At 69.0% G+C, this 111,924-nt stretch carries 106 protein-coding genes (2 of these 106 running past the window's edge); 42 read left to right on the top strand and 64 right to left on the bottom strand.

Annotation, left to right across the window (positions count from 1 at the left end):
- Positions 1-596, bottom strand: partial view of an ABC transporter substrate-binding protein gene (locus ACFY2X_RS03765; protein WP_389931837.1) — the 5' portion only. The gene continues 472 nt to the left of window position 1, outside the view; only the first 596 of its 1,068 coding nucleotides appear in the window; it begins with the start codon at positions 594-596; its stop codon lies beyond the left edge, outside the window.
- A 251-nt stretch (positions 597-847) separates the two neighbouring features.
- Between ACFY2X_RS03765 and ACFY2X_RS03760 the strand changes: the two genes are divergently transcribed.
- Both ACFY2X_RS03760 and ACFY2X_RS03755 read left to right on the top strand, forming a co-directional pair.
- Entirely contained in the window at positions 848-1,081 is a 234-nt protein-coding gene (locus tag ACFY2X_RS03760) for a hypothetical protein (protein ID WP_389931835.1), read from the top strand.
- 50 nt (positions 1,082-1,131) lie between these two features.
- Positions 1,132-1,479 (top strand): type II toxin-antitoxin system VapC family toxin, encoded by a 348-nt coding sequence (locus tag ACFY2X_RS03755; RefSeq protein ID WP_389931833.1) that lies wholly within the window; start codon positions 1,132-1,134, stop codon positions 1,477-1,479.
- Between the two features lie 147 nt (positions 1,480-1,626).
- On the opposite strand, the gene ACFY2X_RS03750 is transcribed toward ACFY2X_RS03755, so the two are convergent.
- A complete protein-coding gene (locus ACFY2X_RS03750) occupies positions 1,627-2,298 on the bottom strand; it encodes a response regulator (RefSeq protein WP_389931831.1) in 672 nt (223 codons plus the stop codon).
- A complete protein-coding gene (locus ACFY2X_RS03745) occupies positions 2,298-3,506 on the bottom strand; it encodes a sensor histidine kinase (protein WP_389931828.1) in 1,209 nt (402 codons plus the stop codon). The genes ACFY2X_RS03750 and ACFY2X_RS03745 overlap by 1 nt, the downstream gene beginning before the upstream one ends.
- 174 nt (positions 3,507-3,680) lie before the next feature.
- Here ACFY2X_RS03745 and ACFY2X_RS03740 point away from each other — a divergent pair, with 174 nt between their 5' ends.
- Entirely contained in the window at positions 3,681-4,970 is a 1,290-nt protein-coding gene (locus tag ACFY2X_RS03740) for an alpha/beta hydrolase family protein (RefSeq protein WP_389931825.1), read from the top strand.
- Between the two features lie 114 nt (positions 4,971-5,084).
- On the opposite strand, the gene ACFY2X_RS03735 is transcribed toward ACFY2X_RS03740, so the two are convergent.
- Positions 5,085-6,713 (bottom strand): serine hydrolase, encoded by a 1,629-nt coding sequence (locus ACFY2X_RS03735; RefSeq protein WP_389932334.1) that lies wholly within the window; start codon positions 6,711-6,713, stop codon positions 5,085-5,087.
- A 206-nt stretch (positions 6,714-6,919) separates the two neighbouring features.
- Between ACFY2X_RS03735 and ACFY2X_RS03730 the strand changes: the two genes are divergently transcribed.
- Positions 6,920-7,909: a helix-turn-helix domain-containing protein gene (locus tag ACFY2X_RS03730; protein ID WP_389931822.1), complete on the top strand. Its 990-nt coding sequence runs from the start codon at positions 6,920-6,922 to the stop codon at positions 7,907-7,909.
- 5 nt (positions 7,910-7,914) lie between these two features.
- On the opposite strand, the gene ACFY2X_RS03725 is transcribed toward ACFY2X_RS03730, so the two are convergent.
- The gene (locus ACFY2X_RS03725) at positions 7,915-8,412 is read right to left on the bottom strand and encodes a MarR family winged helix-turn-helix transcriptional regulator (protein ID WP_389931819.1); all 498 of its coding nucleotides are present in this window, start codon (positions 8,410-8,412) and stop codon (positions 7,915-7,917) included.
- A gap of 52 nt (positions 8,413-8,464) precedes the next feature.
- On the opposite strand from ACFY2X_RS03725, the gene ACFY2X_RS03720 reads away from it, so the two are divergent.
- Positions 8,465-9,193: an SDR family NAD(P)-dependent oxidoreductase gene (locus ACFY2X_RS03720; protein ID WP_389931816.1), complete on the top strand. Its 729-nt coding sequence runs from the start codon at positions 8,465-8,467 to the stop codon at positions 9,191-9,193.
- A 30-nt stretch (positions 9,194-9,223) separates the two neighbouring features.
- Here ACFY2X_RS03720 and ACFY2X_RS03715 read toward each other — a convergent pair whose 3' ends face one another.
- The gene (locus tag ACFY2X_RS03715) at positions 9,224-10,606 is read right to left on the bottom strand and encodes an LCP family protein (protein WP_389931815.1); all 1,383 of its coding nucleotides are present in this window, start codon (positions 10,604-10,606) and stop codon (positions 9,224-9,226) included.
- A gap of 230 nt (positions 10,607-10,836) precedes the next feature.
- Between ACFY2X_RS03715 and ACFY2X_RS03710 the strand changes: the two genes are divergently transcribed.
- Complete coding sequence (locus ACFY2X_RS03710) at positions 10,837-11,697, top strand: hypothetical protein (RefSeq protein WP_389931813.1); 861 nt, start codon at positions 10,837-10,839, stop codon at positions 11,695-11,697.
- 133 nt (positions 11,698-11,830) lie between these two features.
- Here ACFY2X_RS03710 and ACFY2X_RS03705 read toward each other — a convergent pair whose 3' ends face one another.
- From ACFY2X_RS03705 to ACFY2X_RS03680, 6 genes are all read right to left on the bottom strand, one after another.
- Positions 11,831-12,751, bottom strand: a complete 921-nt coding sequence (locus ACFY2X_RS03705) for an NAD-dependent epimerase/dehydratase family protein (protein WP_389931810.1) — start codon at positions 12,749-12,751, stop codon at positions 11,831-11,833.
- A 126-nt stretch (positions 12,752-12,877) separates the two neighbouring features.
- Positions 12,878-14,617 carry a class I adenylate-forming enzyme family protein gene (locus ACFY2X_RS03700; protein ID WP_389931807.1) on the bottom strand — a complete coding sequence of 580 codons (1,740 nt, stop codon included), beginning with the start codon at positions 14,615-14,617 and terminating at the stop codon, positions 12,878-12,880.
- On the bottom strand, positions 14,614-15,735 hold the full coding sequence (locus ACFY2X_RS03695; RefSeq protein WP_389931805.1) for a cytochrome P450: 1,122 nt from the start codon (positions 15,733-15,735) through the stop codon (positions 14,614-14,616). The genes ACFY2X_RS03700 and ACFY2X_RS03695 overlap by 4 nt, the downstream gene beginning before the upstream one ends.
- The gene (locus ACFY2X_RS03690) at positions 15,732-16,463 is read right to left on the bottom strand and encodes a glycosyltransferase (protein WP_389931802.1); all 732 of its coding nucleotides are present in this window, start codon (positions 16,461-16,463) and stop codon (positions 15,732-15,734) included. The genes ACFY2X_RS03695 and ACFY2X_RS03690 overlap by 4 nt, the downstream gene beginning before the upstream one ends.
- Positions 16,463-17,422 carry a 3-oxoacyl-ACP synthase III family protein gene (locus ACFY2X_RS03685; protein ID WP_389931799.1) on the bottom strand — a complete coding sequence of 320 codons (960 nt, stop codon included), beginning with the start codon at positions 17,420-17,422 and terminating at the stop codon, positions 16,463-16,465. Before ACFY2X_RS03685 ends, ACFY2X_RS03690 begins: the two co-directional genes overlap by 1 nt.
- A 71-nt stretch (positions 17,423-17,493) precedes the next feature.
- Positions 17,494-18,075, bottom strand: coding sequence for a TetR/AcrR family transcriptional regulator (locus tag ACFY2X_RS03680; protein WP_389931796.1), 582 nt, complete (start codon positions 18,073-18,075; stop codon positions 17,494-17,496).
- Positions 18,076-18,245: 170 nt separating this feature from the next.
- Between ACFY2X_RS03680 and ACFY2X_RS03675 the strand changes: the two genes are divergently transcribed.
- Both ACFY2X_RS03675 and ACFY2X_RS03670 read left to right on the top strand, forming a co-directional pair.
- A complete protein-coding gene (locus ACFY2X_RS03675) occupies positions 18,246-19,145 on the top strand; it encodes a diiron oxygenase (protein WP_389931793.1) in 900 nt (299 codons plus the stop codon).
- A gap of 134 nt (positions 19,146-19,279) precedes the next feature.
- Positions 19,280-19,648, top strand: coding sequence for an ArsR/SmtB family transcription factor (locus tag ACFY2X_RS03670; protein ID WP_389931789.1), 369 nt, complete (start codon positions 19,280-19,282; stop codon positions 19,646-19,648).
- Positions 19,649-19,673: 25 nt separating this feature from the next.
- Here ACFY2X_RS03670 and ACFY2X_RS03665 read toward each other — a convergent pair whose 3' ends face one another.
- Complete coding sequence (locus tag ACFY2X_RS03665) at positions 19,674-20,702, bottom strand: GlxA family transcriptional regulator (protein ID WP_389931786.1); 1,029 nt, start codon at positions 20,700-20,702, stop codon at positions 19,674-19,676.
- A 103-nt stretch (positions 20,703-20,805) separates the two neighbouring features.
- Here ACFY2X_RS03665 and ACFY2X_RS03660 point away from each other — a divergent pair, with 103 nt between their 5' ends.
- Positions 20,806-21,843, top strand: coding sequence for a peptidoglycan-binding protein (locus ACFY2X_RS03660; protein ID WP_389931782.1), 1,038 nt, complete (start codon positions 20,806-20,808; stop codon positions 21,841-21,843).
- Positions 21,844-21,945: 102 nt separating this feature from the next.
- On the opposite strand, the gene ACFY2X_RS03655 is transcribed toward ACFY2X_RS03660, so the two are convergent.
- From ACFY2X_RS03655 to ACFY2X_RS03645, 3 genes are all read right to left on the bottom strand, one after another.
- Positions 21,946-23,262 carry a sensor histidine kinase gene (locus ACFY2X_RS03655; RefSeq protein ID WP_389931779.1) on the bottom strand — a complete coding sequence of 439 codons (1,317 nt, stop codon included), beginning with the start codon at positions 23,260-23,262 and terminating at the stop codon, positions 21,946-21,948.
- A 157-nt stretch (positions 23,263-23,419) separates the two neighbouring features.
- On the bottom strand, positions 23,420-26,074 hold the full coding sequence (locus tag ACFY2X_RS03650) for a helix-turn-helix transcriptional regulator (RefSeq protein ID WP_389931776.1): 2,655 nt from the start codon (positions 26,072-26,074) through the stop codon (positions 23,420-23,422).
- Between the two features lie 27 nt (positions 26,075-26,101).
- Positions 26,102-27,514 (bottom strand): LCP family protein, encoded by a 1,413-nt coding sequence (locus tag ACFY2X_RS03645; protein ID WP_389931773.1) that lies wholly within the window; start codon positions 27,512-27,514, stop codon positions 26,102-26,104.
- A gap of 201 nt (positions 27,515-27,715) precedes the next feature.
- Here ACFY2X_RS03645 and ACFY2X_RS03640 point away from each other — a divergent pair, with 201 nt between their 5' ends.
- The gene (locus ACFY2X_RS03640; protein ID WP_389931770.1) at positions 27,716-28,228 is read left to right on the top strand and encodes a GNAT family N-acetyltransferase; all 513 of its coding nucleotides are present in this window, start codon (positions 27,716-27,718) and stop codon (positions 28,226-28,228) included.
- 61 nt (positions 28,229-28,289) lie between these two features.
- Positions 28,290-28,859 (top strand): NADPH-dependent FMN reductase, encoded by a 570-nt coding sequence (locus ACFY2X_RS03635; RefSeq protein ID WP_389931768.1) that lies wholly within the window; start codon positions 28,290-28,292, stop codon positions 28,857-28,859.
- Positions 28,860-28,909: 50 nt separating this feature from the next.
- On the opposite strand, the gene ACFY2X_RS03630 is transcribed toward ACFY2X_RS03635, so the two are convergent.
- From ACFY2X_RS03630 to ACFY2X_RS03600, 7 genes are read right to left on the bottom strand one after another with little or no spacing between them, the layout of a single operon-like run.
- Positions 28,910-29,701 (bottom strand): glycoside hydrolase family 16 protein, encoded by a 792-nt coding sequence (locus ACFY2X_RS03630; RefSeq protein ID WP_389931765.1) that lies wholly within the window; start codon positions 29,699-29,701, stop codon positions 28,910-28,912.
- The gene (locus tag ACFY2X_RS03625; RefSeq protein WP_389931762.1) at positions 29,698-31,188 is read right to left on the bottom strand and encodes a hypothetical protein; all 1,491 of its coding nucleotides are present in this window, start codon (positions 31,186-31,188) and stop codon (positions 29,698-29,700) included. Before ACFY2X_RS03625 ends, ACFY2X_RS03630 begins: the two co-directional genes overlap by 4 nt.
- Before the next feature lie 16 nt (positions 31,189-31,204).
- Entirely contained in the window at positions 31,205-31,960 is a 756-nt protein-coding gene (locus ACFY2X_RS03620) for a hypothetical protein (RefSeq protein WP_389931760.1), read from the bottom strand.
- The gene (locus tag ACFY2X_RS03615; protein ID WP_389931757.1) at positions 31,960-32,952 is read right to left on the bottom strand and encodes a MinD/ParA family protein; all 993 of its coding nucleotides are present in this window, start codon (positions 32,950-32,952) and stop codon (positions 31,960-31,962) included. The genes ACFY2X_RS03620 and ACFY2X_RS03615 overlap by 1 nt, the downstream gene beginning before the upstream one ends.
- A gap of 49 nt (positions 32,953-33,001) precedes the next feature.
- Positions 33,002-34,909, bottom strand: a complete 1,908-nt coding sequence (locus ACFY2X_RS03610) for a hypothetical protein (RefSeq protein WP_389931754.1) — start codon at positions 34,907-34,909, stop codon at positions 33,002-33,004.
- Positions 34,906-36,699, bottom strand: coding sequence for a hypothetical protein (locus ACFY2X_RS03605; protein ID WP_389931751.1), 1,794 nt, complete (start codon positions 36,697-36,699; stop codon positions 34,906-34,908). Before ACFY2X_RS03605 ends, ACFY2X_RS03610 begins: the two co-directional genes overlap by 4 nt.
- Positions 36,700-36,727: 28 nt before the next feature.
- Positions 36,728-37,765, bottom strand: a complete 1,038-nt coding sequence (locus ACFY2X_RS03600) for a hypothetical protein (protein WP_389931749.1) — start codon at positions 37,763-37,765, stop codon at positions 36,728-36,730.
- A 1,207-nt stretch (positions 37,766-38,972) separates the two neighbouring features.
- Between ACFY2X_RS03600 and ACFY2X_RS03595 the strand changes: the two genes are divergently transcribed.
- Positions 38,973-39,377, top strand: coding sequence for a hypothetical protein (locus tag ACFY2X_RS03595; protein WP_389931747.1), 405 nt, complete (start codon positions 38,973-38,975; stop codon positions 39,375-39,377).
- Between the two features lie 39 nt (positions 39,378-39,416).
- Positions 39,417-39,830, top strand: coding sequence for an NAD(P)-binding domain-containing protein (locus ACFY2X_RS03590; protein WP_389932331.1), 414 nt, complete (start codon positions 39,417-39,419; stop codon positions 39,828-39,830).
- Here ACFY2X_RS03590 and ACFY2X_RS03585 read toward each other — a convergent pair.
- Entirely contained in the window at positions 39,814-40,731 is a 918-nt protein-coding gene (locus ACFY2X_RS03585) for a zinc ribbon domain-containing protein (RefSeq protein WP_389931744.1), read from the bottom strand. The two genes, ACFY2X_RS03590 and ACFY2X_RS03585, sit on opposite strands and share 17 nt — an antisense overlap.
- On the opposite strand from ACFY2X_RS03585, the gene ACFY2X_RS03580 reads away from it, so the two are divergent.
- Together ACFY2X_RS03580 and ACFY2X_RS03575 are read left to right on the top strand one after the other, a co-directional pair.
- Entirely contained in the window at positions 40,717-41,442 is a 726-nt protein-coding gene (locus ACFY2X_RS03580) for an NAD-binding protein (protein WP_389931742.1), read from the top strand. The two genes, ACFY2X_RS03585 and ACFY2X_RS03580, sit on opposite strands and share 15 nt — an antisense overlap.
- A 199-nt stretch (positions 41,443-41,641) precedes the next feature.
- Positions 41,642-42,604: a DUF5996 family protein gene (locus tag ACFY2X_RS03575; protein WP_389931739.1), complete on the top strand. Its 963-nt coding sequence runs from the start codon at positions 41,642-41,644 to the stop codon at positions 42,602-42,604.
- 86 nt (positions 42,605-42,690) lie between these two features.
- On the opposite strand, the gene ACFY2X_RS03570 is transcribed toward ACFY2X_RS03575, so the two are convergent.
- Positions 42,691-43,272 (bottom strand): TetR/AcrR family transcriptional regulator, encoded by a 582-nt coding sequence (locus tag ACFY2X_RS03570; protein WP_389931736.1) that lies wholly within the window; start codon positions 43,270-43,272, stop codon positions 42,691-42,693.
- 76 nt (positions 43,273-43,348) lie between these two features.
- On the opposite strand from ACFY2X_RS03570, the gene ACFY2X_RS03565 reads away from it, so the two are divergent.
- Positions 43,349-46,462, top strand: a complete 3,114-nt coding sequence (locus ACFY2X_RS03565) for a bifunctional cytochrome P450/NADPH--P450 reductase (protein ID WP_389931734.1) — start codon at positions 43,349-43,351, stop codon at positions 46,460-46,462.
- A 68-nt stretch (positions 46,463-46,530) separates the two neighbouring features.
- Here ACFY2X_RS03565 and ACFY2X_RS03560 read toward each other — a convergent pair whose 3' ends face one another.
- Positions 46,531-46,959, bottom strand: a complete 429-nt coding sequence (locus tag ACFY2X_RS03560; protein ID WP_389931731.1) for a nuclear transport factor 2 family protein — start codon at positions 46,957-46,959, stop codon at positions 46,531-46,533.
- Between the two features lie 79 nt (positions 46,960-47,038).
- Between ACFY2X_RS03560 and ACFY2X_RS03555 the strand changes: the two genes are divergently transcribed.
- Entirely contained in the window at positions 47,039-47,641 is a 603-nt protein-coding gene (locus ACFY2X_RS03555) for a PadR family transcriptional regulator (protein ID WP_389931730.1), read from the top strand.
- A complete protein-coding gene (locus ACFY2X_RS03550; RefSeq protein ID WP_389931728.1) occupies positions 47,638-48,420 on the top strand; it encodes an SGNH/GDSL hydrolase family protein in 783 nt (260 codons plus the stop codon). The genes ACFY2X_RS03555 and ACFY2X_RS03550 overlap by 4 nt, the downstream gene beginning before the upstream one ends.
- 92 nt (positions 48,421-48,512) lie before the next feature.
- Here ACFY2X_RS03550 and ACFY2X_RS03545 read toward each other — a convergent pair whose 3' ends face one another.
- Together ACFY2X_RS03545 and ACFY2X_RS03540 are read right to left on the bottom strand one after the other, a co-directional pair.
- A complete protein-coding gene (locus tag ACFY2X_RS03545; RefSeq protein ID WP_389931725.1) occupies positions 48,513-48,962 on the bottom strand; it encodes a hypothetical protein in 450 nt (149 codons plus the stop codon).
- A 533-nt stretch (positions 48,963-49,495) separates the two neighbouring features.
- Entirely contained in the window at positions 49,496-50,674 is a 1,179-nt protein-coding gene (locus ACFY2X_RS03540) for a tetratricopeptide repeat protein (protein ID WP_389931722.1), read from the bottom strand.
- 100 nt (positions 50,675-50,774) lie between these two features.
- Between ACFY2X_RS03540 and ACFY2X_RS03535 the strand changes: the two genes are divergently transcribed.
- The 4 genes from ACFY2X_RS03535 (at position 50,775) to ACFY2X_RS03520 (ending at position 57,455) form a co-directional block, all read left to right on the top strand.
- On the top strand, positions 50,775-52,052 hold the full coding sequence (locus ACFY2X_RS03535; protein WP_389931720.1) for an MFS transporter: 1,278 nt from the start codon (positions 50,775-50,777) through the stop codon (positions 52,050-52,052).
- Positions 52,033-53,832, top strand: a complete 1,800-nt coding sequence (locus ACFY2X_RS03530; protein ID WP_389931718.1) for a tetratricopeptide repeat protein — start codon at positions 52,033-52,035, stop codon at positions 53,830-53,832. The genes ACFY2X_RS03535 and ACFY2X_RS03530 overlap by 20 nt, the downstream gene beginning before the upstream one ends.
- Before the next feature lie 97 nt (positions 53,833-53,929).
- The gene (locus ACFY2X_RS03525; protein WP_389931715.1) at positions 53,930-55,921 is read left to right on the top strand and encodes a CehA/McbA family metallohydrolase; all 1,992 of its coding nucleotides are present in this window, start codon (positions 53,930-53,932) and stop codon (positions 55,919-55,921) included.
- A gap of 592 nt (positions 55,922-56,513) precedes the next feature.
- The gene (locus tag ACFY2X_RS03520; RefSeq protein WP_389931713.1) at positions 56,514-57,455 is read left to right on the top strand and encodes a LuxR C-terminal-related transcriptional regulator; all 942 of its coding nucleotides are present in this window, start codon (positions 56,514-56,516) and stop codon (positions 57,453-57,455) included.
- 209 nt (positions 57,456-57,664) lie between these two features.
- Here the strand turns inward: ACFY2X_RS03520 and ACFY2X_RS03515 are convergent, their stop codons facing one another.
- From ACFY2X_RS03515 to ACFY2X_RS03505, 3 genes are all read right to left on the bottom strand, one after another.
- A complete protein-coding gene (locus ACFY2X_RS03515; protein ID WP_389931711.1) occupies positions 57,665-59,986 on the bottom strand; it encodes a peroxidase family protein in 2,322 nt (773 codons plus the stop codon).
- Between the two features lie 448 nt (positions 59,987-60,434).
- Entirely contained in the window at positions 60,435-61,043 is a 609-nt protein-coding gene (locus tag ACFY2X_RS03510) for a TetR/AcrR family transcriptional regulator (protein ID WP_389931708.1), read from the bottom strand.
- A gap of 142 nt (positions 61,044-61,185) precedes the next feature.
- Positions 61,186-62,016 (bottom strand): oxidoreductase, encoded by an 831-nt coding sequence (locus ACFY2X_RS03505; protein WP_389931706.1) that lies wholly within the window; start codon positions 62,014-62,016, stop codon positions 61,186-61,188.
- Positions 62,017-62,353: 337 nt separating this feature from the next.
- Here ACFY2X_RS03505 and rph point away from each other — a divergent pair, with 337 nt between their 5' ends.
- Complete coding sequence (rph, locus tag ACFY2X_RS03500) at positions 62,354-64,999, top strand: rifamycin-inactivating phosphotransferase (RefSeq protein WP_389931705.1); 2,646 nt, start codon at positions 62,354-62,356, stop codon at positions 64,997-64,999.
- Positions 65,000-65,052: 53 nt separating this feature from the next.
- Here rph and ACFY2X_RS03495 read toward each other — a convergent pair whose 3' ends face one another.
- Positions 65,053-65,190, bottom strand: a complete 138-nt coding sequence (locus tag ACFY2X_RS03495; RefSeq protein WP_389931703.1) for a hypothetical protein — start codon at positions 65,188-65,190, stop codon at positions 65,053-65,055.
- Between the two features lie 97 nt (positions 65,191-65,287).
- On the opposite strand from ACFY2X_RS03495, the gene ACFY2X_RS03490 reads away from it, so the two are divergent.
- Positions 65,288-67,552, top strand: coding sequence for a polysaccharide lyase 8 family protein (locus ACFY2X_RS03490; protein ID WP_389931702.1), 2,265 nt, complete (start codon positions 65,288-65,290; stop codon positions 67,550-67,552).
- A gap of 65 nt (positions 67,553-67,617) precedes the next feature.
- Here the strand turns inward: ACFY2X_RS03490 and ACFY2X_RS03485 are convergent, their stop codons facing one another.
- The 4 genes from ACFY2X_RS03485 to ACFY2X_RS03470 all read right to left on the bottom strand — a co-directional run bounded on the left by ACFY2X_RS03485 (position 67,618) and on the right by ACFY2X_RS03470 (position 70,946).
- A complete protein-coding gene (locus ACFY2X_RS03485; protein WP_389931700.1) occupies positions 67,618-68,349 on the bottom strand; it encodes a hypothetical protein in 732 nt (243 codons plus the stop codon).
- A gap of 77 nt (positions 68,350-68,426) precedes the next feature.
- Positions 68,427-69,068 (bottom strand): response regulator, encoded by a 642-nt coding sequence (locus ACFY2X_RS03480; protein ID WP_389931697.1) that lies wholly within the window; start codon positions 69,066-69,068, stop codon positions 68,427-68,429.
- Positions 69,059-70,144, bottom strand: a complete 1,086-nt coding sequence (locus ACFY2X_RS03475; protein WP_389931695.1) for a histidine kinase — start codon at positions 70,142-70,144, stop codon at positions 69,059-69,061. The genes ACFY2X_RS03480 and ACFY2X_RS03475 overlap by 10 nt, the downstream gene beginning before the upstream one ends.
- Before the next feature lie 175 nt (positions 70,145-70,319).
- Positions 70,320-70,946, bottom strand: coding sequence for a TetR family transcriptional regulator (locus tag ACFY2X_RS03470; protein ID WP_389931694.1), 627 nt, complete (start codon positions 70,944-70,946; stop codon positions 70,320-70,322).
- Between the two features lie 215 nt (positions 70,947-71,161).
- On the opposite strand from ACFY2X_RS03470, the gene ACFY2X_RS03465 reads away from it, so the two are divergent.
- On the top strand, positions 71,162-72,052 hold the full coding sequence (locus ACFY2X_RS03465; RefSeq protein WP_389931691.1) for a peptidoglycan recognition family protein: 891 nt from the start codon (positions 71,162-71,164) through the stop codon (positions 72,050-72,052).
- Here the strand turns inward: ACFY2X_RS03465 and ACFY2X_RS03460 are convergent.
- Positions 71,952-72,887, bottom strand: coding sequence for a hypothetical protein (locus ACFY2X_RS03460; protein WP_389931689.1), 936 nt, complete (start codon positions 72,885-72,887; stop codon positions 71,952-71,954). The two genes, ACFY2X_RS03465 and ACFY2X_RS03460, sit on opposite strands and share 101 nt — an antisense overlap.
- Positions 72,884-73,219, bottom strand: coding sequence for a PadR family transcriptional regulator (locus ACFY2X_RS03455; protein WP_389931687.1), 336 nt, complete (start codon positions 73,217-73,219; stop codon positions 72,884-72,886). The genes ACFY2X_RS03460 and ACFY2X_RS03455 overlap by 4 nt, the downstream gene beginning before the upstream one ends.
- A gap of 188 nt (positions 73,220-73,407) precedes the next feature.
- Between ACFY2X_RS03455 and cyaB the strand changes: the two genes are divergently transcribed.
- Positions 73,408-73,953, top strand: coding sequence for a class IV adenylate cyclase (cyaB, locus tag ACFY2X_RS03450; RefSeq protein ID WP_389931685.1), 546 nt, complete (start codon positions 73,408-73,410; stop codon positions 73,951-73,953).
- Here cyaB and ACFY2X_RS03445 read toward each other — a convergent pair.
- From ACFY2X_RS03445 to ACFY2X_RS03415, 7 genes are all read right to left on the bottom strand, one after another.
- Positions 73,950-74,771 carry an endonuclease/exonuclease/phosphatase family protein gene (locus tag ACFY2X_RS03445; RefSeq protein WP_389931683.1) on the bottom strand — a complete coding sequence of 274 codons (822 nt, stop codon included), beginning with the start codon at positions 74,769-74,771 and terminating at the stop codon, positions 73,950-73,952. The genes cyaB and ACFY2X_RS03445 overlap by 4 nt on opposite strands.
- A complete protein-coding gene (gene tmk, locus ACFY2X_RS03440) occupies positions 74,768-75,370 on the bottom strand; it encodes a dTMP kinase (protein WP_389931681.1) in 603 nt (200 codons plus the stop codon). Before tmk ends, ACFY2X_RS03445 begins: the two co-directional genes overlap by 4 nt.
- On the bottom strand, positions 75,367-76,464 hold the full coding sequence (locus ACFY2X_RS03435; RefSeq protein WP_389931680.1) for a radical SAM/SPASM domain-containing protein: 1,098 nt from the start codon (positions 76,462-76,464) through the stop codon (positions 75,367-75,369). Before ACFY2X_RS03435 ends, tmk begins: the two co-directional genes overlap by 4 nt.
- A gap of 381 nt (positions 76,465-76,845) precedes the next feature.
- Complete coding sequence (locus ACFY2X_RS03430) at positions 76,846-77,103, bottom strand: hypothetical protein (protein WP_389931679.1); 258 nt, start codon at positions 77,101-77,103, stop codon at positions 76,846-76,848.
- Between the two features lie 209 nt (positions 77,104-77,312).
- A complete protein-coding gene (locus tag ACFY2X_RS03425) occupies positions 77,313-77,504 on the bottom strand; it encodes a hypothetical protein (protein ID WP_389931417.1) in 192 nt (63 codons plus the stop codon).
- Between the two features lie 704 nt (positions 77,505-78,208).
- The gene (locus tag ACFY2X_RS03420; protein WP_389931677.1) at positions 78,209-78,580 is read right to left on the bottom strand and encodes a hypothetical protein; all 372 of its coding nucleotides are present in this window, start codon (positions 78,578-78,580) and stop codon (positions 78,209-78,211) included.
- A gap of 99 nt (positions 78,581-78,679) precedes the next feature.
- The gene (locus ACFY2X_RS03415; RefSeq protein ID WP_389931675.1) at positions 78,680-79,876 is read right to left on the bottom strand and encodes a helix-turn-helix domain-containing protein; all 1,197 of its coding nucleotides are present in this window, start codon (positions 79,874-79,876) and stop codon (positions 78,680-78,682) included.
- 93 nt (positions 79,877-79,969) lie between these two features.
- Here ACFY2X_RS03415 and ACFY2X_RS03410 point away from each other — a divergent pair, with 93 nt between their 5' ends.
- Positions 79,970-80,701, top strand: coding sequence for an HAD family hydrolase (locus ACFY2X_RS03410; RefSeq protein ID WP_389931673.1), 732 nt, complete (start codon positions 79,970-79,972; stop codon positions 80,699-80,701).
- A 254-nt stretch (positions 80,702-80,955) separates the two neighbouring features.
- On the opposite strand, the gene ACFY2X_RS03405 is transcribed toward ACFY2X_RS03410, so the two are convergent.
- From ACFY2X_RS03405 to ACFY2X_RS03395, 3 genes are all read right to left on the bottom strand, one after another.
- Positions 80,956-81,087: a hypothetical protein gene (locus tag ACFY2X_RS03405; RefSeq protein WP_389931671.1), complete on the bottom strand. Its 132-nt coding sequence runs from the start codon at positions 81,085-81,087 to the stop codon at positions 80,956-80,958.
- Positions 81,088-81,294: 207 nt separating this feature from the next.
- Positions 81,295-81,861 carry a dihydrofolate reductase family protein gene (locus ACFY2X_RS03400; protein WP_389931668.1) on the bottom strand — a complete coding sequence of 189 codons (567 nt, stop codon included), beginning with the start codon at positions 81,859-81,861 and terminating at the stop codon, positions 81,295-81,297.
- A gap of 166 nt (positions 81,862-82,027) precedes the next feature.
- Positions 82,028-83,980: an endo-1,3-alpha-glucanase family glycosylhydrolase gene (locus tag ACFY2X_RS03395; RefSeq protein ID WP_389931666.1), complete on the bottom strand. Its 1,953-nt coding sequence runs from the start codon at positions 83,978-83,980 to the stop codon at positions 82,028-82,030.
- A gap of 422 nt (positions 83,981-84,402) precedes the next feature.
- Here ACFY2X_RS03395 and ACFY2X_RS03390 point away from each other — a divergent pair, with 422 nt between their 5' ends.
- Positions 84,403-84,849 carry a DUF488 family protein gene (locus ACFY2X_RS03390; protein ID WP_389931665.1) on the top strand — a complete coding sequence of 149 codons (447 nt, stop codon included), beginning with the start codon at positions 84,403-84,405 and terminating at the stop codon, positions 84,847-84,849.
- On the opposite strand, the gene ACFY2X_RS03385 is transcribed toward ACFY2X_RS03390, so the two are convergent.
- Positions 84,825-85,685: a hypothetical protein gene (locus tag ACFY2X_RS03385; protein WP_389931662.1), complete on the bottom strand. Its 861-nt coding sequence runs from the start codon at positions 85,683-85,685 to the stop codon at positions 84,825-84,827. The genes ACFY2X_RS03390 and ACFY2X_RS03385 overlap by 25 nt on opposite strands.
- A gap of 357 nt (positions 85,686-86,042) precedes the next feature.
- Here ACFY2X_RS03385 and ACFY2X_RS03380 point away from each other — a divergent pair, with 357 nt between their 5' ends.
- Positions 86,043-86,216, top strand: coding sequence for a hypothetical protein (locus ACFY2X_RS03380; protein ID WP_389931659.1), 174 nt, complete (start codon positions 86,043-86,045; stop codon positions 86,214-86,216).
- A gap of 18 nt (positions 86,217-86,234) precedes the next feature.
- On the opposite strand, the gene ACFY2X_RS03375 is transcribed toward ACFY2X_RS03380, so the two are convergent.
- The 4 genes from ACFY2X_RS03375 to ACFY2X_RS03360 form a co-directional block, all read right to left on the bottom strand.
- A complete protein-coding gene (locus tag ACFY2X_RS03375; protein WP_389931656.1) occupies positions 86,235-87,158 on the bottom strand; it encodes a hypothetical protein in 924 nt (307 codons plus the stop codon).
- Positions 87,159-87,160: 2 nt separating this feature from the next.
- The gene (locus ACFY2X_RS03370) at positions 87,161-87,604 is read right to left on the bottom strand and encodes an RNA polymerase sigma factor (protein WP_389932328.1); all 444 of its coding nucleotides are present in this window, start codon (positions 87,602-87,604) and stop codon (positions 87,161-87,163) included.
- Positions 87,605-87,886: 282 nt separating this feature from the next.
- On the bottom strand, positions 87,887-90,079 hold the full coding sequence (locus ACFY2X_RS03365) for an FtsX-like permease family protein (RefSeq protein ID WP_389932325.1): 2,193 nt from the start codon (positions 90,077-90,079) through the stop codon (positions 87,887-87,889).
- Positions 90,079-90,810, bottom strand: a complete 732-nt coding sequence (locus ACFY2X_RS03360) for an ABC transporter ATP-binding protein (protein WP_389931654.1) — start codon at positions 90,808-90,810, stop codon at positions 90,079-90,081. Before ACFY2X_RS03360 ends, ACFY2X_RS03365 begins: the two co-directional genes overlap by 1 nt.
- Before the next feature lie 97 nt (positions 90,811-90,907).
- Between ACFY2X_RS03360 and ACFY2X_RS03355 the strand changes: the two genes are divergently transcribed.
- Positions 90,908-91,516: a DNA-binding response regulator gene (locus tag ACFY2X_RS03355; protein WP_389931651.1), complete on the top strand. Its 609-nt coding sequence runs from the start codon at positions 90,908-90,910 to the stop codon at positions 91,514-91,516.
- A 14-nt stretch (positions 91,517-91,530) separates the two neighbouring features.
- Here ACFY2X_RS03355 and ACFY2X_RS03350 read toward each other — a convergent pair whose 3' ends face one another.
- Complete coding sequence (locus tag ACFY2X_RS03350) at positions 91,531-93,573, bottom strand: histidine kinase (RefSeq protein WP_389931649.1); 2,043 nt, start codon at positions 93,571-93,573, stop codon at positions 91,531-91,533.
- Between the two features lie 208 nt (positions 93,574-93,781).
- On the opposite strand from ACFY2X_RS03350, the gene ACFY2X_RS03345 reads away from it, so the two are divergent.
- Positions 93,782-94,792 carry a hypothetical protein gene (locus ACFY2X_RS03345; RefSeq protein WP_389931647.1) on the top strand — a complete coding sequence of 337 codons (1,011 nt, stop codon included), beginning with the start codon at positions 93,782-93,784 and terminating at the stop codon, positions 94,790-94,792.
- A gap of 456 nt (positions 94,793-95,248) precedes the next feature.
- Here the strand turns inward: ACFY2X_RS03345 and ACFY2X_RS03340 are convergent, their stop codons facing one another.
- Positions 95,249-96,490 (bottom strand): FAD-dependent monooxygenase, encoded by a 1,242-nt coding sequence (locus ACFY2X_RS03340; RefSeq protein ID WP_389931644.1) that lies wholly within the window; start codon positions 96,488-96,490, stop codon positions 95,249-95,251.
- Positions 96,491-96,583: 93 nt separating this feature from the next.
- Here ACFY2X_RS03340 and ACFY2X_RS03335 point away from each other — a divergent pair, with 93 nt between their 5' ends.
- Positions 96,584-97,300, top strand: a complete 717-nt coding sequence (locus tag ACFY2X_RS03335; protein WP_389931642.1) for a TetR/AcrR family transcriptional regulator — start codon at positions 96,584-96,586, stop codon at positions 97,298-97,300.
- A 121-nt stretch (positions 97,301-97,421) separates the two neighbouring features.
- Here ACFY2X_RS03335 and ACFY2X_RS03330 read toward each other — a convergent pair whose 3' ends face one another.
- Both ACFY2X_RS03330 and ACFY2X_RS03325 read right to left on the bottom strand, forming a co-directional pair.
- Positions 97,422-97,799: a YbaB/EbfC family nucleoid-associated protein gene (locus ACFY2X_RS03330; protein ID WP_389931640.1), complete on the bottom strand. Its 378-nt coding sequence runs from the start codon at positions 97,797-97,799 to the stop codon at positions 97,422-97,424.
- Between the two features lie 15 nt (positions 97,800-97,814).
- Complete coding sequence (locus ACFY2X_RS03325; RefSeq protein WP_389931639.1) at positions 97,815-98,204, bottom strand: YbaB/EbfC family nucleoid-associated protein; 390 nt, start codon at positions 98,202-98,204, stop codon at positions 97,815-97,817.
- Between the two features lie 140 nt (positions 98,205-98,344).
- Between ACFY2X_RS03325 and ACFY2X_RS03320 the strand changes: the two genes are divergently transcribed.
- The 3 genes from ACFY2X_RS03320 to ACFY2X_RS03310 are packed head-to-tail and all read left to right on the top strand — an operon-like array spanning position 98,345 to position 100,284.
- A complete protein-coding gene (locus ACFY2X_RS03320; protein WP_389931637.1) occupies positions 98,345-98,665 on the top strand; it encodes a hypothetical protein in 321 nt (106 codons plus the stop codon).
- Complete coding sequence (locus ACFY2X_RS03315; protein ID WP_389931635.1) at positions 98,656-99,603, top strand: hypothetical protein; 948 nt, start codon at positions 98,656-98,658, stop codon at positions 99,601-99,603. Before ACFY2X_RS03320 ends, ACFY2X_RS03315 begins: the two co-directional genes overlap by 10 nt.
- Before the next feature lie 9 nt (positions 99,604-99,612).
- Positions 99,613-100,284: a hypothetical protein gene (locus tag ACFY2X_RS03310; protein WP_389931634.1), complete on the top strand. Its 672-nt coding sequence runs from the start codon at positions 99,613-99,615 to the stop codon at positions 100,282-100,284.
- 58 nt (positions 100,285-100,342) lie between these two features.
- On the opposite strand, the gene ACFY2X_RS03305 is transcribed toward ACFY2X_RS03310, so the two are convergent.
- On the bottom strand, positions 100,343-101,719 hold the full coding sequence (locus tag ACFY2X_RS03305) for an MDR family MFS transporter (RefSeq protein ID WP_389931632.1): 1,377 nt from the start codon (positions 101,717-101,719) through the stop codon (positions 100,343-100,345).
- 700 nt (positions 101,720-102,419) lie between these two features.
- Positions 102,420-103,301, bottom strand: a complete 882-nt coding sequence (locus ACFY2X_RS03300; RefSeq protein WP_389931630.1) for an SDR family oxidoreductase — start codon at positions 103,299-103,301, stop codon at positions 102,420-102,422.
- Positions 103,302-103,377: 76 nt separating this feature from the next.
- Between ACFY2X_RS03300 and ACFY2X_RS03295 the strand changes: the two genes are divergently transcribed.
- Complete coding sequence (locus ACFY2X_RS03295; protein ID WP_389931628.1) at positions 103,378-103,971, top strand: TetR/AcrR family transcriptional regulator; 594 nt, start codon at positions 103,378-103,380, stop codon at positions 103,969-103,971.
- On the opposite strand, the gene ACFY2X_RS03290 is transcribed toward ACFY2X_RS03295, so the two are convergent.
- Both ACFY2X_RS03290 and ACFY2X_RS03285 read right to left on the bottom strand, forming a co-directional pair.
- Entirely contained in the window at positions 103,964-104,680 is a 717-nt protein-coding gene (locus tag ACFY2X_RS03290) for an SDR family oxidoreductase (RefSeq protein ID WP_389931626.1), read from the bottom strand. The genes ACFY2X_RS03295 and ACFY2X_RS03290 overlap by 8 nt on opposite strands.
- Positions 104,681-104,734: 54 nt before the next feature.
- Entirely contained in the window at positions 104,735-104,944 is a 210-nt protein-coding gene (locus ACFY2X_RS03285) for a 4-oxalocrotonate tautomerase family protein (protein ID WP_389931624.1), read from the bottom strand.
- A gap of 120 nt (positions 104,945-105,064) precedes the next feature.
- Between ACFY2X_RS03285 and ACFY2X_RS03280 the strand changes: the two genes are divergently transcribed.
- Entirely contained in the window at positions 105,065-106,006 is a 942-nt protein-coding gene (locus ACFY2X_RS03280) for a helix-turn-helix transcriptional regulator (protein ID WP_389931622.1), read from the top strand.
- A 67-nt stretch (positions 106,007-106,073) separates the two neighbouring features.
- Here the strand turns inward: ACFY2X_RS03280 and ACFY2X_RS03275 are convergent, their stop codons facing one another.
- On the bottom strand, positions 106,074-106,295 hold the full coding sequence (locus ACFY2X_RS03275; RefSeq protein WP_389931621.1) for a hypothetical protein: 222 nt from the start codon (positions 106,293-106,295) through the stop codon (positions 106,074-106,076).
- 280 nt (positions 106,296-106,575) lie between these two features.
- Between ACFY2X_RS03275 and ACFY2X_RS03270 the strand changes: the two genes are divergently transcribed.
- The 3 genes from ACFY2X_RS03270 to ACFY2X_RS03260 all read left to right on the top strand — a co-directional run bounded on the left by ACFY2X_RS03270 (position 106,576) and on the right by ACFY2X_RS03260 (position 108,333).
- Positions 106,576-107,466: an SDR family NAD(P)-dependent oxidoreductase gene (locus ACFY2X_RS03270; RefSeq protein ID WP_389931619.1), complete on the top strand. Its 891-nt coding sequence runs from the start codon at positions 106,576-106,578 to the stop codon at positions 107,464-107,466.
- Positions 107,467-107,531: 65 nt separating this feature from the next.
- Positions 107,532-108,122, top strand: a complete 591-nt coding sequence (locus tag ACFY2X_RS03265; protein ID WP_389931618.1) for a TetR/AcrR family transcriptional regulator — start codon at positions 107,532-107,534, stop codon at positions 108,120-108,122.
- A gap of 31 nt (positions 108,123-108,153) precedes the next feature.
- On the top strand, positions 108,154-108,333 hold the full coding sequence (locus tag ACFY2X_RS03260) for a three-helix bundle dimerization domain-containing protein (RefSeq protein WP_389932322.1): 180 nt from the start codon (positions 108,154-108,156) through the stop codon (positions 108,331-108,333).
- A gap of 58 nt (positions 108,334-108,391) precedes the next feature.
- Here the strand turns inward: ACFY2X_RS03260 and ACFY2X_RS03255 are convergent, their stop codons facing one another.
- Positions 108,392-108,832: a VOC family protein gene (locus ACFY2X_RS03255; protein WP_389931617.1), complete on the bottom strand. Its 441-nt coding sequence runs from the start codon at positions 108,830-108,832 to the stop codon at positions 108,392-108,394.
- 35 nt (positions 108,833-108,867) lie between these two features.
- The gene (locus ACFY2X_RS03250) at positions 108,868-109,692 is read right to left on the bottom strand and encodes an alpha/beta fold hydrolase (RefSeq protein WP_389931616.1); all 825 of its coding nucleotides are present in this window, start codon (positions 109,690-109,692) and stop codon (positions 108,868-108,870) included.
- A gap of 352 nt (positions 109,693-110,044) precedes the next feature.
- Between ACFY2X_RS03250 and ACFY2X_RS03245 the strand changes: the two genes are divergently transcribed.
- Positions 110,045-111,670, top strand: coding sequence for a DUF6351 family protein (locus ACFY2X_RS03245; RefSeq protein WP_389931614.1), 1,626 nt, complete (start codon positions 110,045-110,047; stop codon positions 111,668-111,670).
- Between the two features lie 33 nt (positions 111,671-111,703).
- Positions 111,704-111,924, top strand: partial view of a DUF308 domain-containing protein gene (locus ACFY2X_RS03240; RefSeq protein ID WP_389931612.1) — the start only. The gene runs 346 nt beyond the window's last position; 221 of the gene's 567 nt are visible here — the first part of the coding sequence; it begins with the start codon at positions 111,704-111,706; the stop codon falls past the right edge of the window.

Genomic DNA, 111,924 nt, shown 5'->3' with positions numbered 1-111,924 from the left:
TCGCCGGTGGCGAAGGTCTGCAGGGTCTGGGAGTTTTCCTGCGGGACGATGCTGACGTCACCGCCGCCCTTGGTGTCGGCCTTCAGGCCCTTCTCCTGCAGCCAGTAGCGCAGGGCCACGTCCTGGGTGTTGCCGAGCTGCGGTGTGGCGATCTTCTTGCCCTTGAGGTCTTCGACCCCGTTGATCTCGGGCTTGACGACCAGGAAGACGCCGCCGGAGGCCGCACCGGCGACGATCTTGATCGCCTTGCCCTTGGACTTGGACCAGGCGTTGATGGCCGGGTTGGGGCCGACGTAGGCGGCGTCGATCGCGCCCGAGAAGACCGCCTCGATCGCGGCCGGGCCCGCGTTGAAGGTGCTGGTCGTGAGCTTGGTCCCGCCGAGATGCTTGGCGTATAGACCCTTCTCCACGCCGACCAGTGCCGTGGAGTGGGTGATGTTGGGGAAGTATCCGAGCCGGACCTCCGCGAGCTTGTCCCCGCCGCCGGTGGCGCCCCCCGCCCCCGTAGTCGCCGAGCCCCCGCAGGCGGTCGCCAAGGTCGTCAGCGCCAGCGCGGCCAGTGCGGCCACCACCCCGCGGACCCTGCGAGCGTTCATGACTACTCCTAATTCCTACTAAATGGATCGGTTATATGTATAAAAGAACCGCCTATGCCTACCTGTCAAGTAGGAATCGTCGGGAACGCTTCATCGTTACCACCCCGTGTTCGCCCGTGCCGCCTCCGTCACCTCCGCGCCGCGACTCCTGTGATTCGGCCGCCGGATTGCTAAATCGATTGTTAAACTGAGGTGTGACTGCGGAAGAGAGCACGCCGGGTATAGGCGAGGGTCCCGCGAAGGTGATCAGCGTGTCCCTGCCGGAGGGCACGGTCCATGCGCTTCGCGAAATGGTGGGGAATCGAGGAGTGTCGGCCCTGGTCGCGGCGGCGGTGGAAGAACATCTGCGCAACCGCGCGACGGCCTCATATTTGGACGAGTACGAGCGGGAGCACGGGGCGTTCAGCAACAGCGAGAAGCGCACGGCCACGGACATCTGGTCGTCCGCCGAGCGGCGGGAGGCGGGATGGCGGGCCGCCGGGTAGAGAGCGGTGGGGGCACCCTTGTGCTCGACTCCCAAGGACTGTCGCTTTATATGGATCAGGATCGCGCGGTGATGAACCTGGTGCGATCAGCCCTGGATCGCGGAGCCAGCCGTGTGATCAGTGGAGCCACTTTGATCGAGGTGCAGCACGGCGGGATCAAGCGGTCGCGCCTGAACTATGTGCTGTCGCAACTCGTCATCGAGCCGCTCAGTGTCGAACGCTTCAAGGAGGCGGCTCAACTCCTGCTGGACACGGGGCTGCACGGCCACAAATACGCCATCGACGCCATGGTCGCCGTCACGGCTCGCCATCAGCCCGGCCCTGTTGTCATGCTCACCTCCGACGTCGATGACATGTCCGTCCTGTGCGGTGAACGCATAACTTTGGTGCCTGTCTGATGGCCCGCTCTAGCGGGCGCCGGCGTTCTTCGTCGTGTTCGTGATCGACGCCATGCCGACCGGCTGGTCGACCGCGTATGAGGTGCTGAAAGGTAGCTCAACGCAAGGTGCACGTAGCCTGTTATGGGCTTGGCGGAGGTCCCGGCGTCAGGCGTCGTGGAGTGTCGAGGGGCGGATGAGGCCGCTCTCGTAGGCGAAGACCACGACCTGCGCGCGGTCACGCAACCCGAGCTTCAGCAGGACGCGGCTGAGGTGCGTCTTCACGGTGGCCTCGGCCAGGTGCAGCGCCGCGGCGACCTCGGCGTTGGACAGCCCGCGCGCCACCTGAACCAGCACCTCATGCTCGCGGGAGGTCAGCTGCGCCAGCCGCTCGTCGCGCTCGGGCGCGCCGGGCGTGAGCTGGGGAGCGAACTTCTCCAGCAGACGGCGGGTGACCCGCGGGGACAGCGCGGCCTCGCCCGCCGCCACGTTACGGATCGCGCTCAGCAACTCCGCGGGCCGGGTGTTCTTCGGCAGGAAGCCCGCGGCCCCGGCCTTCAACCCGGCGAAGGCGTATTCGTCCAGGTCGAAGGTGGTCAGGATGAGCACGCGCGAGCGGGGGCAGTCCCTGACGATTCTGCGGGTGGCCTCGATCCCGTCGAGGCCGGGCATGCGCACATCCATCAGCACCACGTCGGGGCGCAACTGCCGGGCCATCCGGGCGGCCTCCTCGCCCTCGCCCGCCTCACCGGCCACCTCCATGTCCGGCTCGGCCTCGAACACCATGCGAAAGGCCAGGCGTAGCAACGACTCGTCGTCGGCGATCAGCAGCCGGATCATCACACCGCACCCTTGCTTGTCAGGTCCAGGCTGGCCGCCACCCGCCAGCCGCCGCCGCGCACCGGACCGGCGTGCAGGGTCCCGTCGTAGGCGGCGACACGCTCGCGCATCCCGGCCAGGCCCCGCCCCGGCGTCTCGTCTGCCGTCCGCCCGGGGCGGCCGTCGTCGGTGACCTTCACATCGGCGCGCCGCGGCGTCAGGTGGACGCGGACCTCGGCCGTCGCGCCTGGCGCGTGCCTGAGCGTGTTCGTCAGTGCCTCCTGGGCCAGCCGGTAGATGGTGAGCTGAGCGGCGGCGGGGACCGCCTCGGGGTCACCGGCCACCTGCAGGCGGGTCGGCAGCCCGGCCGCGCGCATCCGGTCGGCCAGGGGGCCGAGCTGGGCGATCCCGGGCGCCGGGCGGAGCAGCGCGCCCGCCTGTTCACCGAACTCGCCTGTACGGCCGGGTTCGCCTGTCCGGCGAGGTTTGCCCGCTTGGCTTTCTTCGCTCGTGCCGAGGGAACGGCGCATGTCCTCCAGTGCCTGCCGTCCGATATCGGCGACCTGCTCCATCGCGGCGGCCGACTGCTCCGGCGCGCGGTGCCGTACGTAGGCGGCGCTGTCGGCCAGGGCCACCATGACCGAGAGGTTGTGGGTGACGATGTCGTGCATGTCACGGGTCATCCGTGCGCGCTCCTCGGCGACCGCGAGCCGTGCCCGCTGCTCGCGGTCGTGTTCCAGCGAGGTGACGTACGCCCGCCGTGCCCGCGTCCACAGGCCCGTGGTGAGGGCGGCGGCGGCCATCGCGGTCAGCGCGGCCACCGTGAACGGGAACTGGCCCGGCGGCGCCCACCGCGCCGCGGCCAGCACCACCCCGGCCTCCAGTGCAAGGGCGGCCATCAGGGCCTGCCGCCACGGGCAGCGCGCAGCCACGGTGTAGAGAGCGACCAGCAGCGCGGCGTCGGCAGGAAGCTGCACGTCGGCGGCCCACTGGATCGCGGCCGCGGCGCCGATCGCGCAGAAGACCGTGAGCGGCGCGCGTCGCCGCCACACCAGGGGCACCACCAGGGCTACCTGAAGCAGCAGCGGCCCTGGCTCGCCGCGTGCCAGCACCTGGCCAGGTCCGAGCGTGGCAAGAAAGATCACGGCTGCCGTCAGCGCGTCGGTGAGTACGGGCGACCGTCCGGTCAGCGCTGCGAGACAGGCCACCGGGCGGTCGCCTCGTTTCATGCCGCTCACCCTAGTTGTCCTGCGGGTTCGCTCCCCATCCTCCTCAAGGATGAACATCCGGGCACCTCAGCCAGAAGTCGCAGGCGGGGGTCAGCCGTATGCCGCTGGCCCGGGGCCGCGCCCCGCTGCCAGCCTCGTCGGACGCAGGAATCCGCAGCTTGCAAGGAGCCTCACATGTCCTTCACCACGATCGCCGCGGCGGCCGCCGGGCTGGCGCTGGCCGCGCCCGCCGCGCCCGCCGCGCCCGCCACGGCCGCCCCCGCTGCCCTGGCCCATCACGCGCGGGCCGGGCACCGCGTCACGATGGCCCTGCCTGCGCCGACCGGGTACCGCGTCACGATGGCCCTGCCTGCGCCGACCGGGCCGTACCCCGTCGGCACCTTCGCCGTGCGCCTGGTCGACCGGTCGCGCCCCGACCCACTGGTCAGGTCGAAGCCCTACCGGGAGCTGATGGTCAGCCTGTGGTACCCGGCCAAGGACACCGGTCAGGCGCTGCCCGCCGTCCCCCACATGGCGGCCCTGGCCGCGGCCGACTGGGACCGCCACTCCGCACCGCCCATGGGCATCGCGACGGGCGCGGTGAGCTGGGCCGCCACCCCCACCCACGCCCGCCTCGGCGCGCCGGTCGACCGCCGCGCGGGCAAGCTGCCCGTCGTGCTGTTCGGCGCGGGGGACGGCGGGCCGCGCACCCTGGGCACCACCCTGGTCCAGGACCTCGCCTCCCGCGGCTACCTGGTCGTCACCGTGGACCACACCTACGAGGCCGACCAGGTGGAGTTCCCCGGCGGGCGGCTCGTGCGCGCCCTGCCTCTGCCCAAGAAGCTGACCCCGCGCGTCATCGCCAGGCTGCTCGCCCGGCATTCACAGGCGCGTCTGGCGGACATGCGGTTCGTCCTGGACCAGATCGCCGCCCTGGGACACGGCCTCGGCCTCGGCCTCGGCGAGAGGCACACACAGCTGCCCGCCGGGCTGCGCGGCGCCCCCGATCTGTCCCGGGTGGGAGCGCTCGGTCAGTCCCTCGGCGGGTCGGTGGCGGCGCAGCTCGTCCACGACGACCGACGCGTGGACGCGGGTGTCAACCTCGACGGCGGCTACGTCGGCCCGGTCGCCAACAGCGGCGTCGCCAAGCCGTTCCTGCAGTTGGCGGCCGAAGCGCACACCCGGGCGAGCGAACCGAGCTGGAAGTCCTTCTGGGACGCCTCGACCGGCTGGAAACGGGAGCTGCGTTTCAAGGGCGCGGCACACGGCTCGTTCACCGACCTGCAGGCGCTGCTGCCGCAGATCGCGGCGACGCTGCCGAAGGTGCCCGTCGCCGACTTCGTCGGCACGATCGATCCCGGCCGGTCCGTGTCGGCCCAGCGCGCCTACATCGCGGCCTTCTTCGACCTGCACCTGGGCAAGAAGCCCACCCGTCTGTTCGAGGCCCCCGACGCCCGCTTCCCCGAGGTCTCCCTCATCCCCTGACCCGCCACGACCCCGCCTGATGCTGCGTTCCTCATTGCCACCAGCGCAACGGTCGCATGGATCCGAATGATGCGCCGCCATCGCGGCTTCGGCGGACGGCAGTGCAAGGAGCGGCTATGTCGCCGGGAGGCCGACCGCGTTGGACGCGTCGGCTTCGAAGTATTCCGTCGTGGCGAACGGGCCGGCGTGATCCTCGAAGAAGCTCCTGACGCCGTCGATCGAGTCATGGACGATGACGTTCACCGCCTTGGCCCCGTCGGTGCTCGCCACCGCCAGCGTCCACTTGGCACCCTTGGGAAGCCGGCCGTACGCCTTCTTCAGGGAATCCCAGAAACCATCGTTGTCAGAAATCGTGGAAACAGCCATGACGTGCATCGTGGCACCCTCCTCATTGACTCTCGGATTTACTCGGCAATTTGTGTGAAGATACTGTGCGGCACCATTCTTGAAGTCATAGATCGCGACGGTCTGAGGGTCCTCGAGCGGACCGTCCGAAGGCATCAAGAAATGGGTCTCGCTGATCGGGAGCAGCTCGTAGTCGAGCTGTTCTGGTTTATTGAGGAATTGCGCCTCCATGGGGTTCAGGGTGAATTTGAGATGGAGCTTCCCGTGGTCGGCCGCCACTTCGTAGCGGGTGCCGGGGCGTTCGTAGGAGCCTTCGTACCTGGACAGATCGAGGGCCAGGGTCGGGTCGGGCTCCGGCAGGTCGGGGATCGTGACCGCGCCGAGGTCGGCCAGGATTTCGTTGAACACCTTCCGGTAGAAGCTGTCGCGCGGCCCGGCGTTCGCCAGCATCGAGACGGCGATGTTCGATTCCGGCAGGATCCGCAGGCGGGCGCTCTGGCTGACTGTGCTGCCGTCGTGGGCGTAGACGGTTTGGCCGTGCCAATCGCACACGATGAGGCCGAGTGCCCATTCCGGCCCGAACATGTATGGGTCAGGTACGGGGACCCGCGACTCTGTCATCTCACGGATGACGCCGGGTGAGACGATTCTGGTCCCGTTCGGCGCCTTTCCTTCGTTAAGGAAGACGTATGCCATCGTGAGCAATTCCCGGGCTGTCGTGCTGACGTTGCCTCCGGGGCCGAAGGAGCGCGGCAGGTGACCCAGCGGTGAGAGGATGGGTCCCTCTTCGAGGGATCTGATCAGGTATCCGGTCGCGGCCCGACCCTGGTCCACGTGCTCACGCCGGCTGCTCGTCGAAGTCAGTCCCAAGGGGTCGAACAGACGATCCTTCATGATGTCGTCCCACCGCTTGCCGTCGATCACCTCCATGATTCGGGCGAGGATCGCGCAGCCCAGGGCCGCGCTGTAGCCGTGAGTGTGGCCCAAGGGGTGGACCTGGCGTGCGCCGGCGATGTTCTCCACCATGCGCTCGTACACGTCGTCGTCCTCGCCCGGATCTCCGTAGTCCTCCTCGATGCCGTTGGTGTGGTCGAGGAGATGGCGAGGTGTGACCTTGGCGCTGACGCCGGGGTCGGCGACCCGGAAATCAGGGAGGTAGGTCCGCACCGGCTCGTCCAGGGCGATTTTCCCCTCGTCGACGAGCTGCATGAAGGCCAGGGCGGTCCATGTCTTGGATACGGAGCCGCACTGGTAGATGGTGTCGGTCCTCGCGGGCTCCCGCGTGGAGATGTTCTTGACGCCGACCGCGAAGTCGGTGATCTCCCCGTCGTGGAGGACGCCGATCGCGGCACTCGGAATCCGGTATTCCGCGAGCAGCTCGGAGACGCGAGCTCGCATCCGGGTCACATCCAACGCTCTTGCCATAAGGAGTTCCTTGTCTCGCCCGATCCTTTCCAAGCGAGAAAAAGCTACGTTGCATTTCAAGTCACGTCAACGACAAGTCTCAATGATTCGCTTGAAATACTGGGTTTTCACGCCAATCGTTGCAACAGCATTGTTGATAAATGCAATCCACGCCAACCAGTCGTTGCAATGTACTGTTGGTGAACGCACCCGTGGACCCGAACCGACAGGAGGGCGAGCCGATGCCCGGAAGCAGGCTGACCCACGAGGATCGCCGGCAGATCGCGATCTGGCTGGCCGAAGGGCTGGGATACGCCGAGATCGCCCGGCGGCTGGGCAGGCCCACGTCCACGATCAGCCGCGAAGTGGCACGCAACAGCGCGCCCGGCGGCTACCTGGCCGACCCCGCCCAGCAGGCCGCCGGGCGGCGCGCCCGCCGCCGCAGACCGGTTCAGGCCACGGAGCCACCGGCCGACGAGCGGCCGGCCGAGTCCGTGCGCGGTTTCGTGGAGCAGTTCGCGACGCTGCTGGTCGGGACCGGCCTTCCCCGGATGCCCGCTCGCGTGTTCGTCTGCCTGCTCACCTCCGGCTCCGGGAGCCTGACGTCCGCCGAGCTCGTACGCCGGCTGCAGGTCAGCCCGGCGTCGGTGTCCAAGGCCATCGGCTATCTCGAGGAGATCGAGCTGGTCAGGCGCACACAGGATGCCGGCCGCCGCGAGCGGTACGTCATCGACGACGACGTCTGGCTCCGGGCGTTCAAAGCCGACACCGGGGCACACGCCGAGGTCGCGGCGGCCGCGCGGCACGGGATCGAGATCTTCGGCTCCGGCACGTCCGCCGGCACCCGGCTGAGCCAGATGGCTCAGTTCTTCGCCTGGATCAGCGAGCAGATGAACGACAGCGGCCTCACCGACGCCGTCGTGCGCGACGCGCTGACGGTGCTGGCCGCGCTGGTGTACGCCGCTCGGCCACTCACCGTGGACGACCTCGCCACGGCACTGGACTGGCCCATCCAGCGGGCGGCCGGCGCCCTGGACGCGATCAGCCGTCGTCCGATCCTCTCCGACCCGCTCACCGTGGAGCAGGTCGGGCGCGGCGTGTACGCCATCGCCCCGAGGCCTGACCGCCTGAGCTCCGCGCAACGCGACGCGCTGATCGTCAGTCCGCGCTCGACCGGTGCATCGCGCTGATCCCCCTACTGCGCCGGCGCCCGTATCAGCGAGGTCGTAGCCGCTTCGCCGGTGTGCGGTGTCGAGGCCTGCTCGGTCTGCCGGCCGGTGAGAAGCGCTGCGATGCGCAGGAGCGCGTGGCGGTCTTGAGGGGACAGCCGGTCGAGCAGGTGTTCACGCACTGCTTTGGCGTGGACCGGCCGGGCTTGGTGGAGCATGGCGCGTCCATGTTCGGTGAGCTCCACGTTGGTGCCGGTCGGTCCTTTCTCTCGCTGGACCAGGCGGCGCTCGGTCATGCGGGTCAGCTGATGGGACATCGCGCCCTTGGTCAGGTGCATGGAGTCGGCCAGGGCCTGCTGGCCCATGCTCCCGCCATGGGCTTCCAGGCGGTAGATGACGCCATAGTCGGCACCGGACAGCCCGGTGCCGGCGGTGATGTCCGTGACGACGCGGCGGGTGACCACCATGCCCAGGGTTTTGCAGGCGTGCCATACCGCGAGGTCGTCGCTGCTGAGTGGGTTCATGGCACCAGCATAGGTTGTCATGGCAACCACGCCTGTGGTTCCCTTGGTTGCCATGACAACCACAGTGATTGTGGCCGGCGGTTCCTCCGGCATCGGCCGCGGTGTGTGCGAACGCCTGGGGCGTCAGGGCTGGAACGTGGCCGTCGCCTATCACCGCAGCGGCCGTCAAGCCGCGGAGATCGCCGCCGGGATACAGCAGGCCGGCGGTGCGGCGATCGCCGTCCGGGCGGACGTCACATGCCGGGCTGATGTCAGTGCCCTGTTCGACCGCGCGCAGGAGGCGTTCGGCGGCATCGACGCCCTGGTCAACTGTGCGGGCGTCAGCGCGGTCCGGTCCATCGCCGACAGCGATGACGCCCTGGTCGCCGAGCAGATCGGTGTCAACCTTCTCGGCTCGCTCTACGGCATGCAGGAGGCCGCCGGCCGCCTGCGCCCCGGCGGCAGCATCGTCAACGTCTCTTCCTCCGCCGTCACCGTCGGCATCCCGGGCTTCGGCCTGACCCTGGCGGCCAAAGCCGGTGTCGAGGCGCTGACCCGGGTTCTGGCCAAGGAACTCGGATCGCGCGGCGTCAGGGTCAACGCCGTCGCCCCGGGCCTGCTGGACACCCCGACGTTCCGTGCCGGCAAGACCGACCAGGACCTGCAGCGCTTCGCGGCCCAGGTCCCCCTGCAACGCCTCGGCGAGGTCGAGGAGGTCACCGCGGCCATCGTCTATCTGCTCAGCCCCGAGGCGTCCTGGGTCAACGCGCAGGTCCTGCGTGTCAACGGCGGCTATCTGTGAGCGTGGGACAAGGTCGTCGGCCCCGGAGTGTCAGTCGCAGGCGGAGTCGAGGTTGGTGAGGCTCGCCCGGACGCTCTTCCTGGCGCTTCTGGTGCTCCTGGCACTCTTGGCGGGGCTGGAGGAGGCGGAGGCGGTCTTCTCCAGGACGGCGGCGACCTTGCGCTTGATCAGGTCGTAGTCGGGGTCACCGGTGTTGATCAGTGGGGGAACGAACTGGTAGCTCACGATCTTCGCGTCCTTGACCTTCCCGGCCAGGTCGATCAGGTTGGGCAGCAGCGTCTGCGGGATGTCGGTGGAGACCGCGTGCATCGTGGCGTCGGCCAGTTTCTCGAAACTCCTGAGGACGGTCACCGGGTCGGCCTGTTTGGCGACGGCGTTCATCAGGCACTTCTGTCGGCCCATCCGGACGTAGTCGTCGCTGTAGGTGCGGGCCCTGCCGAACCAGAGCGCCTCCTCACCCGACAGCCTGCGGGTGCCCGCCCGGATCAGGCCCTCGTTCTGCCTGCCGTACACGATGGGATCCTTGACGGAGACCTTCACGCCGCCCATCGCGTCGATGATCTCGGCGAAGCCGAACATGTCGACCATCACGTAGTTGGTGACGTCGAGTCCGGTGATGCCGCTGATCGTTTGCTTCAGCAGCGTCGGGCCACGGTGGCCCTTGGCGATGCCCGGGACCATCTCGGGGTGGTCCTCGGCGTACTGGAAGATCTCGTTGAGCAGGCCCGGGGTGTAGGTCGACTCTCCTTCGAAGCCGTAGGGGAAGCGGTCGCGGGCCGGACCTTTCGGCAGCGGGACGTTCTCCAGGTTTCGGGGCAGGCCGAACAGCACGGTGTTGCCCGTCCCGGTGTCGATGCTCGCCACGGTCATGCTGTCGGTGCGCACGCCCACCCGGTTGGCCGCCGCGTCCGCGCCGACCAGCAGGAGGTTGACCCGGTGGCGGCCTCTCCACGTGTCCACCGGGATGGGGCTGGTCTCCGCGGCGAACACCGAGGTCACCACGTGCTGGGAGACGTAGGCCAGCCGGGCCGCGTAGGCCATCGGGACGATGACGAGCGTGCACACCATGCCCACCGCGAGGGCGGACAGGTAGCGGGCGGGTCTGGACAGTGACTCCGGCTGGACCAGCTGGTAGGAGCGGATGATCACGGCCACCGCCGCGGCGGCGAACAGTATCGCGGACAGCGCGAAGATCCACAGCCAGGCCGGTTGCACGGCCAGGGAGAGCAGGTCCGGCGTGGCGCCGAGCAGGACGGCCGCGATCGCCGCTACGAGGGTCACGTAGATCCCCATCAGGATGGCGCCCGTCACGCGGCGGCCGACCCACAGGTGAGCCAGGCCCCACAGAACGGCTGAACCCAGCGTCAGCGCCAGGCTCAATCCCGTGCTCGGACGACCCTGTTTACCTGCCATCTCTTCAACCATCCCCTGTCCCTGAGCTGCACGTGTCACAGGTTAGTAACGGTTTCCGGATGAATCCTCTATATGGCTGCGCGACGCGCGGAGAAGTCCGGTCAAAGTTCGGTGGGCGAAGACCGCCGATTCGGTGGTTGCTCTCTTCAAATCGCGGTCAAAAAGGATATATAGCGTGTTTCTGCAGGTCAGGGCAGGGGTTCCTGGGTAAGGTTGACGGGGGAGGTGCCGTGCGGAGAGTGGTCAGCTCGGTCCTGATCGTGCTTGGCTGTGTCTTCGCCCCGCTCGCCCTCGTCGGGTTCTGGGCGGCGGACGAGGTTGCCGACGCCGAGCAGTACGTCGAGAACATGGCTCCGCTGGCCAGGAATCCAGCCATTCGGGACGCCATCGCGGACCGTGTCAGCGGCGCGATCATACGGCCGATGCCGAAAAGATCGATTTCGCCCATCAACGACCTCATCCGCAAGGAAGTTGATGCGGTCGTCGACGGAAACGACTTCCCCGTCGCCTGGGCGAACGTCAACCGGAGGGCTCATCGGCAGCTCTGCGCGCTCCTGTCCTGTGCGGGCGGCCGCCGTCCCCTCGTCTGGAACAGGCCCGTCAGCTTCGACCTCACCCCGGTGTACGACCTGGTCAGGCGGGGGATGGAACCCTCGCGCCTCCCCGACCTGCACCCCACGATCGAGCTGCCCTCCTCGCAGGCCCTGGTCAAGGCGCAGACCGTGCTGTCCTGGCTGACCGCGTTGCGGTGGGTGCTGCCGGTCCTGTCCATGAGTCTGTTCGCGGCGGGGGTGTTCCTGGCGCCGGATCGGGAGATCGCGTTGATCGGCGCAGGTCTCGGCCTGGCCGCGAGCATGGTCGTGCTGGCCGTCGTCCTGGTCGTCGTCCGTATCGCCTACCTGCCCGGCCTCACGGGCGAGGGACTCTCGGCCGACGCCGCGAACGCGATGTTCGACGCGCTGTCCCGATTCCTGAAAATCGGCCTGCGCGTGCTCTTCGCCGCCGGCCTGACCCTGGCCGCAACGATCTTCATCGTCCGGCGCAGCCGAACTTCCCCCGCGCGTCTCCTCGGGACGGAAACGGCACCCTGAGCGAAGGCATGCGTGTCCGAGTCGCACTTCTCGAGCGTTCTCCGCCACAGCCCGTTCTCGATACGGCGCGGTTTCGTACGGTTGTTCCCGTACGGCCCGTCTCCTGGGCGGTCGCCGTGCCGGAGCCTCATGATCACCAGCTGGCGGCGCCCTCGAACGACGTCGCCGTCGGCCGGAACCCGAGCCGGTCGCGGGCGGCGGTGATGTCGAGGGTCCGCTCCACGGCCAGATGACCCACGGCATAGCGGGTGAGCCGGGGCGGGCGCGGGCGCCCGAGCAGCCGGAACGCGGTCTCGGCGACTACGGCGAGGGGTTCGGCCAGCTTGAGGGGCAGATAGTACGGCTCGGCGCCGATGCCGCGTTCCCCGAGGATCGCACGCAGGGCGTCGTCGAGGACGACGGGTTCGGCGTCGGTCACGTTGAAGACGCCGTGCTCGACGGGACCGGCGGCGGCGAGCAGGCAGGCCTGGACCAGGTTGTCCACCGAGGTCAGGCTGATCCGCTGCCGCCCGTCTCCCACGGCGAGGAGCCTCTTTCCCCGGACCGCACCGAGGACCCGGGGGAGCAGGGTCGTGTCTCCCCTGCCGTATATGGCGTGTGGCCGCAGGATGACCGCTCTTCCCGGGACTCTCTCGGCGACGGCCTTCGAGGCGCCGTAGGCGTTGACATACCGGTTGACCGGAGCCGTGTCCTCGGTGGCCATGACGGTCGGCCGGAAAGGGTCGTAGACGCTGGCCGTACTCACATGCACGAACCTGGCTCCGGGGAAGGCGGCCACCGCGTTGCGGGTTCCTTCCACGTTGGCCGCCCAGATCTCCTTCGGCGGCCCCCAATCCGTGACGCTCCCGGCACAGTGGATCACCACGTCCACCTCGGGCAGCTCTGGCCTGTCTGCCAGGAGATCCCAGGACGTGTACGGCGCGCCGCCCACGTGCCCGTCCTCCACTGACGGCCGTCTGCCGAAGGCGGACACCTTCCATCCCCTGTCCACGGCCGCCCGGCAGACCGCCCCGCCCACGAACCCCGAAGCCCCGGTGACTCCGACTCTCACCATGCCTCCTGTGTCTCCGGTGTCCCCGTCCTTGTGTCGTCTTCCCGGCTTCCGCCCCGGGGGCGGCCGGGCACCGTCACGTTCTCGCCCTGCGGGGCCTTCGAGGTGCCACCGCGGCGATCCCGGTTCTCAGGCACGGCGGGTGACCAGGCCGCGGAGGGCGGCGCGGTCGAGTTTGTCGGCGCGGCCGGAGCGGGGGAAGGCGTCGAGGGGCTCAATACGGTCGGGAAGAGCGGCGGCGTCCACGATCGCCGGAAGGGCCTTCCTCAGCAGGCCCTCGTCGTAGCCGTCGGCGGGAACGACGGCCAGCACGACCTCCTCGTCCCCGGTCTCGGGGTCGGCCAGCCCGACGATCGCGGCCTCGGCGACCCCGGGCAAAGCGGCGACGGCGGGTTCGTAGAGGCCGGGGTAGATGTTGACCCCGTCGCGAAGGATCATGTCCTTCTTCCGGCCGAGCAGGACCAGCCTGCCCTCTTCGAGACGGACCAGGTCTCCGGTCGCGATCTCCTCCAGCGGATCCTCCCCGAGATAGCGCTGGGCGAGGTGGGGCCCGGAGACGAACAGCTCGCCGTCGTCCGCGATCCGGACGCCGACTCCCGGAAGGGGAGCCCCGAGCAGGTCTCCGTCGGCCTGGGCCAGCTTCTCCCGCGCCGAGGCGATCGCGATCGGCAGCGCCTCGGTCATCGCGTAGACCGACAGCACCTCCGGACCGGCCTCGATCGCCCGGCGCAGTACGGCCGGGGGCGCGGGGGCCGCGCCGAGCAGCAGGTAGCGCAGCGTCCCGGGGAGTCTGGGCGTCTGGCGGAGTAGCCTGTCCAGGTGCACCGGGACGGCGAAAGTATGGGTGGCCCTCCTTTCGGCCAGCTCTTCGGCGAGGTCTCCACCCCCGGGCAGCGACCAGGTCGCCCCGGCCAGCAGTGCGGGCAACCCCAGCATCAGCTGGTCGGTGTGTACGATGTCACCGGGGCCCAGCGGGAACGCGCTCTGGAACATCGCCAGCCCCGCCGCCAGCGACCCCCGGGTGTGCACCACGCCCCGTGGACGAGCGGTGGTCCCCGAAGTGAAGATCACCGCAGCTGGCTGATCTGCTGAAATTTCGGATATGTCCGGCGCGTCAGCGCCGGACATATCCGGGCTGGCGGTCAGGTTGTCATTTGTGCTGGTGGTTGGGCTCCCGCCTGTGCTGGTGGTTGGGTTTCCGCCAAGGCCGTCGTCCGGGCTGTCCGGCGGGATGTACGGCTGGTGCACAGAGGGAGGGACCGAGCCGGGCGACCGGAGAATCCGTGACAGGCGCAGGGCCCCTCGGGGCACCCCGGGCAGCCAGGGGCCCGTGAAGAGATGGCGGACCGGCCGGCCGGGAAGGGGATCACGAAGGTTCGGCAGGAGCAGGCCGCGCCGGCGGGCCAGGCCCTTGAGCGGGCCGCTCAGGGTGTAGAGCAGAGACTCGGCGACCACCCACTTCGGCCGGGTGGCCGTCATACGGGCGGCGAGCACCTCGGGAGCCAGGCCGGGGTCGGCGAGCACGAGCGTCCCACCGGCGGCCACCGCCCCCAGCGCGAGCGCCACCGCGTCCACGCCCGGCCGTACCGCGAACAGCACTCCGTCCCCCGGCCGCAGCCCGCTTTCCATGCCGTTTCCTGACCGTGGCTGGTTTGCCGTGCCGTTCCCGGGCCGCGATCGGCTTTCCGTGCCGTTCCCCGGTAGTGGCGGGCTTTCCGTACCGGGCCCTCCGGCTATCGCGTCGCGGACCGCGCGCACCCTGCGGGCCAGTTCCCCGTATGTGATCTTCCGGCCGCGGCCGTCGATGAGGGCGGTCCGCTCGGGCTCCCGCTCGGCGGCGGTCATGATCCCGGTGATGACGTCGCTCATGCCGCGGTGATCCACAGGTGTTCGTAGGTGGGAATGAGGACTCCTCTGGCAGCGCGCCGCCGTACGACACGCACGTTGTGGGAGAGCAGGACCGAGGCCACCGCTCGGATCTCGGCCAGGGCCAGCGGGTAGCCGATGCAGAAGTGCGGACCGGCGCCGAACCAGAGCTGGCGCAGTTCGGGCGGATGCCTTCGCGAGGGGTCGAAGGGGCCGTGTGCCCGGGCGCAGTTGTGGGTCACGATCAGCACCCTGTCGCCGGGCCGTACCGTCACCCGGCCGACCCGCGCCGTGGCGCTCACCGAGCGCAGCATCACCGGTGTCGGCGTGGTGATCCGCATGGCCTCCTCGATGACCCGGTCCAGGTCGTCCACCCGCGTCCGATGGTCGTGCAGGAGGGCGATCAGCCGGGGGACGAAGGTGGCGACCGTCTCCGTGCCGGTGAGGAAGAACGCGCCGGCCGCACCTCTCGCCTCGGCCGCCGACAGCCCCTGCGCCCGCATCCGGCCCATGACCGTGGACTCGTCTTCGGCCTCGTAGGCGGCCTGCGCGATATCCCCGATCTTGTCCAGCACCCGCCGCGCGACCGCCACCTGCCGGTCCGTCAGCCGCCGGGACCGCAGCGAGACCATCGAGACGACTCGCTCCCCGTCCGCGAACAGCTCTCTGGCCCGCGCCTCGGAAACCTCACCCAGTCCGATCACGCGGCAGATCACCGCCCCGGCCATCACCCGCATGGCGTCCACCAGGTCGACCGTCTCCCCGCGCCCCAGCCGCGCCGAGAGCTCCGAAAGCGGTTCCCGCAGCACGTCGGCGACCAGCGCCGAGACGCAGGCGGGGGTGAACAGCGGCATCAGCTTCCGGCGCAGCGCGAGGTGGCCGGGCCCCTCCATGTTGAGCAGCACCGAAGGGCCGAGCACCGGTGTCCACAGGTCGCCGGGCGACCCGGGGCCGTCCTTGCGGAACCGGTCGTCCATCAGTACGGCACGCGCGGTGGCGGCGTCGTTCACCACGACCCCCAGGCCGGGGATCCTGACCACGGGGCCAAGGCGGGCCAGGAGCCGCATGAGCGGGTAGGCGAAAGGGTGCGCGGCCAGGTAGAGCCGGGCCTCGTGGTTCATCGGACGTCGATCACTTCGGGGCGGTAGTGGTGGTCGGCGTACCAGGCGAGGGTGCCCGCCAGGCCGTAGGCGCGCAGCCGCCGTACCGAACCGAAGACCACCACGTCGCGGCGGGACGCGTAGGCGGAGGTCAGCTTGCGCACCCGGTTGACCAGCGCGCGGTCCTCGTGGACCTCTTCGATCGCGGTCCTGGGGAAGCCCCCCGCCCGCTCGTAGAGGTCGGAGGTGATCGCCAGGGTCGCGCCGGGCATCATCACGTAGGGGCCCTTGTAGAGCGGATCCCGGTTGCCCGGACGGTAGCGGCCGAACGTCGCCGCCACCTCGATCACCAGCGGGATGAACCGCCGTTCCCAGAACTTGAGCCGGAACTCGTCGGTCCTGGGCCGGAGCTGGCCGCCGACCATCTCCAGGCCGTCGCCGAACGCGCGCCGGATGTTGCGCACCCAGTCGGGGCGGGGCAGGCAGTCGGCGTCGGTCCTGGCCAGGTGCGTCGCGCCGTGCGCGATGGCGTGGCGCATCCCGGTGTCGGAGGCGGCACCGGTGCCCTTCCTGGTCTCGGTGATCACCTGGACGCCGTGCCGGCGGACGATCTCGGGGGTGCCGTCGGTGCTCGCGTTGTCCACCACGACCAGCGTGAAGTCACGGTCGTCCTGTTCGGCCAGCGCCCGTAGCGTCGCCTCGATGCCCCCGGCCTCGTTGTAGGCCGGAACGATCACCCAGAGGTCCATCACATCTCCGCCAGCATCACGCCCGTGCTGATCCCGCCGCCCAGGCCGAGCAGCGCCACCCGGTCACCCGGTTGCCAGCCGCCCAGCGTGAGCTGGAGCGGCAGCGTGGTCGAGGCGCAGTTGCCGTGCTCGGGCAGGCTGATCACGAGTTTCTCCTCGGGGATGTCCAGCGCCCTGGCGAGGAAGTCCAGGTACGGCAGCGCCACCTGGTGCACGGCCACGACGGCGAAGTCGTCCCAGCTCAGGCCGGTGCGCTTGAGCGCGTTGAGGAAGATGTCCGGGCCGATCAGCTCGAAGGCCTCCTTCAGCCGCCGCCCGTCGCCCCGGAAGTAGGAGTATTCGGGGTCGCGCGGATGTGCCGAACCGCCACCCGGCAGGGTGCCGATCGCCCACGCCGTGGAGTCGGCGGAGAAGTCACGGTAGAAGATGCCCCGCTCGGCGTCCGCGGTCACCAGCACCGCGGCCCCGCTGTCCGACAGCGTGTAACCGGCGAAGGAGTCGACGAACTGCGCCCGGTCCCTCACCCGCCACCGGATCGCCCGGGACGGGACCTCGCCGGAGCAGACCAGCACCCTGCGGTGCGCTCCAGAGAGGATCAGCGCCTCGGCCACCTGAATCCCGTTGATCATGCTGTTGCAGGCGTTCTTGATGTCGAACACCGGGCACGACAGGCCGAGCTTGGCCGCCACGATGTGCGCGGTCGCGGGCTCGACCATGTCCTGGGAGGCCGAGGCGAAGATCAGCAGGTCGGCGTCGGTGTGATCGAGCTTGCGGACGGCCTCGGCCGCCAGGTCGGATGCCTGCTGGTCGTCGCGGGCGACATACCGGGACCGGATGCCCGTCAGCCGCTCGATGACGCCTCGGTAGGGGACATATCCCTCGATCTGCCGCTCCACCTCCGTGCTGGTCAACGTCCGTTCCGGCAGATACGTGGCGACGCCCGTGATCCGGGCTTTCATCGATCCCCCTAAATAAGGTCAAGTCTCCCCATGTCCGCGCAATGTATCGAAAAGGCGGGCAATTGTCCCGGTCATGCGGGCGGGATGAGACCGATGCGCAGAAGAACGTCGATGGAGCGGCGCAGTTCGACGGGGTCGTCGAGGTCGGTCGTCAGGCTGGGCGTGGTGATGAGGGAGAGGATGAGCCGTACACCCCACTCGATCACCAGGTCGACGCTGAGGTCGGCGACACCCGCCTGGGCGAAGGCCCGTCGCAGCGAGGGGGCCGTCGCGTCGACGGCCAGGCGTATCAACGGCTCGGCGTTGATCGTGAACCGGGGGAGCACCACCTGCGGCTCCTCCAGGAGCATCTTGCGCAGCAGGGCGTGGCGCCGGGCGTAGGTGACGCTGAAGGCCACCAGGTCGGCCAGCTGCTCCCTGACCGGGCCGGGCCGTTCGAGCAGGGGGCGCGCGATGTTCAGGAATCGGCCGACCTCCCGGTGCAGGAGCGCGTCCAGGATCGCCTGCTGGTCCCCGACGTGCTTGTAGACCGTGGGCCGGGAGACCGCCGCCCGCTCGGCGATGAGGCGGTGGATCCGGGTGCTCAGCCCGATCTCAAGGAAGCACTTCTCGGCGGCGTCGAGGATCCGTTCCCGGATGTCCTCTTCGCTCATCGAGTTCCGCTCCTGTCACGGCCGTGGGGTTGGAGCGATCGTACCCGCGGGCGGAGATCGGGCGCTTCGCTTACGAACGGCCGTGAAATGTAAACGAAAGGTGTTGACCGGCACCCTCTGGCGATTTACGTTTCAGGCGAAAACGTAAATCTCCGGTTGGGAGACTCCCCGTGACGATCGCGCCCCCGGACCGAGAGCAGACCGCCGAGCGACTCCTGCGCACCTCGGCGAAGCACACCCACGACCCGCTGACCGAGATCGACTGGGACGCCCCGCTCGCCGAGAACCGCTACTTCTCCCCGCCGCACCGTTCCTCCCTGTACGGCACGGCGCTGTGGGAAGGGCTCGACGAGGAGCGGCGGATCGAGCTGACCAGGCACGAGACGGCGAGCATCGCGAGCGTCGGCATCTGGTTCGAGTGCCTGCTCATCCCCATGCTCATGAAGCACATCTACGACCAGGACCCCACGACCAAGCACGTCCAGTACGCGCTGACCGAAATCGGCGACGAGACCCGCCACTCGGTGATGTTCGCCCGGATGATCGAGAAGTTCGGATGCCCGGCCTACGGCCCCGATCGGATCGCCCGGGTCCTGGGCCGGGGGTCGGTTCTGACGCTCCGGCAGATCTCCGGATTCGCGGGGGCGCTCTTCGTGGAGGAGGTCCTCGACGCCCTGCAACGCGAGGCCATGGCGGACGACTCGCTGCAACCGCTGGCCCGGGAGGTCTCCCGGATCCACGTGATCGAGGAGGCCCGGCACATCCGCTACGCCAAGCAGGAACTGGCCCGCCAGTGGACGGCGGCCGGGCCGCTCGCCCGCGCCTACCACCGGCTGATCCTCGGCGGCGCCGTCTATCTCGCGACGACCCGCCTGATCCACCCCGGCGTCTACGCCGCCGTCGGGCTCGATCCGAGGCGGGCGCGCAAGGTCGCCGCCGGCAACCCGCACTACCGCAGGACCCTCGCGTGGGCGGCGGGCAAGGTCGTGGCCGAGATGGGCGGGCTGGGGCTCATCAAGGGACCCGGCAGACTGCTGTGGCGCAGGGCCGGGCTGCTCGGCGGGAGGTGAACGCCGCACCGACGACGATCTTGAAGATCGGTTGAGAGCCACGGCGGTTCTCGGCCCTTCTTGGACCCGCGGCCATGGCGAAGTGCTTGATACGATACTCATTATCATTTGAGCACTTGTTCAGGAGTTTCCCCATGGACGTCGTTGCCGGTCTTGACGCCTGCACCACCATGGAGCCGGACGAGGCCAAGGTGGCGGCGACACGAGACCGGCTTGTCACCGCGGAGGAGGCCGTCCAACTCGCCGAGCTGTTCCGGCTGCTGGGCGATCCGACCCGGGCCCAGCTCCTGTACGCGTTGCTCGAAGCCGGGGAACTCTGCGTCTGCGACCTCACCGAGACGGTGGAGGTCAGCGACACCGCCGTTTCGCACGCGCTCAGGCTGCTGCGGACGGCGGGCATCGTGGCCAGCCGCCGGGCCGGGCGGATGATCTACTACCGCCTCGCCGACGGCCACGTCAGGATGCTCCTCGACCTCAGTCGCGAGCACCTGCGCCACGGCTGATCCGTGCCGCCGGACCGGACGGCCGTCAGGCGCGAGCCGTACTGCCCGCGGGCTTCCCGCGAGCCGTACCGTCCGCGGGACTGCCGGGCGGGTCCTGCACCGGTTTGAACGTGCGGCGGTAGGCCATCGGCGAGACACCGATGGCCGCGTGCAGGTGCTGCCGGAGCGAGGCGGCGGTGCCGAACCCCGCCCGCAGGGCGACGTCGTCCACCGGGAGATCGCTGGCCTCCAGCAGGCGGCGGGCCAGCTCCAACCGCTGCATGATGAGCCACTGGCCCGGGCTGAGGCCCATCTCCTCGCGGAAACGCCGGGTGAAGGTGCGACGGCTCATCCGCGCGTGAGCGGCCAGCTCGGCGAGAGGGAGCGGCCGGTGCAGGTGTTCCAGCGCCCAGGTCCGGGTCGCGGAGGTGGTGGCGGTGGACGGCTCGGGAATCGGGTGTTCGATGAACTGGGCCTGGCCGCCGTCGCGCCACGGCGGGACGACACACCGCCGAGCCACCCGGTTGGCCACCTCGCTGCCGTGGTCGCGGCGGACGATGTGCAGGCATAGATCGACCCCGGCGGACACTCCGGCCGAGGTGAACACATCCCCGTCGTCCACGAACAACACGTCGGGATTGACGACGACCTGCGGGAACAGCTTCTGGAAGTGCTCGGCGTGCATCCAGTGGGTGGTCGCCGGGCGGCCGTCGAGAAGCCCGGCCGCCGCGAGCACGTAGGAGGCGGTGCAGATCGAGACCAGGCGGGTGCCCGGCCGGATGAGGTCGATCGCCTCAGCCAGGGGCCCGGGAAGCCGCCCCTCGGCGGAGATCGATTCGAGCGCGTGCGTGGCCGGGATCACCACGGTGTCCGCCGTGGCCAGCGCCTCGGCTCCGTGATCCACCGAGATCGCGAAGTCGGCGTCGGTGCGGACCGGGCCGCCATCGACGGTGCAGGTGATCACCTCGTAGAGCGGCTCGTGGTCCGGATCCTGGGCCAGGCCGAAGACCCGAGCCGGGATGCCCAGCTCGAAGGGGATGACACCGTCCAGAGCGAGCACGACGACTCTGTGCATGGCCCGATCCTTACCCACGATGAATCCAGGCCACCCATGGCCGGGTTGATTCTTTGCGCTTTCCGCCATGGCCGCTTCCGGCCGACCGGGTACTTATCGCCATGTGATCAAGTATCTGGTGGGAACGATCATTGTGTCCGCGGGCCTGATGTGGCCCGCGTCCCCAGGGGCGGCCGACAATCCGACCCTGCGTCTCGGCGACTACTCGAAGGTCGTGGAGCAGTTGCAGCGACGGCTGCGGAAACTGAAGTTCTCACCGGGTCTGGTCAACGGCTACTACGGTTCGGAGACCCAGGCCGCGGTCTGGGCTTTCCAGAAGTCCCAGGAACTGACGCCCCGGGACGAGGTCGGACCGGAGACCTGGCGGGCGCTGGCCGCCCCGCGCCGGCTGCCGCCGCTGGTCCCCGAGGGGGAGGACCGACGGATCGAGATCGACCTGCGCCGCCAGCTCCTCACCGTCTACCACGACGCCCGCCCCGCGCTCATCTCCCACGTCTCCACCGGCGCCGGGAGGTATTTCTGCCGGTACGGCTACAGCACCGGGACGACCACTCCGGCGGGGGACTTCCACGTCACCAAGCGGGCCCCGCGCCAGACGGCGGACCCGTTGATATCGACCTACGAAACGCTCTCCTTCAAGAACGATCTCGGAGCGGACACCGGGGTCAGCCTCACGGACGACGTCGGAGGCGACGCTGGGACGGCCGGGACCCCGTGGGGTTTCCCGGCTCCATGGGTTTCCCCGATCCCGCCGGCCGGTGCGGCCTTGTCACCCCACCCCGTCCGGTCGTTCCGCCCGGCCCGCCTGATTCCGCCGCCGTCGCTCTTCCGGGATCGGCGACGGCCGGTCCGTCCGGCCGCGACGATCCCCCCGTCTCCGCCGATCCCCCCGTCTCCGCCGGTCTTCCCGTCTCCGCGGGTCTTCCCGTCTCCGCCGACCTCACCGGCCCCGCCGGCGCCTGCGATCCAACCGGTCCGCCCGGTGTCCGGATGCGTCCGGGTTCCCGCGCACAACGCCGAAAGGCTCTTCCATCTGATCGTCATCGGTGACCCGGTCCACGTCCGGCACACGTCTGAGGCCCGTTCGCGGGATTCGGAGGGTCGTGTCTTTCCGGCAGGGACGATCGGGAGACCCCGGTGAAAGCCTGTGATCACGGCTGGAAGTGCCCGTGGATCCCGTCGGTCGCGAGACGAAGCGTCATCGGGGCGACCGCGGTAGACGTAAAGACCAACAAACCAGGTCTTAGGCGGAAACGGTGGCAAGGGGAAGCCGGAGGATGAACCGGGCGCCGCGGCCGGTCTGGCTGTCGGTGGCGTACAGCCTGCCCCGGTGCGCGGACGCGATGTCCCTCGCTATGGGCAACCCCAGCCCGGTTCCTCCGGCGTCGCGGCTGCGCGCGGAGTCCAGGCGGGTGAACCGCTGGAAGATCCGTTCGCGGTCGCCCGCCGGGATGCCGAGCCCGTCGTCGGTGACCTCCAGCACGGCCTCGTCCCCCTCGCTGTCGACGCGGAGCCCGACCTCGCTTGTCGCGTGCCGGTCGGCGTTGGCGATCAGATTGGTCAGCAGGCGGCTGAGCTGGAGCCTGTTGCCCTGGACCATCACGTCGGGCTTGAGGCGCATGAGCACCTCGTGCCGGGGCGGCCGCTGCTCGACCTCGCTGGTGACGAGATGGGCGAGGTCGATCCGCTCGGGCGTGGCCTGCACCCCGGCGTCGAGGCGGGCGAGGAGGAGCAGGTCGTTCACGATGGCCTGGAGCCGCTCGGCGTCGTTCAGGGCGGACCTCATCGCCGGCACCGGGTCCTCGACGTCGGGGTGGGCCAGTGCCAGCTCAAGCTTGGTGCGCAGCCCGGTCAGCGGGGTGCGCAGTTCGTGCGAGGCGTCGGAGGCGAAGTGGCGCTGGGCCTCCACGGCCTCCTGAAGCCGGTCGAGGGTGGTGTTGACGGTCTTGCTGAGCTCCGTCAGCTCGTTCCCGGCGGGCGGTACGGTCATCCGGCGGCTGAGGTCGTAGGCGGTGATCTCGGCTATCTCGGTGCGCATCCGCTTGACCGGCTCCAGGGCTTGGCCGACGACGTGCCAGGTGCCCCAGCCGATCAGCGCGAGGAGCGCGAGGGAGAAACCGGTCAGTCCGATCTCCAGCATGTGGCCGGTGAGCGTCGGGGGCAGGGGCTCCGCCGCGTAGATCATGACGTCGCCGTAAGGACGGGAGTCCTTTTCCCGCAGGCCCACGACGGCGAAGCACCGTTCCTTCGTGCAGGCCGTCCCGTCTATCCGGAGGTCGCCGTCGGCGGGCCGCATGGTGCTGATCGGGGGCTTGCCCTTCATCATCGGGCTGGCCGCGAGGACCCGGCCGTCGCGGGAGACGACTTGAAGGCGGCTGACCTGGCGCGTGGGCAGGACGTCGTCCGGCACTCCCTTGCGGACGATCTCGATTACCTGCCTGGCCCCTTGGGCGGCGGTGCCGGTGATCTCCCTCAGCACCGAGGTGCGCACGGCCATCGACGTCGCGAACACGCCGATGCCCAGCACGGCTGCGAAGATCACTACCGCGGCGAGCGTCACCCTCGTCTGAATCGAACACGGGCCTCGCGCTACAGCCACGATTCCCCCTGAAAAATCCCTTTCGCGTATTTATAACCGCTGGATATTCATCAATAAGTCAAGAAGGGCTATACCCTTTCGCCTGTTCAGGCGGGCAGTCAGGGGAGAAGAGGGCCGGTCAGTCGGAGAGGGGGATCGTCCCCAGCTCACCGCGGGAGGCGACGCCGAGCTTGGGATAAGCCTTGTAGAGGTGATACCCCACCGTGCGCGGGCTGAGGAAAAGCTGGGCCGCGATATCCCGGTTGGACAGGCCCTGGGCCGCCAGCCGTACGATCTGCAGCTCCTGCGGTGTGAGCCGGGCCAGCACGCCGGGCGCGGGCGCGGTGGGCGCGGCCGATCCCGTGGCGTTCAGCTCCGCACGTGCCCGATCGGCCCACGGCGTGGCCGTCAGACGCTCGAAGGTCTCCAGGGCGGCCCGCAGCTGGGTGCGCGCGTCGGCCTTCCTCCGGGTACGGCGGAGCCACTCACCGTAGAGCAGCTCGGTCCTGGCCCGCTCGAAGGGCCGCCCGTCGAGCTTCAACGCCGCGGTGAAGTGCTCTTCGGACTCTTCGAGCAGGGCCCGGCAGCGCAGCACCAGGGCCTCGGCCCACGGCTGGCGCGTATAGCCGGCCCACGTGCGGTAACGCGCGAAGGCCTCGGCGGCACGCTCGGGAGCGCCGAGCCGTACCGCCGCCTCCACCAGGTCGGGCACGCACCGGGTCCCGGACACCTGGTGGCTGCCGGCCATGGACTCCAGCCGGGAGAGGGCCGCCTCCACCCGGCCGTGGCCGAGGTCGAGCATGCCCAGCGCCCAGGTCGCCCACCTGTCCCCGACCGGATCGTCGGCGAGGCTTTCGTCCGCGAGCGCGCGGCAGCGCTCGTCGTCGCCCTCGACGGCGGCGAGGTAGGCCAGGAAGCTGGTCATCTGGCTGACCCACTGCCGCTGCCCGGTGTCCCGCGCGATGCGAAGCCCCTCGGTGGCGGTGGTCAGCGCGTCGCGGTGCCGCCCGCGGAACAGTTCGGTCTCGGCGAGGAAGAACAGCAGCGTCGGCAGCACCCCGATGTTGCCCAAGGTCCGGGCCTCGGCCACCAGCGACCTGGCCGTCTCGTAGACCTCCTCGTCCTGGCCGGCCGCCAGCCCGATCCCGCAGGCCTGGACCAGGTCGCGCGGGCTGTCCGCGCCCGCCCGCCGGGCCTCGTCGATCGCCGCGGCCAGCGGCGGCGGGGCGTCCTGGCGCGACAGCACCGCCGTGATGAACCCGACGATCGGTACCATCGGATCCCCGTCGGGGAGGGGTAAGGCGTCGAGCAGGGCGGCGACGCGGTCGAGCTCGGGCGTGCCGATGTACCAGGCGGTGTGCAGCGCGTTGATCAGCATGCGTGCCGCCCGCGCGCCGTCCGTCATCGCGGCGCCGTCGATCAGCGCCTCGTGCGCGGTACGCGGCGATCCTCGCAGGAAGTCGGAGGTCGCCCGGATGTGCGTGAGCCGTGCGCGAAGCGTCGGATCCCCGGCCTGCCCGGTGTCCTCTCCGGCCGCCATGGCGAGCTGTCCGCCACCCTGTTCGGCCAGCGCCCCGGCACGGTCCAGCTCACCGGCCCACACCGCCGTCTCGGCGGCCAGGGTGAGCCGCCGCGCCCGGGTCTCCGGCCGGGTGCTGAGCCGGGCCGCGCGCTCGTAGGCGGTCGCCGCCGCGGCGTAACCGCTGCGGCTGCTCGCCCGTGCGGCGGTGCGCTCCAGCTCGGCGGCCACTTCCTCGTCCGGGCCGGTCGCGGCCATGGCCAGGTGCCAGGCACGCCGGTCGGCCTCGTCGGGGCCGTCGAGCGAGTCCGCCAGCGCCTGGTGCACCGCCAGGCGCAGGCTGGGCGGAGTCCCCTGGTAGATGGCGGCCCTGACCAGGGGGTGCCGGAAGGTCATCGTCCCCGCGGAGACCCGGACGAGGTCGGCGCTCTCCGCCGGATGGAGATCTTCGAGGAAGTCCCCGAACCTGGCCGCCGCCCGCAGCACGACGCGCAGGTCGCCGGTGTCCTCGGCGGCGGCCACCGCCAGCAGGCCCTGGGTGGCCTCCGGCAGTCGCCTGACCTGGCTGAGGAAGGCGTCCTGGACCCGGCTGGTGAGCGGCAGCGCCGTACCGTCGACGGGTGCCGCACGGGGAAGTTCGATCAGGGCGAGCGGGTTGCCCTGCGCCTCGGCCAGCACGCGATAGCGGACAACCGGGTTGATGCCGGTGCCCAGCAGCGCCGCGGCGGCCGTGGCGTCGAGTCCTTTCACCGGGAGTTCCGCCACCCCCTGCGCGGTGAAGGGCTCTCGCGCGGCGAGGATCAGCGCGACACCCTCGGCGTCCAGCCGCCGCGCGACGAACAGCAGCGCGTCGATCGAGGCCCGGTCGAGCCACTGCGCGTCGTCCACCAGCACCAGCAGCGGGCCGTCCTCGGCCAGCTCCGACACCAGGGAGAGCACGGCCAGGCCGACCAGCAACCGGTCCCCGGCCTCCACGGAGGCCAGGCCGAACGCGGCCCGGAGTGCCCGCTCCTGCTGTTCGGGCAGCGCCGCGATCCGGTCGAACACCGGCCGCAGCAGCAGATGCAGCCCGGCGAACGGCAGCTCGGCCTCCGACTCCACCCCGGTGCCGCGGATCACCCGTATGTCCTCGGCGGCGGTGGCCGCGTAGTCCAGCAACGCGGTCTTGCCGATCCCCGGCTCACCCCGGATGAGGAGGGCGCCGCTGCGGCCCGCACGAGAGTCCGACAGCAAACGATCGATGACAACCTGCTCGGCGACTCTCCCGTGCAACATACCCCGAACCCTACTTAACGGGGGCGATCAGGCGCTCGCACACGAGTCGTGTGTGGCGTCGAAGCCCTTCAGCCCGTCGGCGTCGTTCTGGTGGAGTGGCTTGAGGCCCTTCCAGTCGTCGCCGATGGTCAGGATGAGTCTCGCCGTGGTCGCCTTCTGGACGGGCTTGCCGATGGACGCGAGCAGGTCGCGGCTGAGGGTGGGGGCCCCGGGGGCGCCGTTCGGCGAATACGCGACCGTGGTCTTCGGGTACGGCTTGCGCGGCGCATCGCCGATCTTGGCGATGTGGTAGCCCCGCTCCTCCAGTTGGACGGCCACCTGGGAGGCCAGGCCGGAGCGGTTGGTCCCGTTACGCACCTCGACCTGGATCTTCGACCGGGGCACCTTGGACTGCCCGCCCTTCACTCCGGATTTGGTGACCGCCTTGTCCTGGACGACGATCTGGAACAGCTTCCTGCTCTGCGGCTGGACCCACTCCACCCGGCCCGGGTAGGTGACCGAATACCGCCAGGGAGTGGTGATGAAGTGGATCTGACCGGCGGCCAGGCCCTGGGCGCTGGTCGCGAGGTCCTTCATGACGCCCGGGGTGAGCCCGGGATCGGTGGTGACCGACTTGGTGGCCGCGTCGAGGAAGCCGAAGAGCTTGGCCGGGTCGGTGAGCGTCTCGCCGCTCATCACCTTCTTGATCATGGAGGCGATGAACATCTGCTGCCGCTGGATGCGCCCGATGTCGGAGCCGTCGCCCAGGCTGTAGCGGGCTCGGACGTAGCCCAGGGCCTGCTCGCCCTTGAGGATCTGCCGGCCGGCGGGGAGGGTGAGAAGGGCCTTCTTGTCGTGGATCGGCTCGGGGACGCAGACCGGGACCCCGCCGACCGCGTCGACCATGTTCTTGAAGCCGGTGAAGTCGACCTTCACGAAATGGTCGATGCGAATGCCGGTGAGCGCCTCGACGGTCTTCCAGGTGCAGGTGATTCCACCGGAGTTGAACGACTCGTTGATCATGCCCAGGTGCGCCCGCTGGCCGGCCAGCCCCTGCTTGGCCCGGCACTCGGGGAGCTGGACCATCGAGTCCCGGGGGAAGCTGACGACCATCGCGTTGTCCCGCTTCGGCGAGATGTGCGCGAGCATGATCGTGTCGGTCCGCTCGCCGGGGAACTTGCCGTACTTGGCGTTCTTGCCGTTGCGCTGGTCCGATCCGACGATCAGGACGTTCAGTGCCTTGGTCGCGACCTTGGCCGGCCGGGTTCCGAGGTCCTCGGGCGGGACGTCGATGTGTTTGACGTTCCCGGTCAGCTTGACATAGGCGCCGACCAGGGTTCCCGCCACCGCCACCACGACGGCGGTGACGGCGGCCACCAGCCACCACAGCCATCTGCGTCGCCGGCGAGGCGTGGCCTTCTCCGGGGGCCTGGGGGGCGCGTCGATCAACCCGCTACTCACGTGACTCCTGGGAGGAATGGGCCAGGGCGTGCACCCGTGGCAGAGGAGCCGGATTCCGGCCGTCGCTGAGTGTACTAATCATCCATAAGAGTGGGATAAGAACCTGAAATCAGGCGTTATGACCGAAATCGGTACATTATGTGAACGAGTGGTGGATAGCCGGTCAACGATGCGTTTTTCCCAGCCTGTTACGATCCGCCGATGATTATCCGTAATGGCGATCTCAATGATGTTCCGGCAGTTCTGCGGATGTTCGACAGCGCAGTGGAGTGGCTGACCGCGCAGGGCCGTACCGGCCAGTGGGGCAGTGAGCCGTTCTCCGCCAGCCCCGCCCGTGTCGAGAAGGTCGCCTCGTGGGCGTCCTCGGGTGGGATGCGCATCGCCGAGCTCGACGGCGAACCCGCCGGATGCATGGTCGTCGGCGTCCCGGTGGACTACGTCACCCCGGCTTCCGAGCCCGAGCTGTACATCCAGGGCCTGGTCATCGACCAGCGCTTCCACGGCCGCGGTGTCGGCTCCGCCCTGCTGGAGCGGGCCCCCGCCGAGGCGGCGGAGCAGGGGATCTCGCTCATCCGCGTCGACTGCTACGCCGGTGACGACGGCCGGCTGGTGAAGTACTACGAGAGCCAGGGCTTCACCAGGACCGAGACCTTCACGGTCAAGGAGTGGCCCGGCCAGGTCCTGGAGATGCGCCTGCCCGCCGGGACCGCTTGACCTCAAGCGAACTTCAGGTTGCACGGTGGTCGCCGGAACCGTCTACTCAGGGGAGACCACCATGCTCGACATAGCAGTGATCATCGCGAGCACCGGGAACGGCCGTCTCGGAGGGACGGTCGGCCGGTGGTTCCTCGGCCAGGCGGGGCTGCGGGACGACCTGAACCTGGACGTGATCGACCTGGGTCAGACCCCGCTTCCCCCGCTCCAGCCCACGCGTTCCGGCCATACCGGGGACGAAACCCGTCGGCTCGCCACCAGAATCGGCGACGCCGACGGTTTCGTCGTGATCACCCCGGAGTACAACCACGGCTACCCCGCGGCCCTGAAACTCGCCATCGACTCGGTTCGCCACGAATGGGCCGCCAAACCGGTCGGTTTCGTCTCGTACGGCGGGCGCTCCGGAGGCCTGCGCGCGGTGGAGCAGCTCCGCCTCGTCTTCGCCGAGCTGCACGTGGTCTCCCTGCGTGACACCGTGAGCTTCCACCGGGCACACGGCCAGTTCGACGAGGCGGGGGAGCCGGCCGAGCCGGACGGCGCCAACGGCGCGGCCAAGGTCATGCTCGACCAGCTCGTCTGGTGGGGGACCACCCTGCGCGAGGCCCGTGCCGCCCGGCCGTACACGATCTGAGCCACCTGTTCGGGGGCGTCATCCGCGCCTTACCACCGGCCGGGCCGGGCTCATCCCGTACCGCCGGAGTTCAGCGGATAGATGCGGAGCCAGTCGACCTCCATCCAGGCCTCTCCCGGACTGCCGTGACCGGGGAACCAGTCCAGCTGCAGGCAGACCGACATCGGGCTCCGGGTGGACCTGGGGGAGCGGAACCACTCCTGCCCGTCGAGATAGCCGACGACCCCGCTGGGGCTGTTCTCCACGGCATAGGTGTGCCAGTCGGTCATGTCCACGTCGGCATAGGACTGCTCGGCGCCCTGAGGGGTTTCGAGGTAGAAGTTCGGCCGCCACCTGCCCGGACGGTCCATGACCCCCAGGAAGTCGATCTCCTCGCCCGTGGCGCTGTTCACGCCTCCCCCACCGCCCCGCGGCCACAACAGGGCGATCGGATGGTACGAGTCGGCCCCCTCGTACATGCGGACGCGGGTCTCCCAGCGCCCGTACGCCTGGTCGTGACGGGCCCCCAGCCCGGCCGTGGTGCCGTCGGCGCGGCCGTACAGATAGAGCGATCCGTTCCCGATGAAGAGCTGGTCGGGTGAGCGGCGGCCCTGGTCGTCGTGACCGGGCGAGTCGTAGAACACCCAGTCGGCCGGGTCCAGATAGTCGTCGAACTCCGCGCACCAGGCCGGGGCGCCCCAGCCGTGAGCCGCGGCGGCGCTGAGCCGGTCCGCCGGGGGAGAGCAGACGGCCGTCCCCGCCGTCTCGGGAACCACCTCGCCGTGGGCGGCGCTGAGGGTGCTCACCGTCAGCATGGTCACCACGCCGAGCATGGCTGTCCGCACATGTGACCGCGAGATCATGATCGTTGCTCCAAGGATCTGACACAGAGTGCCGAGGGGCTGAAGCTCCAGCAGCCGGCCCTGACCGGCGCCCAGGTCGTGGGGGCCGACGTGCCGACAAGGGGAGCGGGGTGGGCGGGAGGCGGGGCGAAGGCCCACAAAGGTGCCTGCGGCGGTGCCGCCTGCCGGCTGCCGGCAGGCGGGGCCTGCGGGAAGCCGAAGGTACGGCTGCGCCAGGGCGCGAGGCTCCAGCACATGGCGTCGGCACGGGACAGACAGGAGTCCGCGAAGGAGGAGCGCACCAGCGGGGGCACGGGGAGAACGACCCGGGGCGGTGCGTAGGAGGACGGGAACGCCAGGGGAGTCAGGGCGTTCCGGCGGGCACTCGCCTCTCCGGCCGGTTCCCCGGTGGGATCGGCGAGGGCGGACGCGATGGCCGGGCTGGGCGCGGGTTTCGGCGCCTGCGTGGGCGGAGCCGGTTTCGCGGTGGCGGGCACCTGAGCCGTGGGCGTGACGCTGGGAGCCGAGGTGGCCGTGGTGCCGGTCGGGCTCGGCGTGGCCTTCAACGTCTCCTTCGGCGGGACCGGTGGGGTCTGCGGGAGAGTCGGCCTGGCGGTCCGCGGCGGAGGCGGTTGGGGAGTGGCCGGCTGCGACGTCGTGGGCTTGGCGCCGGTGGTCGGCTTCGGCCCTTTCCCCGGCGGGACCGGTTTCGTGGTCGGGGCCGGCCGGGGCTTCCGCGACGACGTGGGCTTGCCGGTCGGCGAGGGCGTGTCACCCGGTGCGGCGGTGGGGGCCGAGGTGGGTTTCTCGCTTGTGCCGGGGGCGGGCGTCTCGGTCACGGTCGGGATCGGTATCGGTATCGGGGCCGGTGTCTCGCCGTCTTCGGGGAGCGTCGCCAGATACCGTTCGGGATCGGAGCCCTTCGACGACTGCTTCGACGACCGCGACGAAGAGGTCTTGCTCTTGGCGTGCTTGCGGGTCGGCGACGACGTGCGCTCGGGCTCCGGGCGCGCTGTCTTGCCGGCCTCGGGTGAATCCTCCCGGGGCGCCTTGGGATTGGAGCCCTTCGACGAAGAGTCCTTGCGCTTGCCGTGCTTGCGGTTCGGCGGCGAGGTCTTCTCGGGCGTGGGCTCGGGATCCGGGCGCGCCTCGTCGTCGGGGTCGGGGGACTCCTCCGTGTCGTCGGGGTCTGTTTCGCCGGGCGGAGTCTCCTCGGGGTCGGGGGACTCCTCCGTGTCATCGGAGTCTGTTTCGTCCGGTGGAGTCTCCTCGGGATCGGAGGAGTCGGGGTCGGACGGGGCCCGCGTGGACTCTGGCCCTCCGGGAGGGGGCTCCCCGGGGGCGATGGGATGGCCGGCCATCGGCGACGACGGTGAGGCACCGGTCACGCCCGGATCGGCGACGGCTGTCCAGGGCTGAGCGATGATCGCACTGGTCGTTGCGGAGACTCCCGCGATGAGGAGTCCGGAGACCAGCGTGACGCGCCGGGACGAGCTGCGTGGGGGCATGGACGGTCTCCTCGGGTCATGGGGTCGGATCGGGACCGGAGAGGGGCTTCCAGCCCGCGGCGGCGAACTCGGGGGTGCCGGGCAGGGCGACCTCGGGCACCGTGGCGGGGAGGGGGTCGGGGACGTTGGCCCAGTCCCCGCGGCCCACACCGCGGATGTCGGGATGCCAGATCATGAGCAGGCTCATGGCATACGGGCTGGAATAGGTCGGATCGGTGTCCTGGGCACCCTTGGTCGCGGTCACCTGGACGAGAACGAAAACCTGGATCTGGTCCTTGGCGCGTGCCCGCCACTGGATTCCGATCGTCTTCGTCCGCATGGCCGCGCCTTCGGGGAGCTTGCCCCCCTTGGGAAGGCCGAGGGTCTCACGCCATCCGGCGGCGGCGGCCCGTGCGCCGGCCCGAGCCGCCTCTCGCTGTTCCGGCGGGGCGTACAGGACCGCCGCCTGCTCGGCCTGACCGGCGTCCAGCGTCCATGCCGCCTCCAGCGCGGCGGCCGCCGCCGAGGCCGCGCCCAGCTCGGTCCGGGGGAAACCGACGGGATACCCGCCCTCGCCCTCGTAGCCGGAGGGCGGGGCGAGCACGACGGTGCCGGCGACGACGTTCGCGGCCGTCACCGGCGAGGGATCGGACCTGCCCCGCAGGAGCTGCCAGGCCCCGATCGCGACGAGGATCGACCCCACGATCGAGACGACCACGATGATCATCCGCCGGCGGCCACGTGGCGGGGAGCCCAGATCCCAGTCGAGTACGGGGTCCTCGGCGATCGGCACTAGTGGCTCCGGTCGGGGCGCAGGCCGAACGCCTGGCCGGCGGCGGCCGCCAGGCGCAGATACGCGCCCCGGGTGGTGGGCCGCAGACGGACCAGATCGACCTCGGCGCCCTCTTTGAGGTGAGGGTCGTAGGGGACGCGGATCACGGTGCGGCAGCGGGAGACGAAGTGGCGTTCCAGCAGCTCCACGTCCACATCGGACTTGGGCTCCACGGCGTTCAGCACGACGATGGCGTTCTTGACCAGGTCCGCGTATCCGTGTGCGGTGAGCCAGTCCAACGTGGCGGCGGCCGAGCTCGCCCCGTCCACGGCCACCAGGCTGACCAGGACGATCTGGTCGGCCAGCTCCAGCGTCGCCCCCATCGCGCCGTGGAGCAGCCCGGTCCCGCAGTCGGTGATGCAGATCGAGTAGTAGCGCTCGATGAGCCCGGCGACCGTGCGGTAGTCCTCCGCGTTGAACGCCTCGCTCACGGCGGGGTCGGTGTCGGAGGCGAGGATCTCCAGCCGCGCGGGGGACTGGGACGTGAAAGCGCGCGCGTCGGCGTAGCGGAGGATGTGAGGGGCCTCGGCGAGCATCGTGCGGATCGTGGCGGCCGTCTCGGACTTGACCTTGAGACCGAGGGTTCCCCGGTCGGGGTTGGCGTCGATCGCGATCACCCGGTCTCCTCGGAGAGAGGCCAGGGTGTTGCCGAGAGCGACGGTCGTCGTGGTCTTGCCGACCCCGCCCTTGAGGCTCATGACCGCGATTCGGTGGTGCCCGCTCGCGACGGGAGTCTGGGCCTGGGCTATCAGCATGCGGCGCTCAAGCTCCGCCGCCGACTCCGCCGGGATGATCCTCCCGCCGGAGAGCCGCCAGACAAGGCGCCGCCACCCGCCGGCGGGCTCGGGCCGCCGGTTGGTGAGCAGGTGCTCGGCGGTGAGCGGAACCGTCTCCTGGAACTGCCCGGCCGGGCCGGGCGGTGAACTGTGGATCTGAGGGGACGTCTCCGTCATGGCCAAGGTCCTTTCACAGAGAGCTTTCGCGAAGCAGGGGACGGGGCTGTCAGCAGGTGCGCCAGCGCACCGTCGTGGTGATCGAGTCGTCGGGTCCCTGAACGGTCAGGGAAGTGGTGACAGAGGTCGGGACGCCGCACCAATGTCGGATCCGTTGGGCGCGCAGAGTGATCACGTCCGTGCGGCCCGGCTTCAGCGTGCCGCTGGACGGGCTGACGATCAGGCCGGGAGCCGATATCCGCCACTCCAGGGAGCCCTCGGAGAGGGTGAGGACCATGTTGCCCTGGCCGAACTCGTCCAGCGTCACCATGGGCGGGATCCGCAGCCGCTCGGCGAGTCCGCCCCGGGCGGCCGGGGCGCCACCGGCCGTGGCGGGCTGGGTGGCGGAGGACTGCAGGGAGTCCGCGGGTCTCCCGGTCCCGATGGCGGGCCCGAGGAGGTTCATCCCCGTGAGGGTGCCCGCCGTGCCCGCGACCACAATGATGACGATCTTGATGGTCGTGCTCCGGACGCGGGCCCCCGCCCACGCCAGGGCCTCCACGAACCGGACGCCGGGCCCGAAGTGCACTCCTTCCGGCCCGTCGACCGGCTCGGCATAGGCCTGGATCACGGGCGTGTGCGCGTCGTCGGACCTGTTCGCAGGGCCCCGCCCGGTGACGGCGGGAATGTTCGGAACGGTCGCCGTCACATCGTCCGCGCGGGCGAGGATCTCCCGCGCCCACGCCTGGGAGAGCAGCGCGTCGTAGAGCGGGGTGTCCTGACTGGGCGACGGCGGAGCCGACAGCGGCTGGGGCTTGGGAGACGGGCGAGCCGGAAACACCGGCAGCGACGGCAACGTGGGGTGATCCTGCAGGGCCGAACGGTCCGGCGGGGCGGAGCGGGGTGGTGCGGTGGAGCGGTCCGGCGGGGCGGTACGGGGTGGTGCGGTGGAGCGGTCGGGGCGGACGGGCAGATAAGGGAGTCTGGAGCGGTCCGAACGGCCGGGCCGGACAGGCCGGATCGGCCCGGTCTCCTCCTGCGACCGGGGAACTGGTGCCGCGGGGGTTTGCGGCCTGGGGACTCGCGCTGCGGGGGTTTGCGCTGAGGGGGTCCGGGTGGCGGGGGTCGAGCCCCGCGACGTCGGAGCCGAGCCGGAGCCCGCCGAGCCGGAATCGGCCGCGCCGGAATCAGCCGCCGAGCCGGAATCCGCCGCGCCGGACGTGGTGCCGAACCTGGGGGCGGGCAGGTCCACGGCGGGCGGGAGGGAGTTCATGAGCTGTTGCCTGACCTCGGCGGACAGGGGCGTGATCCGCGGGTGGGAGACCATCTGCGGAACCGTGTAGCGGATGTTGATCGGCCGCGTGCACTCCGGGCACTTGATCATGTGGGACAGCAGGTCCGTGCGCGCGGCCTCGAACTCGGCGGGGGGCGGTGTGCCCTGCTTCGGGAACAGGGCGTTCACCAGCGGAGCGAGCTCCGGACAGGTGCGGCGCCCGTTGGCCAGGGCATCCAGCCCGCTCACCAAGGTCTCGATCAGGTCCTGGGTCCGGGTCGCCAGCCTGATGACCTCGTCCGGCGGCATCGCCAGCGCATAGGAGAGGTCCTCCGTGGACAGCTCGTGGCGATACATCAGCCTGAGGGTCTCGGTGCCCAGGGGATCGACGATCGTCCAGACGCGCTCGATCAGCCGCTCCTCCGGCATGCCCGGCCCGGAGCCCGGCACATACTGCTGCCGGTATCCCGGGGCCGTGCAACAGCCGCGTCGCAGTACGGCAAGTAGCCGTCCCCGGGCCGTGACGTTCTTGGGCGTGGCCTGGACACGGCAGGCGGCCAGCGCGGAGGCGACCGCCGCCACCACCCGGTCGGGAGCCAGGTGGCAGGCGGCGTAGTCCATCAGGTGCGCGCCGTGCTCGCTCACCCAGGCCGCGTCCTGGTCGGGACCGAGCACGATGCGCCCCGCTCCGGGGGACGCGCTCATGATCCGGCGGGATCAACCAGGTCCGGCTCGACCTGGCCGGGACCGGGCTGGACGGGCGGTGTGGTGGCGGGGTTCGTGACCACGAGCTCCAGGTTCCGCTCGGGCAACCCGGTGAACTTGGTCCAGTTGCTGACCTGCCCCTGCGCCGGCTCCGCGTAGAGCCAGCGGATGAAGGCGGGCCACTGGCACGAGTCACGAGGTATGGCCGGGCTGCCGCTCTGGGGCGGGGTCAACCTCTGGAGTTCGGCTGCCGAATAGTTCCGGCACTCGGGAGTGCCCGGCGGGGCGATGTTGAGGTCCCACACGCCGTTCTCGTCCGTGTATCGCATGTTCTTGTCCAGTCCCAGGGCCTCCTGGGCCCGCTGGAGAAGCTTCGGATCCTGGAAGATCGGCAGGGAGTCGCCGGCTTCACCCTCCGGGACGGGCTGCGTGGCGGGCTGCGGGGCGGTCTCGTCAGGAGCCTGGACCGCACCCGGATCGGTCGACGGCAGTTGCGCGCCGGGGTCCGGCTCCGGCAGCTGCGTGCCGGGACCGGGCGTCAGGAGCTGCACGTCAGGGCCGGTCGTCGGCAGCTGCACATCGGGATCGGCCGTCGGGAGCTGCGGGTCCGGCTCGATGGGCGGCAGCTGCGGGTCCTGGGACGGGTTCACCGGCGGGAGGTTCCTCTGGTCCGGCTGGGTGGGCTTGGGAACCGCCGAAGGACGGAAAGGCCGGACCGGTCCGGGGGTGCCCGAGGGAACGATCGGCTTTGCCGTACTGGAGCGCAGGGCGGGTGTGAGGGTCCCCGAGGGGCGCACGGCTCTGGGACCGGTCGAGGGCTGCACGAGCCTGGGATCGGTCGAGGGTTGCGCTGGTCCGGTGGTGGTTGACGGTTGCGCTGGTCCAGCGGTGGTCGACGGCCGTGTGGGTCCAGCGGTGGTCGACGGTTGCGCTGGTCCGGTGGTGGTTGACGGCTGTGCGGGTCCGGTGGTGGTCGAGGGTTGCGTGGCTCGGGGAGTGCCTGATCGCCGTGCCGGTCCGGGAGTGGTCGAGGGCCGTGCGGGTTTGGCGGTGGTCGAGGGTTGCGTGGCCTTGGGGGGCTCCGATGGCTTTGGCTCGCTCTTTTTGGGAGTCGGCTGCTTGTCGGGAGAGACGACCGACAGTTTCTTGTCGCCCGGTTGCTCGATCCGGCTGCCGCTTTCCGAGATGTCGCCGGCGATCTTCTTCTCCGGGGTCGGGGCCGGAGCGGGCGCCTGGCGGGAGGTCGACGGTGACCCTGTCTGGGTCGTGCGGTTGGAGGCCGGGGCGGGTTGCCTGGGGGCCGTACGGCGAGGGTCGGGGGCGGGCTGCACCGCGGCCGTACGGCTGGGCTCTGGTGCGGAGGACGCTTTCTTGGGCGGTGGGGCCGATGTGCTCCTGGGATTACCCGGCCGCTGGAGGAGTCCGGCCGCACTCGCCAGGGCGGGAAGGGCGACGCAGTCCTCTCCGCCGCCCTCGACGGCGCGCCCGTCGACGGTCGTGGTCAGGCAGAGCTTCGGATCCCCGGACGTGTTCTTCGTGATCGTGCTGCCCTGGTCCGCGCCGGAGAGCGGGACGGGCTGGTTCCCGCCGGCCCGGTCGTAAGACGCCCACGCCCCCGTCTTGTCGTCCAGGTAGTACGTACCCGCGGCCAGGCGCACCGTCTTCTCGTCGACGGGATGGGAGCGGGCGGCGATGACGGTTCCCAGACCCGCGCCGGCCCCGAATACGCCGATCGCGACACTCGCGGTGATCACCGTCGCGCGTGAGGGCTTACGTGAGGGTGTCATCATGGATGTTCCTCTTCTTCCGGTGGGCGCGTCAGTCGCCGTGGCTCTCCAGGACATCGCTCCACTCGCCCAGCAGGCGGACGGGCTCGGTGGAACCGGCGGGGGGGATGTAGGCCACATATATGCGTCCGTAGGTCGCCCTCACCGAGTGCGTGAAAGACTTGTTCGCGGTGCGTACGGCGGCCGAACCCTTCAAGGCGACCTTCGCGCCCATACGCTCGGCTTTGCGTGTGTCGGTGGAGCGTGCTCCGTACCAGACCAGGGCACCCCCGTCACTGGTCTTCAGCGCGCGCACCGGCCCCTCCGGCAGATATGACAGGCTGAGGGTCCATCCGGCGTCCTCCAGCTGGGCGCGCTCCTGCTGCCAGAACAGCACGGCCTCGCTGGTCCACGGTCCCTCGGCGAACATCGGGTCGAGCTCGGCGTTCTCCAGGCTCGCCAGGTGGGCGCGGACGACCTCGCGCGGGGTCGCGAGCAGCCCGGAGGCGTTCTCGGGCAGGCTCGTGGCATAACCGTCGGGGTCGGTCTCGATCTTGGGAAACCGCTCGGGGGTGGCTCGTGTGTCGGCGGCGGACGCCACCAAACGCCACCCGGCGGAGGTGGAGCTCATCACGTCGGCGACCCGGGCGACCCCAGGTTCGTAGGAGACCGCCACGAACCAGTCGGCCGTGCCCTCGACGCGGCGGGGAATCCACACCTGCGGGTTGGGCCATATCCCCGAGGCCACCGACGTGCCCTCCATCCGGGCGGTCGTGAAACTCGCCCGTGTCATCTCCAGCGCGAGCCCGTGCTCCAGCTTCTTCATCGCATTCCGGTCGAGAGCGGCCTGGGCCGCCGACAACCCCCGCTGGTAGCGGCCATGGATGCGGTATGCCTGTTTGGCGGTGAGCTGGGACGAACCGGTCCTGGGTGAGGAGTCGGGGGTTGAGGGGGGTGTCGTCGCCCTGGCCGAGGCGCCCGTGGTCGGGCCGGGCGTCTTCCTGGGCGAGGATCCGACGGTTGAGGGGGGTGCCGTGGCCTTGGCCGAGGCGCCGGTGGTCGGAGCGGGCGTCGCGACCTTGGTGGTCACTTTTTCCGGGACGACGGTTTTGGGCTTCGGAGATGGTTTGGCAGTGCTTTTCCGGCCTGCGTCGTCTTTGTCGCCAGGTTTCCTGTCGTCCTGCGCCGAGGCGGAGGGGCTCGGGGACGACTGCGGCGGGACCGCCGTTTCCCCGCCTGTTCCGGAGGGGAGAAGAGCCGGATGGGAGACCAGGGACCGTGGTTCGGAGGGGTTTGCCGTGACGAGCCAGATTCCCGATCCAGCCAAGATCACTGAAATCGCCCCGAGCAGAGCGACCTTCCGCCAATCGAATGCGGCGAGTCGTTCGGGATGCCACTCTGATGGATGATCAGATTCATGATCGATAGAAGCGTCACCGCGGTCGGCGGACCCAGCTTGTCTATCTGGGAATTCTGATGCACGCCATGACATAGATCCAAATATTAGACTGACGTTGATCTATTGTGAAGGTAAAGGGGCCGAGTAATTGGCACTTATGGTTATTGGTTTAAAAATAACACATAACCATCAATAGGGTGCGTCCGAAAACGGCGCCTCGGTGACCTGTGATTGTGGTACCAATGGCGCATATCTAGACTTCTCTGAAGATTTTGTCTCGCTCCATGGGCGAGGTCATCTCCCCAAGACTTCTTGTTGATCTCTTGTTTACCCGGGTCAAGGGTGCTGTTCGCCTCGTGTTGGATTCTCAGTTCCTCTGGCGAGCGCCTCGATCGGCGGGCGAGGGTTGTGGAATCGTTTTCATGATCGATGATTGCCGTGGACTTCATGGTGCTTGATATGAATGGCCTTCATGTATTTGTGCCGTACGGCGGATCCTCTCGATGGGGAAATTGGCCGGGGTCCGATCTTTCGGAGTGGTTCGACGCGCTCCTCGGCATGAACATCGTGAACGCCGGGATTCCCGGCGGGTGACCGGCTCGGCCGTTCTTGTCCCGCCGGGCGTCCGCCGTTCTCGTCCCGCCGGGTGTCCGCCACGCGGTTGCCGCGTTCGCGGACCTGAGGTGCGGGCCGCCGTCCGGTGGTCACGTACGCGACGCGTCTCGGGGGATGCGCTCGGGGTGATGGCGCGCACGGGCCGCGTCTCCGCTGCCGTCCATGGGCCCTCTTGGGCGTTTTATCCGTAATTAAACCTTTCGAGTGACATAAACCTGGGGTTATCTGGCAATCACTTTCTGTACTTACGTTTCACGGACCAGTCGGTGGAAGGAGGAGGGGCATGGCGACTCGAACACAGGTGACCGGCTGGATCGGCTGGATCTGGTTCGCCGGAATGATGATGATCATGGTGGGGGTGTTCAACGCCATAGCCGGCCTGTCCGCCCTCTTCAAGGGGAACCTCTACGTCCCGACCAGAAACCAGCTGCTGGTGTTCAACCTGACCGGCTGGGGGTGGATCCACCTGCTCCTCGGCATCCTCCTGGTCGTCGTCGGCGTGTGCCTCGTCACCGGGCAGACCTGGGCACGTGTGGTGGCGATCATCCTGGTCCTGCTGAATGCCATCGAGCACATGCTTTTCATCCCTGCCTATCCCTGGTGGTCGCTGCTCGTCATCGCGATCGACGTGCTCGTGCTCTACGCCCTGATCGTGCACGGAGAGGAGGCGAAGGTGCTGGGGGCGTAGCCCGAGCCGCGTCGCCACGGCCCGCGCCGGCCATCCGCCATCCGGTCCCATCCGGTCCTTTCCGGGCGCCACCGATGGAACCGTACGCTCGGTAAGGCCGCGGAGGTGGTCGACGCCGGTGCCGTCGAGGTGTTTTCCCCGATGGACGCCGCGCGCGACTCCGAGGCCGTGTTGATGTCACTCGCCGACGACCGGGCGAGCCGCGATGTCATGGCGCGGCTGGCCGGTCTCGGCTCCGATCCGGACGCGCCGATCGTCGCCGACATGAGCACCGTCTCCCCCGCCACCTCCCGCGAGTTGCGGGATGCGGCGCCGGGGGGCCGATTCGTGGCCGCGCCCGTCGTCGGCGGGCCGCCGGTAGTCCTCCGAGGCCAGGCCATGGGGTTGCTGGGCGGCCGGCGTGACCTCGTGAACCGGCTGGACCGTTCACCGATTCTCAGTGTTTGTCTGTGAGGATCGGTGAGCTGCCGCGTTGCCGGGGCAGCGTTCCCCTGCTGAGGGGTTCCCGTTTCGCCGGTGCGTGCCCGGCACGGATGCCGGGGCCTACCGCTCCTCCACGGGCGTTTCGCGTCTCCCCGCAACTCTGGGCGACGTCGTGCTCATACCGGGCCGCGAGCGCGGCCAGGTTGCGTGCGGCGTTGACATCCCGGTCCAGGACCAGACCACAGGCGGTGCATGCGTAGGTGCGTTCCGACAGGGCGAGCTTGGCTTTCACCGCGCCACAGCCGGAACACGTCTTGGAGGAGGGGTACCAGCGGTCGGCCACCACCAGCCGCCCGCCGCGCCAGGTGCTCTTGTAGGTCAGCTGGCGGCGCACCTCGGCCATGGCGGTGTCGGCGACCGCGCGGGCCGGCTTGCGGGTGGACTCGGCCGTGCGGATCGTGCCCAACCGGGGCAGGGTCACGTGGCGCCGGTCGGTCTCCAGGCGGATCGCTCCGGTGGTGAACCGGCACGACAGCGCGGCGCGGTGCTTGGCCCTGAACCGGGGAAACCCGACCGGTTTGCCCGCCCGGGTGCCTTGGCGGGAGGCCGACCAGTTCGTCAGCGCCCGCGCCAGGCCGTCCAGGCCGGAGCTGTAGGCCTCCTTGGAGTTGTCCGCCCACCACGGCGCGACCGTGCCTTTGGCGGTGTTCCACGCCCGGCGCAGGCCGTACAGCGACCACGGCACCTCGGTCAGCAGTTCCTCGGGCACCCCGTAGGTCTTCTCCGCCTCCCGCTGGGACAGGGCGGCCCTGACGCGGGCCAGCCCCCAGTTGAACGCGAAGCGGGCCGCGCCGCAGTGCGAGGCCAGCGCGGCGGTCTGCGCGGGGGTGGGGGCGAGGGCGTAGCGGTAGGCCTGATGGATCCGCCCCACCCTCCACCCCTTTACTTGAAGTTGTCGTTCAATCACTGTGAGTTTATCTCGGGTGCGGGTCGGCGGCTACCCGACCCGCGAAAGACTCACGCCCGGCGCCCCCGCGACACCCGCACCCCTCGCCCCACGCTCCGGCGCTTTCCGCGACCGGTGACAGCCGACCGGACGCTTTCGTGGTGCGCCGGCCCTGGGTGTCGGGCGGGCCGCCCGCCTCTCCGGGCGGAAGAGACCAGAGAAGAACCGATAAACGCCGATAAAACAACCAACAGTTCACACCCCCTCTGGCCGGACATCTTCGCGGTCCAGCGGTACTGCGGAGACGATCCCGGGATCGCGCTGACCTACAAGCTCATGAACAACTACCTGCTCATGTCCGGTGTGGCCGTCGTCGCCGAGGCGGTGGCCATGGGACAGGCGGCCGGACTCGACGACGCGATGCTGCGCGACCTCCTGTTCCGGTGGCCGACCGTGGCACCCGCCCTGCACAACCGGCTCGACGACATCTTCGGCGGCGATCATCTCGGCTGGTTCACCACGCGGCTCGGTGCCAAGGACGTGCGGCTCGCCATCGAACTCGCCGAGTCGGTCGGCCTCGACCTGCCGATCGCCAGGCTGGTCGCACGCCGTTACGAGGAGGCGGCCGAACGCGGCTGGGGCGACGCCGACATATCCGCGGTGGTGGAACTGCTCCGTGCGGAGCGGCGCGGCTAGGGACTTCGCGGGTTCGCCGACCCCGGAACCCGGAATCCCTGGACACCCGGACACCCGGACCCTCGGGACCTCGGACACCCGGACCCCGGAGCCGCCGCCCGATTCGGCGATCTCGGGACCGGTGGGCGTAGCGTTGACAAAGGTGGGTCCCGATATCCATGGAGATCCACGACAGCCGCTCCGAAGCGGAGGTCTCGCGATGGTCCAGCGGACACAGACCTGGCCGGCGATGTCGGTGGACGAATGGCAGCACACCTACGACACGCTGCACATGTACAGCCAGGTGGTGGGAAAGATCTCCCTCGCCTTCCGGCCGATGATCAACCACTGGTGGCAGGTGGCCTTCCACCTCACGGCGCGGGGCATGACCACCGGGCCGATCCCGTACGGCGGGCGCAGCTTCCAGATGGACTTCGACCTGCTCGCTCACCACCTCTGCGTCGAGACCTCCGAGGGCGAACGCCGGACGATCGCGCTGGGCGGCGCGGTGCGCGACTTCTACGCCGAGGTGCTCGGCACTCTGGGCCACCTCGGCATAGACGTCGAGATCTGGCCGATGCCGGTCGAGTACGCCGATCCCGTTCGGTTCGACGAGGACGACCGTCACGCGACCTACGAAGGCGCGCAGGTCCAGCGGTTCTGGCAGGTGCTCCACCAGATCGAGCTGATCCTCACCGAGTTCCGTGCCCGCTTCACGGGGAAGTGCAGTCCGGTGCACTTCTTCTGGGGTGCGTTCGATCTGTGCACCACCCGGTATTCGGGCCGGCCGGCCGAGCCGCCGCCGGAGGTCGATCGCGTCACGAGGCTGACCTTCAACGCCGAGCAGAGCGACGTGGGCTTCTGGCCGGGAGGCACGTGGATCAACGGCGCCCGTATCGACCAGCCGGTGTTCTACTCCTACATCTACCCCGAGCCCCAGGGGTTCCGGGAGCAGCCGGTCGCGCCCGCGACGGCCGTCTACGACACCGATTTCGGGGAGTTCATCCTGCGCTATGACGACGTCCGGAGCTCGGCCGACCCCCGCGAGGCCATCCTGGACTTCGCCCAGTCAACGTTCGAGGCGGGGGCCCGTCTCCAGGATTGGCCGCTCGAAGCGCTCCAGTGGACGCCGCCTCGGCCGTCCGAACGCGCGTCCCGGACGGGACCTTCCGGATCCGCGTGAACCGGACGTCCTCCGGCCTCGGGGACTCCGCCGGCCGTACGGGCGGTTCGGGGGCGGCGCGCCCCAGGTTCCGGGGGCGGCGCGCCTCAGGTCCGGGAGTGGCGCGCCTCAAGGGAGGCGATGATGAGGTCGACGGCGACCTCGAACGTCGCGTCGGCGTCCGTCTCCCCTTCCTCTTCGCCGAGCGCCTGGAGGAACCCGATGGTCTCGGAGGAGATGAGACCGATGACGAAGGCGACCAGCGCCTTGCGGGTGTGGGCCAGCTCGTCGAAGGGGACCCCGGCGGCGACGAGAATCCGGTTGTACACCGTCCACAGCTCGCCTTTTTGGTCGATCACGCCCGGGTGGCTGTTGACGTGCAACCAGAGCGACGGGTGCGACTGCGCGATGGACCGGTAGGCGTGGGCCAGCGCGCGTAGCTGGTCCTGCCACGGGGAGCCGTCGTCGGGCGGCAGCTGGAGCCGGGAGTCGACGAGGCGGCAGACCCCGCGCAGCAGCCCCGTCTTGCTCTCCACGTGGTGGTAGAGCGACATGGGGTTGACGTCGAGGTCCGCTGCCAGCTTGCGCATGGACAGCGCGTCCACCCCGGCGGTGTCGATGAGGCGGAGTGCCGCCGCGTAGATCTCCTCTGATGTCAGGGGCAGACCCCTGCGTGCGCTCACTGCCATACACCGTATGGTAGCGTCAGGCATACGGTGTATGGCTGGCGATGTACGGGAGATCGTCAGCGAAGGAGGAATTCCCATGTCGGTAACCCGGTCGATTCCTGCCCCACAAGGACTGCCCTTCCTCGGTAACACGCTCCAGATACCGGTGGACGCGCCCAACGCGTTCTTCAACAAGCTCGCCGCGGAGCACGACGAGGGGATCTACCAGCTCGACCTGCTCGGCCGTAAGGTCCTGTTCGTCTCCGACCCCGACCTGGTCGAGGAATTCTGCGACGAGACGCGGTTCTACAAGGGCATCGACCCGCCGCTGTCCATCGTCCGTGACTTCGCCGGAGACGGGCTGTTCACCGCCCGTCATGACGAGCCGGTCTGGGGGCACGCGCACCGCATCCTGATGCCCGCCTTCAGCCAGCGGTCCATGAAGGCCTACTTCCCGCAGATGCTGGAGGTGGCGCAGGCGCTCATCGCCAAGTGGGCCGTCTCGGACGAGGTCAACGTGCCCGACGACATGACCAGGCTCACGCTCGACGTGATCTCCCTCACGGGGTTCGACTACCGGTTCAACTCCTTCGACTCACCCGAGCTGCACCCGTTCCTGCAGGCGATGGGCCGCACGCTGACCGAGGCGATGCACCGCAACAGGCAGCTTCCCCTGGTCACCAAGCTCAAGAAGAAGCAGGAAGAGATCTACCGGGCCGACATCCTGACCATGCAGAACCTGGTGGACGACGTCATCAGGCAGCGCCGGTCCGCGGGCGGGAGCGGCACCAAGGACCTGCTCGGCCTGATGCTGGAGGCCTCAGACCCGCGGAGCGGTGAGCGGCTGTCGGACGAGAACATCCGCAACCAGGTCCTGACCTTCCTCATCGCCGGGCACGAGACCACCAGCGGGCTGCTCTCCTTCGCCTTTTACAACCTGCTGCGCAATCCGCACGTGCTCGCCCGGGCCTACGCCGAGGTGGACCGGCTGCTGCCGGGGGACACCGTCCCCACCTACGAGACGATCATGAAGCTGGACGTGATCCCGCGGATCCTGGAGGAGACGCTGCGGATCTGGTCCCCGATCCCGGCGTTCGGGGTCAAGTCCTTCGAGGACACCACGGTCGGCGACTATCCGGTGAGTGAGGGACAGACGGCCGTCCTCCTCCTGCCGCCGCTGCACCGGCACCCGAAGGCGTGGGACCGGCCGGACGAGTTCGACATCGATCGCTGGCTCCCCGAGAACAAGGCCGGTCACCACCCCGCCGCCTACAAGCCGTTCGGCAACGGCGAGCGGGCCTGCATCGGGCGCCAGTTCGCGCTGACCGAGGCGCGGCTGGCCATGGCTCTCATCCTGCAGCGGTTCGCGATCTCCGATCCGGACGCCTACCGGATGCAGATCAAGCAGATGCTCACCCTCAAGCCCGAGGGCTTCACGGTCCGGGTCAGGGAGCGCAAGCCGTACGAGAGGGGCACGGCCGAGATGGCCGAGGTCACGGAGGAGCAGCCGGTGGAGGTGGCCGTCACCGGCGTCGGCCTCACCGTCGCCTACGGCTCCAACCTCGGCACCGCCGCCGACATCGCCGAGAGGCTGGCCGAGCGGGCCGGGCGCTCCGGGTTCGCGACCACGCTGACGACCCTGGACGAGCTCGACCCGCCCCGGGACGGGCTCCTCGTGGTGGTCACCTCCACCTACAACGGCAAGGCCCCCGACAACGCCCAGCGCTTCGACGCCCTGGACGGCCTTCCCGCCATGGACGGGGTACGGCTCGCGCTGCTCGGCTGCGGCAACACGCAGTGGCCCACCTACCAGGACTTCCCCCGGCGCGCCTTCGACAAGTTCACCGGGGCGGGAGCCGTACCGCTCATCGAGCGCGGCGAGGCCGACGCGGACGGCGACTTCGACGGTGACGTCTCCACGTGGACCGCCGCACTTTGGGCGGCGCTGGCGGAGGAGTACGGCACGGCCGCCGCCGAGAGCGGGCCCCGTTACGAGATGGACGTCCTCACCGAGGCCGACGTGCGTCCCGCGGTCGTGTCCTCGCACGCCTTCCCGCTGACCGTGCTTTCGAACGAGGAGCTGACCGGCGACCCGGCCGGGTTGTGGGACTTCTCGCAGGAGGCGCCGCGTCCCGGGGTGCGCTCGATCGTGGCCGAGCTGCCTTCGGGGATGACCTACACGGCGGGCGACCACCTGGCCGTCTTCGCCAAGAACGACCCCGGGCTGGTCGAGTGGGCGCTGCACTGCCTGCGCGTCCCCCGCGACCAGGTCGTACGGCTCCGCGCCCGGGGGACGACCCACCTGCCCGTGGACACCCCGGTGACGGCCGGGCTGCTGCTGTCGGAGTTCGCCGAGCTCCAGGAGGTGGCCACGCGTTCCGATCTCTCGACGCTGGCCGGGCAGACGGAGTGCCCGTGGACCCGCGGCCAGCTCGCGGAGCTGGAGGCCTCCTACGCCGACGAGATCCTCGCCAAACGAGTCTCGGTGCTCACGCTGCTGGAGCGATTCCCCGCGATCACGCTGCCCCTGCAGGTCTTCCTGGAGATGGCGGGCCCGATCCGGCCGCGCTACTACTCGATCTCCTCCTCGCCGCTGGCCGGCCCCGGGCGGGTCCGGATCACCGTCGGCCTGGTGGAGGGTCTTGCCTGGTCGGGCAGTGGCGAATACCGGGGCATGTGCTCGGCCTACCTGGCGGGTCTGGAGCCCGGCGACGTCTTCTACGGATACGTGAGGGTGCCGACCCCGCCGTTCCGGCTTCCCGCCGACCCGGAGGCCCCGGTGATCCTCGTCGGGCCGGGTACCGGACTCGCCCCGCTGCGCGGCTTCCTGGAGGAGCGGGCGCTGACGGGGGCGACCGGCCCCGCCGAGGTCTTCTACGGCTGCCGCCACCCCGAGCACGACTGGCTCTACCGGCCGGAGCTCCAGGAATGGGAGAGGGCCGGGGTCGCCCGTGTGCACACCGCGTTCTCCGCGGTCGCCGGTCACCCCCACAGCTTCGTCCAGGACGCGGTCGCCGCCGAGGCGGACACGGTGTGGGCGCTGCTGGAGCGGGGCGCTCACGTCTACGTCTGCGGCGACGGGCTGCGCATGGCACCCGCCGTACGGCAGGCTCTCGCGACGATCTACCGGGACAGGACCGGAGGCGACGGCGAGGAGTGGCTGCGCGCCCTGGAAGCCGAGGGGCGCTACCAGCAGGACGTCTTCGCCTGACCCGGGGCTCCCGGCAGAGGAACGCGGCGGGCGCCCGATCGGGCGCCCGCCGCTTTTTCATCGGATGGTCAAGAGCCCGGTGCGGGGACGAGGCCGTCGGCGACCAGCCCGGCGAGCACCGCGTCACTGAGCGCGGTGACCGCCGACAGCGGCCTGACCATGACGGTGAACTCCTTGATCAGGCCCTGGTCGTCGAGCTGCAGCAGGTCGACGCCGTGTATCCGCTTGCCGCCGACGGTCGCCCGGAAGATCAGGAGATGTGACTCCGTCTGGACGCCGTCCTCGCCCATCTCGGCCTCGCCTTGCAGCTGCCCGACATACCGGAAGTCTTCGAAGGTGCGCAGCAGGACGCCCATGAGCGCCTCGACCATGGGCCGCCCTTCGAACGGCGTGAACTTCACGGGGCTGAAGAACCGCACGTCCGGGGCGAACAGTCCGGCCATGGCGGCCAGGTCCCGATCCTCCACGGCGGCGCGGAAGCGGTCGGCTGTCTGCATGCGCATCTCCCTACTCAATATTAGGATTAGTCATATTATTGACTAGGGTTCTCGTTCGGAACAGGTGAGGAGGGAAACCATGGCTCTGCGCCACGCTGTGCTCGCGGCCCTGCTCGACGGGGAATACAGCGGCTACCAGCTCGCCAAGATCTTCGACGTGGGCGTCTCCAACTACTGGTATGCCGTCCCGCAGCAGCTCTACGGCGAGCTGGCCAAGCTGGAGAAGGAAGGGCTGATCACCGGTCGCCAGGTGATCCAGCGTGACCGGCCGAACAAGCGGGTGTTCACCGTCACCGAGGCCGGGATCGACGAGCTGGCGGCCTTCGCGGCGGCGACCGCCAAGCCGCTGTCCCTCCGCGACGACCTGGCGGTCAAGGTCCAGGCCGTCGATCATCTCGACCCGGTGCCCGTCATCGCGCAGCTGGAGGAGCGGGCCGCCGGGTCCGCGGCCAAGATCGCGTTCTACGAGCAGGCACTCCGCCGCCTCCGCGGTGACCTCGACGAGGAGTCCTTCCTGAGGGAGGGCCGCCGGGTGGGGCCCTACCTGACCTGTCTGGGAGGGCTTCGCCTTGAGAGGGCGAACCGCGGCTGGTGCCTGAGCACCGCCGAAGTGCTGCGCGAGCGCATGGGGCGTCCGAGCGAGCGCGCGGCAAGTTCAGAAAAGGAAGGAAAAGCCCCGTGACCTACACGCGGTATGTCGCGCTCGGCGACAGTCAGACCGAGGGACTCAACGACGGAGACGAGACCGGCGGCTACCGAGGGTGGGCGGATCGGCTCGCCGAGCACCTCGCGCGCGTCAACCCGGACCTGCGCTACGCCAACCTCGCGGTGCGCGGCCGCCTCGCCGCCCAGATCCGCGCCGAACAGCTCGGGCCCGCGCTCGCGCTCCAGCCGGATCTGGCCACCGTCGTCGCGGGGATGAACGACCTCATCCGGCCGGGTTTCAACGCCGCCGAGGTCGCCGGCCATCTGGAGGAGATGTTCGCCACCCTCACCGCCGCAGGTGTCCACGTGGCGACCATCACCTTCCCCGACATCAGCAAGATCGCGCCGCTCGCCCGGCGCCTGCTGCCCCGGATCATCGACTTCAACGCCCGCATCCGCGCCGCCGCCGGCCGCCACGGCGTCACCGTCCTCGACTCCTTCCCTTACGCGGTCGTCACCGACGAGCGGGTGTGGAGTGTCGACCGGTTGCACGGCAGCCCGCTGGGTCACGCGCGAATCGCCGCCGCCATGGCCCACGCTCTGGAGCTGCCCGGCAGCGACGAGACGTGGTCCCATCCGCTCTCCCCGCTGCCTCCGCGTACGGCCTGGCAGACCGCCGGGGTCGAACTGCGCTGGATCGGATCCTTCCTCGGCCCGTGGGTCTACCGGCGTCTGCGGGGCCGGTCGTCCGGCGACGGCCGTACGGCCAAGCGCCCCGAGCTCGCTCCGGTGACGCTGCCGAGCCCTTCGCTGTGAGACCGCGCCTGCCCGGCCGGGGCGAGCGCGGTCCGGGTGGCGTCTCTTGGGCGGGTGTGCGTGGTCCGGGTGGGCGGGCGCGGGAAGACCGGTCAGGCGGGCTGATCCCAGATGCTGGGCGTGTCCGCCGTCTCACGGGCGGCGGTGAACTGGCCCGTGGACCATTCGAGCGCCGCGCGCGCGTTCTCCAGGTCGTCCGTAGCAATGACGATCTTCACGTCGCCGAAGGTCGTGTAGGCGAGGTCGATGTTGACGTTCGCGTCGGCGAGCTGCCGAGCCAGCTCGCCGAGTGTCCCGGGCCGGTCGTTGAGGTCGACCACCAGTACGGGCCGCTCGTCGGCGATCCCCATTCCCGCGCTTTCGAGAGCCCCCTTGCACCTGTCCGCGTCCGCGTCGTCGACGAGCACGTGGACGACGCCCTTGCCCTCGCCCGTGAAGGCCGCGAGGCCTTTGATGTTCACGCCGGACTGGCCGGTGACCTCCCCTAAGCGGGCCAGCTCACCCGGCCGATCATTGAGAATGACGGCTATGTCTGTGGGCATCGCACGTCAATCTTCTCACTGAGGTAGAAATACGACAATCCCGGAAGAACCTAACGATGCTTCCTGGCCGGGTCCGGCGATGCGGTGTGCGAGCCGTCCGGGTCGCCGCCGTCCTGCCCTCGGCGGTGCGATCGGCCCTGACCCCGACCCCGGCCCCGGCCCCGCGACGCCCGCTCGTCCGCGGTCGTCTCATGCCTGGTGGGGTCGCCTCGCGCCCGGCAGGTCCCGGCGTCGTGAACGAGGGCGCGGATACCGCGAAAAGGGGCACGACTCTTCCCGGCGACTACGCGACACGAGGCGCCTCGTGACCAGAAAAGCCGTGCCTTTTATTTGCCGTCGTCAGTCTTTTTGTTTCCGTCAGCGGGTCGGGTCGGCGTGCTTCGGCGTGGCCGCCCCGGTCAGCCGTATGGTGCCGGGCTTGTGGATCACGATCTTCTTCATCGTCAATTCCCTTTCATTTGTGTAATGTGAATGACCGGCGCGCCTGCCTGACGTAAAGGTTTAGTTGTTAAGATCAGATGTGTCAATAGAGGTCAGGTTTCCGAATCGAGCGGGCATGCCGGAGGGCTCACGCGCGCCAGGAGTTCGGCGGTCCGCGCGACCTCGGGAACGCCCAGTTCCCGGTAAATCTCCAGCGCCTTCCGCAGATGTCCGGTGGCCACGTCGGCGTCAATCGCGGCGAGGGCGTGAAAGCGGCCGACTCCCTCGATCGCCCGTGCCTCTTCGTGCCGGCTGCCGGTCTCTTTGGCGAGGTCGCGGGCATGTCGATAGGAGATGAGCGCCTCTTCGGGCGACGCCTCGCCGGATTCCAGGATGACCTGGCCCAGCCGGTTGAGCGCCTCAGTCCGCCCCAGCCGGTCACCGGTTTCCTGGAATATGCCGATCGCCTGTTTGATTGTGCGGATCGCCTCTTTGGAATCGCCGGTCAGATGATGGACGACACCCAGTTCTCGCAGGGAGTCGGCTTCGCCGACGCGGTAGGGCAGACTCCTGGACAGGGTCAGCGCCTCATGGAGGCAGGCGGTCGCGGCAGGCAGATCCCCGGTGAGGCACCGCACCACGCCCAGGCAGTTCAGGGCGTTGACCTGCCCCATCCGGTTGTCCAGCGCCCGGTAGAGTCGGAGGGCCTCGGTCAGGTCGGCCTCGGCGGCGGGAAGGTCGCCGGTCAGCTGACGCACGACACCGGCGTTCTTCAGGGCGTTGGCCTCGCCTAGGCGGTCATCCAGGTCGCGAAAGAGCGCGAGCGATGTGGCCAGGTGTTTCCTCGCGGCCGGGTAGTCGCCCATCAGATAGTGGGCGAAGCCGATATTCTTGACGGCCCGGCCCTCCCCTTGGCGGTTTCCCAGTTCCTGAAAAATCCGGAGAGCCTCGGTGAAGGCAAGAACGGCATCGGCGCAGTCGCCGGTAAGATGCCGGACGGTGCCCAGCCGATCGAGGGCCTCGGCCTGGCCCGATCTGTTTCCCAGGGTGCGATAAATGCCGACGGCGGTCAGCAGGCCGCGAATCGCTGCCGAAGACTCTCCCATGGTGTAATGCGCGAGAGAGAGTTCGATGAGAGTGTCGGCCTCTCCGCGTCGGTCGCCGAGACTTTGAAAAATCCCAAGAGCCTGCGTGAGCGTTTCCGCGGCGGCTCGAAACTCTCCAGCCCGGCGTTGTGCGGCGCCGCGTTCGACCAGGACGCGAGCGTGTGAAATTCCCAGGTCATTCGTCATTTCACCCTCGCGGTCGTGGACGTGAATGGAGAGCCGCAACCTGGCGACATCACAAGCAATTGTGTATGTTGATGATCTTCCCTGTAAAGGAGGTCGCGTATTGCCTCGCGCGCGTTCGCTCTGGCGCCATCGCGACTTCATGCTGCTCTGGAGCGGCCAGTCGATCAGCATGTCCGGCACGGAGCTCAGCGCGCTGGCCATTCCCTTCGTGGCACTGACAACACTGTCGGCCTCCCCGCTGGAAATCTCACTGCTGACGACCGCCGGATATCTTCCCCATCTGATCGCGTCGCTGCCGGTCGGTGCGATGGTGGACCGGCGGCGCCGCCGTCCGCTGCTGGTGTGGTGCAACCTGTGCCAGGCGCTGGTCCTCGGGTCGATCCCCCTGACCGCCGCGGCCGGTGCGCTTGCCCTGCCCCAGCTGTACGGCGTGGCCATGACGGCGGCGCTGCTCGCAGTGGTGTTCGACACCGCCTATCAGAGCTACCTGCCGTCCCTGCTCCACGGTGACCAGCTGGTCGAAGGCCACGGGAAGCTCGGCATGTCGATGTCGCTGGCCACCGTCGCAGGGCAGAGCGGCGCCGGCGCCCTGATCACGCTGATCGGCGCGGCCAGAGCCGTGACCGTGGACGCGGTCTCCTATCTCGTCAGCGCCGCCACCCTGCTGCTGATCAGGACCCCCGAACAGCCCCCGTCCCCCCGGCCCGCGGGTTCCCGGCTCCGGACGGAGATCGCACAGGGTCTGCGTTACGTGTTCCGCGGCCCGCTGATGCGCCCGGTGGTCGTGGCCAACGCGCTGGTCTCGGCCGCGATCGGCGGGGTGTGGTCGCTGTGGATCGTCTACGTCTACCGTGAGCTGCACTGGTCGGCCGCCGAGACAGGGGTCTGCATGGCCCTCAGCGCCGCCGGAGGCATCGCCGGTGGACTGCTCACCACCCGGCTCACCCAGCGTCTGGGACTTCCCCTCCTCCTGCTGCTCTCGGTCTCCGGATATGCGTTCGACCTCATCCCCACCCTGCTGGCCGGGCCGGGGATCGCCGGATACGTGCTGGTCACCATCGGTCACAGCGTCGCCATCGCCATTCAGACGATCTACATCGCCGCCAACCGCAGTTTCCGCCAGCTCATCTGCCCGCCCGAGCTGATGGGCCGGATGAACGCCACCTCCCGATGGCTGGCCCTCGGCTCCAAACCGCTCTTCGCCGCGCTGTTCGGCCTGCTCGCCACCTGGCTCGGCGTGCGGGCGGCGCTGGCCGCCGGGGCGGCGATCTTCACCCTGCCCACGTTCGTCCTGCTCGCCTCACCCCTGCGGTCGATTCGCCACGTGCCCATCCCCCAGCTCACCAAGGGAGACCCCCATGAACCTGCTGCCGGTTGACGCCGACCGGAGTCGACACGGGGTGTACGCGGTCGCCGCCGCCCTGGCGCACGCGTTGGTGCCCGCAGCGATGGAGCACCACCCCGAGCTGGTCCTCGCGCACGACGTGGAGCTTCGTGCCGTCGCCCCCGATCTGGACATCCCGGTCCGCCGGCAGTCCATCGCGGCCCAGCTGACCAGGCCGGAGCGGATCCTGATCCCCGCGCCCCGGCACACGCTGCGGATCGCCAACGGCCTGGCCGAGTTCGTCCGCGACCATCTGGCGGTCGTGGGACCGATGACCGTGAAGCTCACGAACCTCGGCCAGGCCGACGCCACCGACAGGGAGTTCCTCGACGTGCTGGACCGCCGCGTGACCGGCCTCACGACGGTGACGGCGGAGGCCGCGCCGTACGAGCCGATGAGCCCGCGGGAGCACGACAGGCGAGCGGACGAGCTGGAGGCGTCCGGGCTGGTCCGCCCGCAGCTGGGGGAGATCGCGTTCCACCGGGAGCGTGGTGGCAGCCGGGAACTCGCGATGAGGGCGCTGTGGAACGCGATGGGCCGCTGCCTCATGGAGGGCTTCCACCACGCCGCCGCCGACTTCGGAGAGCGCGCGCTCACGTTGCTCGACGCCGACGCCGACCTGGAGACCTGGTGGCGGATCGCGTACGGCACGGCGCTCGCCTGCTCCGCCACGGACCGGGAAGAAGCGGCACGGGCGCTGTTCGACGAGAGCCGCAGGCGGGGCGTCGAGCCGAAGGCCCGCGCGACGGCCGCCTACGCCACCGCCATGTTGCTGGTCCGCCACCATGACCCCGCGCGCCGTGACCCGGAGGAGGCGATGGCGTGGATCAACGAGGCGATCACCATCACCTCGTTGCTGCCTGACCGCCGGGAGCGGGCCTTCCACCTGAGCTTCGATCTGAACGGCGCCGCCCTGGTGCAGACCCGCCGGGGACGGAACGACGCCGCCCTGCGCCTGGTGGAGGAGGCCATCGAGCTGGCCGACCGTGATCTGGCGGAGGGCGAGCACCCGATCCACCGCCTGGTGCTGCGAGCCAACCGGGCCGGCCTCGTCGCGATGATGGGCGATCCGGAGGGCGCCCTGCCCGACCTGGACGCGGCGATCGCCGCCGACCCCGGATATCCCGACTACTACATCGACCGGGGCAACCTTCTCCACCGGCTGGGGCGGGTCGAGGAGGCCGTGGCCGACTACGAGACCGCGATGCGGGCGGGGCTCCCCTTCCCCGAGCCGTATTACAACCGGGCCGAGACCCGCTTCGAGACCGGCGACTACGAGGGCGCCCTGGCCGACCTCGGCTACGTGCTGGAACTCGATCCCACGTTCGTCGACGCCTATGCCAACCGCGCCGGGATCTGGGCGGCTCTGGGAGACGACGTCAAAGCCCGTGCGGACGCTCTCCGAGGGCTGGAGATGGATCCCGGTAACGCCTACCTCCTGTCCGCGTTGGGCCAGGCCGAGACGACCGCGGGTCGCCACGCGGAGGCGCGAAGGGCGTTCGACGCGGCTCTGGACGTCGCTCCCGGGTCCGCGAAGACCTGGGCCAGCCGTGCCGTTCTCGCCTACGAGACCGGCGACCTCGAAGGCGCGGTGGCCGACCTCACCCGGGCCGTCGAGCTGGAGGAGTCCGCGGCCTTCCTTTTCAACAGGGCGATCGCGTTTCGCGACCTCGGCCGTGCCGAGACCGCTCGGTCCGACCTCGTCCGCGCGGCGGAGCTCGATCCCGGTGACGAGGAGATATGGGCGGCTCTGAGCGCGCTCGACGTGACCTGAGGCCGCCTCGAAAACCCGGAAAGCGAGAACCCGGAAAAAGCGGAAAAAGCGGAAACACGGAACAACGGGAACGTGGAAGCTCGGAAGGGAGGACTCTTTGCGGGACGACCCTCTGCTGCCTCAGGCGGTGGCCGAAGCCGTGGCCGAATATCGGGTGCTGTGCGAACGGCACGGAGTGTGCTGGGGAGAGGAGCTGATCCCCTACGTCGGGGAGGTACAGACCAGCGCGTACCTGATGAAAGGTTACGACTACTGGGGAACGTGCTTCCGCCAGCTGACCGGCCGGCGTGCCGACATGGACGGGCGCATGGGCGAGGTGGACCTGCACCGGGTCGTGCGCGACGCGCTGAACGGCGACGTGCTCGACAACCTGGCCGCCCTGCGCCTGACCGGCGAGGGCCCGACCCTGCACGCCAGAACGCGGGTCGTGCTGGACGGCGCCCCGATCTCCACCACCCTGCTTCTGGACTCCCACGTGGACGACCCGGTCACCGTTCATGTGAACGGCCGGCCGTACGAGCTGGGGCCACGCGGGGCGCGGCTGGTGGAGATCGACAGCGCGGCCGAGGTGGTCGCGGGCGGCGTCACGGTGGATCTGAGCTCGCTGACCAGACGGGCTCCCGCGGCCCGGGTCAGGGTGCGCGCGGGGTTGCCGTGCCGGTGGACCGTGACCGGTGTGAACGGCCAGGGCTGGTATCCGGAAAACGCGCCGCACAAGCTCGACTTCCACCGCCGGCCGTATTTCCACGGTGACGACCTCGTCCTGGAGGTGCCTGCGGAGGCGGTCACGGTGGCGGTGGGACGCGGCATGGAGTACGGCACGGCCGAGACCGTGATCACGCCCTCGCCGGGCCAGGAGGTGCTCGTGGAGCTGACCCCCGGGCGTCTCTACGATGCCGCAGCTAACGGCTGGTACGGCGGTGACCTGCATGTTCACCTCAACTGGATGGGGGACGCGCCGGCCGTGCCCGCGCTCGCCGCACGCGTGCAGCACGGCGAGGACCTGCACGTGCTCAACCTGGTGGCGGGTAACGTCACCGGAGACCGGGTTTACGACCGGGAAGCCCTCAACCACTGGGCGGGACGGGATCTTCCCTGGTCGGACGGCACTCACCTGGCCAGGTTCGGGGTGGAGCACCGCAGCGACCTGCTCGGCCACGCCACCGCCTTCGGCGTTCACGCCCCGCCCCGGCGATTCCACACCGGTTTCGCGGGAAGCGCCGACTGGCCGCCCAACAGTGTCGCCCTGGAAGAGCTGCGGGCACTGGGCGGTGTCACCGGCTACGGGCATCCCTTCCACAACGATCCGCCGGAGCAGGGGATGCGGGCCGGGCGCAACTGCTCGGCCAGAGAGATCGTCGCCGACGCGGCCCTAGGGCTCGTCGACAGCCTCGACGTGCTCAACCACTCCTCGATCACCGGTACGGCCACCGTGTACGGGCACCTGATCGGCGCGGGCAACCGCCTGGCGGTCACCGCGGGAAGCGACGCGGTGCTGTCGATCTCGCGCAGGGGGACCGCGTCCAGCCCGCCCGGCTGGCAGCGTGTCTACGCCCGGGTGGACGGGCCGCTCACCACCGGCTCCTATGCCCAGGCGATACGGCAGGGCCGCACGTTCGCCACCACCGGACCGTGGCTGGAGATCACGGTCAACGGCCACGGCCCCGGTGACACCCTGGACCTCACCCCCGGAGAGCGGGTCGAGATCAGGGTGTCCTCGATCGGCCCCGAAGTGGAGGCCCTGGAGATACGCACAGCGGAAGGCGTTCTGGCCCAGGGGCCTCCCAGCGGGCTCGTGACCGAACTGGTCGTGGAGGAGCCCACCTACGTGGTCGCGGTCGCCACCGGTGGCCCGCACCCGCGCTCCTGCCATCCTTCGGGCGCCTACGCCCACACCAGCCCCGTCTATCTCGACGTGGCGGGTGCCCACGTGGCCCGGCGCGCCGACGTCCTGTGGTGCCTGGCGTGGCTTGACGCGCTGGAGGAGGTGCTGGAAGCCAACGCCCGCTTTGAAACCGAGGAGCAGCGCCACGACCATCTGACCCTTCTGGAGCGGGCGAGGGCGGTCTATCGCGCCCGGCTTCTCTAGAGCCGCGGGGAGAACCACGGGAAGAGCCGTGGGAAGAGCTGCGGGAAGAGCCACGCATGACGCGCCGTACGGCCTGCGCACCGGCGGGGCGGGAAGAGCGCGGCCCTTGTGCGGGCGGCTGTGCAGGCCGGTTGCGCGGGCCGCCCTTGCGTGGCCGCCCTTGCGTGGCCGGTCGTGTGGGCCGGTTGTGTGGGCCGGTTGTGTGGGCCGGTTGTGTGGGCCGGCTGTGCGGGCCGGTTGTGTGGGCGGCGCACATCGGCGGCGAGTCGAGACTGTCGCACATCACGGCATACCCGGCCCGCACTCGGCCGAGCGGCCCCACGAACAAACAGTGGAAGGCTTGGGCGGAGCCGAACCCATAGGCGCGGAAGGTTTGTTTTCGAGGAAGAACGCGCATCAATTGCGCATCCCCTCGTCGTCACCACCGAGTTCCCGCTGGAACATGGGCGAGATCGACATATACCATATTTATTGACGAATCAAGTCAAAGCCTTTTACCCTTCATGCGGGGTCGATCTCTCGACCTCTCCCTCCCGGAACGGGAAACTCCGGGGAAAGGGGCAGCCGCATGGTAAGTGAAGCCTTATCCGCCATGGACGGTGCTCCGCAAGAGCCCCTTTCGTCCGGCACCGGTCGCGGGCTGCCTCCTCCACTGACCAAAACGGAACTGGCCGTCCTGCTGCTGATCAGCGACGGGCATCGGGTTCCGGAGATCGCCGTGCTGCTCGGGATCAGCAGGCGCGCGGTGGAGAGCCACAAGCGCCACCTCTACCGGAAGCTGGATGTGGGCACCCAGAGCCACGCGGTGTCCCGGGCGATCTCGCTGGGCCTGCTGAACCCGCCGCGGGGAGACCTGCGGCCCGCTCCCGAACCGGGCCGCCCGGGGCTTGAACCGGGCCGCCCGGAACTGGTGATCGTGCACGCGCGGCAGGAGCCCTGGCTCGAACACCTGGCGAAGTCCCTGCTGACCCGTGGGACGCCCTTCGTTCTCACCCCGACCCTCGAAGTCACCAGTGATCACTGGGCGCGCTGGCACCGCGGACCGCTCACCGCGGTGCTCGTGGACCCCCTGCCCCATGATTGGCGGCTGGCCGCGCGGCTGCACGCCCGCGTCATCGTCATCCGATCCACACCGCCCGACTTCGCCGAGGTGACGTACGCCCTCCGGCGCGGCGCACACGCCCTGCTCTGGGGCGACGACATGCACCAGGACCTGGTGCCCGTCCTTACGCTGGTGACGCGGGGCTACTTCACGATGAGCTCGACGCACATCGGCCCCATACCCCGGGCGAGACCGGACGAGCACCCGGGACCTCTGACACACCTGCCCGAGCTGACCCGCCGGGAGCGCGACATCCTCAGCTCCATCGCCAGCGGGCACACGATCCGGCAGACCGCCCGCGTCCTGGGGATCGCCGCCAAGACCGTGGAGAACACCCAGGCCCGGCTGTTCAGGAAGCTGGGAACCAGGAACAGGTCCGAAACCCTGACCATCGCCTACCGGCTGGGTGTTGTGGAGCGTCCCATGCCCTGACACCCGCTCGGCACACGATCCGCGCCCCCCATGTTTCATGAGAGCGTCCTCCGTTTTCGCGAGAGCGCCCCGCGTTTCGGCGAGAGTGCCCGAGCGTTTTTGTGAGAGCGTTCCCGCGTTTCCGCGAGAGCGGCCGGCCCGGGAGCGAACCCGGGCCGGCCTCGTGTGAACGGCGCCCGGACGACGGCGGTCGTCCGGGCGCCCGGGAATTACCCGGTGGCGCAGCGAGCGTTGTTGAGCGTGAAGTTGGGTGGCTTCGCGTTCGTGGTGTCATCCCACTTGCCGATGAAGCGGATCGCGCTGAGGGTGCCGCCGGCCGGGATGATCGCGTTGAAGAAGCTGTTGGTGAGAGTCACGTCCGCGTCGCGCTGGGAGTCGCGGGCGTTCACGATGAGGGTGATCGTCTGCCCGTTCGCGAAGCGCCACTTCAGGTTCCAGCCGTTGATCGGTGTCGTGCCGAGGTTGGTGATCTTGACACTCCCCTCGAAATACTTCGGCAGGGAGCGGTCGATCGCGTAGACGACCCGGCATTTCGCGCTGGGCAGGTCGGCGTCAGGCACGAGGAAGACGTTGGGGTTCAGTGCCGAGGCCGGGATGTCGGTGTTCGAAGTGATGATCTGCGCCAGCGTCCGCCGGTAGTCGATCCCGTAGGTCGCCTTGATCTGGCTCAGCCCGGGGTCGTTGCCGTAGAAGAACCGGTCACCGTCGCGCAGCGCCTGGAACTGGCTGGTCCATATGGCGAGCTGCAACGGGCCGAATTCGGTGCCCGGCACGTGGGGCTCGGCGATCATCCCGGTGAAGGCGTCTACCTTGTCCACGCTTCCGTAGATCGCTCGCAGCCGCGCCGCCAGCGGAGTCCGGCGGACGGCTCTGGTCCCGTTGTCCGCGCCGGGGACCACCGGCGTGCCGTCGATGTCGAACAGCTTCGTGAAGTCGAGGCTGTTCGGGTCGTTGATCTCGTTTCCGGGGGTGAGCAGCGGGTCGGCGGGGAAGGTGTCCCCGGCTTCGCCGGTGATCGCCGCGAAGCTGGTCTGGGGGGCGAGCCCGTAGGCCTGGCGGAGCTGGTTGTAGGTGGGAAGGCCGTGGTCACGGCCGCGCTCGACGTCGATCGCGCCGAGGTCGACGACGCCGCGGAAGCACTGGGGAAGGTCGGGGCCGTCGAGGCAGTCCGGGTTGCCCGAGACGGGCACCTGGAAGAGGACGCTGCGGAGCTGGTTGTCGATCTGCTCGTCGTTGTTGTACTCCGACTCCGCCCCGATGGCCTTCATCAGCGGGCCGAGCTGGATGGCGGGAACCAGGTCGGGGTTGAAGAACGCCACGTTCAGCGGAACCGCGAGCTCGACGTCGTCACCGTCCGTCTCGACCTCGATTCCCTGCGCCCTGAAGGCCGCGAGCTGGTCGTCGGTGTATCTTTCCCGCTCGCTCTCGACCTCGACCTCACCGTGGATCTGGCTGTGCGCCCGGTACCCGATCGTGGCGAACTCGTTGGTGAGGCTCGCGTTCACCTCGGGCTTGTACCCGGTGTAGGACGGCAGGCTGACCCCCATGGCGGGGAGGAACTCGTTGTAGGTGACGTACTGCTGCTCGGCGATGACGATCCGCCGGGCGATCTGGAACTTGTCCTCCTCCGAGAGCGAGCTCGGTAACAGCGAGACGATCCGGTTGTGCTCCCGGGCGAAGAGCGTGTGCGTCGCGGTGAGCGCCAGGTTCTCGTTGGCCCGCACGTCTCCGGCGACCGCCGCGTTGTTCGGGTTGGCCCGGAGCCGTCCGTCGACGTCCATCGCGGGCGCGGTCGCCGCGTTGCCTCGGCTGGTGCGCCGGGGCAGATAGTTGTCGGGCAGGAGCATGCGGGCGCTGTTGTTGGCGGGGTTGCCGTCGGCGGAGCCCTCGCGCAGCCAGTCGAGCCGCTGGCCGGTTTCGCCGTACACCGTCCCGGCGTCGATGTAGGAGCTGAGAGTGTTGGTCTGCTGGCGGGGGTTGCCGGTGCCGGTGCCCGTGCCGGCCGTCGCGGCCGATCGCGTGAACGGGATGACACCGAGGGTGTTGGTGAAGGACTCAAGCGGGTCCGCGGGGTTGAAGGGGATGTTGGCCGGTGTCGCGGTCGGGCCCGCGCCGTCTCTCAGACCGATGGTGTGGTCGAGGAACTGGCCCCAGGTGAAGCCCCACTGAGTCACCCGATGCTCGGAGAAGACGTTCTGGTTGACGTCGTTGAAGATCCGGTTGCTGATGAAACGGCTGTTCGGCCCGGCGGGCGGAGCGCCGACACCGTCGGCGTAACGAGCCGGGGCCACCCGCGCGTAGGCCGTTCCGGCCTTTCCCCATGTGGGCTGCGCGACGTTGTTCCGGCTGCCGTCCAGGCTCTGGACCTCGAAGGGCACGGCCGCGTAGGCCGGGGTGGCGACGGCGGTCCCGCCCAGGAGGAGCAGGGCGGCGCTCGCGAGGGCCAGGCCCCGCGTACGGTGGTGCCCGGCGGGCGGCCGGGGCGTGGATAAGGATGTTCTCCCAACGATGTCGCCGCGACGGTGATTCATCTCTTCTCTCCATACGAGTGACTTCCGGGAAAGTCCCCGGCGAACCGAATCGGACTCCCTTCGGGAGCGTGAAAGCCCTGGTGTGCGGACATCGCGAATTTCAGGGCTGGAGAGATAGGATGAGGCACAGCTCCTGATTCGATGAATTCGAGAATGTTCGACGTCAGCACGGGGAGAAGACAACGGACTCGGGGCATGGGCCTCCTGCGGGCCAAGGGGTTTCGGTATCTCGCCGCAATGCTGGGCTTTCGCCCGACCACCGTCAATGGAAATCGGCTGACGCTTAACCCCTAGGCGCTTTCTCCCCCTGAAGGAATTTCTCCACTAAGAGTTTTTCGCCACCAGGGGAAAACGCGCGCCGTGCGAAACACGCCTGAAACACTCGCGGTCGGGACGGCTCGCGCCGTGGCGCCCGTGCACCCGTCGCCGAGCCCGTCTCAACGGGGCTTCACGCGGAGTGATGTGACGGCCGGTAACCGGCCTGCTGAAGGACGGCGATGAAGTAGGCCTTGATGGCGGTGCTGCTCTCGGTGTCGGGATAGGCGCCGAGATGATGGAGGACCGCGCCGTTGAGGATCTGCTGGAGGATCTCCACGTCCCGGTCCGGCGGGAGCTGCCCGTCGTCGCGGGCTCGGCTCAGCGTGTCGTGCTCTGCCGCCGCCCGCCGCCCGCCATGGGAGTTTCGATATGTCTGGAGCAGCTCGGGATAGTCGTCCACCGTGCTGTAGAGGCGGCGGAGCATGCGCCGGTTCCGGGGCTGGCTGAGGTAGGCCGCCCAGTCGCTCAGCATCCGGTCGATGTCCGGCCAGTCCAGAGAGCCGGGGGCGTGGTCCCGGTGCACCGACTCGATCGCCTGGATCAGCAGGGAGGTCTTGTCGGGGAATCTCCGGTAGACGGTGGCCCGGGTCACGCCGGCGCGCTGGGCGACCTGTTCGATGCTGGTCTGACCGGCACCGCATTCGATCAGCAGGTCGAGCGCGGCGGCGAGGATGGCGGCGTCCACCTCTTGGCTGCGGGGCCGTCCGGGGGACCGCTGGGAGCGAGTGGCGCCTGTCATGCGGGCTGGTCCGTCGCTCCGGCGGGCCCGGTGCCCGGGGAAGGTGTGCTCGTCGTTGTCATGACAACTATAATACAAAGCAAGTCTGTATCGTATTGTCGCGCGACCGGCCACCCGCCGGCTGTGTTCCCGATCTCGCGCGTCAGCGCGACCGGTCGACCTTCGTCACCATCCTGTCGAAGGCGCGGTCCGGCAGAATCCTGTTGAGCATCAGGATCGTTCTGGCCAGATATCCGACGGGGTAGCGCGGTTTCGGCCTCGCCGATTCGAGGACCTTTCTCACGGCCTTGGCGACCACGGCCGGATCGGATGCCTTGCCGCGCTCCCCGAACGAGGCCTCGGCTCGCCTCGCCATCGCCTCGGCGAGGTTCCTGTACGCTCCGCGCCCGGAGAGGGCGCGGAGCTCTCGCGGCGTCTCCTGCTCGAACTCGGTCCTGATGATGCCGGGCTGGATGAGCACGACGTCGATGCCGAACGGCCCGACCTCCTGGCGAAGCGAGTCGGAGTACGCCTCGAAAGCGTGTTTCGACGCGTGGTACCAGCCGCCGAGCGGAAGGGAGATCTCGCCGGCGATCGAGGAGACGTTGACGATCGTGCCCGACCCCTGCTCGCGCATGTGCGGAAGGACGAGCTGGGTCAGCCGGGCCGCCCCGAAGAGGTTGACCTCGAACAGGTCGCGTGCTTGCCGGATCGGCACGTCTTCGACGGCGCCGTGGAGCCCGATCCCGGCGTTGTTCATCAGGACGTCGATCCGTCGCTGCTCGTGGAGGACGGTGCTCACGGCACGTTCGAGGTCGGCCTCGTTCGTGACGTCCACCGCCATGGTGTGACCGCCGGCCGCGCGGATGGCGTCCATCCTCTCCACGCGTCGCGCGGCGCCGTACACGATGTGGCCGGCACGGAGCAGTTCGAGCGCGGTGGCGCGGCCGATTCCCGACGAGGCGCCTGTGACGAGGCAGATCTTGGCTTTCATGGGTGCCCCTCTCACGTATTTGAATGCAGAGCTGTACTGTATTGTATCTAGTCAAGGAGGCGGAGATGGCCCTCGGCGCTGCCGGGTCGCGACCGGACGCACACCCGGGCGGAGCCGCCCGCTCGCTCCGCCCGCATCTGCGCCGCCGGCTGTCTGACCGGGCCCCTGCCGCCGCTCGGCAGGTTTCAACCGGCCGGGTGTTCGACCGGATCGACCAGGTCGACCTGTTCGGCTGGCTCAACCTGTTCGGCCGGATCGCCACAGGGGGCGGCGAAGTTTGCTCCGCCGGGTTCCGAGCAGATCAGTCACCACACATGAGACAGATGGGACTAAAGCCGTGAGTGCTTACGTACTCGGGTTCTATGAAATCGACAAAACCCGGCTCGCCACGGTCGGCGGGAAGGGCGCCAACCTGGGGGAGCTGTCCAAGATCGACGGGGTCCGCGTGCCGGACGGGTTCTGTGTCACCACGGAGGCCTACCGGACGGTGGTGGAGCGCGACCCGGAGATCGGCGCGCTGATCGACGGATTGTCCGGCCTGCGGGCCGATGACCGCGTGGAGATCGCCGATGCCTGCGCGCGCATCCGCGCCGCCGTCGAGGCCCTGCCCATGCCGGAGGAGATCGAGCGGGACATCGTCCGCTACCTCACCGGACTCGGTGGTGATGACGTGGCCTGTGCCGTACGGTCCAGTGCCACCGCCGAGGACCTGCCGTCGAGCTCCTTCGCGGGGCAGCAGGACACTTACCTGAACGTCCGGGGGGCGGCGTCGGTGGTCCGCGACGTCAGGAGGTGCTGGGCGTCGCTGTTCACCGACCGCGCCGTGGCCTATCGCATCCGGAGCGGCTTCGGCCACCGTGCGGTCCGGGTGTCGGTGGTCGTCCAGCGAATGCTCTTCCCCGAGGCGGCGGGCATCATGTTCACCGCCGACCCCGTCACCTCCAACCGGAAGGTGGTCTCGATCGACGCGGGCTTCGGCCTGGGCGAGGCGTTCGTCTCCGGCCTGGTCAACGCCGACAACTACCGGGTGAGGTCGGGGCGCATCCTTGAGAAGAAGATCGCCACCCAGACGGTGGAGCTGCACGCCTCGCCGGACGGCGGCACGGAGGAGCGGCCGGTCGAGGCCGCGCGGCAGCACGCGCAGACCCTGAGCGACGAGCAGATCCTTCAGCTCGAAAGTCTGGGGCGGCGGATCGAGGCCCATTTCGGCACCCCCCAGGACATCGAGTGGGGGCTGTTCCACGGCGCGTTTTACGTGCTCCAGAGCCGCCCCATCACCACGCTGTATCCCGTTCCCGTCTCGCACGACGGCAAGAACCACGTGTACATCTCGTACGGGCACCGGCAGATGATGACCGACGCGTTCACCCCCCTCGGCCTGTCGCTCTTCGACCTGCTCCACGTGAAGCTGGACCGCGAGGCGGGAACCGTGGCCGGGAACCGGTTCTACAAGGACATGTCCCACGAGCTCACGTCCTCCTGGGCCAGAGCGATCACGCTCAAGAGCCTCGGCCAGGTCGACGTCCTGATGGCCAACGCCCTGCGCACCGTGCTGAGCAGGAAGGACTTCGTCAGGTCGCTCGCGCGCGGGAAGACGTCGGTGATGAACTTCGGCAAGGGCGGGCCGCTGCCGATGGCACGCCAGTACCTCAAGCTCGCCCGCGAGGACGACCCCAGCGTCGTCCCGCAGCTCATCGCGCACAACGAGGAGACGGTCGAGAAGCTCCGGCGGACCATCACGGGCAAATCCGGGGACGAGCTGTTCGCGTTCATCATCGACGACCACGACGTGCTGGCCGACCTCACCTTCGACCCGCGCAGCGTGGCGGCGGCGTTCCTGGGCATCCAGTCGGTGAACTGGGTCAACAAGCACATGGAGGCCTGGCTGGGCGAGAAGAACGCCGCCGACGCCGTCGCCCAGTCCGCCGACCACAACGTCGTGGCCGCGATGGGGCTCGACCTGCTGGACGTCGCCGACGTGGTCCGGCGGTACCCGGCCGTCATGGAATATCTCGAAAAAGCCGAGCGCGACACGTTCTTCGCCGGCCTCGCCGACCTGGACGGCGGTGAGATGGTCAGCCAGGCCATCGAGGAATATCTGCGCAAGTACGGCATGCACTGCCCCGGGGACATCGACATCACCAGGACCCGCTGGAGCGAGGACCCGACGCTGCTCGTCCCGCTCATCCTCGGCAACATCAAGAACTTCGCGCCCGGGGAGCGCCGGCGCAAGGTGGAACGCGGGCAGGCGGACGCGGAACGCACGATGAGCGACCTCCTGGAGCGGCTGCGGAGCCTGCCGGGGGGCGGGCGAAAGGCGAAGAAGGCGGCGCGGCAGATGAGCCTGGTGCGTCATTTCATCGGCTACCGCGAATACTCCAAGCACGCCCTGCTGCAGCGGCACGAGCTGTACAAGCGGGCGCTGCTCGCCGAAGCCCGGAAGCTGGTCGACCGGGGAGTGATCAAGGAACCGGAGGATGTGTACTTCCTGTCCCTGGAGGAGTTCAGAGAGGTGGTGAACACCGGGCGGCTGGACTACGCCGTCATCACCCAGCGGCGGGAGGCGCATGAGGCGTACCAGAAGCTGACACCGCCGCGGGTGATCACCTCCGAGGGTGAGGTGATCTCCGGCGAATACGACACGGGAGCCCTGCCGGAGGGGGCGCTTGCGGGCATCGCGGTCTCCTCGGGAGTCGTGGAGGGACGCGCCCGGGTCGTCCTGAACATGGAGGACGCCGACGTGCGGGAGGGCGACATCCTCGTCACGGTCTTCACCGATCCGAGCTGGTCACCGCTGTTCGTCTCGGTGAAAGGCGTCGTGATGGAGGTCGGGGGGGTGATGACCCACGGCGCCGTGGTCGCCCGGGAGTACGCGCTTCCCGCGGTCGTCGGGGTGGAGAACGCCACCCGGCGCATCAAGGACGGCCAGCTCATCCGGCTGAACGGGACCGAGGGATATGTGGAGGTGCTGCCGGAGGCCTGACCCCGGCACCCGCCGGACCGGGTCGCTGGCCACCTGCTTCCCCGCGGGAACGGTCACAGCCCCGGGTTGCCGAGATAGGCGAGCACGGCCGGCACACGACGGTGGTCGTCCTTGGTGGGAGGCAGGTCGAGCTTGGTGAAGACGTTCGCCACGTGCTTGGCGACGGCGGCCGCCGAGTCGACCTCTGCCATCCACGACCCCCCTACCCGGCGCGGCATCCGGGACAGATGTGATCTCCGCGTCAATAATCTACGAGTGGGTGAATATTCCCGGCGAATATTCCTCCGGATGGGGGGCGCCGCCGCGGCTGGAGCGCTGGTCCCGGCGTGCGCCGCGTGCACAGAGGAGACGAGAACGCCGCTCCCGGTACGCGCCGCGCGCACCCCGGACGATCCTTTCGCCCTGCTGCGCCGCCGGTGGCGTGAGGTGACGGCGGGATCGGGGTTCGACGCGGCGGCCGAGCCGTACCGGACCCGGCTGGCGAAGCTGGGGAGGGAGGCCGCCCGGCACCGGGACGCCATGGCGCCGGCCGACGCGTCGCTCTGGCCCGATCTGGCGTTTCCCTCCTTCGCCGGCACCCCGGCGCGGCTGCGGACCATGGCCCGCGCCTACGCCCTGCCGGGAACCGGCCTGACCGGTGACGCGGACCTGGCCTCGGCCGTCGCCGCCGGTGCCGACCACTACCGGCGGCGGGTGTACGCCGCGGGCGCGGATCCGGTCGGCAACTGGTGGAACTGGCAGATCGGCACCCCCAAGAAGCTCCTCGACGCGGCCGTGCTGATCGGCCCGCACCTGACGGACCCGCAGAACGGGGCGCTGCGGGACGCGGTTGACCACTTCGTCCCCGAGTGCCGCCTGGACGACTACAGCGGCACCAGCACCGGGGCCAACCGGGTGGACCTGTGCGTGGTGATGCTGCTGCGCGCCGTCCTCGGGTCCGACCCGGAGAAGGCCGCGCTGGCCGCCTCGGCGCTCTCCCCGGTCTTCCGCTACGTCCACGAGGGCGACGGGCTCTACCGGGACGGCTCGTTCATCCAGCACACCTGGGTCCCCTACCAGGGCGGGTACGGAGCGGTGATGCTGGACGGCCTCGCGACACTGTTCGCGGTGTTGCGCGGCTCGCCGTGGGAGATCACCGACCCGAACCGGCAGATCGTTTTCGACGTCGTCGAGAGGTCGTTCGCGCCGGTCGTCCACGACGGCTTCTGCATGGACCTCGTCAGCGGCCGCGCGATCGGCAGGAGACCGTACGGTGACTACAGGAAGGGACGCCAGATCGCCTCCTCGATCCTGCTGCTGGGGGACGCGGCCTCCGCCGCCGAGCGGGCCCGATGGCAGGGCATGGTCAAGGGATGGGCGCTGCGGAACACCTGCAGACCCATGCTCAGGGCGGCCGAGCGAAACGACCTGGGGTTCCACGCCCGCCTCGCCGCGATCCTGGGCGACGACACGATCCCCGCGGCCGGCGAACCCGCCGGGCACCGGCTGCTGGCGATGAGCGCCCGCGCCGTCCATCGCAGGCCGGGCTGGTGCGCGGGGCTCAGCATGGCCTCCTACCGGATCGGCCACTACGAGCACGGCAACGGCGAGAACCTGCGCGGCTGGCACACCGGCTCGGGAATGCTCTACTGGTGGGGCGAAGGCCACGGCGACCAGTATTCCGACTCCTTCTGGTCCACCGTCGACCCCTACCGCCTGCCGGGCACGACCGTCTCCACCCGGCGGCTGGCCGACGGCGCCGGTGAGGGGTGGGGTGACACCTGTCCGCCGGGCCGCTGGGTGGGCGGCGCCACCGACGGCATGTACGCGACGGTCGGCCAGCACCTGAACGGCTTCGAGAGCACGATGGAGGCCTTCAAGTCGTGGGTCTTCCTCGACGACGCGGTGGTCTGCCTGGGTGCCGCGATCACCAGCAGGGACGGCGTGCCGGTCGAGACCATCGTGGACAACCGCAGAACCGACACGGTCCTCACCGTGGACGACGAGGCCGGTTGGACGCACCTGGAAGGGCACGGCGGCTACGTCCTGCCCTGCGCCCGCCCGCGCACACTGCGTGAGGAACGCACCGGCGGTTCGGTGACCCGGAACTACGTGACCCTCTGGCTCGACCACGGTGTCGACCCGGACTCGGCCGGTTACCTCTACCTGCTCCTGCCGGGTGCGAGCCTGGCGGAGACCCGGGCCCGCGCCGCCGACCCCGGCTGGGCGCGCGTGCTCGCCAACACCGCCCACCAGCAGGGCGTTCAGGTCTCGTCCCTCGGCATCACCGCCGTCAACTTCTGGAACGGCGGAACCGCCGGGAGTCTGACGGCCTCCGCCCCGTGCGCGGTCCTCGTCCGGGAGCGGGGCGACGGCACCGCCACGCTGACCGTCTCAGACCCCCGGCGCGACCTGGAGGAGCTGACCGTGACCTGGAACCGGCCGGTGGCCGAGGTGGTCCGCGGACATCCGCTCCTGGCGAGCACCGCGACCGGCGCGAAGCTCACGCTCGCCTTCGGGCGGCTCGCGGACCAGGGCGGCGGCTCGAAGACGGTCACCGTACGGCTCGGCTGACCCCGCGCCGACCGCCCGCGATCCACGCCTCCGACGCCCTCTGCGCCCCCGCAGGGGCGGCACCGTCAGCCCGCGACGCCGAGGAGGACGGCTCCCGCGGCCACGGCCACCACCAGGGGGTAGGCCCACCACCTGGGCGCCGGCCCGTCTCTCAGGATCTCGACACCGAGCGGCACCAGTGCCACGCACAGGCCTGCCGCGGCGAGGACCGACATCGGGCCGGTTCCCTTGAGGACGCCGAGCGGCATGGCCGACATGAGCCCGAGCGCGACGGACCGCACCGTCCCCGGCACTCCGGCGCCGAAGGCGTCGGCGCGCCAGGCGCCGGCGGCCAGAATGATCCAGCCGACGAGGATGGCGACGTTGAGCGTCTGGAAGATGTGGAAGGACGTGTACTGGTCGCTCACGGCCTTCCGCGCGGCTTCCAGCCCCTGCACGTCCACCAGCTGGGCGGCCAGATGATTGACGCCCGCGTGGAAGACGCGGGCGAACAACCCGGCCATGACCAGCGCCCCACCCCACAGCGCCCAGCGGGGCCGTGAGGCCCCGATCCGCCTCGTCACGGCGAGGACCGCGGGGCACAGCAGGACGACTCCGGCGGCGAAGGCGCTGTAGGAGGCGGTCATCAGCGCCGGGCTCTGGGCGAAGGCCGCGAGCTGGTCGGGGAAGAAGTCACCGAATCCCATCCGCAGCAGCACGCCCGCGAGGATCAGGCTCGGGCCCAGGACGAGCCCGGTGCCCTCCATCCAGCGGCCGGGAAAGCGGAAGGCGGGTGATACGTCAGGTGTCGTCGTCATGCCCACGATCCAACCGGCGCGCCTCGGCCGTCACATTGACGCTGGGGCGAGGACCCGGGGTAGACCTGGCACTACTCTCAGCCGCCCAGATAGGCGAGAACCGCGAGGACGCGGCGGTGCCCGTCGGCGTCCGGCGGGAGGTCGAGCTTGGTGAAGATGCTCGCGATGTGCTTGGCGACCGCCGCGTCGCTGATGAACAGCTCGCGGGCGATCGAGGCGTTGGACCGCCCCTCGGCGATGAGCGCCAGCACCTCCAGCTCCCTGGGAGTGAGCCGCCGCAGCGGGTCGCGGTGCCGGCTGAGGAGCTGGCGCACCACCTCGGGGTCGACGACGGTGCCGCCCTCGGCCACCCGCGTGAGCGCGTCGACGAACTCGGTCACGTCCCCGATCCTGTCCTTCAGCAGGTAGCCGACGCCGACGCCGCGACCCGAGTCGAGCAGCTCGGCGGCGTAGGTCTGCTCGACGTACTGGCTGAGCACGAGTACGGCGAGGCCGGGATGTTCCCCGCGCAGGGCGATCGTGGCGCGCAGCCCCTCGTCGGTGAAGCCGGGCGGCATCCGCACGTCGGTCACCACGACGTCGGGCCCGTGCTCCCGCGCCGCGGCGATGAGGGCCTGGGCGTCGCCCACCGCGGCGACGACCGTGTGCCCGAACCGTTCCAGCAGGCCGACCAGCCCCTCACGGAGCAGTACGTCGTCCTCGGCGATCACTACGCGCACGGAATCTCCACTCGCATCACTGTCGGCCCCCCTGCCGGGCTGGACAGCGACATTCTGCCGTCGACCACCGTGAGCCGATCCGACAGCCCGGTCAGCCCCGTGCCCTTCGACGGATCCGCGCCGCCCACCCCGTCGTCGCGGATCTCCAGGAGCAACGTCCGGCCGGTGACCTGACCGCGCACCGAGGCCCGGTTCGCCCCGCTGTGCCTGGCGATGTTCGCCAGGGCCTCGGAGACGACGTAGAAGGCGGCCACCTCGACGGCCGAGGGCAGTCGATCATCCAGGGCGATGTCCGCATCCACGGGAATCGGGGACCGCCCCGCCGCCTCCCGCACGGCGGCGGGCAGGCCGCGGTCGGTGAGCACCTGGGAGTGCACACCACGGATCAGATCCCGCAACTCGCTCAGGGCTCGCTTGGCCTCCTGGTGGGCCTGCGCGAGCTGTTCTCCCGCCGGGGACCCGGGCGGCAGGTCGAGCCTGGCCAGCCCCAACCTCATGGAGAGCGCGACCAGCCGCTGCTGGGCGCCGTCGTGGAGGTCCCGCTCGATCCTGCGCCGTTCCATTTCGAACGCGTCCACGAGCCTGGCTCGCGACCGCCGGACCTCGTTAAGCTCCATGTCCCGGGAGGCGAGCACCCCCCTGGCCATCGCCCCGTGCGCGCCCGCCCAGGCGGTGAAGGTGTAGACGGCGGGGGGAAGCAGGAACACGCTCGCCGCGGAGACGACCAGCGCCTGGGCCAGGGTCAGCTCGCCCTCCGGCGCCAGCGGCTGCACGACGGGCGTGAGAATCAGCACGACCGGACCGCCGACGGTGAAGCCGGCCATCACCAGGTCGATCCACCACAGGGCCAGGAGCGAGACGACGGACAGGCCGGCGCCACGCCACCGCCCGCCCGGTGCCTCCGCCATCGGAACGGTGTCCACCAGCCGCAGCCGCCGGCGCTCGAACCAGGCCACCGGCGGAACCGCCGCCACGAAGGCGGCCAGCCCGGCGGCCACCCGGGCCGGCACGGAGTCCAGGAGGCACACGGCCGCCGTGACCAGCCCGGCGCCGCCGCAGAGCAGGACGCTCGACATCAAATACGCCAGCGACCTCCACGGCCACGGGGACCGGAGGAAGGACGCCGGTCGCAGGGAGATGGACTCAAGGGCCGTCCGCGCGTGCACCATGAGAAGTTAGCGCCCGGCTCCGGAGTCCGTGACCATGGGCCGCGTCCGGATTCGGCCTCTTCTGGGTGAGCGCCGGGATCGTCTACGGGTGCGCGGAAAGGTCCAGGCTGGCGGGGATGGCCTCGAAGGCGCCTCGAAGGCGCTGGATGAGGGCTTCGCGGCCCCCTTCCCCGTTGCGCCGGACCCAGTCGCGGCCGGCCACGCTCCAGGCGGTGATGGTCAGCTCGGCCAGCACGTGCAGACGGAGGTCATCCGTGTCCAGGCCGAGTTTGCCGGCCAGACAGGCGATCACCTGCTGCCTGATCCCGGAGCGGTAGTGCTCCACGTAGGCCAGAAGGGCCGGGGCGGTCAGGATCAGTCGGCGGGTGGCGACATAGCGCTCATCCCAGCCGGGCTCCAGCGCGGCAGCCGTCGCGGCCAGGGCGTCCTGCAGCTCGGCCAGGACGCGCCCGGACAGCTCGCGGTTAGTCAGGTCGGCCAGGTAGGCCGACCACAGCTCGGTCTCGGCCTCGATCGCCACGGCCTCCTTGGCGGGGAAGGCGCGGAAGAAGGTGCTCTTGGAGATTTCCACCTCCTCCACCAGCTCCTCCAGCGTGGTCGCCTCGAAGCCCTTCGCGCTGAACATCCGCAGTGCGGCGTCGGCCAGCGCCCGGCGGGTGCGCAGGCGCTTGCGCTCGCGCAGCGGCAGTGAACGGTCGTCGGTCGGCATGCCGTACATCCTAACCGAAACGAGTCTCAGAACCTATTAAGACTGAGTTTCATCTTGTGTTGGGTGCCGAAAACCGCGACCTCGCCAGCCGTGCCGCATGGGGCGCTCGCGCACCGAGCGGTTCCTATACCCCGCTCGCCTCGACCCGGGGTGTGAGGGTCCACTGCACCGGGGGCCACGTGGACTCGGCGACCTTGGTCGACCACAGTCGGTGTGTGGCGGCGGTGCGTGGCATTCAGCTCGGCCACATGGACGGCAACGGCTGGATGGACATCGGCTACTCGGCTGTTGTCTGCGGGCACCGGAAGGTCTTCGTCGGCCGCGGCCTGCATCACCTGCCTGCCGTCAACGGCCCCGGGTTGAACGGCGACCATTACGCCGTGCTCGGCCTGGTTGGCACCTCCGGCGTGGCCACACCGCTGGACGGCATGCTGCACGGTATCCGCGATGCCATCGAGTGGCTGCGCGACGAAGGCGACGCGGGAAACGAGATCAAGGGGCACCGCGACGGCTACGCGACGAGCTGCCCCGGTGATGCGCTGTACGCCTGGGTTCGCGCCGGAGCGCTCCGGCCGTCCACGACCACCCCGCCCGTTGAACCGCCCACCGAGGAGGAAGAAGTGCCTGAAGTCGTGTCGCCCGGCCTGACCGCTGAGGCCACCGTCGCGCCGAACATCACCCATCAACCGTGGTGGACCGAGGAATACCGGGACACCGCAGGCTGGCACCCGGCCGGCGGCCAGTCGATCGCGCCGGACACCGACGTGTGGGCTGACGTCACCGCTTTCATCGCGCTGCGCGGCCTGACAGCCGGCGGAGCTGTCCAGGTCGGGTTCACCCGGCACTCGGCCAACTCCTGCTGTGGTCGAGCAAGCAACCGCACTACCAGGACGCGCGGACGGTCTGGGCGGCCAAGGCGGCGCGCCCCTGTCGTAGACCATCTGTTTTCGGAACGGTACGGCCCTGACTTGCCCGAAAGATTAGGGCCGTTTTCGCTTGTCCAGGTCACTCGTTCGACGAAGCTCTGCTGGTCGCCTTATCGCGTCGTTTCACTTCCACGCCCCAGCGTTTGCGCAGCCACTCCACTCCAGCGTAGAAGCCGATAACGCCCGGCAGGGTGAACAGAGCCGAGCCCCATCCCTGGGATGTGTGGACGTTGATCACGCCGAAGGCCAGAAGCGGGCCGAGTAGACCCCAGGTGCGCCAGTCCGACGCGAGTATCCAGCCCGCGGCTCGGCGCAACCGGTGGAACCGTGGCTGATCCGGTGACAGCAGGGCCTCACGGAGCTGTCGCACACGGCCGAGCTGCTGAACGGCGTACAGGATCTGCATGGCGGTGGTGGCTTTCGCCTGCGCCAGGTCGTATAGCTCGGCCCTGAACTCCTCGGCGTACTCATGACGATATTCGGCGGGCAGCAGCCGCAGGGTAAAAGTGATCAGACGTAGGGCGGATACGGCGGTGGAGATTTGTGCGTGGCGATTGGAATTCTGCTCCGTCTCTCTGTGGGGAGTGAGGCTTTTGTGTAAGGCAACGAGTAACTCCATGAGACGGCGATCGAGGAAGATACCGAAGTCGCGGGATAGATCATGAACCTGGGCTAGTGCGAGGGCAAGGCTATGGATGCTATCGCGGTCGAAGTGGCGGTTGAGGTTGAGGATAAGGTCCTGGGCATGGTCGATCGCGAGGAGAAGAGCAGAGGTCAAGTCACGGGCACGGTCAATGACGGGATCGAGGTCGCGGTCTGGGCCGAGACTGAGAACGAGGTTGTTATTAGGGCCAAGCTCAAAGGCGACGGTGTCGTTGCGGACACGGAAGCGAAATTCCTCGAAATTGAGACTGGTGATGATGGTGCGAGTGCGGGCGAGGGCACTTGTAAATTCATCGGCGAGGTCACTGACAAGGTCCCAGGCGAGGTCACTGACAAGGTCCCAGTCGTTCACGCGCCACTACTTGCGGTTTTGGTCCGTAGAGCGGCCAACTTGCTGACGTCCGAGTATGCCTTCGCCAATGCGAGACGCGCGTGCTCGGCTCCATCTGGGGTGAGTCGGTAGTAGCGGCGGCGGGGCCGAGCTGCTTCGTGAGGGTCGATGTCCTCGAACCATGACTCCAGCCAGCCGATGCCCTTGAAGCGGGCGAGGATGGGGTGGATGGTGCCGCTGGCCAGTCCGGCGGCAGCGCAAATCTCCAGCCCGTACATCTCCCTCGTGGGGTCGTCAAGGAAAGCGCGCAGCACGAGCTGGGTTGGGATGGTCATCTTGGGAGGCTTACCCATGCTCTAACTCTAGCTAGGGTAAGAGAGGTTTCGCAGCGAAACGCTCCAGGGGCCGAAGCTGCTTCAGTCGCCGTTCCTAATCCTTCAGGCCAATGTATGCAGTCCATTGAGCCTTTTCCTTCTCTACGTCGCGCCGAGGCCGCTCTCGGTAGGCTCCCTGCGTCGCAGCAGAGACCAGGGAGGCCAATGTGACGCAGGAGATCGAGGTCAAGTACCGGGTGCGCGACCTGCCAGCCCTGGAGGAGGCGCTGGCCCGGCGCGGGGTGCTCCTCTCGTCCCCAGCGCGACAGGACGACCAGGCGTACGCCGAGGACGGGTGGACCTACGAACACAGCAAGATCGGGGTGACGTTCGCCCGGCTGCGCACCCAGCAGGGGCGGCACCTGTTCACGATCAAACGACCTCTGGACAATGCGATGGCGTGCCTTGAGCACGAGACCGAGGTCGCCGACCGGGAGCAGATGCACCACGCCATCGTCGCGATGGGCTTTCACCCCACGGTCCGCATCGTAAAGACTCGGCGGAGCGCGATGCTAGGTGACGTGGCGGTCTGCGTCGATGAGGTCGAGCATGCGGGGGTCTTCGTCGAGTTCGAGCGGACGGTGAACGGCGAGGAGTCCGGCGCCGCCGTGCAGGAAGAGCTGGACGCTCTTGCCCGCTCGCTCGGCGTCGAGCTGGAGCGCGCGACCGACACTTACGATTCGCTGGTGCGCGCCGCGTTGACCCCGGCCTAGAACAGCGCGATCTCGTCTGGCTCGGCGGGGTCACCACACGGTAGGCGGACGGTGTCGAGGGTTAGTTCTAGCCGAACCGCGGCGTGGTCGGTCAGCCCCAGCTCGCGAGTCTCGTGCAGGTAGGCGCAGCCGCCGATGCGATCGGCCAGGGCCGCGCCCACATGGAAGTAGTCGTAGCAGTAGCCCGCGCCGGTCCGGCCGATCCAGCTATATGCCTGCGTCCCGGGGGAGCAGTGCTCGTGGGCGTTGACGAACCCCTGGGATCGCAGGGTGTTCAACAGGCCGAACTCGAACGGCAGGAACCCCGGGTGGAGAGGGGAGTGATCGGCGGCGATCACGTTGTAGTCGCCGCCGATCACCAGGTGGTCGCGCTGCTCGGCGGGCAGTTCATGCAGCGCTTTGAGCAGGGAGGCGATGAACAGCTCTTTGCGGGTGGTCTTGTCGGCGCTGCGGTCCCGGCTGGGCACGTAGACACTGAGGAACCACGTTCGTGGGGTCGTGTCGAGGACCGCAGCGGCGATCCGGCTGGGGATGCTCACCTCGGGAAGCAGAAGGGAGTCCCCAGCCAGGGCGATCCGGCTGACCAGCGCCGCCCCGCGCTCCCCCTCGTCGGGCGTCTTGACGACCGCGTACCCCGCACGGCGGAACCGGTCCAGCAGGTAGGCGCTGCCGGTGCCCGCGCTGGTCTCGGTGAGCAGAAACACATCTTCGGGGCGGGAGGTGAGCCAGCGCAGCAGCAACTCGGCGCGCTCCCTGGACGCGGCCCCGATGTTGACCGTCAGCGCTGTAACCGTCTGGCTCACCTCGCTTCGTCTCATGTTTCGAGCTGCTCCAGGTGCTGGAGGAGCTGCATCACCACGCCGTCCGGGTTCAGGTCACGGCAGTTGATCCGGGCCTGACGCCAGCCGCGAGCTGCCAGAAAGACGAACGAGTCCTTGTACAGGTCGAGCTCTCGCCGGGGCGAACCGACACGCTCCAGACGTGACCGCCTGGCGCGCTGCTCCAACCGCTGCCATAGCACTTCGGGGGTGTGGTGCAGGTAGAAGGATAGGGATGCAAGGGGCACATGAGCGTTGTATTGCCAAATCTCTCTCAGCGGCAGGCCGTCGAGGCGCTGGAGCACCAGGGATGACTGCACGTAGCGGTCGCTGATCACGATCTTCCCGGCGGCGAGCGCGGGGAGGATCTCGACGTCGAGGTGGGCATACCGGTCGGCGGCCACCGCCAGGGCCAAGGCCCGGCCGGTCAGGGCGCCTTCGCTGGTGCGGATCAGCCGCCCCAGGGGTGTGTCGGACGGTTCGGTGGTCAGGTGGACGGCCCGACCGCTCGCGCGGAGCCGGTCGGCCAGGCTCGCGACGGCGGTGGTCTTGCCGACGCCGTTGGGGCCTTCCACCGCGATGAACAGGCCGCCGGTCATGGGCGGCGGGTGGCGATCTGTAACAGGGGGTGGTCGGCGACAGGGCACTGTTCGGTGTCCACCTCGCCGATGCGCTGGCCGCGGGAGATGAGCGCGGCGGGGCATCCCTTACCGCAGGTGGCGGTCATTGAGCAGGAGCCGCACGTGGGGTTGGTGCCCATGCCGAGCTTGCCGGTCAGGTCGTAGGTGTCGAGGGCGTGCGCGACCTCCTCGTGCAGGATGTTGCCGACCAGGAATTCTTGGTCGGAGTACTGCGACTGCGGGGTGCGGGCGGCGAACACCAGGTAGGGGCAGACCGCGGTGAGTCCGTCGGCGAAGACGTAGATGAGCTTTCCGGCGTCGCACCCGACGAGCGGCTTGGTGTCGTTGGGAAAGCGGATGTGAACCACGTCGATGCCCTGCTCACGGAAGTCTTCGGTGACGTCGTGGATGGCGCGCATCTTGTCGGTGTCGGCGGCCAGGCGGCCCTGGCTTTTCACGCCACGGCCGAACGACGACAGGGGATTCATTAGCACGTACTCGGCGCCGACCTCGACGGCGAAGGCGCATAGCGCGGCGAACTCTTCCACGTGGGTGAGGGCGTTGGGCGTGGATAACAGCCCCTGTAACAGTCCAGCCTCGGCGAAGGCGCGGGTGGTGGACAGTGTGGTGTCGAAGGAGGCCACGTTGCCGCGGAACTTGCCGTGGCTTTGGGGTCGAAACCCGTCGAAGCTGACGTTGATGTGGATGTTGCCGAGATCGGCAAACTTGGTGATCTGCTCGTCGGTGGTCTGCGTGGCGTTGGTGCAAATCCCCAGAGGTAGCCCCATGTCGGCGACGGCCCGGCAGATCTCCATGATGTGCGGGTGCATGAACGGCTCCCCACCGGTCAGGGTCAGGCGCTGGACCCGAGCACGGCGCAGCCGCGGGAACACGGTCTCGACGAGGTCTTCCAGGCGCATGTGCTCGCCCCAGTTGCCCGAGGAGACGAAGCAGTGCGCGCAGTGCAGGTTGCAGCGTTCGGTGATCTGCACCAGCGCCTTGCGCTCGTCTCCTCCGACCGACGTTCGGAAGTAGCAAGAGCTGGCGTGGGTGTCGATGATGAGGCGCTTCACGGATCTCCTTTGATGGATCTTGTAATTGGACAAGTACTCAAAGTGATCGAACAGGGTGAAGACCGCCGCTTACCATTGCCGAGACCGAGGCCAGCGGTAGCAGCGTCTGAGAATCACCCTCACCGTGCCTGTCTTCAGAATGGCCATCCGCACCGGGACGGGCCAGGCGGGTTTCCTCGCACGGAACTTCAGGGCTCATCAGCCCGGCCGGGAGCGGCTTACTTGTGCTTGTCCTTATCGACCGGGGTCTGCCCATCGGCCGCGCAGCAGGGCGCGGAGCTCTGCCTCGTGGTATCGGCCGGTGGCCACCTGGAGTACGAGTGGATGGGGATCGGGACGGCGCGGCAGCGCGGGACGGGGCCACCGTGCCGCCGCGCCAGCTCATGGGGTGAAGGTTCGCTGGGCTCGTGACCTGTGCGTCTGCTCGACCTGGACGGCCAGCGTCGATCCGAGTGCCTCGGGCGAGAGACGGACGATGACCCGCTCGACCCCGTTATCCGCCTCTTCACGGCTGACAGGGGCGCGTCGGACGGCTCTCCACTCACCGGGGGTGTCCTGGTCGATGTGCCAGCCGGGGTAGGTCTGCGCGAGTACGTCGAGCTGGCGCTCCTCGCGCGTTATCACGCGTGTCGCGTCCAAGACGGACTCGTCGGGACTTATCACGGCACGCTCCGGTAAGGGTGACGCGGGTTTTGTGCGGGGCCTGCGGCGCGGCGGCGTGCGCCTGGGAAGCGGGTTTGCCGCCGTGCCTGCTTGGGGGTGACCAGGGCGCTCACGCCGGGGGCGGACGGTGGTGGGGGCCAGGCCGTCGCGGTGCCGTCCGGAAGCGCGGCCAGAACGTCGCCTGATCACGATGCCACCCGTTTGGCTGCCTCCCAGGCGGCGCTTTCTTGTCGCTCGACCTCGGCCAGCAGGTCGTCGAAGGTATCGGCGTCCACCGTACGGAAAGGGGGCTGCCTCAGGCCTGTGCCTTTCACCGAGCTGTCAGGGAAGGGCTCTTCGCGGCTGGCCCAGAACCGTCCGCCATCGCTGAGAATCACCCGCCAGCCCGGGATAGTCGGTTTGGGTACGGTGGCCCTAACATCACTCACGGATCGCACTCCTTTGCGATCAAGGACCCGCCCAGACGTCGCGAGCGTCGGGCGGGTCCGTCTTATGCGGTGGGGAAGAGGCGTCTGGAATCCGCAGTGTGAGAAGGGCGGCCGCCGTGGGGGCGTAGCGACGCCGCGCGTGGCGCAGGGCATCGGCCGTCGTCCGTCTCTGCGCCGACAGGTGGCGGCGGTCTGGGGCGTAAGTGCCGGGCGTCGTACAGGACGCGGTATCCGCTTGGGCAAAGGAGCCGGTACGGCGGGTTCGGCGATCGGGGCCTGCCCGGGGCAGGACTGCGCGGGCACCAGCGGGATCATCTCGACCAGGGCCGCAACGGCAGGCGTCTCGAAGACGGCCAGGTGGCGCGACCCGGTACGGCGCGCCTCCAGGCGTGCGACCATCAGCGTGCCGGAGGGTTGTACGTACTCGTGATCGGCGGGCCGGTCGGGGCAGCCGTGCGCGTAGGGGGCATGTCCGCAAGTGGCGCAGCCCATGGGCATCGGCGGTGCGTCGGTGAAGCAGTCGCAGCCGCTTATCTCCGTTGTCGGCCGGTCGAGGACCGGAGCACTAGGGTTGGTCATGGGGCAGGACTCACTTCCTGATCAAGGGCCTGTCCCGACGGTCGCAACGTCGGGCAGGTCCGTCATTTATGGGATCAATGTGAAATAAAGCCGCAAACCTGTTCTAAAGACCTGCGCAACAGCTTCGGCTTGGCGATGCGCTGCGGCATCGCGAGCCAATACCGCCCAGGCGGCATGTCCTGCTGGATTGGAGGGATGAGAAGGTGGCGCGTCACTATCAGGATTCGCGCGTCCGGCATTTCCCAATCGTCTGCCTCTCCGACTGGCACCAGGAAATACACAGTGCGCTCGACCGGATCGACGATGACAGGAAAGTCGATGGTAGGAAGTCGCGTTAGCGCCGCCAGGCCGATGTACCGCGGTACCCGGATTGCATCCCACTCAAGCCCTGTTGACTCAGGGGGCGGGATTGCAGCGCTATGCGGTGTGGCTCCGATCGCATCCATGATCAACGCCTCTGCCGTCGTGTGACCTCTCTGCGACGGTAGGCGCCTTCGGAGCCCGTTACCCGAACCAGTAGTTCGGGTAACCAGCGGTTCGGGAAGTCAGAGAAGCTCCAGGCGTTCTGTGAGCACATCCACCTGCCGCCGGTATATGGGACGTACGCGACGACGAAGACGAATGACCATGTCCTGGGCGAGAGAGCTTCGGGCGAGGTCCTCGGGGGCTATCTGGAGCAGGTCAAGGAGGTGAACCAGGACGGCAGCATCCTCACGCCGTAAGTCATAGCAACGGGCCACATCAAGCAAGAAGGTGAAGCGGCGTTCCAGCGATGGAAGGTGACTTGTGTCGATCTGATCTGCGACTCGCAATGCCTCGACAGCTTCGCCGGCCTCCATCTCGATGCTTACGCTGTGCAGCTCGACATTGGTCGGCCCGAACACGGTCCACATGGAGTTTTCCTCGCCGACCTGTCGCGCTCGGGGAGCGGCCTTGTCCCGAAGACGCTGCCGAGCGCTTCCCCATTTCTTTCGGCGGGCGTCAGCCACGACCGCTACGAGCTCCAGCGCACCGGCCAGCGCCGCAGCTTCGCCGTTCTGCGAGGTACGGAGCTGCTCGATGCCAAGGCATGCGATCTGCTCGGCGCCTTCGTGCTCCCCGTCCGCGAGGAGGACGTGGCCAAGGTTCCATTGCGCTGCCGCAATGCGGATCGGATCATCTGCGTCCTCAGCGGCGCGTAAGCCGCGGTCAGCCACCATGAGAGAAAGATCGACCCGGTCGGCTCGGCGGCAGTAGGAGCGGAGCAGAAAGTAAAGATCGGCTCCTACCCGGAAGATGTCCCGCCGGGAAGCAGAGTCGGCGCTTGTCCGATGGATACGCACGGCGTGCTCGGTGTCGGCGATCAGGCTCGGTAACACGGCTGCTGCGTCGGTGAATCGCGTGGGGCTGGTCTGCCACATCCGCCATGCCGATTCCACTCGCTCCCGTAACACGGTAGGTGAGACCGGCGGGGAACTTCGGGGAGGACCGTACCCCATCAGGGCACGAGTGACATCCTGGGCGATAATGCTGCGCTTCCCGGATGACTCTCTGGGGACCTCGTCAAGGAGCGCCGATACTGGAACGCCGAGTTCGGCGGCGAGAGCATGCAGAACAGGTAACGATGGTATTTTCAAGCCGCGCTCGATCTGCGAGAGGTATTCCTCGGTTATCCCGCACAGGCCGGCGACTGCGGCTTGCTTGCGCTGCTTTTTCTCTCGCCAGTAACGGACGCGTTCCCCGATGGGGAGAGTTACTGCCATCCCGGCCCCCTTCCCGACCGACGTTCTGAGCGTAGACCGGATAGGAATCGAGAGGGCTCAATCTGGGGTGATGGTGTGACAATCTGAAACGGCATGAGCCAACTGGAGGTGGCAATGGCGGCACTTCGGGTCGTTTTATGGGACATTGACCACACGCTCGTGGACATGAGAGGCATCGGCCGTGAACTGTCCGCCCAGGCGTTCGAGCGGGTGACCGGAGTGCCAATGCGCCAACAGGCGAAGGTCGACGGCATCACAGAGTCTGTGATCTTCCGGGAGACGGCCAAACTCCACGGCCTGACCACCGACCGGGAAGACTTCGAACGTTTCGCCGATGCTCTTGCCGAAGCGCATATCCTGCGGCACGCCGACTTGCGAGAACGGGGGCACGCCCTTCCCGGTGCAACCGCCGCCCTGGACGCCTTGGCCGGACTTCCCGGTGTCATACAGACAGTGGTGACCGGAAACGTCCGCGCGGTGGCGGAGATCAAGCTCCAAACATTCGGGCTTGATCGCAATATCACCTGGAAAATTGGGGCCTTTGGTGAGGATGACGACATTCGCGCCGAGCTAGTGCGGATCGCGCTGAAGCGAACTTCCACCGCATTCGGCGGGGCCGTGGAGCCTGCGGATGTGGTGCTCGTCGGGGACACGCCGGCCGACATCGAAGCCGCCGTTCAGAACGAAGTTCCGGTCGTCGCAGTGGCAACGGGCCGGAGTACCGTTGACGATCTGCTTGAGGCGGGAGCAACCTGTGTTCTACCCGATCTGCGGGATACCGCTCTTTTCGTGGCGGTTGTGAAAAATCAAGGCCAGCGCCCATAGGAAAGCTCCTAGAGGCCGGGGCGGGCGGTAGATGGGGACAGGGGTCGCGCGGGCGGGCGCCCGAGAGCTACCTGACCGCGCGACTTGTCCGTCCCTCGCCGCGGCGGTACCGCTTTGTACCCGGTAAACCGTTGGCATGGTTTCGGCGTCGGTAGATTCACCTATATCGCCCCCATAAAGGAGGGGCGATTCCAAACACTGCTTGGTAGAAGCCTTGGGTCCTGAAATTTGATGCAGGGTTTCGGTCCCTGGGATCAGACTGCGCGTCGCTCGGCTGCGCGCTCGGGCACGCCGGCCTCGGCCAGCCGGGTTCGGCGTCGCTCGCGTAGAACGACGACGCCGAGCCGGGCACGCTGCGCGTCCAGGAGCGTCTGGCCTTTGCGCATCAGCTCGTGAAGGCTCTGCTTGCGGATGCCGAGGATCCCGGCGATGTGGTTGATGGGGTAGTCGCCGCCTCCTTGGCCGCGCTGGCGGTTCGGGCGATGGCGCGGAGTTTGGCCGCGCGCAGGGCCTCGGCCAACTCGTCGATGAGAACGAGGTTGGCGGGGTCGCTCGCGGCTCTGACCATTCAGCGACCTCTTCGAAACCGAGGATCACCCCTGGTCGGTGGCGCGCCGGTGGCGGAGCAGCACGGCCTGGGAGTCGAACGTCCGCGACTCGACGAGTTCGAGGCCGGCCCGGTGGCTCTGCCGCTGGAAGACCGGCTTGCCGCCGCCCAGGATCACCGGGTGGACGAAGATCTGGTACTCGTCGATCACGCCGTGCTCGGTGAGGTGGGAGGCCAGCGCGGACCCGCCGAACAGCAGCAGCGTGGCGCCGGACGCCTTGAGCGCGGTCAGCTCCTCGACGACGTTCTCGCCGATCACCCGGGCGTTCCAGTCGGCCTTCTCCAGCGTGCGGGAGACCACGACCTTGGACGCCTCGCGCCAGATCGGGGCGTAGGCCAGGACGTGCTCGTGCGTCGAGTACTGCTCGGCCCGCGGCCAGAAGTTCGACATCATGTCCCACACCACGCGCCCGTAGAGGAACACCTTGCCGCGGCTCAGCTCCTGCGAGTAGGCGGACAGTTCCGGGCCCATCTGCGGCCAGTCGAACTCGCCGTTCGGGCCCTCGATGAAACCGTCGAGGGACTGGTGCACGAAGTGGATGAGCTTGCCCATGATGACGTCCTGTCTGCCGGATCTCCCGCGCCCCTGTGGCGCGCTGTCACCTGGGAGTCGGAGCCGTCGCCGGGTCCTCGACATCCGGCGACGGTTTTCCCCGAAATTTTTCCGGCTTCTTCAGGCCGCGCTCGCGCCCGCCCGGTCCGGGCGGGCGCGAGGGGGCTCACCTGCGGCCGCTGCTGGCCGCGTTGTACTGCAGGTCCTGCACGGAGAAGCTGCGCTTGACCTCCCACGGCGACGAGACCGTCACCGCGCCCACGGACGCCTTGTTCAGCCCGTACGCCAAGGGGAAGAGCTGCGCCTGGATGCCGGCCTTGGCCTCGTAGCTCTGCTCCTTACCGCCTATGGACGCCTTCACCGTGGCGGACTTGGTGAGGAACGACAGCACCTCGACCTTGTCCCGCGGCGTGGACGTGCCACCGCGCGGGTTCATGAACTTGCTCTGCGAACCCGACGTCGGCCTGGCCGCGACGAACTGCGAGCGGTGCGTCAGGTAGAGCGTGTCACGCACGATCGCCGGAGCCTTGCCGGTCTTCAGCCAGGTCAGGTAGTAGGAGGAGATGTCCAGGTACGCCCCGCCGTTGTGCACCGAGGGGACGAACTGGGTGCCCTCGGAGAAGTCGTTCCACGTGGTGAGCTGGATCCAGTCGGCGTCGCCCGAGATGGACTTCTCCCACGTCGTGCGCAGGTTCTCGGTGTTGTTGGCCTCGTCGAAGATGCTCTGGTTGGGCCGCTCGTCCTGGATCGAGACCGGCTGCATCCAGATCTTGTTCAGGCTGTGCGCCTTGGAGATGTTGGACTCGATGCCGCCCTGCTGGGCCGGGCTGCGGTTGCCCCAGTTGGAGAAGCCGTAGCTGATCGGCGCGAAGGCCGAGGCGTTGGACGAGAAGTTCAGGAAGACCGGGACCAGCGCGACGTTGATGCCGTGGGAGCTCTTCATGATGCCCATGAAGTCCTTCCACCAGGCGGCGCTCTGCTGCTCGGCCTTGAACGGCGAGATCACCAGGCGGTTGTCGCTCAGACGGTGGACCGACTTGGACGTGGCCAGGGTGGCCATGGCCGAGGCGAGCGTGCGGGCGTCGGTGTTCAGCGCGGTCATGTCCGGCATCAGCACGATCTTGAAGCCGGGGTCGACCGCCTCGGCGGCCTTGATCAGGGTCTTGATCCGGTTCCAGTGGGCGTTGGCAGGGTTGATGGAGAGCACGTCCACGGTGAAGCCGTCCAGTCCCGCCTTGGCCGCGATCTGCACCTCCTTCTTCATGTCGGCCAGCAGCCAGTCGCCGGACAGTTCCTCCCGGGGGAGGGGCCGGTCGCGCAGCAGTCCGCCGTACGCCGCGTGCTTGCCGCTCTCGCCTGCGGGGTTCAGGTAGTTCTTGGTGTAGTAGTCGTCGGCCCCGGCCCTGTTGTTCAGCGAGACCGGGTACGGCGTGAAGTAGTGCGCGAACACCTTGTGGGAGGACGTGCGCAGCTTCGAGATCGACGGCAGGTCGAACGGCAGCGGACCGGCGGGGACGGCCGGGCCCGCCTTGCCGTACGTCACCGTGAGCTTGGGGCCCTCGCCGCTGGTGGCCTGCGAGGAGTGAAGCACGCTCTGGATGTTCGAGGGGGAGGTGATGGCGAACGAGTAGTCGCCGTTACCGGTGAAGGCAGAAGACACGTCCAGCTTGACCGTCTGCCCGCTGACCAGGCCCTTGGCGGTGGCCAGCACGTCTCCGGCGGTCGGCTGGTTGTTCCAGTTCAGGGTGTTCTCCGACCACGTTCCGGTGACCGGGCGCACCTCAAGGACGGTGTCGGTCGTCCTGACCGACTGCAGTTCCAGCGTCAGCTTGACGTCGGAAGCGTCTTCGGGCAGGTCCTTGAGGGTGAAACGAACGTAGGAGCGGCGCTCGGTGTCGGTCGCGCCGTCGGACGTGGCCGCGTTGGCCGAGAGCCAGGTGTGGCTGCCGTGCGGCTTCGTGGGGCCGGCCTGGCTGACATAGGTGTCTTCAACGGCTTTGACGGTCACCGTCTGGTCGGTAGGGGCGGCCTCCTGGCCGGTGGGGGTGGCCGCGGCTGCGGGCGTGGTCGCGGTCACCAGGCCGGGGCCGGCTGTCAGAGTCACTACCAGCAGCGCCATCGCACTTAAGCGAGATCGCATGGCGTCCTCCAGTTACGACATGTCATGACATGCCATCTCGACAAAACGTGATCATCATAGGGACCAGAAGGCACTTTTTTGCACGAATTACACATTTGCATCATGCGCCTCATTTTGGGAACGGTCCCGCTGGTCCAGCGGATCACTCGGGATACTTCGACATCGACATCGACGTCGACGGGGACTTCGGTGGGATCTCCGTGCGGAACGGCAGGCTGCTCGGCGAGGCGAAGAAGGGCGGCACCGCGCTGGTGCTGCAGCACAACCGCCCGTGCCGCGTGCCCGGCGCCACCAAGGGCCACATCCGACGGCAACCCCGACAGGCACGCCGAAATCTGGTGACCAACCTTCGGCCAAGGGTAGAGAGATATCGCGATCACACGTGTGAGAGGCTGCCACTCATGTTCTCGGACCAGGACACCGGCATCGTCGGCATCGGCTACGAGGGCAGAGATCTCGAATCAGTCGTGAAAGACGCGCTGGCGTACGGCCTGACCACGCTGATCGATGTCCGCCTCAATCCGATCTCTCGTAAGCCAGGCCTCAGTAAGCGGCGACTGGCCGCCGCCATGGCCGAGAATGGCATCGAATATGTTCACATGCCGCAGCTCGGCAACCCCAAATGGAACCGCGCGGGCTTCGGCGGCTCGGCGACCGAACTCGCCGAGGCCCGGGACAACTACGCAGTCCATGTCGCCTCCCCAGAGGCTGAAGCGGCCGTGGACAAGATCGCGATATGGGCGCAGAAAGGCCTTGTGGCCGTGCTCTGCTTCGAGGCGGACGAACGACGCTGTCACCGCTCGGTGGTGCTGGACCAGGTGCGTCAGCGCCTGCCCGACACGGCCTGACGTGGTGGGTAGAAGAGGCCGAGCACGCTGAACACATGCTGGCGTTTGGCCTGGTTCCCGATATAGAAGACTGTGTCCTTGTCATCCCCGCACATCTTGTCGAGCCAGCGAGCCCGTAGTTCGTTCTTCGCGCTGGCGTCGTCCCAGTCGGCGAGGTGCCGCTGATGCCGGACGAACTCCCAGTCCAGAAGGCCCTGACGGTGCCCTTTGCATTGTCGTGAGTCGCAGCGGTAGCGATACCAGGCTTTGAAACGGGGAGCCTCCAGAGCTCGCCGAGGAACGCTGTCGAACAAACCAAGCTGGTTCACGTAATTCTGGATCTTCGCCTGCTCCTCCTGGCTCCACCCCGGGTGGTCGTCGATGACGAGGTCGTCGATCTCCTGCGGTCGGATCGCCGCCAGTGACCGTGCCGGTGGATCGTTCCTCACCGCGTTGAGCACGTCACACATCGACTCTTGGACATAATCCTCAATCCAGGTGGCGCGCTTCTTCCAGTCCTTCAAATGGCCGATGGTGTTCATGGTCGTCAGTACCGGACGCCAGCTCTCGCAGCGAGGATCGTTACGAGTCGGCCGGGCCTCGAACTCGACGAAGTCATACTTCTTGAACTCGTTGGGATCGTCGAGCGCGCGGAAATTGATGGGATAGAGCCGGAGCCAGCCGGTGGCCTGAAGGTCGGCACGAAGGCCGGCCACGCATACCGTCTCCCCGTAAGTCTGGGACGGATTCGGCGCTGCCTTCACCAGGATCAACACCTTCAAACGCTGCGGCTGGTCTCCCGCAGGCTTGGCCATGGCCGCATCCGGCTCCGGACCGAAAAGTGATTGCTGCGTCACCGTACGGCTCCTCCAAGCATCACTGAACGGGTAACCGCCTGTCACTTCACAGATGCGCCTCTTCGGTTGTAACTCCAGAATTGACTCAAGTCACCTGTCGGCCGGCGCCGTATGAGTATGGGCGCCGCCCGAAATACCGCTCAGCGTGGTCGTCGAACGAGGCGCGATCAGTCACGGTGCCGATTCGGTAACTTTGGTCATTTCAGCGCCGGACCTCCTAGGGCGTTTATCGAAGTCCTGTTGAGGGCGTCACATGCCGGGTGGGTCGTAGATCGACAGCGAGGGAGGTCTCCGGTAGTTGGTCAGTCGACCAAGACACACCTGAATACCGGAGACCTCGTGGCCGCCTTAGGGGTGATGCAGCGGTTCGACGCCGACAAGGCTTACACCTCGCAAGCCAACCGCGCCTATCTACGGCGGCGCGGCATCAACCGGCTCGAACGCCGTCGCGCTGTTGCCACTCGCTACGGCAAACTCGCCGTCCGCCACGAAGCTGCCATCCTCGTCGCCGCGATCAACGAATGGCTCTGATCAACCTCGGTACAGGTTCTAGGAGCGGGGCCGGTCCAGGTCGAACGCCACGCCGGCCAGGCGGATCGTCCGCACCCTCGGGTCCTTGAGCAGCTCCCGCAGCTCGCGGACCGAGCTGAGCTGGTCCACATAGCCGTAGGCGAGCCCGGCCTCAGCCGCCTTGCGCAGCCGGTCCAGGGACAGGTCGAAGGAGCGCAGGTTGGCGTTGTCGTGGTCACGCAGCAGGCCGACCCATTTGCGGAACTGCGCCAGGATGCCACCGCATATTTCATCGGTCATGTCGCCGCCCTTGCCGAGGCCCAGCGTGTCGGTCCAGTAGTCGAAGCCCCAGGTGATCGGGAGGGAGCCGGGTCTGCGCTCGTACACGACCCATTCGGCGCAGGAGCCGTACTGTTTCACGAACGACTTCAGGTCGGCCTCGCCGAGCGGCTGCTCGAACTCCACCACCGCCAGCGCGCTGAGGTCGGCGGGCAGCCGGGCGAGCACCGCGCGCACCTCGTCCTTAGCCGTCAGCGTGGTGCCGACGTTGAACAGGGACTGGGAAAGCCGGGTGTTGGCGGTGTGGCCCAGCGGCAGGTGTTGCACACGGCCGAAGAAGTCCTGACTGATCGTGTAGGACTCGCTCCCGACCGGCCAGGCTCCGACAGGCCCCACGGGACGCGCGGCCACCTCGAACGACATCGACACGGGCGTGGTCTGGCAGCAGGAGTCGATCGTCACCGCATAGGCCGGGTTGTAGATCTTGAAGGCGGTACCGAGCACGGCCTCCATGCGGCCTTCCCGGTCGCCGCGGGTCTGCACCAGGGACGAGCCCTCGGTCGCGGCCACCGCGAGCAGCGCCAGCACGGCCAGGACGATGGCGACCGTTCTGAACAGTCCCCGCCGGACCGCACGCCGGGTGCGCTTGGGGTCGAAATCTGGCAGGTCTGGTATCTCAGGCATGTTCATCGGCTCTCCCCGTAAAGGTCGGCGAAGGCGGCCCTCGCCCGCCACACCGCAGTCTTGATCGAGTTGTGCGACCTGCCGGTCATCGCGGCCACCTCCACCATCGAGAAGCCCTCGAAGTAGACCAGCGTGAGCAGCCGGCACTGCTGCTCGGGCAGTCGCTCGAGCGCGTCGCGCACGTCCAGCGATTCCACGTGCAGCGGCGGCACACCCAGCTCGTCGGGGTTCGGGAGGGCCAGCTCGCGGCGGCTCCTGCGTACGTGATCCACCAGGGCGTTGCGCGCGATCGTGAGCAGCCACGCCGCCGCGTTCTCTCCCCGCCAGCCGAGCAGTGCCCTGGTCGCCTTGATGAATGTCTCCTGCGCCAGGTCCTCGGCGAGATGCGGATCGCGGGTCCTGCGCAGGAGGAAGCCGCACACGAGCGGCCAGTGCTCGCGATACAGCTCCTCGATGATGTCGCCCCCCGAACGGTTTCGATTGTCATGTCACATGCAGACGCCACCGCGGCGGGAATGGTCACACGGCTTGCCGGTCAATGTGCCGGAAGCATGACATCGCAGCCGAGCCAGGGCTGGTCTCACGGCTGGGTGTCGGCAAGAGCGCCGTCATCTCCGCGGGCCCGCACGGCTTCAGCCGCCATGACGTGCGTCAGGGCGGCTGGCCGTGCGGTCACACCTGGAGCATCCGGTCATGGCCGGGCATCCGCTGAAACACGTGGTCTGCCGTTACTCCCGGGAGGCCACCGCGTCCGCCGGGTGGCGGCGGAGGACGAGTCGGGCGGGGATGACGGTGGCGGCCAGGGCCAGTGCGGCCGCCGCGGCGATCACACAGGCGTAGGTGACCGGAGCGATGTACGGCACCGCCGAGCCGGTCATGCCCAGGCTGAAGGCGGACAGGGTGATCACCGCGATGGCGGTTCCGGTGACGGTGGCGATGAGCACCGCGGTCAGCGTCTCCAGCTTGAGCATGCGCAGCACCTGGCGCTTGGTCGTGCCCACCAGGCGCAGCAGGGCCAGCTCGCGCGAGCGTTCCGAGGTGGACATGGACAGCGTGTTCACCATCGCGATCATGGTGAACGCGATGATCAGGCCCATCGCCACGTAGTTCACCTCGGCATTGGCCGGCTTCGCGCTGATCTGCTGCTCGACGTGCTGCTTGAGCAGGGGGTACGGCAGGTGCAGGTCGCCGAAGGCCAGGCCGCGGCTGTAGATCGCGCTCACGGCCAGCGTGACCGGGGTGCCGTCGCCCAGCGTCATGCCCACCCGGTCGCCGGGCCGGACGCCGAGCCGCTCGGCGGCGGTGTCGCTGACGGCCATCCCCGCCGGGTCCAGCCTGCCGTCGACCACGCCCAGGTCCAGGGTCGGCCGCTGGGCGGCCTGCGCGCTGTACTTCTCCAACCCGATCCGCACCGAGGTGCGCAGGATCTCGGTCGGCGCCTTCACGCCCGCCTCGGCCTGCGCCGACGCGGCGTGCTCCATGGTGGTCTGGACGAAGAGGATGGTGCAGGCCATCGCGATCATCAGCGCCATGGGCACGACCACCGAGGCCAGACGCCTGGCGTTGGCACGCAGGCTGCGGGCCGCCAGGTAGCCGCTCTTGCGGCCGAGCTGAAGGGGAACGAGCGTGATGGCCGCCCGGGTCACCAGCGGGCCGAGGATGCTCAGCGCGAACACCCAGACCAGCGCGGTCAGCATGGTCACCGGGCTGGAGGCGGCCTCGACGCTCAGACCGGACAGGACCGCGGTCAGCGTCACCGCCCCGGCCAGCATGACCAGGCCGAGCAGGATCCTGATCCACGGCAGCCGCGCGGTGGGCCGGGCGGCCTCGCCCAGCGCCTCGACGGGACGGATCCGGGCGGTACGGCGGGCGGACAGCCGGGCCGCGGCCCATGCCGCGCCGACGGTGGCCAGCAGCGCGGCGAAGATCGGGAACGGGCTGACGACCAGGGGCAGGTTCTCGGGCATCGCGCCGAGCCGGACGAACTGGGCGCGGAGCCAGAACCCCAGCCCCAGCCCCGCCAGCGCGCCCAGCACTCCGGCCGCCGCGCTGACCATCAGCGCCTCGCCGCCGATGAGACTGCGGACCTGCTTCGGCGTGGCCGCCACCGCCCTCAGCAGGGCCAGCTCACGCTGCCGCTGCTGGATCGACAGGGCGAAGGTGCCCACCACGACCAGGATCGCCACCAGCAGCGAGGTGCCGCCCAGCGCGCCGCCCAGGGAGATCAGCTTGACCCGTGCCTGCTCGGCGTTCAGGAACTCGATCGGCCCGCGCTCGTCGCCGGTGTAGGCCAGCGCGTCCTTCATGGCGGGCAGCCGTACGGCGGGAAAGACCCCGATGGCGCTGACCTTGCTCTCGTGACCGGCCAGTCGCCGGGCCTCGGCGGTGCTGAAGAAGACGGTGTCCTGGCTGGGCAGCGCCTGCGCGGTCACGCCGACGACGGTGTGGGCGCCGAGCTTGTCGCCGGGCTTCAACGAGGACCGGGCGTCGACGACGACCTCGCGCGGCCCCGTGGGTGCCTTGCCCTGCGCGATCGTGAACGGGGTCAGCGCCGCCGACTCCCAGCCGTGCCCGACGGCCCCGCCGTGCACGAAGGTCACCTCGGGGATCACCTTCTTCACCCCGGGAACCTGCTCCAGCCGGGTCACGAGGGAGGCGGGGATCCACCGCCGGTCGGCCAGCGGCTTGGCCTTCTCCTTGGTCTCGCCGTCGCCCTTGTCGACGGTCTCGCGGACGAACTGGTCACCGGCGACGATCAGCGGGGTCGCCGCCCATCTCTCGGTGGCCACCTTCCCGCGCAGCCCGGTCTCCAGGAGCATGCCGCACGCGCAGACCAGGGCGGCGGCGCAGAACAGGGCCAGGAAGGCCCCGGCGAAGGCGGCCTTGCGGTGCCGCAGCGACTTCAGCGCGAAGGAGATCATCAGGCCCACGCCCCCAGGTTCGTCATGCGGGCCGCGACCTTGTCGGCGGTCGGCGCCGCCATGCTGTCGACGATTCGGCCGTCGGCGAGGAAGAGCACGGTGTCGGCGTAGGAGGCGGCCACCGGGTCGTGGGTGACCATCACGACGGTCTGGCCCATCGAGGAGACCACCTCGCGCAGCAGGCGCAGCACGTCGCGGGCGGTCATGGTGTCCAGCGCGCCGGTCGGCTCGTCGCCGAAGACCACCTCCGGCCGGGTCACCAGCGCCCGCGCGATCGCCACGCGCTGCTGCTGGCCGCCCGAGAGCTGGGCGGGCCGGTGCTCGGCGCGGCCCTCCAGACCGACACGCTTCAGGATCTCGGTGAGCCACGCCACGTCCACCTTCGCGCCGGCCAGGCGCAACGGAAGCGTGACGTTCTCCATCACGGTCAGCGAGGAGACCAGGTTGAACATCTGGAACACGAAGCCGATCCGCTGCCTGCGCAGTTCCGTCAGCTCGTTCTCGCCCATGCCCGACAGCTCGGTTCCGCCGAGCCGTACAGAGCCCGAGCTGGGCACGTCCAGCCCCGCCGCGCAGTGCAGGAAGGTGCTCTTACCCGAGCCGGACGGGCCCATCACGGCGGTGAAACTCCCGCGCGGGATGGACACCGACACCTCCCGCAGGGCGGCGACCGCGCCTTGTCCCTTGCCGTAGACCTTGCTCACGTTTTCGAGTCTCACCACGTCCGTCATGGCTTCTACTCTGCTGAGCTGCGGCTTCGCCAGCCAGAGATGTCGTCATGAGCTGGCCATGACGACATCATGATCCGGACACTGGTAGACATTTCTCGTGATTCGAGTGCTTCTTGCTGAAGATCAGCATGTCATCCGGAGCGCGCTGGCGACCCTCCTCGGGCTGGAGGAGGACCTGGAGATCGTCGACGCCGTCGACTCCGGTGACGCCGCCCTCGCCTCCGCCCGGGTCCACCGGCCCGACGTGGCGATCCTTGACATCGACATGCCGGGCACGCTCGACGGCCTGGCCGCCGCCGCGAAGCTGCGCGCCGAGCTGCCCGGCTGCCGCACGCTGATGCTGACCGCGTACGGCAAACCCGGCCACCTGCGCCGGGCTCTGGGCGCCCAGGTGGACGGGTTCCTCCTCAAGACCGCACCGCCCGAGGAACTGGTCGCGGCCATCCGCAGGGTGGCGGCCGGGGAAAGGATCCTCGATCCCTCCCTGGCCGTGACCGCCTGGGACCTGGCTGACAACCCGCTCACCGAGCGCGAGGTGGACGTGCTCAGGCTGCTCGCAGGCGGCGCCGAGGCCGCGGAGATAGCGTCCCGGCTGTTCCTGGGGGTGGGGACGGTGCGCAACTACCTCACGACCATCGTCACCAAGCTGAACGCCCGCAACCGGACGGACGCGGTGCGCATCGCCGGCGAGGCAGGTTGGATCTGAGGCGGTGCGTATCGCTAGCGAGGCAGGTTGGAGTTGAGCTCGAACCAGCCCTCCCGCACCGAGGTGGTCAGGGTGCCGGAGAGTACGGCCAGCCGGGTCGTCAGGTTGCCGATGCCTGAGGACCCGCGCCGTCCCCGGGCCTGCCGTACCCCGTCGTTGCGCACTCTGAGGAGTACCTCGCCGCCTGACATCGAGGTGACGATCTCCACGCGGCGGGCGGAGCTGTGCCGCAGGACGTTGGTGACCGCCTCGCGCAGGACCACGCTCAGCGTGGTCTCGGCCTCCACGGTCAGCTCTTCGTGCGAAAGGTCCAGGTGCACTTCGATGCCCGCCGTCTTGAGCACGGCCTGAGCCGAGTCGACCTCCTCGGTGAAGGAGAGGGTGTGGTGCTCGCCGGAGACCGCCCGGAGGTCGGCCTCGGCCTGCTCGGTCATCGTCAGGATCTGCCGCAGCTGCTCGGCCGGTTCGCCGAGGCGGCGGGCCAGCTCGCAGCTGAGCAGGATGGCGGCCAGACTGTGGCCGAGCAGGTCGTGCAGGTCGCGGGCGGCTCTCAGCCGCTCCTCGACCACCGCGGAGCGGGCCAGCTCTGCCCTGGCCTCCTCCAGTTCGCCGACCACCTGCGCCAGCCGGAGCAGGCCGTAGACGACCAGCCCGGTGACCACCGTGCTGATCGCGTAGTTGACCGTCATCGGGACCGGCAGGTCCAGCCGTACCCCGATCACCGCGACGGCGCCGGTGACGGCGGCGACCAGAGGCCAGGCGAGCGCCCAGTGGAAGGCCAGCGGCAACGGCCCGGCCAGGAACCCCGCCACGCCCAGCCAGGCCATGCCGAACGGGACGATCGGCGCGAAGGCGAGCAGGGCCATGACGGCCAGCGCCACCATGTGACGGCCGCGGGTCGAGCGCACCTGCAGATACACGACCAGGCCAAGGAGGGCGGCGGCAGCGAGCAGCTGCTCCGCCGGGAGCTTCAACAGGGCCTTGGCGCTGAACCCGGCCAGCACCACGGTCAGGAGCACGACCGCGAGCAGGTGCGCGTGCCGTCCGGCGGTGCTCTCCTGTTCCACGGCGGGCAGCGGGAGCGCGGCCTCGACGACCAGGCGGCCCCGAGACGTCAGGCCGGTGGTGAGCGAGCCGCCGGCGTCGGCGAAGCTGGAGGGCAGTTCGGCCAGGAAGCGGTCATCGGCGGTGGGGGCCCCGTCGCCGGTCACGCGCAGGCGCACCACCCCGCCTTCGGCCATCGTCTCGATCAGGCATTCCGACCCGGTCTCGACCACCTCGGTCACGGCCTCGCGCAGGACCGCGGCGAGCAGCGCCCCCGCGGGTCCCAGCGGCTCCGGGTGGGCGGCGCGCACCTCGAACCGCACCCCGGCGGTCGTGAGCATCGCCTTGGCGGTGGTGAGCTCGGGTGTGAGCGAGGTGGAACGGTAACCGGCCGCGGCCGAGCGCGCGCCCGCCAGGGCGGTGCGGGCGGTCGCGACCACCTCGGCGAGCAGTTCGCCCGTGTCCTGCGGGGCGGCCAGCGCCCTGCGGCAGCCGTCGGCGATCGCGGCCAGCCCGGCGCCGAGCCCGGCGTTCAGCTCGGCGGCGATCCGCAGCCGCTCCTCGGCGACCGCCGCGGCCGCCAGCGCGAGCCGGGCGGCCTGCATCTCCCCGGCCCGCTCGGTCAGCCGGGTGAGCCCGAAGATGACCAGCGAGATGAGTGCCGCGCTGATGGCCGCGTCCAGCGTGCCCAGCCAGGCCGCGACCGGGACGACCAGTACGGCGAGAGGCCGCCACCGGGTCAGGAGCAGGGAACCGCCCAGGAACCCGAGAAGCCCCACCGACAGGCCCAGGCCGAGCACACCGGCGAAGCAGACCACCCCCTGCGCCGCCACCAGCCACCAGGTGCGGTGGCGCGGCAGCTGCAGCAGGAAGGCCGGCAACGCCGCCAGCACGCCGTACGGCGTCGCCGCCGCGTAGATCGTGGCGAAGGCCGCGAAGACCGCCACGGCCGTGAGCCGCGCCATGAAAGCCTGCCCCGCGATGGCTGGGAGACCGGCTCGCAGGGATGCCACCCGCCCCCTCCACAACCGTAAGAAATCTCCCAAATCGGTCTTCTTGGTCACTGGTTGAGTATGACGCCTGGCCACCGCCGATCTCCTCGGCCACGCCGTCGTCGGGTTGAGGGAGAAACGGGCCCGATGTCTGGATCATGAGGAGGTCACATCTCGCAGGTGATCACGTCTCTGTTTCGGGACGCCTCCGGCCACCAGGCTTTCTTGCATGACGAACCTGCTCAGCCGCCCCCGAATCCCCCAGGAACTCCGCCGCGACCCGGGAACCGTCCCCTTGGGAACCGTTCACCGGCCCCTGGTGATCTGCTCCGTCGCCATGGCCGGGCTCGCCGTCCTGTGCGGGCTCGGACTGATGGTCGACGGGCGAACGCTTCTCGGGGAGCCGGTGTGGTTCAAGCCGTTGAAGTTCGCCGTCTCCTTCGGCATGTACGCCGCCACGTTGGCCTGGATGATGCACGGCGTTCAGCGCTGGCGCCGGACGCTGTGGTGGCTTGGGACGGTGGCGGCGGCCGGTTTTCTCCTCCCGGAGATCGGAGTGATCGTCTTCCAGGCCGCCCGCGGCGTGCCCAGCCACTTCAACTTCACCACCTCCCTGGATTCCACGCTGTTCGCCGTCATGGGCGGCGCCGCGTACCTGGGCTGGGCGCTGACCCTCGCCATGGGAGTGTTCCTGATGTTCCAGCGCCGGAGCGACCGGGCGCTGGCCTGGGCCGTCCCGCTCGGCATCCTGGTGTCGCTCGCCGGCATGTCGGTCGGCTACCTGATGACCAGCCCCACACCGGCCCAGGCCGAGGCACTCGACAGAGGGCTGCGCCTGGTGACGATCGGCGCGCACACCGTCGGCGCGCCCGACGACGGCGCCGGGATGCCGCTGACCGGCTGGTCCACGGTGGCGGGCGACCTGCGCGTCGCCCACTTCGTCGGGCTGCACGCCCTCCAGGCGCTGCCCCTGCTCGCCGTCGGCCTGCGCCTGCTGTCCCGCCGCATCGCCGCCCTGCGGGACGCGACGACCCGCACCGCCCTGGTGGTGGTGGCCGCTCTCGGCTACGCGGGGCTCATCGGCATCCTGGTCTGGCAGGCCCAGCGCGGCCAGTCGCTCATCGGTCTCGACGCCCGGATGCTGACGGACCTGCTCGTCCTCGCCGGCGCGACCTCCGCCGCGGCGCTGGTCATCCTGCTGGTACGAGCGGGTGTGTCCGGCCGATCCGCTCGACGATGACCGAGATCCGCCATGCGCCGCCGCCGCTTCGCCTGTTCGGCGACCCGGCGGCGGCAAAGCGATCAGGTGTCCGATCGGTCGTGACGACGTTTGCGTATCGTCCTGCTCGCCGCCCTCATCCGAAACCTCGGCTCTGCAGCAGGGCACGACCTCGGGGACGAGGGGGACGAGCCGGTTTCCGGCGGAGATCGACGCTGGGCTGCCACGCAAGGGGGTGCCGGTTCCGCCGATCATGCTCCCCGCTCTCTCGTCCGCCCACCCACGACTCCTCTTGCAGGGGCCCGCTGCGGAAGCACTAACGCCGCGAAAGGTCATGAAGTTCCGAAGGTCGTGAGTGACCGGCTTGGGCAGTCGACGGTGAGCGTCACGCTCGGCATCCACCCGCACTGCCTCCCGGCGACCCGGTGTGAAGCCGCCGTGAGGTTCGCCGTCATGAGCGGCGACGGCTCCCGTCAGTCAGGCGGCTGAGGTGTGGTCGTGGGCGGGCGCCTGGCCGGTATGGCGGGTGGGGGTGGGGAGGGTGATGGCGTTGGCGGCCCTGTGGATCGGTTGCACGAGTTTGGCGAGCATGCGGTCCTTGCCGGGCAGGCGGGCCATCAGGGACAGCATGACCATGGACACGCGGACCTGGATTCTGCTGGCCATCACCATGCGTTTGATGTTGGCGGGGCCCAGTTTCTGGTTTTCGCCGACGAACGGACGCATGCGCCGTTCGTAGGCGTCGAAGGCGGCCGTGTGGTCGCCGCCCGCGGCGGCCAGTTCCGTCGCGAGGACGTAGGCGCCGACCAGGGCGAGGCTGGTGCCCTGCCCGGAGGCGGGGGAGGCGCAGTGGGCGGCGTCGCCCAGCAGCACGACGCGTCCGGCGGACCAGCGGTCCATGTGGACCTGGCTGAGGGAGTCGAACAGGAAGTCGGGGGAGTCGCTGACGGCCCGCAGCAGGCGGGGGAGCTCCCAGCCCTCTCCCGCGTACGCGGCGGTCAGGAGGCGCTCCTGCTCGGCGCGGTCGCGGTGGTCGTAGGAGAGCGGCTCGGAGGAGAACAGGAACATGGCCCGGGCGCCTGCCTCGCGTGCGGTGCTGTAGGTCAGCGCGGTACGGCCGGGGCCGACGTAGGTGAGCTCCTCGCGGTCGAGGCCGAGATGGTTGGGCACGGAGAAGACCGAGACGTAGTAACCCATGTCGCGGACGAACTGATCGTCGGGGCCGAAGGCCAGGGCCCGGGTCGTGGAGCGCAGCCCGTCGGCCCCCACCACCAGGTCGAACAACTCGGTCCGTCCGCCGGCGAAGGTGACCTGCACTCCGTCGGAGGTGGGGGTGAGGGCGGCGATGGAGTCGCCGAAGCGGTAGTCCACATCCTGGGCGGTCAGCTCGTACAGCAGCTGATGCAACTCGCCGCGCAGGACTTCGGCGTCGTCGTGCTCGCGCCCGCCGAAGGTGTCGCCGTCCATGGAGGCCACCCGCCTGCCCGCGGCGTCGACGACCGAGCCGGTCCGCACTTCTGTGCGCATCCCGCGCACCCGCTCGGTCAGATCCATCCATTCGATCACCTGGAGGGCCGCGCCCCGGATGTCGACCTTGTAGCCACCCGCCCGGATCGCGGGCGCACGCTCCACCAAGGTGACGCCGAAGCCGTAGCGGTGGAGCCAATGAGCGAGGGTGACGCCCGCGATGCCGGCGCCGGAGATGAGCACGTTCTTCACAGCTGTCCTTCAACCAACGATTAAACTGTATCCCGCAGATACTGATTACGATAGACACAGTTAGAGTTGTTGGGCAACCGGCTGGAGATGAACATGGGCGAAACCGATCAAAACGGGCTCCTCGCGCTTCTGTGGGGCACGTCCCGGGAACCGACCCGGGGCCCGAAACCCACGCTCACCGTGGAGCGCATCGCGCGAACGGCCGTGGAGATCGCCGACGCCGAAGGGATCGACGCGGTGTCGATGCAGCGCGTGGCCACCGCCGTCGGCGTCACGAAGATGGCCTTGTATCGCTACGTCGCGGGCAAGGACCAGTTGGTCGCCGTCATGGTCGAGGAAGCGTGGAGTGACCCGCCGGACCTGGCGCCCATCGCCGCCGGCTGGCGGCCCAGAGTCGAGGAGTTCGCCCGCCGCCTGGAGGAGACGTGGGGACGGCATCCCTGGCTGCCCTGGGTCACCCTCGGCGACCGCGTCATGGGCCCGCGCGAAGCCGCCTGGGCGGAATGTGCCATCACGGCGCTGGCCGACACCCCGCTGACCAATCAGGAGCGCATGGACGCCGCCTTCCTGATCTTCGGGCACATCCGCAACACCCAGTCCACCAACACCGCGGGCACCCAGCCCTGGAACGCCGGTAATGCCCGGCCCGCCCTGGAGCGACTGCTCCGCGAACACGCCTCCCGCTACCCGGCCCTCATCGCCACCCTGGACTCTCCCGCCCCCGGCCACGCCGATGCGACCGGACGCCGCTTCGGCCTCACCCGCATCCTCGACGGCCTCCAGGTCCTCATCACCGACCGCTCCCCCTGAGACCGGCGGAAGCCGTTGGGGTGAGGGAGTGGGCGACGAAACCACAAAGGACCCGGCTCATCGAGCCGGGCCCTTTACCCACGTCCGAGGGGCGAGTTGAACCATTCCGCAGGATGAGCGGTCAGCTCCACTGGCTCAGCATGTCCTCGAGACGGGCGTTCGCCTCCGCCGGGTCATAGCCCGGCAGTGCTTCGCGCAGGAGGTCATGGATCTGGCGCTGGGCGTCCGTGCATGCCTCGCGCACCGCCGCCAGTGTCTCCTCCGCCAGTTCGAGGCTCGGCAGGCGCGTCGCGCGGGGTCCATAGACGATCTGGAGGACCCGTCCGTCCGCGTCCACTACCGCCTTGACCTGGCGCGATGGCGCCTCGCCCGTTCCGGTGATCTGGTCGAGCTCCTCTTGGGCCGTCTCCAGCCAGGCGAGCATCGACTCGCCCTGCCGACCGGCCTCGTCGAGGTCCCGCTCCCTGATGTTGGCGGGGTCGTACCGATGCTCGTACACACTTGCCTCTCGGATCTAGAGAAGATCGCGGGCCGCCTGCTCCACCCGCTCGCGCACGAAGGCCTCGTCCAGCGGCTCGGGCAGGGCCGGGGTGTTGTCCGAGAACTCGTCCGCGATCTCCTGGGCCTTGCGCTCCGCGTCCGCCTGCGCCGCGCGGAGCACCGCCGCCACCTCCCGGCCAAGGGCTTCCTCCCCGAGGCGCAGCGCCCGAGGGTCGATGCGCAGGCGTGTCAGGCCGCCCTGGCCGTCGGCGGCGGCCTCCACCAGCCCGTCCTGGCTCTGGGCCTGGCCTTCCAGCTGCCGGATCGCGGCCCGCGCCTCCTGGAGATCACGCATGATGCTCTGGCCCTTGGCGAAGTAGTCGGCCAGGTATTCGGCGTCGTCTTCGGGCGCAGGTGACGGCATGTCAACCTCCGGCAGTGCGATCAGATGAACAATCGCGGCATAGTCTAAACGCCACTGAAACGATCTTAACGATGAGATGTAGATCTCATATACGTGAAGTGTTGCTAAGGCTGACATACAGGCCTATATGGTCATTCAGCATGACGGGACTTGAGATCACTTCTGGCGCGGTGGAGCAGCAAGCCGCGCGGATCAGGACCCACGGTGAGGACTACGGAGCCGCGCCCGGCAGTCTCCGGGCACGCGGCGACGGCGTGTCCTCCTGGGGAGACTGCGGCCTGTTCTCCACGATCACCAGCGTCTACGCCGAATGCCGCGAGACGTCGATGGCCGTGCTCGACGAGCTCCACACGGCGATCGGCAGCACCGGCGACGGCCTGTACGAGACGGTCAAAAACATCCGGGACGTTGAGGCAGCCAACACTGCGGCCGCTGAGGAACTCGGTCGGCAATGGCTGTGACCCTCCCCCCGGAGGCCGCCGGGATGATGTCGATGCTCGGCCCCTGGCCGGGCTTCAACGAGGACGACGCCAGGTCGGAACGCGACGCCGCGCGTACCGCCCATGCCGCCACGGTCGGCGCGTCCGGAGAGACAGACTCGGCGGTCCGCGGCGTGCAGCAGGTCTACCGCGGCCAGGCCGCCACCAGCGTGGCGAACTACTGGGACAGGACCGGTGCGCAGGACGGCCACATCGCCCAGGCCAACGCCGCGACGAGGTTGACACCCGTGGCGCTCGAAGGCACCGCCTCGGTGGTGTCCGGGGTGAAGGTCGCGGCGGGCACACAGGCGGTGTTCGCCTCGGTGGAGGTCGCCAAGTTGCTGGCGTTCGGCGGGGTGGTCGGGGCGACGGCCGCCACCACGCGGGTGCTCCTGAGGCGCCGGATAGTCGGGAGTATTCTGCGCGAGGGGAGTGAGGGCACCGGCAAGGTGCTGGCGCCGTTGGTACGGCGCAAGATCACCGAACCGATGCGCCGTATCCTGGACAATCTCAGGCTCCCCGGCGGCCCGATGGGCCCGCGCCCGCTCGCGGCCGGCCCTCACGGCGGAATCCCGTTGCGGCCCACGGGCCTGAGGCCGCCGTCCGGCCCCCGTTCCGTCGAGGACGGCATCGCCCGGATGGGCCGCGGGAACAACAGATCCGGGGGCGGCGGCCGGGGCGGCGGAGGCGGCGGAGGGGGCCGCAGGTGGGGCAGCAAAGACCGGACCGGTAAGTTCCACGGCGACATCCCCCAGAGCACGAGGGGCATGTCGGCTGCGGAAAAGGAGAAGCTCAAGAAAGACCTGGAAGACAGCATCGAGACGCGGGAGAAGGAGCAGCAGCGACTGGGCTACGAAGTCGGCCATGAAGAAAGACTGAGTCGGGAAAAGTCGGCCCTGAGGCGGCTCTTTGGGAGGTAGTGAAAGCTGATGGAGACGCAAACAGGCGACGACCTGATCGAGCGCATCCGCACGTGTTCGGCCGAAGACAACGTCGTGGGCCCGGCAGCCAACGATCTGCTGAGCGAGTTTTTCGCGGGCTACCCCGTGGAGAACCTCGGCAGGCTTCTCCACAGCGGTGACGAGAAGGTCGTGCGGACGGGAGCCTGGCTGCTGTCGGAGCTGGGCGATCTCGCCGTTCCGCTGATGGGAGAGGTTCCCGCCCTCCTCGCCCACCCCCTCCGCCAGGTCCGGTTCTTCACGATCGAAGTCGTGCTGGTGAACGGCGACGCCCAGGACGGGCCCGTCCTCGCCCAGGTGCTGACCTTGAGCCGGGACCCCGACGCCGCCGTCCGCTGGAAGGTCCTCGGGTTCCTGGCCGCCGCCTCGCCCGAGCAGCTGGCGGCCGGCGCGGAACACCTGGAAGACGTTCAGCTCAAGGAATTGACCGAGTGGCTGGTCCGCCTGGAGACCGAGGAGTTCGACCCGCGTGACGTCGTCGCCCGGCTCGAAGGCGACGACCGAGTGGCCCGGCTGTTCGCCGCGGCGGCCGCCGTGCGCCTGTCCGACGAGGAGGACACGAACCTTTTGGCGCACGCGGCCACCGTGGAGGACGAGGAGATCCGCTCGTTCGCTCTGGAGCAGCTCGACAAGTTCCAGTGAGGCCGTCACGCCGGCGCCGGAGGCATGGCCTTCGGCGCCGGCTTCGTCGACCGGGTCCCTAGTGTTCGCCGGCGTTGTTCGCCCGGGCCGGTAGGAGCAGGGCGGTGATGACCACGGCCACGGACAGCACCGCGCCGATGATGAAGGCCAGCCGCATGCCGTCGAGGTTGGCGAGCGCCGCGGTGACTCCCGCGGACTTCAGGGCATCGGCCCGCGCGCCCATCACGGTGATCACGAGCGCGGTGCCGAAGGCCGCGGCGACCTGCTGCAGCGTGCTCAGGATCGAGCTGCCGTGAGAGTAGAGCTGCGGGGGAACTGCTCCGAGCCCGAGGGTGAACACCGGGGTGAAGGTCGCGGCCAGACCCACCATCAGCAGCGCGTGCAGACCGAGGAGCTGCCAGTACGGCATGGTCATCGTGATCTGGGTGAAGCCGACGAGCGCGAGCATGATCCCGATCGCGCCGGGGATGACCAGAACCCGGCCGCCGAACCGGTCGAACAGGCGGCCGACGGTCGGACCGAGCAGACCCATCGCCAGGCCGCCCGGCATCACGAGAAGTCCGGTCTCCAGAGGGCTGAGTCCGCGGATGTTCTGCAGGTACAGCGGCAGCAACATCATCGAGCCGAGCATCGACATGAAGGCGACCGACATCATGATCAGCGCGACCGTGTAGGTGCGGTGGCGAAGGGTGCGCAGGTCCAACAGCGGCACGCCGCGCTTCTGCAACGACAGCTGGCGGAAGACGAAGACGGCGATAGTGATCAGGCCGGCCGCCACGAATCCGGCGGCAACGCGGACGTCACTGCCCTTGAACTGGCTGAGCCCGTAGACCAGGCCGCCGAAGCCGGCGGCGGCGGTCACCACGCTGAACCAGTCGATGGTGCTGAACCGGGGCTCTCCGACGTTCTTGAGCTGCTTCAGGCCGAGCCATGTGATCACGGCGGCGATGGGGAGCACCACGACGAACAGCAGCCGCCAGATCTCGAATTGGAGGATCGCTCCCGAGACCGTGGGGCCCATTGCGGGCGCGACCGAGATGGCCAGCGTGACGTTGCCCATCACCCGGCCCCGGTCCGTCTCGGGCACCACCTGCATCAGCGTGGTCATCAGCAGCGGCATCATCACGGCCGTTCCGGAGGCCTGGATGATTCGGGCGCCCAGCAGCACCTCGAACGTCGGTGCGGCGGCGGCCACCGCCGTGCCGAGCAGGAACAAACCCATCGCGGTGGTGTACGCGCTGCGGGTGGACACCCGCTGCAGGAACCATCCGGTGATCGGGATGACCGCGGCCATGGTCAGCATGAAGGCGGTCGAGAGCCACTGCGCGGTCTGCTCGGTGATGTGCAGTGCCTTCATCAGCTCTGGGATCGCATTGATCAACAACGTCTCGTTGAGGATGACAACGAATGTGGCGAGCACCAGCAGCCGGATCACGGGCGGGGTGCGGCCTGAAACGGGGGCCGCGGATTTGGCAGGTGAGTCAAGCTGTGGGCTGGGCACGGCACCTCGATCGGGGTTGTCGAACATAACGCGGTCATGGCTGGTGTCCCAGCCTTGGGTCTCACAAGCAGTCGTGGTCATGTACAGACTGCCTGACACCACCGACAAAACTCATAGACCGCACCCAGCATTCCGGCAAACGATGCGAAATGTCACCTGATTTTCACCGGCGACGGGCGATGATCCACAGATCGTGCAAGAGAGGAATCCCGTGTCGTTCCATGGCCTGAGGTGAACACCTCGCTCCCCACACGCCCCGAGAGCTGGGCCACAACGGCAGCGAGCACCACGAACAGGGAACAGCCATCGATCCCGTCGAGAAGGTCAGCGGCAACGTCGCGATGACGCGCAGGCACTTCGGTATCAGCCGGCAGGCGCACTACACCTGGCACCGTCCCTACCAGGCCGAGGGCGTCGAGGGCCTGCACGCCTGCTTGGAGGACGACATCACGGCGTGAATCGATACCTGGGACACCGACCCGAAACCCTTCGTCTGGACCAAGACCGCCGACGAGATCCTCAACTGCCTGGCCGACTACCTTGCCCGGAGACTCATCATTTCAGGCGCAGGACACTAGGAGCGGTCACCCGGGCCGGATATGGCATCCCCCGTCGGGGCGATTCGATGCGATCTTCAGCCGAAGTAGTGGCCCTTGTCCAAGTCCTCGATGAGCCCCGGCTGGGTAGGCCGCCAGCCGAGAAGTTCGCGGGTCAGCGTGCTGGATGCCGGCTGGTCGACCGCGAGGATCCGGCCCAGGAAGCTGAGGTCCTCGGCCGGGACGGAAGCCGTCGGCAGGTTCAGGTGGCGGCCGATCACATCGGCGATCTCGCGGATCGGCACGCCCTCGTCGGCGACCGCGTGCAGCACCGATCCGACCGGGGCCTGCTCCGCCGCCAGGCGGAACAGCCGCGCGGCGTCCAGCACGTGCACCGCGGGCCAGCGGCTGGACCCGTCGCCGACGTAGCCGGAGACACCCTTGTCGCGGCCGATACCGATCAGGCGGGCGACAAAGCCGTGGTGATCGCCTTCGCCGTGCACCGACCGGGGCAGCCGCACGATGGACGAGCGGACGCCGCGTTCCGCCATGCCGAGGGCCGCCCGGGCGTTCGCGTCCCGGCCCGCCGCAGGTGAGCCGGGAGCGCTCTCGTCACGCTCGGTCGCCACACTCCCGGGTACCGCTGGGGTCCCGGAAGCGATGACCAGAGGCTTGCCGGAGCCCTCGAGTGCGGCGCCCAACGCCTCGACGGCGCGGGCGTCGGCCTGTACCGAGGCCTCGAACTGGGTGAAGTCGTGGATGAACGCGAGGTGGACGACCCCGTCGCAGTCGGCGGCCCCGGCGCGCAGGGTCTCCAGGTCGTCCAAGCCGCCGCGGAGCGCCTCGGCTCCCGCGGCGGCGATGGCGGTGGCCGAGGAGTCCGACCTGGCCAGTCCGAGGACCTGATGGCCCGCGCCGATGAGTTCGGGGACGAGAGCCGAGCCGATCCAGCCGGACGCGCCCGTGACGAATACCCGCATGTGAACTCCCTGATGTCAGTGACTGTCATCAACTTATCTCGTGATGTCAGTCACTGTCATCACGTATCATCGCGCCATGGGTCGATGGGAGCCGAACGCGCGCGATCGGCTGGCGCAGGCAGCGCTAACGCTCTACGCCGAGCAGGGGTTCGAGAAGACCACGGCGGCGGAGATCGCCGCGCGGGCCGGGCTGACCGAGCGAACCTTCTTCCGGCACTTCGCCGACAAGCGGGAGGTCCTGTTCTTTGGCACGGAGATGGCGCGGGACCTGCTGGTGCGCGCCGCCGCGGACGCGCCGGCCCACGCGACGCCGATGGACACGGTGGGCGCCGCTCTCCAAGCCCTGGGCGCCCTGCTCCAGGAAAATCCCGAACGGGTCAGACAGCGCGACGCCGTCGTATCGGCGAACGCGGAACTACGGGAACGCGAGCTGATCAAGCTCGCCGGGCTCGCCGCGGCGATGGCTGACGCGCTGCGTGGCCGCGGTGTCTCCGAGCCGGCCGCGAGCCTGGCCGCCGAGACGGGGATCGCCGTCTTCAAGGTCGCCTTCGCGCGCTGGATCGGCGAGCCAGACCAGCCGGACCTGCCGGAGATCCTCCGCGCGTCGATGGAAGAACTGAGGAACGTGCTCGCCGAACGCGCCGGTCACCACGATGACCATGTCAGATGATTCCTCCGTTGGCGCGCAGCACCTGGCCGTTGACCCAGTGGCCCGCGGGACTGGCGAGGAAGGCGATCGTCTCTGCGATGTCCTGCGGAGTGCCCAGGCGCTCAAGCGGGGACTGCGCGGCCAGGCGGTCGATGGTCTCCTCGTCCTTGCCCTGCAGGAACAGGTCGGTGGCGGTGGGACCAGGCGCCACGGCGTTGACGGTGATGTCACGACCCCGCAGCTCGCGGGCGAGGATCAGGGTGAGCGCCTCCACGCCGCCCTTGCTCGCCGCGTAGGCCGTATAGCCGGGGAAGGCCAGGCCGACCACCGAGGTGGACAGATTGACGACGGCGCCGCCGCGTCGTACTCGTCGGACCGCCTGCTGGTTCACCACGAAGGTGCCGCGCAGGTTGGTCCTGATCACCCGGTCGAAGGCGGCCAGGTCAAGCTCGGCGAGCGGGGACAGCTCCAGGATGCCCGCGCTGTGCACCACGACGTCGACTCCGCCGTAGGTCTCCTCGGCCAGATCGAACATGGCGGCCACGGCGCTCTCGTCGGCGACGTCGGCCTGGGCGGCCACCGCGTTTCCGTCGATTCCCTTCACCGTGGCGGCTGCGTCGTCGGAGTTGCCCGCATACCCGACGACGACTGCGAAGCCGTCGGAAGCCAGTTTCTCGGCGACCGCGCGGCCGATGCCGCGGGAAGCGCCGGTGACAAGTGCGACTCTCATCATGAACTCTCCATGCAGGCGCCCACCCCGTGACCGGGGTGGGCGGGAAGCCGATCAGGCGTGCTGCTGGATCTTGGCCAGGGTGAGGACGTCGCCCCGGACGCCCCAGCCGCCGTCGACGACCTCGTCGACGAGCACCATCGTGTTGTCCCGTACGGCGTCGCCGAAGGTGTCGCAGTACAGGTCGGTGACCTTGACGATCAGGTCCTCCTTCTGCTCGGCGGTGAGCGTGCCGGCCGGGACCTTCAAATTGGCGAACGGCATGTGCTTTCTCCTTTCGATGGTTCAAACCATGACCGAGCGGAAATCGGGTATCCAGGTGCTCGTTGACCAGGGGGTAGCGACCCCTGGCTGGCCCCGAGGCCCGTACGTCACGCTGATCGGGTGAACCTGTCTGAACTCGGCGCCTTCCTCCGGACACGGCGGGCCAGAATCACCCCGGAGGAGGTCGGCCTGATCACCGGTCCCCGTCGACGGGTGCCCGGCCTGCGCCGGGAGGAGATCGCCCAGCTGGCCGGCACGTCGGTGGACTACTACATCGAGGTGGAACGCGGCCGGGGCGCGCAGCCATCGGCCCAGGTTCTGGCCGCTCTGGCGCGCGCGCTCCGCCTGGACGGGGACGAGCGCGACCACCTGTTCCGGCTCGCCGGCCGTACGGCACCGGCCACCCGCGGGACGGCGGTACACGTGCAACCGGCGATGCTCGCCCTGCTAGACCGTCTCGACACGACACCCGCGCGGATCATCACGGACCTGCACGAGACACTCGCGCAGAACGGGCCGGCCACGGCGCTGCTCGGCCCCGCCACCGGCGACAGCTACGTCTACCAGTGGTTCACCGACCCCGGTAGCCGGTCGATCTATCCCGAGGCGGATCACCCGCACCACTCGCGCGTGCTCGTCTACGACCTGCGGGCAGCCGTGGCCCGTCGTGATCACGACCCGCAGTCGATGGCCATGGTCACGCGGCTTCGCCGTACGAACAAGGAGTTCGCCGAGCTGTGGGACAGCGGCGACGTCGCGGTGCGCCGCGGTGACCGCAAGCGGATCATCCACCCCACCCTGGGCGTGCTCGACGTCCACTGCCAGAACCTCTTCAGCGAGGACGGCCTGCAACGCCTGCAGTTCTTCACCGCCCCGGCCGGGAGCCCGGCGGTCGACCAACTGCGGCTGCTCGCCGTGATCGGCGTCCAGAGCCTGGCGTCGGAGACCTTCCAGGCCGACCAGTCATTCAGCACCCTCGCCGACAGGTTGCCGCGCAAGGCCTCATCGAACGCACACCTGGGCACAACCGCAGATCCAGCACCGTCTGACGGCAACCGGTGAAGCGCCGTAACAGCGTTTGAACTCGTTGGTGACTGGTCAATTTCGCGATTCGCGGGGCGCGGCGTGATCATCCTCGCCCTGTCGCGGCGAACTCTTGTACGGCGAGGCGGACGAGTGAGTGGATGAGCGGGTTGCCGTCGGCGTCGTTCCAGGCCAGGACGACGGGACCGGGCGGCGTGTCGGCCAGCCGTACCGTGATGAGCCCGTCAGGCAGGGCATGGGGCAGCGGAGTCAGGCCGACGGTGCCGTTCCACAGGACGGCCTGCAGGCGCTCGTGGACGGTACGCACCACAGGCCCCTCACGAAGTGTAGGAGCTTGCCCGTGACCTGGTGGTGATCCCCAACAGAGGCGTGGAGCTGGTGCCCGACATCGGCGTCATCGGCGGCTCGCGAGCGGTTCTGGTAGTGGAGACCGGGCAGGGGCGCTATTGAGCCATCTCAGTGGTGCAGATCTGCACCAGGCTTCGCCAAAAGGGCATCCTCCACCCTAAGTGGATAGTTCATCCGAATCCATGCTAGCTTCACGCTAAGCGGATGACCTATCCGTATTTGCCGGGAGGAGACGAACGATGAGACGAACAGCTGTGGTCACGGCCGGGACGGCGGGCATCGGCCTGGAGACGGCCGTGGGGCTGGCCGACGCCGGATTCGCGGTCACCATGGTCGGACGTGATGCCAATCGGGGCGCCCGTGCGGTCGACCGGATCAACGCGACGGCGCCCACGCACCCCGCCCGGTTCCTGTCCGCGGACCTCGCCTCGCTCGACGAGGTCCGCGCGCTCGCCGACCGGATCGCCTCCGACCACTCGACCTCGGGTGAGCCGCTGACCGTGCTGGTCAACAACATCGGGGCGATGTTCGTGGATCGGCGGGAGCAGGGCGGCGTCGAGGCGTCGTTCGTCGTCAACCACCTCTCGCCGTACCTGCTCACCGAACTGCTGCTGCCCACGCTGACGGCCAGTGCGCCGAGCAGGATCGTGAACGTGACCTCGGGCTCGGTCGGGGTCGCGAAGCGGGTGTTCGACGCCGTCGAGCCGCCCGGCGGCTACTACGGCTTCCACTGGTACGGCCGCGCCAAGCTCGCCAACCTCGCCTACACGCTCGACCTGGCCGCACGGCTGGACGGGACGGGCGTCTCGGTCTTCGCCGCTGATCCCGGAGGCGCCGCGACCGACATGACCAACGGCACCCTGGCAGACCCGAAAGTCGTCTCACCCGGCCTGCGGCTGCTGTGGCCGCTGGTGCGGCGCAAGTTCGAGCGCTCGACCTCAGGGCCGGCGTCGGTGGCCGCCAAGCCCTCGATCGTCGCCGCCACCGACGACGCGCTGACCGGCCGGACAGGCGTCGTCATCGGCCCCCAGGCGCGTCCGGTAGCCCCCTTCCGCGCGGCGACCGACCCCCGCATCGCCGAGGCTGTGCGCCGACTCAGCGAACGGCACGCGCCCCTTGCGGCCATGTGACGTGATCGAGGACGTCCACGCGGAGGCAGGGCGATGCGGATAGGGAATCCGATTAGACTGCGCTCATGACGCCCCCATCGCTGCGCAGGGACGCCGCCCGCAATCGGGACCGGATCGTCGCCGTCGCCCGCGATCTGGTGGACGAGGGCACGCCCTTGCAGCTCAACGACGTCGCCCGCCGTACCGGACTTGGCGTCGGCACCGTCTACCGTCACTTTTCCACAGCGGAAGCACTGATGGAGACTCTCGCCGAGCCCTGCCTGGAAGCCCTCGCCGCCCACGGCGAGCAGGCACTGACCGAAACCGACCCCTGGCGCGCACTGGAGAGCTTCCTCCACCACGTCGTTGAAGCGCAGGTCAGCGATGCTTCCCTGCCCGCCGTCACCGCCGCACCCACAGACACCCTGCCACACACCGCAGAACTCAAGCGATTCCTGCGCTCGGCAGGCACCACCTTGCTCGACCGGGCCCGCGCGGCCGAGGTGGTCCGCCCCGGACTGACCCCCGCCGACCTCGTCCCGCTCATGTGCGGCATCGCGTACGCCGTTCAAGTCCACAGCGGCCCCACCGTCGACCGGGTTGCCACCGCCCATCGCTACCTGACCGCACTGCTCGAAGGTCTGCGCGCATACCGGCCGTCATCTGCGAAACCGTGACAGCGAGCATCAAGGAGCACCGGGCGCGGTGATGCGCGATGTGGTGGCACGGCTGACGGCTAGTTTCAGTGGCATGCATTCGTCCGACCAGGTCGAAGCCGTCGTAATGAAGAATTACGAGCACCTGAAGGACAGTCCGGTGCGTGACTATGTCCCGGTTCTGGTGGAGCACGCCGCTCTAGAACAGCTACGGAGTGCAACGCCAGGCTGAGCGGCGGTGGCAGTCCGGCCAGACTTCAGCGGCGGCCTCGGCGGATACACCGCCTCGATCAGCGGCCGGGCAGCCGTTGGGTGATCTCCTGCAGGAACCAGCGGTTGCCGTCGGGGTCGGCGAACGAGGCGAAGGAGCCGTAGCTGGCACGCTGCGGGTGCAGGCCCATGACGCGGCCGGTCTCACCGACCTGGTGGAAGGCGCCGGTGGCGTCGTGGAACGGGCCGGTGATGTCGACGCCGCGGCCCGCCAGCTCCTTGTGGGCCTGCTCGATGTCGGACACGATCAGGTGCAGTCCCTGGACCGCGCCGGGTTCGGCGTCGGTGAGGCCGTCGCCGAAGATGATCGAACAGGCCGAACCGGGGGGAGTGACCTGAATGATCCGGTAACCGTCGTTGATGGGGAAGTCCGCGTCGAGGCGGAAACCCAGCTGCCGGGTGTAGAAGTCCTTGGCGCGGTCGGCGTCGGATACGGGCAGGACGACGACTTCGAGCTTCATGTCCATGGTTGTGATCTTTCTTTCGCGTCGTGGGGCTATCGGGTGGCGCGTGCGGCCTTCTCGATGACGCCGGCCACGGTCTTGGGCTGGGAGACGGCGACGGAGTGGGAGGCGCGTACTTCGACGGAGTGCGCGTGGGCGCGCTTGGCCATGTAGCGCTGGACCTCGGCGGGGATGTTGAGGTCCTGGGTCGTGATGATGGCCCAGGTGGGCTTGTCCCTCCAGGCGGCGGCCTCGGTCTTCTCCTCCAGGGCGGACTGGACGATGGGCCGCTGGGTGGCGGCCATGAGGGCCGCGGTGCCGGCCGGTACGTCGGCGGCGAACTGATGGTGGAACTTGCCGGGCTTGATGTACAGATCGGTTCCGCTGGTGCCGTCGGGGAGGGTGAAGGGGGTCGGGTCGAGGGTGCCGGGCAGGGTGGAGCCGGGGTACTTGTTCGTCAGCTCCAGGGCGGTCTCGCCGGGGGCGGGCAGGAAGGCGGCGACGTACACAAGGGCCTTGACCTGGGGGTCGTTCGCGCCGGCGACGCTGATGACCGAGCCGCCGTAGGAGTGCCCGACGAGGATCTTGGGTCCGGCGACGTGGTCGAGGACGCTGCGGAGGGCGGCCGCGTCGTTGGCCGGTCCACGCAGCGGATTGGCCGCGGCGACGACGGGGTAACCGTCCGCGCGCAGTTCTTCGATCACCGCGTTCCAGCTGGAGGCGTCGGCGAAGGCGCCGTGCTCCAGCACGATGGTCGGCTTGGCGGGCTTGTCCGCCGCGAAGGCGGGCGTGGCGGCGGTGGCGAGGAGACCGACCGCGACCGTCGACAGGGCGCCCGACATGAGCCGCCGGCTGCGTACACCCTTACTGCTGACCACGATTTCCCCTTTCAGAAGGCTTCAGAGATCTGGTGCCATCACTGTCGTCCGGGAAGGACCGCGGTCACATCAGTCAGTTGACGGTCAGTCACGACGAGTCGGCCGGGCCGTCGTTCAGTACTGCACCGGCGCCGGCCGACAGGCTGCACTGCAACGGCGCCGGCCGACAGGCTGCCTGGCCTTGCGCGGCGGCCGTGTGCGCCGTCTGTGCGCGCCGCAGCGCGTGTGACGTGCGCCTGGAGCGGCTCGCCGGTACTGACCGTCAACTGACTGATGTGCCGGGTGCCGGCCGCGAACGACAGTGAGACGCACCCAACTGCTGACGGCCCAGTACTTCAGCGAGAGGAACGTCATGAAACGCCTTCTGATCATCTTGGCGGCCGGAGTGCCGCTGGCGGCGGCGTGCCTGCCGGCCGCGGCTTCGGTCGGCACCGCGAGCTCCGCCGCCGTCCCGTTCACGTGCTCGTCCATCTCCGTGAACGCCCCGGCCGGCACCGCGGTGGAGTCCGTGACGGCGGTGAGCCGCGAGGCGGGCACCCTGACCATCCAGCCCGTGCCGCCGTTCACCGAAGTGGTGAAGATCCCGGACGTGCCGGCCTACTGCGATGTCACGGTCACGCTCACCCACCCGGGCGTCGGCGACCACGCCAAGGTGCGGGTCTGGCTGCCTGAGACGGGCTGGACCGGCCGTTTCCAGGCGGTGGGCGGCGCCGCCTTCGCCGCCGGCGACTACGGCGCGGGCCTGGCCGGCGCGATCAAGAGCGGCTACGCCGCCGCGACCACCGACGCCGGCGTCGGCACGTACCTGGACACCGGCTGGGCCCTGAACAGTGATGGCAAGGTCAACACGGCGCTGCTGAAGAACTTCGCCGACCGGTCCCAGCACGAGATGGCGGTCGTGGGCAAGCAGGTCGTCAACGAGGTGTACGGCAGGCCCGTCTCCTACTCGTACTGGAACGGTTGCTCGACCGGCGGACGCCAGGGCTACATGGAGGCCCAGCGCCACCCTGGCGACTTCGACGGCATCCTGGCCACCGCTCCGGCGATCAACTGGGACGAGTTCGAGGTCGCGACTCTGTGGCCGCAGGTGGTGATGAACGAGGAGAACACCTTCCTCTCCCCGTGTGAGTTCAAGGCCTTCAACGAGGCCGCCGTCAAGGCCTGCGACCCGCTCGACGGCGCTCCCGACGGGCTGATCGGCGATCCCACCGCGTGCGCCTTCGACCCGCGGCGGCTCATCGGCAAGAGCGTCGAATGTGACGGCGAGCAGGAGACCATCACCGCGGCCGACGCCGCCGTCGTACGCAAGATCTGGGACGGCCCCCGCACCCCGTCCGGTAAGAAGTTGTGGTCCGGCATCCCGATCGGAGCCGGTTTCGACCTCGCCGGTACCCGCATCGACGCGGACGGGAATCGCGTGGGCGCGCCGTTCCCCGTACCGGCCATCTGGGTCTCGACGTTCCTGAAGCGGCAGCCCTCCTACGACCTCTCGACGATCACCTACGCCGAGTTCGCCAAGCTGTTCGAGCAGTCCCAGGCCGAGTACGACGCGATCATCGGGACCGGCGACCCCGATCTGTCGGCGTTCCGCAGGTCCGGCGGCAAGCTCCTCACCTGGCACGGACAGGCCGACCAGCTGATTCCCGCCCAGGGCACCGTGGACTACCGCCGGCGGGTGGAGCTGGCCATGGGCGGTGCGCGCCGGGTCGATGACTTCTACCGGCTGTTCCTGGCGCCGGGCGTCGCCCACTGCGCCGGCGACACGAGCACCGGCCCGAAGCCCACCGACGCCCTCGGCGCCCTGACGGCCTGGGTCGAACAGGGCAAGGCCCCGCAGACGCTGAGCGCCGCCATCACGGACTCCTCCGGCGAGACGGTGACGCGCGAGTTGTGCCGGTACCCGTCCGTCTCCCGCTACACCGGCCACGGCGACCCGGCCGACGCAGGCAGCTACTACTGCGCCTCCGTCCGGCGCTGACAACCATCCACTCGTCTGGAAAGGCCGCCCATCATGAACACGAATCCGTCATCGGGAACGTCATCCCTGCTGAAGCTGTATCTGGGCCGTGGAGTCCTGGCCGTGGCGTGGGCCGCGGCGTTCGCCTCCGCGCACGACCCCATCGACGTCCTCACGATCAGCCTGCTGGTCGCGTATCCGCTGATCGACGCGGTGTCGTCGCTGATCGACCTGCGTGCGCTCCCTGACGGATCGGAGCGTCGCCTGACGCTGTT

It is taken from the genome of Streptosporangium sp. NPDC000396 (assembly GCF_042898655.1).
Lineage (GTDB): Bacteria > Actinomycetota > Actinomycetes > Streptosporangiales > Streptosporangiaceae > Streptosporangium.
Note: the sequence above shows the minus strand (reverse complement) of the source record. Positions and strands in the feature narration are given on the sequence as shown.

What these genes read in the sequence shown, in the direction of transcription:
- ACFY2X_RS03300 (WP_389931630.1), bottom strand. Translation starts at nt 103,301, where the DNA reads ATGCGGGTATTCGTCACGGGCGCGTCCGGCTGGATCGGCTCGGCTCTC.
- ACFY2X_RS03360 (WP_389931654.1), bottom strand. Translation starts at nt 90,810, where the DNA reads ATGACGGACGTGGTGAGACTCGAAAACGTGAGCAAGGTCTACGGCAAG.
- ACFY2X_RS03505 (WP_389931706.1), bottom strand. Translation starts at nt 62,016, where the DNA reads ATGAAAGCCAAGATCTGCCTCGTCACAGGCGCCTCGTCGGGAATCGGC.
- ACFY2X_RS03485 (WP_389931700.1), bottom strand. Translation starts at nt 68,349, where the DNA reads ATGACGACGACACCTGACGTATCACCCGCCTTCCGCTTTCCCGGCCGC.
- ACFY2X_RS03720 (WP_389931816.1), top strand. Translation starts at nt 8,465, where the DNA reads ATGACAACCACAGTGATTGTGGCCGGCGGTTCCTCCGGCATCGGCCGC.
- ACFY2X_RS03750 (WP_389931831.1), bottom strand. Translation starts at nt 2,298, where the DNA reads ATGATCCGGCTGCTGATCGCCGACGACGAGTCGTTGCTACGCCTGGCC.
- ACFY2X_RS03395 (WP_389931666.1), bottom strand. Translation starts at nt 83,980, where the DNA reads ATGGCGCTGCTGGTAGTGACTCTGACAGCCGGCCCCGGCCTGGTGACC.
- ACFY2X_RS03265 (WP_389931618.1), top strand. Translation starts at nt 107,532, where the DNA reads ATGACGCCCCCATCGCTGCGCAGGGACGCCGCCCGCAATCGGGACCGG.
- ACFY2X_RS03755 (WP_389931833.1), top strand. Translation starts at nt 1,132, where the DNA reads ATGGATCAGGATCGCGCGGTGATGAACCTGGTGCGATCAGCCCTGGAT.
- ACFY2X_RS03445 (WP_389931683.1), bottom strand. Translation starts at nt 74,771, where the DNA reads ATGAGACGAAGCGAGGTGAGCCAGACGGTTACAGCGCTGACGGTCAAC.
- ACFY2X_RS03320 (WP_389931637.1), top strand. Translation starts at nt 98,345, where the DNA reads ATGACGGGACTTGAGATCACTTCTGGCGCGGTGGAGCAGCAAGCCGCG.
- ACFY2X_RS03315 (WP_389931635.1), top strand. Translation starts at nt 98,656, where the DNA reads ATGGCTGTGACCCTCCCCCCGGAGGCCGCCGGGATGATGTCGATGCTC.
- ACFY2X_RS03405 (WP_389931671.1), bottom strand. Translation starts at nt 81,087, where the DNA reads ATGCGCAAAGGCCAGACGCTCCTGGACGCGCAGCGTGCCCGGCTCGGC.
- ACFY2X_RS03245 (WP_389931614.1), top strand. Translation starts at nt 110,045, where the DNA reads ATGAAACGCCTTCTGATCATCTTGGCGGCCGGAGTGCCGCTGGCGGCG.
- ACFY2X_RS03400 (WP_389931668.1), bottom strand. Translation starts at nt 81,861, where the DNA reads ATGGGCAAGCTCATCCACTTCGTGCACCAGTCCCTCGACGGTTTCATC.
- ACFY2X_RS03475 (WP_389931695.1), bottom strand. Translation starts at nt 70,144, where the DNA reads ATGTCGAGCGTCCTGCTCTGCGGCGGCGCCGGGCTGGTCACGGCGGCC.
- ACFY2X_RS03625 (WP_389931762.1), bottom strand. Translation starts at nt 31,188, where the DNA reads ATGCCCCCACGCAGCTCGTCCCGGCGCGTCACGCTGGTCTCCGGACTC.
- ACFY2X_RS03455 (WP_389931687.1), bottom strand. Translation starts at nt 73,219, where the DNA reads ATGGGTAAGCCTCCCAAGATGACCATCCCAACCCAGCTCGTGCTGCGC.
- ACFY2X_RS03255 (WP_389931617.1), bottom strand. Translation starts at nt 108,832, where the DNA reads ATGAAGCTCGAAGTCGTCGTCCTGCCCGTATCCGACGCCGACCGCGCC.
- ACFY2X_RS03670 (WP_389931789.1), top strand. Translation starts at nt 19,280, where the DNA reads ATGGACGTCGTTGCCGGTCTTGACGCCTGCACCACCATGGAGCCGGAC.
- ACFY2X_RS03420 (WP_389931677.1), bottom strand. Translation starts at nt 78,580, where the DNA reads ATGGATGCGATCGGAGCCACACCGCATAGCGCTGCAATCCCGCCCCCT.
- ACFY2X_RS03390 (WP_389931665.1), top strand. Translation starts at nt 84,403, where the DNA reads ATGTTCTCGGACCAGGACACCGGCATCGTCGGCATCGGCTACGAGGGC.
- ACFY2X_RS03740 (WP_389931825.1), top strand. Translation starts at nt 3,681, where the DNA reads ATGTCCTTCACCACGATCGCCGCGGCGGCCGCCGGGCTGGCGCTGGCC.
- ACFY2X_RS03745 (WP_389931828.1), bottom strand. Translation starts at nt 3,506, where the DNA reads ATGAAACGAGGCGACCGCCCGGTGGCCTGTCTCGCAGCGCTGACCGGA.
- ACFY2X_RS03610 (WP_389931754.1), bottom strand. Translation starts at nt 34,909, where the DNA reads ATGAGCGCGTCCCCCGGAGCGGGGCGCATCGTGCTCGGTCCCGACCAG.
- ACFY2X_RS03685 (WP_389931799.1), bottom strand. Translation starts at nt 17,422, where the DNA reads ATGAAAGCCCGGATCACGGGCGTCGCCACGTATCTGCCGGAACGGACG.
- ACFY2X_RS03325 (WP_389931639.1), bottom strand. Translation starts at nt 98,204, where the DNA reads ATGCCGTCACCTGCGCCCGAAGACGACGCCGAATACCTGGCCGACTAC.
- ACFY2X_RS03605 (WP_389931751.1), bottom strand. Translation starts at nt 36,699, where the DNA reads ATGATGACACCCTCACGTAAGCCCTCACGCGCGACGGTGATCACCGCG.
- ACFY2X_RS03575 (WP_389931739.1), top strand. Translation starts at nt 41,642, where the DNA reads ATGGTCCAGCGGACACAGACCTGGCCGGCGATGTCGGTGGACGAATGG.
- ACFY2X_RS03470 (WP_389931694.1), bottom strand. Translation starts at nt 70,946, where the DNA reads ATGCCGACCGACGACCGTTCACTGCCGCTGCGCGAGCGCAAGCGCCTG.
- ACFY2X_RS03690 (WP_389931802.1), bottom strand. Translation starts at nt 16,463, where the DNA reads ATGGACCTCTGGGTGATCGTTCCGGCCTACAACGAGGCCGGGGGCATC.
- ACFY2X_RS03270 (WP_389931619.1), top strand. Translation starts at nt 106,576, where the DNA reads ATGAGACGAACAGCTGTGGTCACGGCCGGGACGGCGGGCATCGGCCTG.
- ACFY2X_RS03560 (WP_389931731.1), bottom strand. Translation starts at nt 46,959, where the DNA reads ATGCAGACAGCCGACCGCTTCCGCGCCGCCGTGGAGGATCGGGACCTG.
- ACFY2X_RS03365 (WP_389932325.1), bottom strand. Translation starts at nt 90,079, where the DNA reads ATGATCTCCTTCGCGCTGAAGTCGCTGCGGCACCGCAAGGCCGCCTTC.
- ACFY2X_RS03380 (WP_389931659.1), top strand. Translation starts at nt 86,043, where the DNA reads ATGCAGCGGTTCGACGCCGACAAGGCTTACACCTCGCAAGCCAACCGC.
- ACFY2X_RS03295 (WP_389931628.1), top strand. Translation starts at nt 103,378, where the DNA reads ATGGGTCGATGGGAGCCGAACGCGCGCGATCGGCTGGCGCAGGCAGCG.
- ACFY2X_RS03615 (WP_389931757.1), bottom strand. Translation starts at nt 32,952, where the DNA reads ATGACGGAGACGTCCCCTCAGATCCACAGTTCACCGCCCGGCCCGGCC.
- ACFY2X_RS03415 (WP_389931675.1), bottom strand. Translation starts at nt 79,876, where the DNA reads ATGGCAGTAACTCTCCCCATCGGGGAACGCGTCCGTTACTGGCGAGAG.
- ACFY2X_RS03490 (WP_389931702.1), top strand. Translation starts at nt 65,288, where the DNA reads ATGGGGGGCGCCGCCGCGGCTGGAGCGCTGGTCCCGGCGTGCGCCGCG.
- ACFY2X_RS03650 (WP_389931776.1), bottom strand. Translation starts at nt 26,074, where the DNA reads ATGTTGCACGGGAGAGTCGCCGAGCAGGTTGTCATCGATCGTTTGCTG.
- ACFY2X_RS03595 (WP_389931747.1), top strand. Translation starts at nt 38,973, where the DNA reads ATGGCGACTCGAACACAGGTGACCGGCTGGATCGGCTGGATCTGGTTC.
- ACFY2X_RS03285 (WP_389931624.1), bottom strand. Translation starts at nt 104,944, where the DNA reads ATGCCGTTCGCCAATTTGAAGGTCCCGGCCGGCACGCTCACCGCCGAG.
- ACFY2X_RS03345 (WP_389931647.1), top strand. Translation starts at nt 93,782, where the DNA reads ATGACGAACCTGCTCAGCCGCCCCCGAATCCCCCAGGAACTCCGCCGC.
- ACFY2X_RS03515 (WP_389931711.1), bottom strand. Translation starts at nt 59,986, where the DNA reads ATGAATCACCGTCGCGGCGACATCGTTGGGAGAACATCCTTATCCACG.
- ACFY2X_RS03715 (WP_389931815.1), bottom strand. Translation starts at nt 10,606, where the DNA reads ATGGCAGGTAAACAGGGTCGTCCGAGCACGGGATTGAGCCTGGCGCTG.
- ACFY2X_RS03635 (WP_389931768.1), top strand. Translation starts at nt 28,290, where the DNA reads ATGCTCGACATAGCAGTGATCATCGCGAGCACCGGGAACGGCCGTCTC.
- ACFY2X_RS03260 (WP_389932322.1), top strand. Translation starts at nt 108,154, where the DNA reads ATGCGCGATGTGGTGGCACGGCTGACGGCTAGTTTCAGTGGCATGCAT.
- ACFY2X_RS03705 (WP_389931810.1), bottom strand. Translation starts at nt 12,751, where the DNA reads ATGGTGAGAGTCGGAGTCACCGGGGCTTCGGGGTTCGTGGGCGGGGCG.
- ACFY2X_RS03570 (WP_389931736.1), bottom strand. Translation starts at nt 43,272, where the DNA reads ATGGCAGTGAGCGCACGCAGGGGTCTGCCCCTGACATCAGAGGAGATC.
- ACFY2X_RS03665 (WP_389931786.1), bottom strand. Translation starts at nt 20,702, where the DNA reads ATGCACAGAGTCGTCGTGCTCGCTCTGGACGGTGTCATCCCCTTCGAG.
- ACFY2X_RS03630 (WP_389931765.1), bottom strand. Translation starts at nt 29,701, where the DNA reads ATGATCTCGCGGTCACATGTGCGGACAGCCATGCTCGGCGTGGTGACC.
- ACFY2X_RS03640 (WP_389931770.1), top strand. Translation starts at nt 27,716, where the DNA reads ATGATTATCCGTAATGGCGATCTCAATGATGTTCCGGCAGTTCTGCGG.
- ACFY2X_RS03580 (WP_389931742.1), top strand. Translation starts at nt 40,717, where the DNA reads ATGGATCCGCCCCACCCTCCACCCCTTTACTTGAAGTTGTCGTTCAAT.
- ACFY2X_RS03540 (WP_389931722.1), bottom strand. Translation starts at nt 50,674, where the DNA reads ATGACGAATGACCTGGGAATTTCACACGCTCGCGTCCTGGTCGAACGC.
- ACFY2X_RS03700 (WP_389931807.1), bottom strand. Translation starts at nt 14,617, where the DNA reads ATGAGCGACGTCATCACCGGGATCATGACCGCCGCCGAGCGGGAGCCC.
- ACFY2X_RS03680 (WP_389931796.1), bottom strand. Translation starts at nt 18,075, where the DNA reads ATGAGCGAAGAGGACATCCGGGAACGGATCCTCGACGCCGCCGAGAAG.
- ACFY2X_RS03410 (WP_389931673.1), top strand. Translation starts at nt 79,970, where the DNA reads ATGAGCCAACTGGAGGTGGCAATGGCGGCACTTCGGGTCGTTTTATGG.
- ACFY2X_RS03725 (WP_389931819.1), bottom strand. Translation starts at nt 8,412, where the DNA reads ATGAACCCACTCAGCAGCGACGACCTCGCGGTATGGCACGCCTGCAAA.
- ACFY2X_RS03520 (WP_389931713.1), top strand. Translation starts at nt 56,514, where the DNA reads ATGGACGGTGCTCCGCAAGAGCCCCTTTCGTCCGGCACCGGTCGCGGG.
- ACFY2X_RS03310 (WP_389931634.1), top strand. Translation starts at nt 99,613, where the DNA reads ATGGAGACGCAAACAGGCGACGACCTGATCGAGCGCATCCGCACGTGT.
- ACFY2X_RS03695 (WP_389931805.1), bottom strand. Translation starts at nt 15,735, where the DNA reads ATGAACCACGAGGCCCGGCTCTACCTGGCCGCGCACCCTTTCGCCTAC.
- ACFY2X_RS03375 (WP_389931656.1), bottom strand. Translation starts at nt 87,158, where the DNA reads ATGCCTGAGATACCAGACCTGCCAGATTTCGACCCCAAGCGCACCCGG.
- ACFY2X_RS03335 (WP_389931642.1), top strand. Translation starts at nt 96,584, where the DNA reads ATGGGCGAAACCGATCAAAACGGGCTCCTCGCGCTTCTGTGGGGCACG.
- ACFY2X_RS03565 (WP_389931734.1), top strand. Translation starts at nt 43,349, where the DNA reads ATGTCGGTAACCCGGTCGATTCCTGCCCCACAAGGACTGCCCTTCCTC.
- ACFY2X_RS03290 (WP_389931626.1), bottom strand. Translation starts at nt 104,680, where the DNA reads ATGAGAGTCGCACTTGTCACCGGCGCTTCCCGCGGCATCGGCCGCGCG.
- ACFY2X_RS03735 (WP_389932334.1), bottom strand. Translation starts at nt 6,713, where the DNA reads ATGCGAGCTCGCGTCTCCGAGCTGCTCGCGGAATACCGGATTCCGAGT.
- ACFY2X_RS03545 (WP_389931725.1), bottom strand. Translation starts at nt 48,962, where the DNA reads ATGCCCACAGACATAGCCGTCATTCTCAATGATCGGCCGGGTGAGCTG.
- ACFY2X_RS03530 (WP_389931718.1), top strand. Translation starts at nt 52,033, where the DNA reads ATGAACCTGCTGCCGGTTGACGCCGACCGGAGTCGACACGGGGTGTAC.
- ACFY2X_RS03495 (WP_389931703.1), bottom strand. Translation starts at nt 65,190, where the DNA reads ATGGCAGAGGTCGACTCGGCGGCCGCCGTCGCCAAGCACGTGGCGAAC.
- ACFY2X_RS03510 (WP_389931708.1), bottom strand. Translation starts at nt 61,043, where the DNA reads ATGACAGGCGCCACTCGCTCCCAGCGGTCCCCCGGACGGCCCCGCAGC.
- tmk (WP_389931681.1), bottom strand. Translation starts at nt 75,370, where the DNA reads ATGACCGGCGGCCTGTTCATCGCGGTGGAAGGCCCCAACGGCGTCGGC.
- ACFY2X_RS03555 (WP_389931730.1), top strand. Translation starts at nt 47,039, where the DNA reads ATGGCTCTGCGCCACGCTGTGCTCGCGGCCCTGCTCGACGGGGAATAC.